The following is a 115,343-nucleotide window of genomic DNA, read 5'->3' on the forward strand; positions in this document are numbered from 1 at the left end:
TCGTTGCCCGCGGCCACGCCGTAGGTGACACCGGCGGCGATGGACTTCTTGACGGCCTCGTCCAGGGCCTCGTCGGCGCCGCCGCCGAGGCTCATGTTGGCGACGGACGGGCCCTGGTGGTTCTTGGTGACCCAGTCGATGCCCGCGACGACCTGCTCGGTGGTGCCGGAGCCCTGGTCGTCCAGGACGCGGACGGCGACGATCTTCGCCTTCTTGGCGACACCGTGCGCGTCGCCGGCGATGGTGCCCGCGACGTGGGTGCCGTGGCCGTTGCCGTCGTCGGCGTTGTCGTCGTTGTCGACGGCGTCGAAGCCGGAGACGGCGCGGCCGCCGAAGTCCTTGTGACTGACGCGGACACCGGTGTCGATGACGTACGCGGTGACGCCCTCGCCCGCGGCGTCGGGGTACGTGTACTTCTTGTCGCCGGCCGTGTCGGCCTGGTCGATGCGGTCCAGGCCCCACGACGGCGGGTTGTCCTGGGTGGCGTCGATCGAGAACTTCTTGCTCTGCACGACCTTGCCCACGGCCGGGTCGGCGGCCAGGCGCTTGGCCTCGGTCTCGGACAGGCTCTTGGCGGAGAAGCCGTTGACGGCCGAGGAGTAGTTGCGGCTCAGCTTGCCGCCGTACTCCTTGGCGAGGTCGGACTTGGTGCCCTTGTCGGCCTTCTCGTCGAGCAGCACGATGTAGCTGCCGTCGACGGCGCCCTTGGCGTCGGCGCCGTAGACCTTACCCTCGGCGGGGGTCGACGCCCCGGCGAACGAGCCGGCGAAGACGGTCACTCCCACCGCGGTGGCGGCGGTGGCTATCGCCGCGGTGAGCTTCATCGTGCGAGCGCGCTTGTGTGTAGCCATGAAGAGGGGTCTCCTCGTGGTGTGTTGTGGGGGGATGTGGGGGGTTTCAAAGCTTTTGTGCTGTGCGCAGCCATGACTGCCGCGCCCGGGGAATTCCGAAAGAACTGAAGATCTCCGGGCGTTGGGACGAAACCTTGTCTGAATGACGCGCGCAGATCAATACCTTCATACGCCTGTGACTTGTTCAACAAGGTTCTGTAATAACAAAACGGGGTTGCCGTGACAGATCGGACGTGAGGGAACGTAACCTCCGCCCGCATGCGCGCAGGTGCCAAGTCCCGTTGGGCGTCAGGGGACTTGAGTGGTGGCCCTCCGGTAAGCGAACCAGGGCAGGAAGTACTGCGTGACCGGCCCCATGGCGAGCGCGTACAGCACGGTCCCCGCCCCCACGCTCCCGCCGAGCAGCCAGCCCACGGCGAGCACGCTGACCTCGATCAGCGTGCGCACGAGCCGGATGGAGCGCCCGCTCACCGCGGCCAGGCCCGTCATCAGGCCGTCCCGGGGGCCCGGCCCGCAGCGCGCGCCGACATAGACGGCGACGGACAGGCCGTTGACGAGGATCCCGCCGGCGAGCAGGCCGATCCTGACCGGCAGGCCGAGGTCGTCGGGTACGAGCCAGAGGCCGAGGTCGGACGCGTACGCCACGACGACGACGTTGGCGCCCGTGCCGAACCGCGGCCGCTGCCGCAGCGGGATCCACAGCAGCAGGACGAAGACGCCGACCACCGCGCTGACCGTGCCGAAGCTCAGCGGGGTGTGGCGCTCGACGCCCTGGTTGAGCACGCTCCAGGGGCTGACGCCGAGGCCGGCCCGGACCATCACGGCGATGCTGAGGCCGTACAGGGCAAGGCCCAGGAAGAGTTGAGGGAGGCGTCTCAGGGGGCGCTCGCCGAGGGGGACGTACGTGAGCGGGGGCGGGCCGGGGGCGTGGTCGGTGCTGTCGTCGGCGTGCTGCCGCATGCGGGGGTGCCTCCACAGGGTGCTCGGGTGACTCAAGGCCCGGCGATCCGGGGCCGGACGGGGAGAAGGCCAGGTCCTCAAGGCCAATGCGGGCGAGTCTGTAGAGTGATTGGCCCGTAAAACATGGCCAATCCAGGGAGAATGGTATGGCGGAGGCGGAGAGGGACAGGGCGGGGTCCGGGGACCGCACCCTGGGAAGCCGTCGGCTCGCCGCCCTGCTGCCCGACCCGGCCGGGGCGCGGCCCGCGTACCGCCATCTCGCCCGGGCGATCAGCGCGCTGATCCTCGACGGGCGGATCGCGCTGCACGTCAGGCTCCCCGCCGAACGGGAGCTCGCCGCCGCGCTGAACACCAGCAGGGCCACGGTCACGGCCGTGTACGACCTGCTGCGGGAGGGCGGTTACGCGCGCAGCAGGCAGGGTGCGGGGACGTGGACGGGGCTGCCCGAAGGCCGTACGCCGGGCGCCCTCACCCGGCTCCTGCGCCCCCAGGACAGCGCGATCGACCTGGCCAGGGCGGCGCCCGCGCTGCCGGAGCGGGCACTCGCCGACGCGCTGGCCGAGGTCACGCCGCAGCTGGCCGCGCACACGCACACGCCCGGCTACCACCCCTACGGCCTGGCCGAGTTGCGAGCCGCCGTCGCCGAGCGGTTCACGCGGCGGGGCCTGGCCACGGTACCGGAGCAGATCCTGCTGACCTCCGGCGCGCAGCACGCGCTCACCCTCGTCCTGGGGCTGCTGTGCCGCCCCGGCGACCGGGTCATGGTCGAGAGCCCGTCGTACCCGAACGCCCTGGAGGCGATGCGCCGCGCCCGGCTGCGCACGGTGCCGGTCCCGGTGACCACCGGCTGGGACGTGGAGATCATGGAGTCGACGCTGCGTCAGGCGGTGCCCCGACTGGCGTATCTGATCCCGGACTTCCACAATCCGACGGGCTGCCTCATGCCCGACGGGGAGCGCGCCCGGGTGCTGCGCGCGGCGCACCGCTCCGGCACCTGGCTGGTGATCGACGAGACGCTGGCCGATCTTGCCCTAGACGGGCCCGCCCCGGCGCCGTTCGCCTCGCTCGCCGCGCCGGACGCGGGCGGCAAGGTCATCTCGGTCGGCTCGATGAGCAAGACGCACTGGGGCGGCCTGCGCATCGGCTGGCTGCGGGCGCCGTCCCGGCTCGTCACCGAGCTCGCCGGGCAGCGGGTCGCCACCGACATGGGCGGCTCCGTCCTCGACCAGCTCCTGGCCCTCGCGCTGCTCGACCGGGCCGGGGACTTGCTCGCGGACCGCCTGGACCGGCTCCGCGAGCAGCGCGCCGCGCTGGCCGCTGCGCTGGCTGAACATCTCCCCCGGTGGACCTGGCAGCCGCCGTCCGGCGGCCTGTCCTTCTGGGTCGACCTCGGCGAGCCGGTGGCCTCGGCCCTCGCGGAACGGGTACTCGACTACGGCGTACGGATCGAGGGCGGCGCCTGCTTCGCCCCCGATCCGGGCCTCTTCGAACAGCGCCTGCGCATCCCGTACACCGCTCCCCCGGACGCCCTGCGCGAAGCGGTCCACCGCATGGCCGGGGCCCTGGCCGACGGCCTGCCCCACGCTCCGGCGGGACGCAGGCCGCATTGGATCGCGTAATCGCGTGGGGCCATGCGCCCCAAAGGGGCGCGGGGAACTGCGCGACCAGCCCCCACGGCGCCGCAGATTGGCACCTCACATCCAGCGAAGCGCTTATGCGGCCGCTGCCACCTTCCGCTCCTCGAACGAGTCCAGCGTCCGGGAGAAGTCCCGGGTGGAGAGCAACAGCTTGTAGATGATGGCGAGTTCGAAGACCAGGAGCAGCGCGCCGGACACGATCGTCGCGGGGATCACCGCGTCGAAGAGCGGGCCGATGATGAAGACGCCCATCTGGAACTCGATGCCGCTCACCAGGTGCGTACGGACGCGGTGGCGCAGCAGGAAGGAGCGCGCCCGCAGGTACGCGGGGAACTTGTGGCGGAACTCCTGGTGCAGGTCGATGACCTGGGCCTTGGGCCGGGTGCCGCCGTCCACCGCGTCGGGATCGCCGGAGTCGGCGCGGGCGTCGGCGTACGAGTCGGCGCGGGCGTCGGCGTACGAGTCGGCGTGGGCGTCGGCCTCGGAGGTGCCCGCCTCCGCCTTCGCCCGCTCCAGGTCCTGCTCGACGTCCGCCTCGGGGTTGTCCCGCAACAGGTCTTCCATGAAGGCGAGTTCGGCGGTGTTCTCGGCCCGCCGCGCCGCCTTCATGCGGGCCTTGATCTGCTTGCGCATGGTGTGCCGGATCTTGAATATCTCCAGCGAGTTGATGTACCGGAGCGTGTCCAGGAAGACCACGGCGACCGCGAGCCAGATGTAGATCTCGTCGTCGGTGCGGGCGTACTGACCGCCCATCAGGGCGACCCCGCACACCATCACCCGGATCCGGTCGAAGACGAAGTCGAGCCAGGCGCCGAAGACCGAACCGGTGCCGGTCAGCCGCGCGACCTTCCCGTCCATGCAGTCCAGGACGAAGCTGAAGTGGTAGATCACGGCACCGAGCACCAGCCAGCGCCAGTCACCGAACGCGAAGCACACCGACGAGCCGAGCCCCAGCAGGAACGCGCCCCAGGTGATCTGGTTGGGCGTGATTCTCGTGTGCCGGGCCGTCAGCCGGACGAGCGGCGTGGCGACCGGGTCCACGAGCATCACGGTCCACCACGCGTCACGCTTCTTCTGGGTGATGCGGCGCACCTCGGCGAGGGACGGTACGTCTGGCCGCACGGACTGTCGTGACATGGGTCAACTTCCTGGCGTTCGAATGAAGTTCAGCTCACGCTAGGAAGCCGTTCATGCAAGGAACAAGAAGCGGCGGGGGCAACCTTTGGCCGGGGGTAAGGGTCCTCTAGACAGGACGAGTCCATGGCCCAGCCAGGACGGCACCGCGTTACCCGAGCGTTACCGAATGACCCGGCCGTTACCGAATGGCTTCGCGGAGCGTTACGTCACGCCCGGTCGGCCGCCCCCGGGCCGACGCCGAAACACCACCAACTCGCCCTGTAGTACCACCAAACGGTCATCGGCCCGCATCCCCTTCCTTCACACCGCCGCCACGCGCGGCCCGCACGATCTCCTCCTCGATCAGGTCGGCCGCCATCTTCGTGCCGCCCTCGCCCGCCATGCCGGCGCGCACCTCGGCGAGCCTGCGCGCGACCTCCGGGTCGTCGACGAGCGCGAGGACCGCCGCGCGCAGTGAGGCGGCGTCGGCCTCCTCCATCGGCAGATGCCGCGCGACACCGAGCCCCTGGAGCATGTCCGCGTTGCCGAACTGGTCGACGGCCTGCGGCACGGCGACCATCGGCGTCCCGGTCGCGAGACCCTCCTGGCTGCCGCCCGCCCCGGCGTGCGTGACGAAGGCGTCGGCCTGCTTCAGGATCGCCAACTGCGGCACCCAGCGGTGCACTTCTACGTTGGCGGGTACGTCACCGAGTTCGGCGACGTCGACGTGCCTGCCGATCTGGAGCACCACGTACCAGCCCGGCAGGTCACCGAAAGCCTTGACGCACTCGCGGTAGAAGCCCGGCTGCTTGGTGAAGGCCGAGCCGAGGGACACGAGGAGCACCTTCTCCGCGTGCGCCGGGCGCTCCCATGCGCCCTGCGCGGCGCGGTCGCCCTGACAGGCGCCGACGAAGGAGTGCACGCCCTCGTCGACCCGGTCGGCGTTGGGCTGGAGCGCCTTGGGGATCAGGACGAGCGAGCGCGGCGGCCGGCCGACGAACGGGTCCGGGTGCTGATCGATCCCGTTCTCGGCCAGCCACGCCTTGAAGCGCGCGAAGTAGGCCCGGCCGCGCTCGGTCTCGTACAGCGGCGCGTACAGCGGCTCGGCGACCTCCTCCTCGTACCCCTCCCAGGCGACCAGGTTCGGCGAGAGCGAGATCTCGGGGACGCCCCAGTTCCGGGCGAGCACCCGTGCCGGGTAGGAGGTGATGTCGTGCAGGACGAGGTCCGGCTCGTCGCCCTCGTACGCGGCGCGCAGTTGCGGCAGGGCGCTGATGGCGTCGTCCAGGAACGGCTCGATGTTGTCGATCAGGGTGTCGCCCCAGGCCTCCGGGTCGGCGTCGGGGCCCGGGAGCGTCGTGGTGTAGAGCACGGGCTCGGCACCGGTCTCGGCGATCTTCTCCTCGAACGCGTGCGGAATCGCGTACGTGACGCGGTGGCCGCGGGCAACGAGCTCCCGGATCACTTCGAGACTCGGGTTCACGTGCCCGTGGGCGGCGATGGAGAACATGGCGATGTGGGCACGCTGGCGTGTGGTCATGCCCCGACCATAAGCGAGACGATACGTCTCGTGCAACTCTTTTCCTGCCGGGCGGGCTCAGCGCTGGTAGCGCTTCAGGACCAGGTTCCCGTCGTCCACCAGGCGGTCGCGGAGCTCGTCCATGCCGATCGCGCCGCTGTAGTACTCCTGGAGCGCGGGGGTCGCGATCTTGTCCATCCACTCCGGATAGCCGCGCACCGACTGGGCGGGCGCCGGGCGCAGATGGCGTGCGAGGGCCGTGCCGGTGGCCCAGTCGTCCTTCTTCGTACGCAGCGCCGGGTCCTTGAGGGCCGCCCTGCCCGTGGGCAGCATCCAGTCGCCGCGCGCGAGCCGCACCATGTTGGCGGGCCGCAGGAAGAAGTCGATGAACTGCGCGGCCTCCTTCTTGTGCGGGCTGTCCTCGGCGACCGACAGGGTCTGCGGGCTGACGCCCTGCGCGAGCCCGTCGGCCCCGGCGGGCGCGGGCAGGACCTGCCAGTCGAAGCCCTCCGGCGCCTGCTGCGCGATCTGCTGGCGGTACGAGAACCCGAGCGGCACCATCGCGTACTTGCCGCCGAAGAAGCCGGGCAGCGTGTCCGAGCCGCCCATGCCGAGCGTGGCGCCCGACGCGCTCCTGTCGACGTTGACCTGGTCGTGCACGGTGCGCGGCAGCACCTCGTCGGCCGCCTCGAAGCGGATCTCGGCCTTGCCGTCCGCGCGCCGGTGGAACAGCTTCCCGCCGGTCGACAGCGACAGATTGAGCGTCGCCGACACGGGCTCCTTCAGCGGCCAGGCCACCCCGAACTTCCCCTTGCCCTTGGTCAGTTCCTTCGTGACCGAGCGGAACTCGGGCCAGATCCACGGCTTCTCCGGGGTCGGGATCCGTACGCCGGACTCCTTGAGCCACTTCGCGTTGGCGATCAGGACGCGCGGCTCCTGGAGGAACGGCACGCCGTACACCTTGCCACCGAAGGTGGCCGTGTCCCAACTGGCCTGTGGGATGTCGGACTTGAGCCGCCGCGGAAGGAGTTCGCCGAGGTCCGCGAGATAGCCGCCGTACGCGAAGTCCGCGAGGTCGTCGGAGGCGTCGTGGATGATGTCCGGCGCCTCACCGCCCTCGAAGGAGGTGAGGAGCTGGTCGTGGACGCTGGTCCAGCTCCCCTGGACGTACTCGACCTTGACGTCCGGGTGGGTGGCGTTCCACTCCCTCACCAGCTCCTTGTTGGCGTCGACGGACTCCTTCTGCCAGGCCAGCGACTGGAAGCGGAGGGTGATCCTGCCGTCGGAGCGGCCGTCGTCGTCGCTGCAGCCGGAGAGCAGCCCACAGGCCGTGACCAGGGCGAGCACGACGGCAACGATCCGCGGGCGAAGTGTGCGCATCAGCTCTTCACCGCCCCGGCCAGCATCCCGCCGGTGATCCGCCGCTGGATGATCGCGAAGACGACGAGCGACGGCAGCGTCGCGAGGAACGCGGCGGCGGCGAGCGGGCCGAGGTCGGCCGCGCCCTCCGCGCCGAGGAAGTGCGTGAGGACGACCGGCAACGTCTGTTTCTCCGGGGTCTTGAGCAGGACGAGCGCGAAGAAGAACTCGTTCCAGGCGGTGATGAAGGCGAACAGCGCCGTCGCCACGATGCCGGGAGCGAGGAGTGGCGCGGTCACGGAGACGAGCGTGCGCAGCTTGCTCGCGCCGTCGACCGCGGCCGCCTCCTCCAGCTCGGGCGGCACGGCACGGACGTACCCGACGAGCATCCACAGCGCGAACGGCAGCGCCCACACGACGTACACCATGATCAGTCCGGGCAGCGAGTTGATCAGGTGCAGGTTCTTCAGGACCAGGAACAGCGGGATGATCACCAGGACGAACGGGAACGCCTGGCTGACCACGACCCAGCCGGTCGCGGCCCGCGCGAGCAGGGTGCGGTGCCGCGCCATCACGTACGCCATCGGGGTCGCGATGACGACGGCGACGACCGATGCGCTCAGGGCCGCGATCAGCGAGTTGCCTGCCGCTTCGAGCAGGGGCTGTTCGTCGAAGGCCTGGCGGTAGTTGGCGAGGGTCGGGTCCTTCGGGATCCAGGTGGGGTGCAGGCTGCCCAGTTCGCGGGACGGCTTGAAGGAGGTGGAAATCAGCCACAGAAACGGGAAAGCGAGGAAGACGAGATACGCCAGCAGCGCGAGGTACTGCCCCGCGCGCGCGGGCCCGCCGGTCCGGCTCGTACGGGACGTCACCGCTGGTCGCCTCCCTTCAGGCGGCCCACGAGATACACGGCGAGCAGCACCGAGATCAGCGCGACCATCACACAGCCCATCGCCGCCGCGTAGCCGAACTGGCCGTAGCGGAAGGCCTCTTCGTACGCGAACAGCATCGGCAGCCGCGTACGCCCGCCGGGGCCGCCGTTGGTCAGCACATAGACCAGCGCGAAGGAATTGAAGTTCCAGATGAAGTTGAGCGCCGTGATGGCGAGGGCGATGGGCTTCAGGGCGGGCCAGGTGACGGTGCGGAAGCGGCGCCAGGGGCCCGCGCCGTCCATCTCGGCGGCTTCGTGCAGCTCGCGCGGCACGTTCTGCAGGCCGGCGAGCAGCGCGACCGTCGTCTGCGGCATGCCCGCCCACACGCCGACGACGATGACGGCGGGCAGCGCGGAGCCGATGCCGGTCAGCCAGTCCCGGCCCTCGCCAAGGCCCAGGTCACGGATCGTCTCGTTGAGGATGCCCGCGTCCGGGTTGTAGACGAGGCGCCACATGATGCCGACGACGACCTCCGGCATCGCCCACGGGATGATCGCGAGCGACCGGGCCAGCCAGCGGAAGCGCAGGTTCTGGTTGAGCAGCAGCGCGAGGCCGAGGGCCAGCAGGAACTGCGGCACGGTCACACCGACGGCCCACAGCAGGCCGATCCGGAACGAGTCCCAGAACAGGGTGTCGTGCAGCAGATCCTGGAAGTTGAGCAGGCCGATCCACTCGGTCGGCTCGGTGCGGCCCGACTGGGAGTCGGTGAACGCCAGCGAGATGCCGTAGAGCAGCGGGCCGACGCTCAGGACCAGGATCGGGAGCAGCGCGGGCAGCACGAGGAACCAGGCGCCGTGGTCCATCACCCCGGCGCGGGGTGCGCCCCTCGGAGAGCCTCTGCCGGACCGCTTTCTCGCGGTCGCCAATGTCACGGAATCGGCTCCTTTGGGCGGCTGATTGGTGTTTTGGCCGCCCAGGCGGCCCCCGTCATCGTGCTGATGTGATCTTGATACGTCAAGCAACTGCGCACGCCGGAAGTCCGGTCTGGCCTGTACGAATGCGAGACTTGCGCGGCGGCCGGACACCATCGGCCGCGGGGTGAGGCACAGGGTGCGGGAGGCAACGGATGGACGAGGCGAGGGCGCGGGGCGTCCTGGACGCGGCGGGTGTCGCGGCGGGCGGCGCGGGCGGCGTGGACCGTGCCGAGTTGCTCGCGCTCGGCGAGAACGCGGTGTTCGCCGTGGGCGACCTCGTCGTGAAGGTCGGCCGGGACGCGCCGGAACTGCTCGACCGGGCGCGGCGCGAACTCGCCGTCGCCGCGTGGCTGCGGGACTCCGGGGTGCCGGCCGTGCGGGCCGCCGAGCCCGGGCCCCGGCTCGTCTCCGGGCACCCGGTGACGCTCTGGCACCGGCTGCCCGCGGCCGTGCGGCCCGCGGGCGCGGGGGACCTGGCCGCGCTGCTGCGCCTGGTGCACGCGCTGCCGTCTCCTTCCTTCGAGCTGCCCCGGCGCGAACTGCTCGGCGGGGTCGAGCGGTGGCTGCGGCTCGCCGGGGACGCGATCGACGTGGAGGACGCCGACTATCTGCGGGAGCGGCGCGACGGGTTCGCCGCGGCGGCCGCCTCGCTCGTGCCGCGGCTGGCCCCGGGGCCGATCCACGGTGACGCGCTGCCGCGCAATGTCCTGGTGGGTCCCGACGGGCCCGTCCTGGTGGACCTGGAGACGTTCTCCTCCGATCTGCGGGAGCACGACCTCGTGGTCATGGCGCTCTCCCGGGACCGGTACGGGCTCGGGGCCGACGCCTACGACGAGTTCACCCGGGTGTACGGGTGGGATGTGCGGGAGTGGGAGGGGTGTGCCGTGTTGCGCGGGGCGCGGGAGACGGCGAGTTGCGCGTGGGTTGCCCAGCATGCGCCGGGCAACCCTGCGGCGTTGGCCGAGTTTCGCCGCCGCGTGGCGTCCCTTCGGGACGGGGACACCGCGGTGCGGTGGCGCCCGTTCTGACCGCCTCCCGCCACGGGGGCTCCGCCCCCGAACCCCCGCTCCTCAAACGCCGGAGGGGCTATATCCCCCACCCACCCGCCCTTTCATCGCGCTGCCGCGCTCGTCCTCAAACGCCGGACGGGCTGAAATCCCGCCGACCGACTGTTCCGGCAGGTAGTAAGGGCGGGCGGGCGGGATAAGCCCGTCCGGCGCTTGAGGACGAGCCGCGAAGCGGCGATCGCGCGCGGAGCGCGCTCATGGACGCAGCGGGGCGCACCCCGCGAGAACTACACCCCCGCCGCCACGTCGTCCTCCCGCAGGGGCCAAGTCCCGTCCACCACGGCGGACGCGTCGCCCTTCCTGCGCAGGAACTGCTGGAAGTCGGCCGCCCACTCCGCGTACCACTCCACCTGTCGGCGGTGCAGTTCGGCCGCGCCGAGGTCGGCGACCTTGGTGTGGCGGGTGGCTATCGCGCAGGCGAGGTGGGCGGCGGCCAGGGCGTCGGAGGACGCGTCGTGGGCCGACTCCAGGACCACGCCGTACTCGGTGCAGACCGCTTCGAGGTTGCGCTTGCCGCGGCGATAGCGGTCGACGGAGCGGTCGATGGTGTACGGGTCGATGACGGGGGCGGGCTCCGCGCCGCCGAGGCGCTCGCGCAGAGAGGGCAGCCCGTGCCGGCGCAGCTCGGCGGAGAGCAGGCTCAGGTCGAACGCGGCGTTGTACGCCACGACCGGGACGCCCGCCTGCCAGTAGGACACCAGGACGCCCGCCAGCGCGTCGGCGACCTCCGCGCCGGGCCTGCCCTCGGCGGCGGCCCGCTCGTTCGTGATGCCGTGCACGGCCACCGCGTCCTCGGGGATCGGGACCCCCGGGTCCGCGAGCCACTCGCGGCGGCCCAGCTCCTGCCCGGCCCTGACCTCGATCACCGCCCCGGTGACGATGCGCGCCTCACGCGGATCCGTGCCCGTCGTCTCCAGGTCGAAGCCGATCAGCAGCTCCCGGTGCCAGCCCATGGCCGCCCCCTTCGTCGTGGTGCTTTCCCCCAATGACCACCACGATCCCATGCGCCACTGACAATCAGATGGCCGGATTCCGTTTGTCGCCCCGGCCCGCTCCGGCCCGCCCCGACCCGCCCCGGCCGGCCACGTCACGACACCGGCCGCGAGTCCGCCCACGCCGTCTCGAACTCCTCCCGGTACGTCGCGAAGAGTCCGTGTTCGCCGTGGTCGCCCGATTTCACCACCCGGCCGCCGCCGCGCAGCACGAGCACCGGTGCCTCCATGCCGCGCGTCCGGCGGAGGTACGACTGGACGACCGCGATGCCGTCCGCTCCGTCCCCGTCGACCATGTAGGCCGTGAAGCGCGGCGTCTCGTCGAAGACCTGGATCTCGAAGGCCCCGGGGTCCCGCAGCCGGGCCCGCACCCGCCGCATGTGCAGAATGTTCGTCTCGACGGCGCGGCTCAGCTCGCCCCGCTTCAGGCTCAGTTCGCGTTCGCGCCGCTTGACGGCGCTGCTCGCGGGGTTCAGGAACAGCAGCCGCACCCGGCAGCCGGACTCGGCGAGGCGCACCAGGCGCCGCCCGGAGAAGTTCTGGACCAGCAGGTTCAGGCCGATGCCGATGGCGTCGACGCGCCGGGCATCGCCGAACAGGTCCTCGGCGGGGAACTGGCGGAGCAGCCGCACCCGGTCGGCGTGCACGCCCACCACGTCCGCGTACCGGTCGCCGACCAGTTCCTCGACGGCGTCGACGGGCAGCCGCCGCGCGGAGGGCGTGTCGGAGCCCGCGCCGAGGATCTCCAGGAGGCGGGCCGAGGCGCGTTCGGCCTGGGCCAGGACCGTCGGGGACAGGGCGCGGTTGCGGGAGACCACATTGCGGGTGACCTCCAGCTCGTCCAGGGCGAGTTCGACCTCGCGCCGGTCGTCCACGTAGGGCTCGAAGCACGGCCAGTGCTGGACCATCAGCTCCCGCAGCTGCGGGAGCGTGAGGAAGCTCAGGACGTTGTCGTCCGCGGGGTCCAGCAGATAGCCCTTGCGGCGGCTCACCTCGCGTACGGCGACCGCCCGCTGCACCCACTCCTGCCCGGCCGGTCCGGCCGCGGCGACCACCCAGTCGTCGGCGTGGACGGGTTCGTAGACGGGGCGCAGAACAGCGGCCACGACCGCGCGCAGCCGCTGTTCCACGAGGTTCAGCCAGATGTAGGCCCGCCCGGCCCGCTGGGCGCGCGTACGCACCTCACGCCAGGCGTCGGGCCCCCAGTCCAGCTCGGGGCCGATCTGGGATCCCGTGTCCACCGGCCGTGCCAAGGACACGGCCGTCGGCGGGACATTGGCGGAGCCCTCCTCGCGACTCTCGTCACCAGGGGGCAGTTCCCGCCCACCCGAGCTCACCCACGCACCGCCTTCCGCTCCCCCCGGACACTCCCCCGGTCAACGATCAAGGAAGGGTACTCCGGGAGCGGCGGGCGGTGCAGCCGGATGGACAGGGTCGTTTCTCAACTGCCGTTCGGCGGACGTCCGTTCTGTCCCGCCAGATCACCGGGAGTGAGCGGGCTCATAGCGGTGACGTCGCGCGGGGCCAGCGAGAAGCCCTGCCAGTGGACCGGCATGGGCTGCTGGTCCTCGTCCCGCGCGATGTGGTGGAAGCCGATGTTCACCCAGGTGATGGGGTGCTTGAGGGTCTGGCCGTTCACCCATTTGTCGACGCTGGTGGGCACGCCGTTGCCGCAGGACGGGTTGTTGCTCGCGTACTGCTCGCACTTCTTGTACTCGGTGAAGAACACGTCGCGCTTGGTGTAGGGCCGTCCGGCGTGCTTCTGGCTGGCGCCGGGGACGATCTCGTACGAACGGGGGTGGCCGTCCTTGTTCTTGCCCGCCGTGGACACCACGCGCCACCACCGCATGTCCTTGCGGTCGCCCGCGAGTTCCTTGGTGACCGGGGTGCGGGTGGTCTTCGTGGTGGGGCTGCCGCCGCCGGTGGGCGGGGTGACCTTGGAGTCGTACTGCTCGACCTTGGCCTTCGGGGAGCCGTCCAGGCCGAAGTTCATCCGCCAGAAGACGTTGTGGGAGTGGCTCTCGGCCTTGGCCTGGTCGCCCTTGCCGATGGGCCAGCCGCGGCCGTCGCCGCCGTCGAAGTCGTACGGCGAGAGGCTGCCGGTCGCGCCCACGTTGGAGCTGACGGTGCCGTCCGAGGAGAAGCGCCACTCGGTGATGTACTCGTACCAGGACGCCTTGTTGACGGTGTAGACGAGCAGGTCCCGGCCCTGGCCGGTGTAGACCTTGCCGGTGCCGCCGGTGCTCGCGTCGTTGTTGAGGCGGTACGCGTGCCCACGCGCGCGCGTGGTGACGCACAGACCGGAGACGTCGCCCCGGTCGGGCACCTTGACGGTCTTGATGGTGCCGCCCGGACACTCGCTGGTCTTCAGCTTCTGCAGGGCCATGCCGAAGTCCGTGCCCGTGACGTCGTCGAACTCGGCCTCGCCGTCGTCGTAGGGGACGTGCACCTGGGCGAGCCGGGCGCTGGTGAGGACCGGGATGGGCTTGGGCTCGCCCTTGGGCTGGTAGCTGATCTTGTCGAGGATGAGCCCGGAGTAGGTGTTGTAGTGCCAGCACATGCGCCAGGTCGTGCCGCCGTCGAGGGTCTGCTCGATCTGGTAGGCGGCGCTGCAGTCGGCCGCGGGTGCCGCCGGGGCCTTGGGAGCGGCCTTGTCGGCGGCCGACGCGGGGCCCGCCGCCGATATGGCGGCGCCCAGGAGCGCGGTCACCGCGAGGGCCGAACCGACCGCCTTGCGGGCGCGCGTGAGTCTCTTGCCGTGCGAGACGTGCATACGAAAGTGGCTCCTTCTGGAGGAGGAAGAGTGCGGGTGCCCTGCGGGGCGGTCAGCCGAGGCGGCCTACGGTGCGTGCGCTGAGGTCGACGACGAAGGCCCTGGTGTCGATCCACGGCCCGTTCTTGACCTTCGCCACGACCTGGAGGCAGCGGTGCTTGCCGCACTCGGTGAGGTCGGACGGCACGCTCTTGATCGTCTCCTTGCGGAAGACGAAGCCGCTCAGCTCCAGCTCCCCGGGCCCGGACAGGTCCTTGCCCGTGGCCTTCTTGAAGTCCTGCTTGAGGCCCTTGCCGTGCTCGTCGGCGATGAGCAGCTGCGCGGCCTCGGTGAGCTCTTCCCTGCCGGGCGGCGGCTGGACGTTCTGGGCCCGCTCCGTCGACTCGACCTTGCCGGACTCCAGGTTGACCGTCTTGGTGACGACGGTGTCCTTCTTGTAGTCGTAGTACACGACCTGGGCGCGGCGCGGCGCGTCGGCGCCGCTCTCGCCCGGCTCGCTCTCCGCCAGGTTCGTGGACAGTCGCTGGGGCCCCCGGTCCCCCTCGACGTCCCGCGCGCTGGAGCGCAGGCCGTTGCTGTTCAGGGCCGCCTTCTGGGCCCGCTCGGTCTCGGCGTCGGTCAGCGGGTCGCTGCCGATGCCCTTCTCACCCTCTTCCGGCGCCGCCTCGACGACGCCTTCCCTCCCCACGGCGTCCTGGCGGGCCGAGCCCGCCGTCGTGCTCCGGTCGCCGGAATCGTCCGCGCCTGCCTGCTCGGGCAGTGTGACGGCCAGCAGGGCCGCGGTCGCGGCCACGGCCAGGGCGCCGCCTGCCACCACCTTGCCCAGGTGACGTCTGACTAGCTTGCGCACATCCTCCCCCTAACTCCCCGTATCAGCCCTTTTTATGGGCATGTCGAGTATGTGGTCAGACCGTTAGACGGTCTCAACTCCCTTGCGGTTGCCCCACTTTCGAGCAGACTCTGGGCCAACTCCGGCCATGACCGGCGGGCGATCGTGGAAGAGTCATAGGCATGCAGGTCTGGCCTGGGCAGGCGTATCCCCTCGGCGCCGCGTACGACGGCGCCGGCACGAATTTCGCGGTCTTCTCCGAGGCCGCCGACCGAGTCGAGCTGTGTCTGCTGCACGACGACGGCTCGGAGACCGCCGTCGAGCTGCGCGAGTCCGACGCGTTCGTGCGCCACGCCTACCTGCCCGGCGTGATGCCGGGCCAGCGGTACGGCTTTCGCGCGCACGGCCCGTACAGCCCCGCGCGCGGGCTGCGGCTCAACTCGGCGAAGCTGCTCCTGGACCCGTACGCGCAGGCGGTGAGCGGCGCCGTGGACTGGGGCGAGGAGGTGTACGGCTACCACTTCGGGTCCCCGGACAAGCGCAACGACCTGGACTCGGCGCCGCACATGATGGCGTCCGTGGTGGTCAATCCGTACTTCGACTGGGGCGACGACCGCCCGCCGCGCACCCCGTACAACGAAACCGTCATCTACGAAGCGCACGTCAAGGGCCTCACGATGCTGCACCCCGAGCTGCCCGAGGAGCTGCGGGGCACCTACGCGGGGCTCGCGCACCCCGCGGTCATCGAGCATCTGACGCAGCTGGGCGTCACGGCCCTGGAGCTGATGCCGGTCCACCAGTTCGTGAACGACCACCGGCTCGTCGACATGGGCCTGAACAACTACTGGGGCTACAACACCATCGGCTTCTTCGCGCCCCACAACGCCTACGCCTCCTGGGGCGACCGGGGCGAGCAGGTCCTGGAGTTCAAGTCGGCGGTGCGGGCGCTGCACGCGGCCGGCATCGAGGTGATCCTGGACGTGGTCTACAACCACACGGCGGAGGGCAACCACCTGGGCCCGACGCTGTCCTTCAGGGGCCTGGACAACGCCTCGTACTACCGCCTCACCGACGACCCGCGCTACTACATGGACACCACGGGGACCGGCAATTCGCTTCTGATGCGCAATCCGCACGTCCTCCAGCTGATCATGGACTCGCTGCGGCACTGGGTCACCGAGATGCACGTCGACGGCTTCCGCTTCGACCTCGCCGCGACGCTCGCGCGGCAGTTCCACGAGGTGGACCGGCTCTCCTCGTTCTTCGACCTGGTGCAGCAGGACCCGGTGGTGAGCCAGGTCAAGCTGATCGCCGAGCCGTGGGACGTCGGCGAGGGCGGCTACCAGGTGGGCAACTTCCCGCCGCTGTGGACGGAGTGGAACGGCAAGTACCGCGACACGGTGCGGGACCTGTGGCGCGGCGAGCCGCGCACGCTCGCGGAGTTCGCGTCCCGGCTCACGGGCTCCTCCGACCTGTACCAGGGCGACGGGCGGCGGCCGCTCGCGTCGATCAACTTCGTCACCTGCCACGACGGCTTCACGCTGCACGACCTGGTCGCATACAACACCAAGCACAACGAGGCCAACGGCGAGGGCAACCGGGACGGCGAGAGCCACAACCGCTCCTGGAACTGCGGCGTCGAGGGCGAGAGCGACGACGCGGACGTCCTCGCGCTGCGCGCCCGGCAGATCCGCAACTTCATCGCGACGCTGATGCTGTCCCAGGGCGTGCCGATGTTCAGCCACGGCGACGAGTTCGCGCGCACGCAGGGCGGCAACAACAACGCCTACTGCCAGGACAACGAGGTCGCCTGGGTGCGCTGGCCCGACGGCGAGACCACGCTGCTCGCGTTTACGCGCGCGATGGCGTGGCTGCGCCGCGACCACCCGGTGTTCCGCAGGCGCCGGTTCTTCCACGGCCGGCCGGTCGAGGGCACGCACGACGAGCTGTCGGACATCTCCTGGTTCACGCCGGAGGGCGAGGAGATGACGCAGGACGACTGGGACGCGGCGCAGGCTCGGGCCCTGACGGTGTTCCTCAACGGCAACGCGATCTCCGAGCCCGGCGAGCGCGGCGAGCGGATCACCGACGACTCGTTCCTGCTGATGTTCAACGCCTCCGCCGAGCCCCTGGACTTCGTGGTGCCGGTCAATCAGGGGGCGCGGTGGCAGGTGGTGGTGGACACCGTGCGGGAGGACGGGGTGCCGCCCGGGACGGGTTCGAAGGTGCGGGCCGGCGAGCGGCTCACCCTCCTCGACCGGAGCCTGACGGTGTTGCAGCGCCCTGCGTGATCCGGCGGGGCGCCCGCGGCGCCCCGCCGTCGTACGTCCCCGGGCGGGCGATCACCGCCACGGCGAAGGCCACCGCTGCGGCCGCGCTGCCGAGGGCGAACGCGGCGGCCGCCCCGTGGGTCTCGGCGAGGCGTCCTGCCACGGCGAGCGTGACGGCCTGGCCGCCCACGAAGGCGCTCGCCGCGAAGGTCATGCCCTCGGCGAGCCGCGCCTGCGGAACGGCGCGCTCGGTGAGCGCGAAGCCGGTGATGAGGTTCGGGGCGTAGACGGCGCCGAAGACCGTCACGACGGCGTACAGGGCCGCCATGCTGTGCGTCCACACCAGCGGCAGGGAGAGCAGCGCGGCGGCGGCCGTGGCGGCGCGCCAGCGGGCGTTGAGCCCGAAGCGGTCCGGCAGCGCGGCCATCGCGAGGCCCGCGGCCGCGCTCATGACGCCCATCGCGGCGTAGACCAGGCCCGCCTGGCCCTCCGCCCCGAGTTCCTCGGTGAGCGCGGTGATCCCGGCCCCGCAGGCGCCGAGCAGCACACCGAGGAAGACCAGGCCCGTGCGGACGACGTACACCTCGCGCGGCAGGCGCGGACGCGCGCCCCGCGCGCGGGGGACGGCCGCCGCGGCCGGCTGTGCCGCCCGTGCGGTCGGGTGCAGCGCGAAGCCCGTGCCGCAGACCGCGACCAGGAGGGCCGCGACGGCGAACGCGTACGCCGGATGGCCCGCGAGGGCGGCGAGGCCCACGAGGGCGGGGCCGAGCACGAAGGACAGCTCGTCCATCGTGGACTCCAGGGACAGCGCGGTGCCGACGAGACGGCCGTCCGCGCCCCGGCGCCGGGCCAGGCGCACCACGCGGGCGCGGGCGAGCGGGCCGATGCCGGGCACGCTGGCGCCCGCGAGAGCGCCCAGGAGGAGCAGCGCGGGGGTGGGCAGGTCCAGGAGCGCGCCGAGTGTGTACGCGGCGACGGCGAGGGCGTTGAGCGCCGCGAACGCGAGGACCACGGGCCGCTGGCCGCGCCGGTCCGCGAGCCGGCCGACGAAGGGGCCCGCGGTCACCTGGCCGAGGGCCAGCGCGCACGCGACGGCGCCGCCGGTCGCGATCGACCCGCTGGTCCTGCTCACCAGGAGCACGCTGCCGAACTGGATCACCGCGACGGGCAGCCGCCCCAGGAACGACACCACCGGCAGGGCCGTTCCGGTGAGCGCGACCACCTGCCGGTACGCGTCCAGGGTGGCCCGCACACCGGTGTTCCGTTCCTCGTCAGCCATCGTTGGACGCTATCGGCGGGCCCGCCGCGACACGCATGCGTCGATGACACGAAAGGCGGCCGGGCGGGTACGTACTTTCGCATGACGCCCCAGCGCCCCGCCCCCGTGCGCCCCACCCCCGAACGCCCCGCCCCCGTGGTTCCGCCGCCGCCCACCGCCACCTACCGGCTCCAGCTCCAGCCGGACTTCCCCTTCGCGGCCGCCGCGCGCGCCGTGCCGTACCTCGCGTCGCTCGGCGTCTCGCATCTGCACCTGTCGCCGGTCCTGGAGGCGGTGCCCGGATCGACGCACGGGTACGACGTCGTGGACCACGCGCGCGTACGCGCGGAGCTGGGCGGCGAGGACGGGCTCAGGGCGCTCGCGGACACGGCGCACGCGGCCGGGCTCGGCCTGGTCGTGGACATCGTGCCGAACCACATGGCCGCGGCGCCGCGCCACAACCGGGCCCTGTGGGAGGTCCTGCGCGAGGGACCGCACTCCTCCTATGCGCGCTGGTTCGACATCGACTGGGAGGCGGGCGGCGGCAAGGTGCTCCTTCCGGTGCTCGGGAACCGGCTCGGCGGCGAGCTGGCGCGGCTGCGGGTCGAGGACGGGGCGCTGCGCTACCACGACCAGGTGTTCCCACTGCGCGAAGGCACCGAGGAGTTGCCGCTGCCGCGCCTGCTCGACGCCCAGTGGTACCGCCTGGCCTGGTGGCGGCTGGCCCGCACGGAGATCAACTACCGCCGTTTCTTCACCATTTCGGACCTCATCGCCGTACGCGTGGAGGATCCGGAGGTGTTCGACGCGACGCACGCCACGGTCCTGCGGCTGCTCGACGAGGGCGTGGTGGAGGGCCTGCGCGTCGACCATCCCGACGGCCTGGCCGACCCCGGGGCGTATCTCCAGCGGCTGCACGAGGCGACGGGCGGGCGCTGGACGGCCGTCGAGAAGATCCTGGCCGACGGCGAGCGGCTGCCCGCGGCCTGGCCCGTGGCGGGCACCACCGGCTACGACGCGCTCCGGCACGTCGACGGGGTGCTCACCGACGAGGCGGGCGCGGACGAGCTCCTGGCGCAGTTCCGCAGGTTCGCGGCCCCGCCCGCCGACCGCGGCGGCGACTGGGCCGCGACGCTGCGGCGCGCCGCGTACAAGGTGGTCACGCACGAGCTGGCGGCCGAGGTGGACCGGCTCACGCGCGAGGCGGACGCGCTGTGCGCGGCGGACCCGGCCCTGCGCGACCACGCGCCGTGGGCGCTGCGGACGGCGCTGCGGGAGCTGCTCGTGCGCCTGGAGGTCTACCGTCCGTACGCCACCGGGGGCGCCGCTCCCGAGACGGTCCTGACGGCCGGGGCCGCCGAGGAGGCGAAGGCGGCGTTCGCGGTCCGCGCGGAGGCCGAGGCGGTGGACACGGTGCGGGACCTGCTGCTCGGCAGGCCGCCGGGCGGCGACGGGGCGCGGGAGGGCTTCGGGGCGCCGGAGGCGGTGCGGGCGCGGGCGGCGTTCCGGGCGCGGTTCGGGCAGACGGCCGCCGCGCTGCGCGCCAAGTCGGTGGAGGACACGGCGTTCTACCGGCACGCGCCGCTCCTGTCGGCCGCGGAGGTGGGCGGTTCGCCCGGCAGGCCGGCCGTGGACGTGGCGGAGTTCCACGCGTACTGCGCGCGCGTGCAGCGCGACTGGCCGTACACGGGGACCGTCCTGACGACGCACGACACCAAGCGCAGCGCCGATGTGCGGGCGGGCATCGGCGTGCTCGCGCAGGCGCCCGCGCGGTGGACGGGGCTGCTCGCCGAGGTGACCCGGCAGACCGCGCTTGCGGGCGGGCGGCGGGCGCCCGATCCCCAACTGGAGTGGGCGGCCTGGCAGACGGCGGTGGGACTCGCGCCGGCCGCGCTGTCCGCGCGGGCCGCCGCGGAGGCCGGGCCCTACGAACAGCGCGTCCAGGGCGCGCTGTTGAAGCACGTGCGGGAGGCCGGCCTGCACACGAGCTGGACGGAGCGCGACGAGGCGTACGAGACGGCGGTGACGGCGTTCCTTCAGGCCGGGCCGTGCGGTCCGCCGCTGCACAGGGTGGTGGAGTTCGCCGCGGAGCTCGCGCCGCACGTCCGCGCGAACGTGCTGGGCGGCGCGCTGCTGCACCTGACGATGCCCGGGGTGCCCGACCTCTATCAGGGCACGGAACGCGAGTACCGCGCCCTGGTCGACCCGGACAACCGGCACCCGGTGTCCTTCGAGCCGGAGTTGCTGGAGGGTCTTGCCGGGCGCCGGGGCTCCTGGGACCTCTCCGACGAGAAGCTGGCGGTGACGGTGGCGGCGCTGGGGCTGCGGGCGCGACGGCCGGAACTATTCGGTGGCGCGGGCCAGTACGAGCCACTGGCGGCCGTGGGGCCGGGGGCCGGGCACTGTCTCGCCTACGCCCGCTCCGGGAGCGTGGTGGTGGTCGTGACACGGCTTTCGCTGCGGCTCGCGGACGCGGGCGGCTGGGCCGACACCGGGCTCGGCCTGCCCGACGGCGCCTGGACCGATCTGCTCACCCCGGGGCGGAAGTTCAGCGGGCACACGCGCGTGGCGGAGCTGTTCGCGGAGCTGCCGGTGGTGCTCCTGGAGCGGGTCTGAGACGACCGGGCTGTAGCGGGTCTGAGACGACCGGCGGGAGGGGCCGGGCCGGACCCGGCGCGGTGGACCGGTGCGTTCTTTGCGCGGGCCCTGGGGAGCTCGGGTCCGGAGTGCTTGACACCTGAACCGTCGCGTGGCGTACTGCGGATTGCGTCAGTGGGCGACCGGGCGGGGGTGAGTCAACTGGCGGAAAACCGCTATCCCTCTGTTCCCGAACTCTTTCTGACGGCTCGGGAGCTTGCGGCCCACCGTCCGGAGCTGAGCACGCTGCGGCGGGTCGGCACCTCGCGCGCGGGCCGGCCCCTCCATCTGCTGTCCGTGGGCCACTCCCCGCGCGCGGTGCTCGTGGTCGCGGGTGCCCACGCCAACGAGCCCACCGGCGGCTCCACCCTCCTCGCGCTCGCCGAGCGGTCATTGCTCGACCCGCGGCTGCGGGACGACACCTCCTGGCACTTCCTGCTGTGCGCGGACCCGGACGGCGCGAGCCTGCACCGCACCCCGGCGCCGCGCACCCTGCTCGACTACCACCGGCACTTCTTCCGCCCGGCGGGCCCCGAGCAGCCCGAGTGGTCGCCGTCGGTGCTGCCGCCGGACCGGCTGCCGCCCGAGACCCGCGCCCTGACCGGCGTCATCGACGAGCTGCGGCCCTACCTGCAGGTGTCCCTGCACTGCACCGACCTGGGCGGCAGCTGGGTGCAGCTCACCCGGGACATCCCGGGGCTCGCCGAGCCGTTCGCCAAGTCGGCGGCGCGGCACGGCATTCCGGTGGAGACGGGCGCCTCGGACGCGGCCGGGTGGCCGGTGTCCGGGCCCGGCGTGCACGTGCTGCCGGGGCCGGGGTCGGCGGCGGCGTACCCGAGCCTGCCGGAGGACGCCCGGCACACGACGTGGCACCACGCGCACCGCCACGGCGGCACGACCGCCATCGTGGAGGTGCCGATGTGGGCGAGCGACACGGTGGGCGACGTCGCCGCGCACCCCGCTCCGGGGACGGCGATGCGGTCCTTCGCGGCCCGGCTGCGGCACGACGCGCGGCTGGTCCAGGACGTGCTCGAGGACGCGCTGCCCAGGCTGCCGCGCGCCCACGGGCCGCTGCTGCGGGCGGCCGAGTGGGCGCTCGACCTGGTGCCGGGGCTCGCCGACGACTGGGAGCGGCTGCCGCCCGCGGGCACGTCGATGGCGTACATCGGGAGCGTGGACGCCTTCGGCCGCCGGCTGCCGCTGCGGGCGGCGGCGATGCTGCTGCGGGTGCTCGACGACGCGGACGACCGGGCGGCGCCGCGGCTCGACCGCCTGGTGACGCGGTGGAGCGAGGAGTTCGCCGAACGGTTCGAGGCGCGCTGGGTGCCGCTGGAGCACCAGGTGGAACACCAGGCGGGCACGGCGGTGGCGGCGGCCCGGCACGCGCGCGGGGCGCTGCGCTGAGCGGTGGCGGCTGCCTGGGCTGCGGTGCTACGACGCTTCACGGGGCCGGGCTCAAGCCGCCCACCGGCAGCGGCAGCGGCAGCGGCAGCGGCAGCGGCAGCGGCAGCGGCAGCGGCAGCGGCAGCGGTGCAACGACGCCTTACGGGGCCGGATTCACGCCGCCTGCAGGGCCCGGCTCACCGCCCGCAGGGGCCTCGCTCAAGCCGCCCGCGGAACCTCGCCCAGGCCGCCCGCAGGGCCTCGCTCAGGCCGCCGCCAGGCAGAACGCCACCTGTCCGAAGGACACCTGGTCGCCGGCCTGGACCACGGCCGCTCCGATGACTCTGCGGCCGTTCACCGACGTGCCGTTGGTCGAGCCGAGGTCGCGCAGCACCCACATGCCGCCCTGCAGGCTCAGCTCGGCGTGCACGCGCGAGACGGTGTCGTGGCTGAGCCGCAGGCCGTTGGCCGGGTCGCGGCCGATGCGCAGCGGATACGTGCCGGGCGCGGGGAGCAGCAGCTTCGGCAGCCGCTCGGACTGCCAGGCCCTGCGCAGCTTGACCGTGAACCCGGAGACCGCACCGACCGTCCCGAGCACCATCCGCGACCAGCGGCTCTCCGTGCGCAGGTCGGCGGTGAGCGCGGCCAGTTCGTCCCGCCGCCGGGCCGCGAGGGCGAGCTCCATGCGGCGTACGAACGTGTCGTGGGAGAGGCGGCCGAGTGCCGCGCCCTCTCTGAGCACCGCCAGGGCCCGCTCGCGCTCGGCGTCGGTGAGCCGTGCCGCGTTCGTGTCGAACTCGGAGGACGGCGAAGAAGGCGAGGTCACGCCCGCAATTGTCGGCCAGGTCGGGCCGGGTGTCCAGAAAACGCCGAGCTCCCCCCCCGGGCCCGCCCCGGGCTCACCCTTAGCGCGCCCCCGGGCTCACCCCGAGCGCACCCCTCGCTCACGCCGTGCTCATTCGGGGCGCAGCCACACCGTGGCCAGCGGAGGCAGCGTCAGGCGCAGGCGGTCCGGGCCGTCCTGGGCCGCGTCCGGCTCGGGCTTCAGCGGGCCGGGGTTCCGGACGTCGCCGCCGCCGTAGCGGGCCGCGTCGGTGTTGAGGATCTCCCGCCAGGCGCCGACGGCCCCCGGCACCGCGAGCTGGTAGTCGCGGCGGACCACCGGCGAGAAGTGGGACACCGCGAGCAGCGGCGTGCCGTCCTTGGCGAAGCGCAGGAACGCGAGGACGTTGTCCTGCGCGGCGTCCGCCGTGATCCAGGAGAATCCGGCCGGTGCCGTGTCCTGCTCCCAGAGGGCGGGGGCGGCCCGGTACTCGTGGTTGAGGTCCCGCACCAGCCGCCGCACACCCTCGTGGTCGCCCTTGGCGGGGTAGGAGTCGCCCAGGAGCCACCAGTCGAGGCCGTGTTCCTGCGACCACTCGGCTCCCTGCGCGAACTCCTGGCCCATGAAGAGGAGTTGCTTGCCGGGGTGGGCCCACATGAAGCCCAGGTAGGCGCGGTGGTTGGCGCGCCGCTGCCACCAGTCGCCGGGCATCTTCGAGACCAGCGCCCCCTTGCCGTGCACGACCTCGTCGTGGGAGAGCGGCAGCAGATAGTTCTCGCTGTAGGCGTAGACCATGGCGAAGGTCAGCTCGCCGTGGTGGTACTGGCGGTGCACGGGTTCGTGCCGGATGTACTCCAGGGAGTCGTGCGACCAGCCCATGTTCCACTTCAGCCCGAAGCCGAGCCCCCCGAAACCGCCGGAGCCTCCGGAGCCTCCGGAGCCGGTGAGATGGGTGGCCCGGGTGACTCCGTCCCACGCGGTCGACTCCTCGGCGATGGTGACGACTCCGGGGCAGCGCCGGTACACGGTGGCGTTCATCTCCTGGAGGAAGGAGACGGCGTCCAGGTTCTCCCGGCCGCCGTGCGCGTTGGGCGACCACTGCCCGTCCTCGCGGGAGTAGTCGAGGTAGAGCATGGAAGCGACGGCGTCCACGCGCAGCCCGTCGATGTGGAACTCCTCGCACCAGTAACTGGCGTTGGAGACAAGGAAGTTGCGTACTTCCTTCCGCCCGTAGTCGAAGGTGAGGGTTCCCCAGTCGGGGTGCTCGGCTCGCCGCGGGTCGCTCGGCTCGTAGAGGTGTTCGCCGTCGAACGCCGCCAACGCCCAGTCGTCCTTGGGGAAGTGGGCCGGGACCCAGTCGACGATCACGCCGATGCCCGCCTGGTGCAGGGCGTCGACGAGGCATTTGAAGTCGTCGGGGGTGCCGAGGCGGGCGGTGGGCGCGTAGAAGCCGGTGACCTGGTAGCCCCAGGAGCCGCCGAAGGGGTGCTCGGCGACGGGCATCAGCTCCACGTGCGTGAAGCCCAAGTCGGCTACGTACGAAGGGAGTTGCTCGGCGAGCTGCCGGTATGTGAGACCGGGCCGCCACGACGCGAGGTGCACCTCGTACACGGAGAAGGGCGCCTCGTGCACGGGTACGTCACCGCGCCGCCGCATCCACTCCTCGTCCCCCCACTCGTGGTGCGAGGCGTCGACGACGGACGCGGTGGCGGGCGGCGCCTCGGTCCGGCGGGCCATCGGGTCGGCGCGCAGGGTGTGCGTGCCGTCGGGGCGGGCGATGTCGAACTTGTAGAGGGCGCCCTCGCCGAGCCCGGGGACGAACAGCTCCCAGACCCCGGTCGACCCCAGGGACCGCATGGGGTAGGCGGCCCCGTCCCAGTGGCAGAAGTCGCCGCACACCCGGACACCCCTGGCGTTGGGCGCCCACACCGTGAAGCGTGTGCCGTCGACGCCCTGGTGGGTCATCGGGTGGGCCCCCAGCGCCGTCCACAGCTCCTCGTGCCGTCCCTCGCCGATCAGGTGCAGGTCGAGTTCGCCCAGGGCGGGCAGGAAGCGGTAGGGGTCCTGGAGTTCGGTGTCCCGGCCGTCGTAGGTCACGCGCAGTGTGTACGCGGGGACCGACGCGAGCGGCAGCACGCCCGCGAACAAGCCGTCCCCCACGTCGTCGAGGCGCACGTCCCGTCCTTCGACGACGAGCGTCACGGCCTGCGCGTACGGGCGCAGGACCAGGAACGCCACACCGCCGGGCACCGGATGCGCGCCGAGCAGGGCGTGCGGGTCGTGGTGCGTGCCCGACAGGAGGCGCCGCCGGTCCTCCGCGCCAAGAGGGGGGCTGCGGAGGGTGGCCGCGGGATCAAGAGCGGACGTATCGACGGTGACCACGAAATTCAGCTCTCCTCTGGCCGGGTGGGCCGGACGGGCCGGATGGGGGGTGAAGCGGGGAGTGGAGTCCGTCTCGGCCGCTCAGGGGCCCGCCGCGAGGCGGGCGATCGCCGCCATCGGCACGGGCAGCCAGTCGGGCCGGTGTCTGGCCTCGTACAGCGCCTCGTACACGGCGCGGTCCGTCTCGTGGGCGCGCAGGAGCGCGGCCTCCTCGCGCGGGTCCCACGCCGCCTCGGCGGCGTAGCCCGCGCAGTAGGCGTCCCGGCAGTGCAGCGCCCACTCGGGCCGCCAGGGGCGCCGGGCGTGCGCCGCGTAGTCGAAGGAGCGGAGCATGCCCGCGACATCGCGCACGGGGGCCTGGACCCGGCGCCGTTCGGCGAGCGGGCGGGCCGGTTCGCCCTCGAAGTCGATGACGAACCACTGGTCCCCGGCCCGAAGGACCTGGCCCAGGTGCAGGTCGCCGTGGATGCGCTGGGCGGGCCGGTCCAGGCCGTTCACCGCGACGGCGTCGTACGCGGCCCGCAGCCGGGACACGTACGGAACGAGCGCCGGTACCTGCCGGGCCGCGGCCTCCAGGCGGCCGGTCATCGCGGCGGCGAGCCGGCCGTCGCCGCGCCGGTCCGGCGGGCCCGGCGCGAAGACCTGGGCCAGCGCCACGTGCACTTCGGCGGTGGCGCGCCCCAGTTCGTACGACTCGTCGGTGAAGTCCTCGCCCGTGGCGAGGGATCGCAGCGCCAGGGTCCAGCCGTCCGTCGCCTCGCGCAGGAACGGCTGGAGCACGCCGAGTGTCGTCCCGTGCGGTTCGGTGGTCCAGAACCAGGCCACGGGGGCGGGGACGCGGGCGCAGCCCTCGCCGGCCAGGGCCCGCGGGACCTCCAGGTCCGGGTTGGTGCCGTACTGGATGCGGCGGAACAGCTTCAGGATGAAGGAATCCCCGTACACCAGCGAGGTGTTGGACTGCTCGCCGTCGAGGAGCCGGGGCGCGAGCCCGGCGGGCACCACGGTCCGCGCGTCGCGCGCGAAGCGCAGCGGTCCGGCCGCGCCGGGGACCCGGAGGCGTTCCAGGAGCAGCCCCGCGGAGCGGGGGTCCCGGAGGGCGTCGTACACGCTGAGTCCCGCGAGCGGGCCCCCGCTGGGCCGGCCGATCGCGGCGTGGTGGAGCCGGGCCGGGAGTTCCTCGCGCACGCCGAGGATCAGCTGGTAGCAGTGCTCGGGCGATCCTGCGTGCCCGGTGCGCAGCAGCAGGTGCAGGCATCCCGGGTGCAGCTCGGTCATCGACACCACGGACAACTCGGTGAGCGGCCAGCCCTTGCCCGCGAACCAGCGCTGCTGCGGCAGCCACTCCCGCAGCAGCCCGGACAGGGACGTCAGCAGCAGTGGAGGGCTGAGGCTGCCCTGCGGATGAGGTGCGGTCTTCAGCATGCGACACATCCCTTCATGCGACACATTCCTTCACAGGGGCGCGGGGAGGGCCGGGCGGCGCGGACGGAGGTCGTCGCGCAGCCGGAACCAGTAGAAGCCGTGGCCCGCGAGGGTCAGCAGGTAGGGCAGTTCGCCGATGGCGGGGAAGCGGACGCCGCCGATGAGTTCGACGGGGTGGCGGCCGTTGAAGGTGCGGAGGTCGAGTTCGGTGGGCTGGGCGAAGCGGGAGAAGTTGTGGACGCACAGGACCAGGTCGTCGCCGAGTTCGCGGAGGAAGGCGAGTACGGCGGGGTTGGAGGAGGGGAGTTCGGTGTAGGAGCCGAGGCCGAAGGCGGGGTTCTGCTTGCGGATCTCGATCATCCGCCGGGTCCAGTGCAGCAAGGACGACGGCGAGGACATGGAGGCCTCTACGTTGGTGACCTGGTAGCCGTAGACCGGGTCCATGATGACGGGCAGGTAGAGGCGGCCCGGGTCGCAGGAGGAGAAGCCCGCGTTGCGGTCGGGGGTCCATTGCATGGGGGTGCGTACGGCGTCGCGGTCGCCGAGCCAGATGTTGTCGCCCATGCCGATCTCGTCGCCGTAGTAGAGGATCGGCGAGCCCGGCAGGGAGAGCAGCAGGGCGGTGAAGAGTTCGATCTGCTTGCGGTCGTTGTCCAACAACGACGCCAGGCGGCGGCGGATGCCGATGTTGGCGCGCATGCGCGGGTCCTTGGCGTACTCCGCGTACATGTAGTCGCGTTCTTCGTCGGTGACCATCTCCAGGGTGAGCTCGTCGTGATTGCGCAGGAAGATGCCCCACTGGCAGCCCGACGGAATGGCCGGGGTCTTGGCGAGGACTTCCGAGACCGGGTAGCGCGACTCCCGCCTCACGGCCATGAAGATGCGAGGCATGACAGGGAAGTGGAAGGCCATGTGGCATTCATCGCCACCCTCGGCGAAGTCGCCGAAATAGTCGACGACGTCCTCGGGCCATTGATTGGCTTCCGCCAGGAGCACGGTATCGGGATAGTGCGCGTCGACCTCCGCCCGCACCCGCTTGAGAAAAGCGTGCGAGGCCGGGAGGTTCTCGCAGTTCGTGCCCTCCTCCGCGTACAGATACGGCACGGCGTCCAGGCGGTAACCGTCGACGCCCAGGTCCAGCCAGAACCGCAGAGCGGCAAGGACTTCTTCCTGGACCGCCGGGTTCTCGTAATTCAGATCCGGCTGGTGGGAGAAGAAGCGGTGCCAGTAGTACTGCTTGCGGACGGGGTCGAAGGTCCAGTTGGAGGCTTCGGTGTCGACGAAGATGATGCGGGCGTCGCTGTATTGCTTGTCGTCGTCGGCCCATACGTAGTAGTCGCCGTAGGGGCCGTGGGGGTCGGCGCGCGATGCCTGGAACCAGGGGTGCTGGTCGCTGGTGTGGTTCATGACGAAGTCGATGATCACGCGCATGCCGCGCTGGTGCGCGGAGTCGACGAACTCCACGAAGTCGGCGAGGTCGCCGAACTCGGGCAGCACGGCGGTGTAGTCGGACACGTCGTAGCCGCCGTCGCGCAGCGGGGATTTGAAGAAGGGCGGCAGCCACAGGCAGTCCACGCCGAGCCATTGCAGGTAGTCCAGTTTGGCGGTCAGGCCCTTGAGGTCGCCGATGCCGTCGCCGTTGCTGTCCTGGAAGGAACGCACCAGGACTTCGTAGAAGACGGCGCGTTTGAACCAGTCGGGGTCGCGGTCCCGGGCGGGGGTGTCCTCGAAGGTGTCCTGGACGGGCTCGTTGAAGATCATGGTGTGGGTGACCCTCCGATCAGCGGTGAGGACGGTCGCAGGACCAGCACGTGCGCGGGCGCCCGGCCCGGATCGAGGCGCACGTAGTTGGACCTGCCCCAGTGATAGGTCTCGCCGGTCAGCTCATCTCGCACCGGCACCGACTCGTGCGGGCCGAGCCCGAGCCGCTCCATGTCCAAGGTCACCGTGGCCTCTTGGACGTGGTGCGGATCGAGGTTCACGACCACCAGGACCGTGTCCCGGCCCGCGCGCTTGCTGTAGACGACGACCTCGTCGTTGTCGGCGTGGTGGAAGCGCAGGTTCCTGAGCTGCTGAAGGGCCCGGTGGCCGCGCCTGATCCCGTTGAGCTTGGTGATGAGCGGCGCGAGGGTGCGGCCCTCGCGCTCGGCAGCCGCCCAGTCGCGCGGGCGCAGTTGGTACTTCTCCGAGTCCAGGTACTCCTCGCTGCCCGCGCCGACCGGGGTGTTCTCGCACAGCTCGAACCCGGCGTACATGCCCCAGCTCGGCGCGAGGGTGGCGGCGAGCACGGCACGCACCGCGAACGCCGGTCGCCCGCCCTCCTGGAGGTATCCGGACAGGATGTCCGGCGTGTTCACGAACAGGTTGGGGCGGAGGTAGTGCGCTGTCTCGGTGGACAACTCCCGTAGATAGTCGGTGAGTTCATCCTTGGTGTTGCGCCAGGTGAAGTACGTGTACGACTGCTGGAATCCGGCTTGGGCCAGGGCTCGCATGATCGGGGGCCTGGTGAAGGCCTCGGCCAGGAAGAGTACGTTCGGGTCGGCCGCGGTGACCTCCGCGATCACCCGGTCCCAGAAGGCGACGGGTTTGGTGTGGGGGTTGTCGACGCGGAAGACGCGCACGCCGTGGCCCATCCAGAACCGCAGCAGCCGGATCGTCTCCGCCACCAGACCCGGCAGGTCCCGGTCGAAGGCCAGGGGGTAGATGTCCTGGTACTTCTTCGGCGGGTTCTCCGCGTACGCAATCGAGCCGTCCGCCCGGTGCGCGAACCAGTCCGGATGCTTGTCCACCCACGGGTGGTCCGGGGAGCACTGGAGGGCGAAGTCCAGGGCCACCTCCATGCCCAGGCGCTCCGCCTCGCGCACGAACGCGTCGAAGTCCTCCAGCGTGCCCAGGTCGGGGTGCACGGCGTCGTGGCCGCCCTCGGGCGAGCCGATCGCCCACGGCACGCCCACGTCGTGCGGCCCCGCCGACAGGGCGTTGTTGGGACCCTTGCGGAAGGTCGTGCCGATGGGATGGATCGGCGGCAGATACACGACGTCGAAGCCCATGTCCGCGATCGCAGGCAGCCGCCTGGCCGCCGTGCGGAACGTGCCGGAGACCGGCGGCGCGCCCTCGCGCACCACCGCGCCCTCCGACCGCGGAAAGAACTCGTACCAGGACCCGAACAGCGCCCGCCTGCGCTCCACGAGCAGCGGGAAGGCGTCCGAGCGCGAGACCCGCTCGCGCAGGGGGTACCGCGCGAGCACCGCGTCCACCTCGGGCGTCAGCGCGGCCGCAAGCCGGGCGGCCGGGGACCTCAGCTCGTCCTGCAGCGCCTCCGCGGCCGCCCGCAGGATCTGCCGTGCCGCTCCGTCCGGCGCAGCGGATGCCGCGCGCTCGTAGAGCAGCCCGCCCTCCTCGAGCATCAGTCCCGTGTCCAGGCCGGCCGGAATCTTGATCTCGGCGGCGCGGCGCCACTCCGTCACGGGGTCCGCCCAGGCCTCCACGGCGTACGTCCAGCGCCCCTCCGCGTCCGGCGTGACCGGGGCGCCCCACCGGTCGCTCCCCGGCGACAGCTCACGCATCGGCGTCCACGGCCCGCCCCGGCCGCCGGGGCCGAGCAGCACGACGTTGGCGCCGACCGCCCCGTGCCCCTCGCCGAAGACCGTGGCCGTGACCTGGAAGGTCTCGCCGGGAACCGCCTTCGCCGGGCGCCGGCCGCGGTCGACGACCGGGCAGACGTCCAGGACGGGGATGCCGGGTACGCCGGGCAGGCTGGGTGCGCCGGGTGTGCCGGGCAGGCCGGGTATCGGGCCAGTGTCGGAGCCCGTCTCCGTAGCTGAGGTCATCGGTCTCTCCTCCACCGCTTTCGGGTGGGCGGGACTCCGGCGGGAGTCGCGTCCCGCTCAGTGGCCCTGGGGGTCGCGGGTCGGCCGCGAAGGGCGTGGGGCGGGCCGCGGCCTGCGGGTGGTGCGCGGGCGCAGGTAGCGCTCGGCCGCGTCGGCGGCGGCCCGCGGCGTGCACTCGCCCATCAGCACGCACAGGGTGTACGCGGCGTTCTCGAAGTGCGTGCGTACGACCTGGTCGGCGGGGTCGGCGACCAACTGCCGTTCCCAGGCCCGGTATTGGTCCAGCTGCCGGGCGACCTCGGATTTTGCAGGCAACAGCACCACGCTGGTCACCTTCTCGTTCTTCCGGAAGCGCGCGGCGCACCCGGGTGGTGCGAAACCTCTGCGCGCTCGGCCGAACCGACGCCTCAAACGCTGGTCGACCTTCCCGACTCATGGTGCACGGTCGACCACGCAGCGTCCTGTTGGGCTTTCAACGACCTGGCTCCACCTGGCGCGACCAGGGCTTCGGCCTCTCGTGTTGCGCGAATGGAGTAGTGCTTTCACTCTGTTACTTACTCAGGAGCGATCAACGCTCACGCTTCGTGTTCGGGGTCCGGCCCGTGGGGCCGGGAGGAGCGGGAGCCTCGCCGAGAGGAGCCGAGAGCAATGAACCCCGCGATCCCCTGCTACTACCACCTCGACGTGGACATCACGCCGGAGAGGATCGAGCAGGTCAGGCGCATTCTGGCCGCGCATCTGCGGCACTGGGGGCTGGGGATTCTCGTCGAACACGTCTGCCACTGCACCTGCGTGCTGCTCCGCGCCATCGAGGAGCACGGCACGGACAAGAAGACCTCCGTCGAGATGTGGTGGAACGGGCAGCACCTCATCACCGCCGTGTCGGACAACGACCGCGACGTGCCCCGCCGGCACTACGAGCCGCAGGGCTGCCTGGCGCAGATCGCCGCGCTGAGCGACGGTTGGGGAAGCTGCCCGGGAACCGACGGCAAGATCATCTGGTTCTCGTGCCGTGCCCGGGCCCCCGAGTACGCGCGGCTGGCCCCCACGACGCCCGCGCCCAGCCTGCGCGAGGCGAAGCGGGTGCCGCGCGAGGAGAGCGCGGCCGTGCTGGCCGCCTCGGTCGACGCGGCCGCGTCGACCGGCGCCGCCGCCCTGGTCGCGTCGACGGACACGCGCTGACGGCGACGCGAGGTCGAGCGACACGGCCGATGGCGCCGACGTGAGAGCGCCGGGCCGTGTCGACCGTGGCCCACCAAGGCCCCCGCCCCATCCGTACGGAGGCAGTCGCGTGCGCACCTGGACCGGAAGCCCGTCCCCCCTGGGCGCCACATTCGACGGTGAGGGAACGAACTTCGCCCTGTTCAGCGAGGTCGCCGAGCGCGTCGACCTCGTCCTCATGCACGACGACGGCAGGCACCGGAGCGTCCCCCTCTCCGAGGTCGACGGCTCCGTCTGGCACTGCTACCTGCCGGGTGTCGGCCCGGGGCAGCGCTACGGCTACCGGGTGCACGGCCCCTGGGACCCCGCCGGGGGCCACCGGTGCAACCCCGCCAAGCTGCTGCTCGACCCCTACGCCAGGGCGATCGAGGGGCACCCCGACAACTGGGTCGACGACCCGTCGCTGTTCGAGCGGGCGGCGCGGGGGCCCGAACCGGCCGACAGCGCCGCGCACACCCTGCTCTCGGTGGTGACCGACCCGTCCTTCCCCTGGGAGGGCGACCTGCCGCCCCGGCGGCCGTACGCCGAGACCGTCATCTACGAGGCGCACGTGCGGGGCCTGACCCGCGGGCACCCGGAGGTCCCGCCGGAGCTGCGGGGCACATACGCGGGCCTGGCGACCGAGCCGGTCCTCGACCACCTCACCTCGCTCGGCGTGACCGCCGTCGAACTGATGCCGGTGCACCAGTTCGTACAGGACGGCTTCCTGCGCGACCGCGGCCTGTCCAACTACTGGGGCTACACCTCCATCGGCTTCTTCGCCCCGCACAACGCCTACGCGGCGCACGGCGGCCGCGGCGAGCAGGTCACCGAGTTCAAGTCGATGGTGAAGGCGCTGCACGCGGCCGGGCTCGAAGTGATCCTGGACGTGGTCTACAACCACACGGCGGAGGGCAACGAGCACGGCCCCACCCTCGCCTTCCGCGGCATCGACAACGCCTCGTACTACCGCCTGGACGAGGACGATCCCGCCCGATACTTCGACACCACGGGCACCGGCAACAGCCTGCTGATGCGCCACCCCAACGTGCTGCAACTGGTCATGGACTCGCTGCGGTACTGGGTCACCGACATGCACGTCGACGGCTTCCGCTTCGACCTGGCGGCCACGCTCGCGCGCCAGTTCCACGACGTGGACCGGCTCTCGGCGTTCTTCGACCTGGTCCAGCAGGACCCGGTGGTCGGCCGCGTCAAACTCATCGCCGAGCCGTGGGACGTCGGCGACGGGGGCTATCAGGTCGGCAACTTCCCGCCGCTGTGGTCGGAGTGGAACGGCAAGTACCGGGATTCCGTACGGGACTTCTGGCGCGGCCAGGAGCACTCGCTCGCCGAGTTCGCCTCCCGGCTCACCGGGTCGTCCGACCTCTACCAGCACGATCGCCGCCGGCCGCGCGCCAGCGTCAACTTCGTCACCGCCCACGACGGCTTCACGCTGCGCGACCTCGTGAGTTACGAGACGAAGCACAACGAGGCCAACGGCGAGGGCAACCAGGACGGCGAGAACGACAACCGCTCGTGGAACTGCGGCGTGGAGGGCCCCACCGCCGACCAGCGGGTCCTCGATCTCCGCGGGCGCCAGCAGCGCAACTTCCTCGCCACCCTCATGCTGTCGCAGGGCATCCCGATGCTCGCGCACGGCGACGAGCTGGGGCGCACGCAGCACGGCAACAACAACGCCTACTGCCAGGACAGCGAGATCTCCTGGATCGACTGGGACCTCGACGAGGAGCGGCGCGATCTCGTCGACTTCACCCGGCGCGCCATCGCGCTGCGCGCCGCGCACCCGGTGCTGCGCAGACGCCGCTTCTTCCGCGGCGAGACCCCGACGCACGAGAGCCAGCCGCTGCCCGACCTGGTGTGGCTGCGGCCCGACGCCCGCGAGATGACGGACGCGGACTGGCTGCGGCCCGACGGCCACGCCGTCGGCGTCTTCCTCAACGGCGACGCCATCGCGGAACCCGACTTCCACGGCAGGGCCGTGGTGGACGACTCCTTCCTGCTGCTGCTGAACAGCTTCCGTGAAACGGTGGTCTTCCACCTGCCCGACGGCACGTACGGGGAGCGCTGGACCACCCGGATCGACACCACGGACCCACGGGGCCTCGCGGACGAGACGGAACACAAGGCGGACAGCGACGTCCCTCTCGGACCGCACAGCCTGCTCCTGCTGTCCCGCCCCGCCCGGACGACGCCCTCGACCACGACCGCGACCACCGACATGACCGCGACCACCGAGGAGAGGAAGCCATGGCCGACCAGAAAGCCGTGATGCGCGAGCTGCTCAGGACCGCGGGGCAGACGTACGCGGCGGAGGCGGGCATCAAGTTGGCCGACACCCCCCAGCCGCTCTACCGCACGCTCGTCCTGTCGTGCCTGCTCAGCGCCCGCATCCGGGCGTCCGCGGCGGTGGCAAGCACCCGCGAGCTGTACGAGGCCGGGATGCGCGGCCCACAGGACATGGCCGACGCCACCTGGCAGCAGCGGGTCGACGCGCTGGGACGCGGCGGCTACCGGCGCTACGACGAACGGACGTCGACCCAACTCGGTGACGGCGCCCGGCTCGTGCTCGACGAATGGCGCGGCGACCTGCGCAGGCCCCGGGAGGAGGCCGACGGCGACGCGAAGGTCCTGAAACGGCTGCTGCGTCAGGTGCCGGGCCTCGGCCCCACCGGCGCGGACATCTTCCTGCGCGAAGTGCAGGACGTGTGGCCCGAATACCGCCCATACCTCGACGCCAAGGTGCTGCAGGGAGCGGAGCGCCTCGGTCTGCCGCGGGACGCGTCCGCGCTGACGCGACTCTCGGGGAACGCACGGCCCAGTGTGCTGGCCGCGGCGCTCGTCCGGGCCGCCCTCGACAAGCAGCTGGCGCAGGACTGCCTGGACCGGGCGGCGGGCTAGGGCGGGGGCTGCGGGCTAGCCCGGTGGCTGTGGGGACTTGGAGGTGTCCGGAGGCTCATGGGGCTCCGGGGGCTGCGGGATCTCACGTGGTGCCAGGGGGCGGGTGGCCGGGCCGTGCAGGACCGAGCCGTCCGTGGCGAAGCGGGAGCCGTGGCAGGGGCATTCCCAGGTCTGTTCGGCGTTGTTGAAGTGCACCAGGCAGCCGAGGTGCGTACAGCGCGCGGAGAGTGCGCTGACGTGTCCCGACTCGTCGCGGTGGACCGCGCACCGCCGGCCGTCCAGGCGGACGACGGCGCCGCTGCCGGGCGGGATGTCGGTCACCGAGTCGACGTGGCTGGTGTGCAGGCGGTCGCCGACGAAGTGCTTGGCCACAGCCGCCTGTTGGGCGGCGAGCCGGCCCGCGTCACGGGCCGGTGGCAGTCGGCGCGGGTCGTACAGCTCGGTCCAGGCGGGGCGAGGTCCGCCGGCGATGTGGGCGGTGAGCAGGCCGCCGGCCATGACGCCGTTGCTCATGCCCCAGCCGCCGAAGCCGGTGGCGACGTAGACGTGCTGGGTGCCGGGGTGGGCGTGGCCCACGTAGGGCAGCTGGTCGATCGAGTCGTTGTCCTGCGCCGCCCAGCGGTAGCCGATGTCGGCCTCGGCGAAGTGCGGCAGGTTCGCGCGCGCCCAGTCCGCGAGGCGGGCGAACCGGCCCTGTACGTCGCCCGCGCCCGGTTCGAACGATTCGCCGGTGACGACGAGCAGCCGGCGCCCTTCGTCGTAGGGGGCGCTGCGCAGTGAACGCACCCTGTCCTCCGGCGTGATGTACATGCCGGTGGGGGCCGCGTCCGACGGCACCGGGGCCGCGATCACCAGCTCCCGCCGGGGCTTGAGCAGCGTGAAGAGCAGGCTGTGGTCGAAGACGGGGTAGTGCGTGGCGATGACCGCGTCGCGTGCCTCGACGGTGGCGCCGTTCTCGGTGGTCAGACGGCAGCGGTGGCCGCCGTCGTGCAGGCCGGTGACGCGGGCGCGCTCGAAGACCCGGCCCCCGGCGCCGGTGAGGTGTTCGGCCAGGGCCAGGAGGAACTTCCGCGGGTGGAACTGGAGTTGGTCCTCGACGCGGACCGCGCCCGCGACGGCGAAGGGCAGGTCGGTGTCGGTCACGAAGGAGGCGTCGAGTCCGGCCCGGCGCGCCGCCGCCGCCTCCCGCTTCAGCTCGTCGACGCGTCCGGGGTCCCGCAGGTAGGTGAGGGCGGGGGCGCGTTCCAAGTCGGCGTCGATGTCGAGTTCGGCGCACAGGGTCGCGGTCCGCTCCACCGCTTCCGCTTGCGAGAGCGCGTACAGACCGGCGTCGTCGGCGCCCCGCTCCGCCTCCAGGCGCGCGTACCTGAGGCCGTGCGCGGCGGTCATCTTGGCCGTGGTGTATCCGCTCACGCCGGCGGCGATCCGGTCCGCCTCCAGGACGACGACGTCGAGGCCGGCGCGGACCAGGTCCCACGCGGTGCACAGGCCCGCGATGCCGCCGCCGACGACCGCGACGTCCGCGGTCAGGTCCGCGTCCGGGGCCGGATAATGGGTCGCGGGTGTGGTCGCCATCCAGTACGACTCGTCGATCGACGGGCGTGGTGCGTTCATGTCTCCCCCAAAACGGCGGCGAGCGACGAAGACATTCGGGGCTGCGTCCCTCCTTCAGCGTACGAGAAGAAGGGATCCGGCGGCTCCTGACGACTACGCACGGTGACATTCGCGCGCGTGGGCGGGGCGCCTCACACGGCGGGCAGGGCGACTCATACCGAGGACCGGCACGTCACACCGCAGGCCGGTGCCTCACGCCGCGGGCTGCGGACTCACGAAGAAGCGCGCCCCGTCGGGATCGCTCAGGACCGCCTCCTGCGTGCCGTCGCCGGCGTACCAGGCGCTGCCCCCGTGGGCCCGCGCGGCCCGGACGCAGGCCGCCACGTCGGCGACCGCGAAGTGGATCTGCCAGCGCGGCCTGATCGCGGGGTCGGGCGCCGACTCCACGGCGCCCGAATGGATGCGAGCCACGACGTCGCCCCTGCTGCGCAGCACGACCTCGTCGTTCTCGTAGTCGACTTCGCAGCACCCCGACTCCCCGGACTCCCAGCCGAGCACCTCGCCGTAGAAGATGGCGGCCTCGAAGGCGTGCCGGGTGACCAGCCGTACGAAGACGGGTGCCGCGCGGCGCCACTCCTCCCAGCCGGCCACCAGCTCGCCCTCCCAGACGCCGAAGACCGCTCCGTCGCGGTCGGCGAGGAGCGCCCCGCGCCCCGGCGGGAACGAGATCGGCCCGACGGCGGTGGTCCCGCCGCGCTCCTGGCTGCGGGACACGGTCTCGTCGGCGCTGCACACGGCGAAGAACGGCGTCCACGCGACGGCCATGTGCCCCATGGCCTCCACGGCGGCCACCCCGGCGACCGGCACTCCGTTCACACTCGCGAATCTGTACTGGTCACCCAGTTTGCCCACCCGCCACTCCCACCCGAGTACGGCGTGGTAGAAGTCCTGTGCGGCCGGCAGATCACGCGTGGACAGGCTGACCCAGCAGGGCGCGCCGAACACCGAGCGGCTCTCCACGACCCCGTTTGCGGTTGTTCCATGGCTCTTCATCGCCGTACCGTCCTGAAGTTGCCCCTCGGCTCCGTCGTCCCCGCCTCCCCCGCACCATCATCCTCCGCCCGCGCCCCGAGCGCCCCGCAGGACAGGCGGTCGAGCGATCACGGAGAGTAGCGTGGAGGCGGTCGGCGCCGAGGTGCGCGAAATCGGCTACAACGACGGACGAAGGGCTGCCGGTGAGGTTCGAAGTGTGGGCGCCGCGCGCCGAGCGGGTGGAGCTGGTCCTGGAGGAGGGGGCGGGCCGCACCACGCACGCGCTGGCGCGGGACGCGGTACGCCCCGAGTGGTGGGCGGTGGAAGCGGCGGCAGGCGACGGCACGCGCTACGGCTTCTCGGTGGACGGCGGCCCCGCGCTGCCCGACCCGCGCTCGCCGCGGCAGCCGGACGGCCCCGACGGGCTGAGCGCGGTCGTGGACCACGGGCGGTACGCGTGGCGGGTGCCGTGGGCCGGGCGCGGGCTGCGGGACGCCGTGCTCTATGAGCTGCACGTGGGCACGTACACCCCGGAAGGCACCCTGGACGCGGCCGCCGGGCACCTCGGACATCTCGCCGAACTCGGCGTCACCCACATCGAGTTGATGCCCCTGTGCCCCTTCCCCGGGCGGCACGGCTGGGGGTACGAGGGCGTGTCGCTGTGGGCCGTGCACGAGCCGTACGGCGGCCCGGAGGCGCTGAAACGGTTCGTCGACGCGGCGCACGGGCACGGTCTCGGCGTCGTCCTCGACGTGGTGCACAACCACCTCGGCCCGTCCGGCAACCATCTGCCCGCGTTCGGGCCCTACTTCACGGACACGCACCACACGCCGTGGGGCGCCGCCGTGAACCTGGACGCGCCCGGCTCGGACGAGGTGCGCGCGTATCTGGTGGGCAGCGCGCTCAGCTGGCTGCGGGACTACCGCATCGACGGGCTCCGGCTGGACGCCGTGCACGCGCTGCGGGACACGCGCGCGCGGCACTTCCTGGAGGAACTGGCCGCCGCCGTGGACGAGTTGTCGGCCGAGACCGACAGGCCGCTCGCCCTGATCGCCGAGTCCGACCTCAACGACCCGCGTCTCATCACCCCGCGCGCGGACGGCGGATTCGGCCTGCACGCGCAGTGGAACGACGACTTCCACCACGCCCTGCACACCGCGCTCACCGGCGAGTCCCAGGGCTACTACGCGGACTTCGCGGCCGCGCCCCTCGCGGCGCTCGCCAAGACCCTGACGCGCGGCTTCTTCCACGACGGTACGTTCTCGAGCTTCCGCGGCCGCGGCCACGGGCGCCCGGTCGACCGCGCCCGCACGCCCGCGTACCGCCTGCTCGGCTACGCGCAGACACACGACCAGATCGGCAACCGCGCGCAGGGCGACCGGCTCTCCGCGACCCTGTCGCCGGGGCTGCTCGCGTGCGGGGCCGCGCTCACGCTCACCGGGCCGTTCACGCCGATGCTGTTCATGGGCGAGGAGTGGGCGGCCCGCACGCCGTGGCAGTTCTTCACCGACCACACCGACCCGGAGCTCGCGGAGGCCGTACGCCGGGGCAGACGGAGGGAGTTCGCCGCGCACGGCTGGGCGGAGGAACAGATCCCTGATCCGCAGGACCCGGCGACCCGCGAGCGCTCCTGCCTCGACTGGTCGGAGCCGGAACGTGAGCCGCACGCGCGCGTGCTCGCCTGGTACCGCGACCTGATCGCGCTGCGCCACGCCCGCGCGGACCTCACCGACCCCGATCTGGCGGCGGTGCGCGTCGCGTACGACGAGGCGGCGCGCTGGCTCGCGGTGCGGCGCGGGGACCTGCGGATCGCCGTGAACCTGTCGGGCGAGGTGGCCGAGGTCCCGCTGGGCGCGGCGCACGCGCGCGTGCTCGCCGCGTGGGAGCCGGTGGAACCGCCGGGGGCGGACGGGGTGCTGCGGCTGCCGGGCGAGTCGTGCGCGGTGCTGGCCCTGGCGTAGGCCCTTGGCGTCGTCGTGCGGGCCCTTGGTCTTGTCGTGTCACGCAGACCCTTGACCTCAAGGGCACTTCAGCCTTTACCGTGCGCCGGGACACGTGAGGAGATCCCATGGAACAGCGGTACTTGGGCGGGACCGGGCTGCGGGTGAGTGAGCTGTGCTTCGGCGCCATGATGTTCGGCGGCGGCGAGGGCGGCGCGGACGAGGCGACGGCGCACCGCATGCTGGACGCCTTCGTGGCGGCGGGCGGCACGTTCGTCGACACGGCCGACGTGTACGGCGGCGGCGCGTCGGAGGAGGTGCTCGGCCGCTGGCTCAAGAGCCGCCGCCGCGACGACCTCGTGATCGCCACGAAGGTGTTCCTGCCGACGGGCGAGAGCCCCAACGCGCGCGGCCTGAGCCGCAAGCACATCCTGTCGGCGGTCGACGCGAGCCTGCGCCGCCTGGGCACGGACCACATCGACCTCTACCAGACGCACGTGTGGGACGCCCGCACGCCGCTGGAGGAGACCCTGTCCACGCTGGACGGCCTGGTGCGCGCGGGCAAGGTCCGCTACCTCGGCACCAGCAACGTCTCCCCGGCCCAGCTCCAGAAGGCCCTCGACCTGGCCCGCACCCGCGGCTGGGAGCCGTACGTCTGCCTCCAGCCCCGCTACAACCTCCTCGCGCGCGAGGCCGAGTGGGAGCTGCTGCCGCTCAGCGCCGCCGAGGGCGTCGGCGTCATTCCGTACAGCCCGCTCCAGGCGGGCTGGCTCTCGGGGAAGTTCCGGCGCGACATGGACGCGCCGCCCGCGGGGGCGCGGGGCGCCGGGGACTGGCAGGAGCGCGCCACCGAGGAGACCTGGCGGGTGGTGGACGCCGTGACCGCCGTCGCCGAGGAGACCGGCCGCACGCCCGCGCAGGTGGCGCTGCGCTGGCTGCTCCAGCGGCCGGGCGTGACCGCGCCGATCGTGGGCGCGCGCTCCGTGGAACAGCTCACCGACAACCTGGGCGCGGCGGGCTGGGAGCTGACCACGGAGCAGCAGGGCCGTCTGACGGAGGCGAGCGCGCGGCCGCTGCCGTATCCGTACGACCTGCTGGCGCACTTCACGGAGGAGCGGCCGCACGGCTGACCGGCGGCCCACCAGGGGCGGCGGCCTCAGTCGACGATCGCCAGCTCGCGCGCGGTGGTGTTGAGCCGCCGGCCGCCGTCCTCGGTGACCGTGACGATGTCCTCGATGCGTACGCCGAAGCGGCCCGGCAGATAGATGCCGGGCTCCACGGAGAAGCACATGCCCGGTACGAGCGGCTGCTGTTCGCCCTCGATCATGTAGGGCGGCTCGTGCGTGGTGACGCCGATGCCGTGGCCGGTGCGGTGGATGAAGTACTCGCCGTACCCGGCCTCGGTGATCACCGCGCGTGCCGCCCGGTCGACCTCCTGGCAGGCGATGCCGGGCCGGACCGCGCGGCAGGCGGCGTCCTGGGCCTCGCGCACCACGTCGTGGACGCGCTGCTCCTCGGCGGCGGGCTCGCCGACGTGCACGGTGCGGGAGGTGTCCGAGCCGTAGCCGTGCTTGAGGCCGCCGAAGTCGAGGACCACCATGTCGCCCCGCTCGATGACGCGGTCGCCGGCCTCGTGGTGCGGGCTGGCGCCGTTGGGTCCCGAGCCGACGACCGTGAAGTCCACCTGCTCGTGCCCGAACTGCCGCAGCAGGTCCGCGAGATCGGCGGCGACGTCGGTCTCCTTGCGGCCCGCGAAGGGCACCTTCCGGATCTCCTCGTACGTCGCGTCGGCGGCGGCACCGGCCGCGGCGAGCCGCTCCAGTTCGGCGGCGTCCTTGACGGCGCGCAGCATCGGCAGGGCGTCGGTGAGGGCGCTGTAGGAGCTGTCGGGCAACTGCCGCTGGAGGCCGAGCAGATGCAGCGCCCAGGCGTTGTCGCTCACCCCGAAGCGGCCGCGCGCGTCCAGCAGGGGCGCGGTCACGCCGTAGGGGTCCATGCCGTCCGTCCAGTCCCGCAGGGTCAGCGCGGGCGCGCCCGCCGCGCGCTCGGCGTCGGGCGCCTCCAGCTTGGGCACGACAAGGACCGGGTCCTGTCCCGGGGCGATGACGAGCAGGGTGAGCCGCTCGGTGTCGGCGGGCACGTGGTAGCCGGTGAGCCACACCAGGTCGGGCCCGGGCGCCACGAGCACGCCCGCGAGGCCCGCGTCGGCCGCGGCGCGCGCGGCACGGTCCATGCGGGCGCTGTAGTCGTCGGCGGTGAACGGGGCGGGCGTGACGGTCATCGGGCCTCCTGGGCTGGCTGTGGCATCTCCCCCAGCATCCTGCCCGGCGGACCCGGGCCCCGCGAGTGAGTATCCCGGTGGATCCGGTGGCGCGGGGCCGTGGCGCGCGTTCCACGGCGCCCGGGCGCGGATGCCACCGGTGTGCGATTGGCCGTTCCGCCACCCGTCCAACTAATGCTTGGCTTCCCCTCAGCCATTAGATCACTTCGGTGCGGAGGGGCGTACGACATGCTGGTACTGGCGCAGATCAGTGACCTTCACCTGGACGGGACGGCGCGGGCGACGGAGCGGGCCGAGCGCGTCATGGACCATCTGCGGGCGCTGCCCGGGCCGTTGGACGCGCTCCTGGTGACCGGTGACATCGCCGACCACGGCGCGGAGGCCGAGTACAAGGAGGCCACGCGCGTCCTGTTCACCGACGCGCCCTGGCCGGTCCTGACCTGCCCCGGCAACCACGACGCGCGCGGCCCCTACCGCACGGCGCTGCTCGGCGAGGACTCTCCTTCCGGCGCGCCGGTGAACCGCGGCCACCGCGTCGGCGGCACCGAGATCCTGATGCTGGACTCCAGCCTGCCGGGCAGCGACGAGGGGCTCCTCGACGAGGAGACGTACGCCTGGACGGAGAACCGGCTCGCCGCGCTCGGCGGCACGACGCCGGTGCTCCTGTCCTTCCACCACCACCCCGTCCGGATGCACCACCCGCGCCTGGACACCTGGCGGTTGCGGCAGCCCCGTCCGCTGGCCGACCTGGTCGAGCGGCACCCGGAGATCGTGGGTCTGATCATCGGGCACGCGCACACCCCGGCGGCGACCATGTTCGCCGGGCGGCCGCTGATCGTCGGGCCGGGCGTGGTGTCGACGCTGCGGCTGCCCTGGGAGGGCGAGGGCCTGGTCGACCTGGACGCGCCCGTCGGCCTCGCCTTCCATGTCCTGGACGACGAGCGGCGGTTGACGACGCACTTCAGGGTGGTGTGAGGGGTCCGGTGCGGCGCGGGCCCCGCATGGGCCGTGCGTACGGTCACGTGGCGAGGTCCGCGTACGGTCACCTGGCAAGACCCCCGCACGGTCACGTGGCGAGACCCGGCCGTGCCGACAGCACCTGCCGCGCACCACTCTCGTGACGGACCGTCAGAGTGACGTTCCTGCCCGGCCGGGCGGCCGCCACCGCCTTCGCCAGGTCGCCCGCCGAGCGCACCCGGGTGTCGCCGAACGCGACGAGCACGTCGCCGCGGACGAGTCCCGCCGCGTGGCCGGGGCCCGGCTGGTGCACCCCGACGACCAGGGCGCCGCCCCCGCGAGGGGCGTCGACGGCCTCGACGCCGAGAGCGGGACGCGGGGCGGACCGCGGCCCGACGCCCGCGAAGCCCTGGCCTGCGGACGTCTGCTGGTCCGGCTGCCCCGCGCCGGGAGCCGCGCCCGGGCCCTTGCCGGGCTCCTTCGCCGCTCCCGGCGGCGCCTGCCCGGGCGCCTGACCGCCCGGCGGGGGCGCCCCCTGCTCGCCCGCCTGCCGCTGCATCTCCGCGAGCTTGCTCATGCCGATGACGGTGGCGCCCACAGTGCCGAGGCCCACGCCCGAGAGCACCAGGACCGTCGCGCAGAGCAGGCCGAGGAGGAGGGTGATCAGCCGCCTGCCGCGGCGGTGCGCGGCGTGCGGTCGTCGGGGGTCTTTGGCGGGTGTACGGCCGGGACCCGACTCGTGTCCCGGCAGGGGCTTCGGACGCAACGCGGTCTGTTCCATGGCTCGCCTCCGGCCACAGCCCTACCCGGCGTGACCCCGCGCGACGATTCACGAACGGGTGACGTCCAGGCGTGCGGCCCACGCGGCCGCGGCACCGCGGAGCGCGCCGGCGTGCACGAGTTCGGTGCGGTGGACGACCCGGGGCTCGGTGAGCGGGACGGCGACGGTGCCGGGCGCGGCGGCGGCCGACTCCGGGAGCAGGACGAGGCCGTGGCCGGCCGCGGCGAGGGCGGTGAGGGTGCGTACGTCGGTGCCTTCGTAGCGCAGCGCGGGGCGGAAGCCGCCGGTGCCGTGGGCGGCCCGGAGCTGGTGCAGGGGCAGGCCCGCGCCGGGCGCGTCCAGCCAGCGGGCGTCGGCGAGGTCGCCCAGGCGCAGGCCGGTGCGGCGGGCGAGCGGGTGTCCGGCGGGCAGCAGGACGCGGACCGGTTCCTGGCCCGCGCCGCGGGTGGTGAGCGGTGCCACGTCGGCGAGGCGCAGCGGGTCGTTGGGCGCGGCGAGTCCGTCGACGAGTCCCAGGTGGGCGGCGCCCGTCGCGACGGCTTCGGGGACGTCCGCGCGGGGCAGCACGCGCAGGGTGACGCCGGTCGGCGGGAGCGCGCGCAGCGTACGGGGCGTCAGTGCCGTCGGCGCGGCGGCGAGCGTGAGGCCTTCGTCGGCCGCGCCCGCCAGGGCCGCGACCTCGGCGCGCGCCGCGTCGAGCCGCAGCAGCAGCGGGCCCGCGTGCTCCAGGAGCCGCTCGCCCGCGCGGGTGGGCGCGACGGGGCGGCGGCCCAGGAGCGGGGTGCCGAGGTCCTGCTCCAGGGCGGCGATGTGCTGGGACACGGCGGACTGCGTGTAGCCGAGCTCGCGCGCGGCGGCGGAGAACGAGGCGAGGCGGGCCACGGTGACGTACGTACGCAGGAGGTGCGGGTCCATGCGGAGCAGCATCACCTACGAGCATCAGCGTTGCTTATCGAGGGTGCAGATTTCATCGTTGGACGTGAACGGGGAGGCCCGCCGAGGATGGCGGTCATGAGCGAATCCCCTTCCCGAATCCAGTCCCTCATCCCGTCCCGGACCCAGGCCCGACCCCGGGCCCACGACGAACCCTCGGCCCCCGTCGCCCGCATCGCCCTGGTCGGCGACCGGTCCCCCAACGTCACCTCGCACACCCGGATCCCGCTCCTCCTGGAAGCGCTGGCCGAGCGCGACGGCCTCGTCCTGGACGCGTACTGGATACCGACGCCCGACGCCGAGGAGCCGGGCGCGGTGCGCGGCTTCGACGCGGTGTGGGTGCTGCCGGGCAGCCCGTACCGCAGCGAGGCGGGCGCGCTGGCCGCGGTCCGCACGGCCCGCGAGGAGAGCATCCCGTTCCTCGGCACGTGCGGCGGATTCCAGCACGCGCTCCTGGAGTTCGCGCGGAACGTCTGCGGGCTGACGTCGGTCGCGCACGGCGAGAACGACCCGGACGCCGACGACCTGCTCATCGAGCGGCTCGCCTGCTCGCTGGTCGGCCACGAGGGCACCGTGACGCTGACGCCGGGCTCGCTCGCCGAGTCGGTGCTCGGCGCCGACCGCACCCTGGAGCGCTACCACTGCGCGTACGCCCCGGGCGACACCGGCCATCTGGCCACCCTGCAGGCCCACGGCCTGCGCCTCACCGGCACCGACGAGCAGGGCCGGCCGCGCGTCGCCGAACTCCCCGGCCACCCCTTCTTCCTGGCCACCCTCTTCCAGCCGGAGCTGTCGGGCGACGGCTCGCGCCCGCACCCGATCGTGCGGGCGCTCGCCCGGGCGGCCGTGGCACACGCGACGGCGGGAGCACGGGCCGCCTGAGCCCGCACGCCCTGGTCGCCGCGGTCGGCCGCCCGGTCGTGCCGGTCGCCAGTTCAGTGACCGCCGTCGTGGCCGCCGTCGTGGCCTCCGTGCCCGCCGCCGTGGTCGAACTTCAGCGCCTCCTTGGGCATCACGACGAACGGCCGCATCATCCCCATGTCCTCGTGCTCCAGGAGATGGCAGTGGTACATGAAGCGGCCGTACGCCCCGTCGAACCTGCCGATGACGCGCAGCATCTGCCCGCCCGGCACCCGGAACACGTCTTTCCAGCCGCGCTCGTTGGGCGCGAGGGGAATCGGCGTGGCCGGGTCGTGGGCGATGGGCGCGCGGGTGCCGCCGACGGTCACGTCGAAGCCCGAGGCGTCGTACGTGTCACGGCCGAGGAGCTGGAAGTCGGCCAGGTGGATGTGCATCGGGTGGGTCACGTTCGGGTTCACCGCGAGGTTGAGGAAGCTCCACTGTTCGTACGCGCCCTCGCCGATGGTGAAGCCGAGGCCGTCGTTGAACGTGCGGGCGATCCTGCGGTACGTCTTCGTGGCGCCGTCCGGGCCGCGCAGTTGGATGATGCCGTCGGTGGGGACCCGGATGGAGCCCGGGTCCTTCACCTCCACCATCTCCCACATCTCCGGGTGCCCGCCGCCGCCCTTGGTGGCGGGCGGGGTGAGCACGACGAGGCGGTGGCCGTGCGGGACGCCGTGCCCGATGGGCCGGAAGGAGCCGGACAGGACCTCCGGCAGCCGGAAGGTCTCCCGGGCGCCGTCGCCCTTGCCGACGCGGAACTCCATGACGTGCGGATAGCGCACGTCGCCCGCCGGGTCGGGCACGCCGGGCGCCGCGTTCGGGCCCTTGTTGACCAGGCGGAGCCGCTTGCCCGCGAGCGTACGGAAGTCCACGAGCAGGTCGAAGCGCTCGGCGGGCGCGACGGTGAGGGTGGGCAGGGCCGCGTCGAAGTCGACGGGCACGGGCCGGGGCAGCAGGCCGCCGTCGCTGCCGATCTGGTGCAGCACACCCGGCACGGGTTCGTTGTCCTCGTCGACGAGGACGAGGTCGTACGTCCGCGCGTTGGAGGCGTTGACCAGGCGGAAGCGGTACCAGCCCGGGGCCACTTCCGCGTACGGCCAGATGCGGCCGTTGACCGTGGTGTACGGGCCGGTGAAGGGCAGCGAGACCGGCTTGCCCGTCTCCGGGTTCTTCGGGTCGACGATCGTGGTCTTGTGCAGGAGGCGGCCGGTGAGGCGGCCGTCCTCGTCGGTGTCCAGATTCCGGTCGGCGAGCAGGAGCGGGATCTCCCGCTTGCCGGAGGGGAGTTGGAGCGCGTCCTCCTCGTCGTCACGGACGAGATACGTGCCGTACAGCCCCGCGTACACGTTCCACCGGGTGATGTTCATGGCGTGGTCGTGATACCACCACTGGACCGCCTGGTGGTCGTTCGGATACTCCGAGAGCTGGGCGTCGCCGAAGCCGACCGCGTTGTCCGCCCAGCCGTCGTTGCCGCCGCCGGTCTGTGCGCCGTGCAGATGTGTCACCGTCCAGGCGGGCAGGGCCGCCACGTCCTTGTTCGGCTCGACGCCTTCGCGGCCCGGGCGGGTGCTCGGCGGCGGCGTGGAGCCCGGCGCCTCGACGGCCGTGACCGGGAACTCGCTCTCCTTGGGCACGCGGTTGGTCCACGCGATCCGCACGCGCTCGCCGCGCCGCACCTCGATGGTGGGGCCCGGCACGCACCCGTCGTACCCCCACATCAGGGTCGGCGGAAGCTGCGGGTGCAGGCGCACCCAGGCGGGCCGGACGGCGATCTCCGTCTCCTCGCGCACGTCGCCTCCGGCGGGGCGGAGGACGGGCGGGACGACTAACGGCGCGGCGAACGGGACGAGTTCGCGGGTTTCGAGGCGGTCTCCGGTGTCTTCGGTATCTTCGGTGTCTCCGATGTCTCCGGTGAGGGCTTCCGTCTCGGGCTCGGCGAGGAGTCCGGTGTCGGTGTGGATGTCGGTCAAGGTTGAACACCCCCGTGTTCCGGTCTGATTCAGCTTCATCCTTCACTTGAGAAGACCCGTGGGCTATCCCGAAAGTTCCATGAATCCCGTATTCCGGAAAAATCGCGCATACGTACCGCTGGTGCGGGTGAGAGATCCGGGTTTCCCGGTGCGGGGGCGGGCGGCGCCCCTAGGCTGCGGGTCCCGGGTCCGGGCCCGCCGCCACCCCGGGCCCGAGCCCGCGTCCGCCGCCGGAAGGAGAACCCGCCCCCATGTCCGACGCCCTGCCCGACGCCCTGCCGCTGCGCGCGGAGCTGCTGCTCGACGAGGAGGCCCCCGACGCCCTCGGGCAGGATCTGGTCGCGGCGCTCGACGGGCTCGGCGTCCGCACCGCCCGCGTGCGCCGCGCCGCCGGTCACCGCGGCGCGGCCGACCTCCCCTGGCTGGTGCTCGCCTCGCTGCCGCTCCAGGCCTTCCTCAGCGGCCTGGGCGCGGAGGCGGTGCGGGACGCGTACGTTTCGTTCAAGGGCGTGGTGCGGCGCGGGGCGAGCCGTGCCGACGCCGGCGGGACGGCGCGTCCGCTGGTGCTCCAGGACGACCGGAGCGGGCTCAGCGTGGTGCTGGAACCGGAGCTGCCCGCCGAGGCGTATGAGCAGTTGCTGGGCCTCGACCTGACGGAGTTCCGGGTGGGGCCGCTGCACTACGATCGCCGACTGGGCCGCTGGCGCTCGGAGTTGGACGAGGCGAGGGTGGCCGCCGACCGGCCCGGGGGCGCGGGCTGACGGCCCGTCGGCGGCCGCTGATCGGGGGCTTGTGAGACGTGGGGCCACGAGCGGAGTCGGCACTCGCCGACGCGGAGACGGCGTGCGCCGAGGGCGAGTCGGGCCTCGGGCGCGGGGACCGGGGCGGCGCCGAGCGGTGCTTCCGGCGCGCCCTGTCGCTCGCTCCCGCCCCGGACGTCGTGGTACGCGCCCGCGTGGGGCTCGGCCGCGTACGCCTGGCCGACGGGGATGCCGACGGCGCCCGCACGGAGTTCCGGCACGCCCGGGAGGCGGCGCCCGACGACTCCGCTCCCCTGTACTGGCTCGGCTGCGCCCTGGCCCACCAGGGCGAACTCGCCGCGGCCGAGGACCACTTCACCCGCTCCCTCGCGTGCGCGGACCCGCATCCGCGTGCTGTTGTCCAACGTGGTTACGTACGCGCCAAGTCGGGGCGGTGGGAGCAGGCCCGGGCGGACCTGCGCGCGGCGGCGCGGGGTGGGGTGCTGGACGACGAGGGGCGGTGGGTGGCGGCGGTTCTGGGGGTGGACTCGGCGGAGGGCCGCGTGGCCCCGGCGGAGGGCGCGGGCGTGGCCGCACCCGGGTGCGGTATACGTCGCGTGGGTGCCCTGCTGCGCAAGGCGGGGCTCACCGCGCTCGGTGACGGCGTCGGGGCCGACTGGGCGCGGGCCGCGCGGCTGTTGGGCGCCGCGTGGGAGCTCGAGCGGGCGCCCGGGAGCTTCCCGGCGCTGTACGGCATCGCGCTGGCCGTGGGCGGGCGGCGCGACCTCGCCGTCGACCTGCTGGACGCGGCCTCCCGGCGCGACCCCGCCGACCACCGCGTCACCCACGCACTCGCGATCACCCTCCTCACCGCACCGACGCCCCACTCCCTGGACCCCGAAGTCCCCTCGCGGCAGCCGCCCCCACCCTGCGAGCGAGCCGTCGCCGCCTGGGGTGCGCTGCTGTACGACGACCTCTTCTGGGAGCGGGTCCGGCGCGGGGCCGGGCGAAGGTACGGCGTGACGGTGGGGGCCGAGCTGGTGCCGGATCTGCGGACGGGGTTGAGGGAGGCGGTGGCGCGGCGGCTGCCCGGAGCGGGGGCGGGCGGGGAGGAGGCCGCCGGAGAGGGCAGCGGTGGCGCGGGCGACGGGGGAACGGGTGTCGGGGGCGGCAGCCGGGTCGCGCCCGAGATGCTGCTCCGGCGCGAGGCCGACGCGGCGCGGGTCCTCGCCGAGGCGGGCGGGTTTCCGGGCGAGTGGGGCGAACCGCTGCGCTGCGGGCCCCTGCGAATCGCCGCGCTCGACGAGGTCCGCGCGTTCGGCGCGTTCGCCGCCACCACCGACCCCGAGCGCCACCGACTCGTCCCCGCCTTCTCTGAACTCGGCTTCGCACAGCTGCAGTTGAGCGCGGGGCTGCCCGGCGACGCGCTCGCCGCCCTCACCGAACTGCGCTGCCGCGACTGCCGCGCGCGGGGCCGCGCGGGGAGCCGGGACGCGCCGGATCCGGCGGGAGCGGGCGCGACGGACACGGGCGCGGCGGGAGCGAGCGACGGAGCGGCGGGCACGGGCGCAGCAGGTCCGGCGGGAGCGCGCATGGCGGACGCAGGCGCGACGGGCACAGCGGGCCGGGGCGTGACGGACGAGGGCGCGACGGACGTGGCCGGAGGGAGCGCGGACCTCCCGGGCACGGCGAGCGAGGGAGCGGCGGACGCGGGCGCAGCAGGCCCGGCGGGAGCGGGCGTGGCGGACGCACGCGCGGCAGACGCGGCAGGCACGGGCGCGGGCGTCGCGGGGATGGCTGGCGAGGGCGCAGCGGACACGGCGCGAGCGGGTGTGACGCCCGCACGCGCGGTGGGCGCTGGAGGCGCGGCAGGCGCGGGCCCGGTCGTCGAGGGCCCGGTGAGCGAGGGGGCGGCAGGTGCGGTCGTAGGCGTGGCGGGTGTGGTGGGGGCGGGGCCAGTGCCCGGAGGCGTCCTGGTCCGTGAAGCCGTGTGTGAGCCGGGGTGTTCCCGTTTCGACGAGTTGAATCCCGGTTACGCGGGGCTCCCCGATCGCCGTCGGCGGCTCGTTCGGGACGCCCGCAAGCTGGCGCTGCACGCCCGTGTCACCCTCGGCAGGGACCAACTCGCCGCGGCCCGCCCCGACTTCGACGCGGCGGCCGCGTGCTGGCGTCGCGCCCTCGTACACAGCAGACGCCTGCAGCGCTACCGGCACACCCAGGCGGACATCGTCGGGCTCGCGCTCGCCGCCGCCAAGGAGGCGTACCGCGCGGGGCGCCTGAACCGGGCCGTGACCACCCTGGAGACGGCCCGCTCCGTCATCGGCGCCAACGAACGGCCCCGTCTGGACGGGCAGTTGGCCCGCGTGCTCGCCGACCGCGGCATCGGCGAGGCCAACCGCGAGGACGCCGACCTGGACGCGTCCGCGGCGGACCTGCGGCGCTCCGTGGCGCTCAGTCCGCGGCTGCGGCGCGCCCAGCTCAGCCTCGGTATCGTGCTGCGCGTCCTCGCCCTGCGGCGCTGGGGCTCGGGCAGCCTGTCCGGCGCGCGCAGCACCCTGGAGGAGGCCACCGAGCGGCTGACCGCCGCGCTCGCGCACTTTCCCGACGATCCCGAACTCATGGAGGAACTCGACCGGGCCCAGGCAGAACTCGACTTCGTACGCGGGCAGTTCGACGAGAGCGGGAGGTGAGCGGCGGCCGTGCTGCAGTACGAGGAGCTGCGCATCCGGGTGCGCCCCATCGGCGGGTCCCGCTGCCTCGTGGCGGTCAGCGGTCCCGTCTGCTCGCTCGGTGTGATCGCCGTGGACGGCGAACCCGCGGCGTTCCGCGCCCGCTGGGACCGGCTCGTCGCCGCCGACCTCGGGCACGCGCCGATGGGCGAGCGGCACACGGCCGAGCAGCTGCGGGACCTCGGGCGGGATGTGTACGGGCTGCTCTTCGGCGACGCCGGGGGCTGCCTGGCCGGCGCCCTCGACCGCGCCCAGCGGCTGCGTCCCCCGCGCGGCCTGCGGCTCCGCTTCGACCTGCCGCCGAGCCTGCGGGAGCTGCCGCTCGAAGCGCTGTGCGCGCCCGCCGGGCTGCCCCAGCAGTCGCTCGCGCTCGGCCCCGGCTACTCCCTGGCCCGCTCACTGCCCGGCGGGCCCCTCGGCCGCCGCCTGCCGGACCCGGCGGACGAGCCGAGCCTGATCCGCCTCCTCGTCGCCTGCGCCTCGCCCCCGGGGGCAGGCCGCACGCTCCGCGTGGACGCCGAACTGGCCGCCCTGCGCCAGGAGTTGCCCGAGGTGGCCGTGCGCACCACGGTCGTCGAGCGGGCCACGCGCGAACGTCTGGAGTCGGCGCTCGGCGCGCACGGCGACCTGCCGACGGTCGTGCTGCTCATCGCCCACGGGGCGTACGACGAAGACCTCGGCAAAGGAGTCGTACAGCTGGAGACGGAGGGCGGCGGCGTGGACCCGGTGCCCGCCGATCTGCTCAGCGGCATCCTCCTCAAGGCGCCGCGGCTGCGGCTCGCCGTGCTCAACCTCTGTTCCGGGGCGGACAGTTCGGGGCCGGACGGCGTGCACGCCGAGCCGTTCTCGGGGCTCGCGCAGGCGCTGATCGGCGGGGGTGTGCCCGCTGTGGTGGCGATGCGGGGGCGGGTCAGCGACGTGTCGGCGGGCCGCTTCAGCCCCGAGCTCCTGAAGGGGCTCGCGGCGAACCGCACCATCGACGAGTCCCTGGCCGCCGCGCGCCGCCGCATCTCCCATCTGCCCCGGCACACCGCCGTGGAGTGGGCGACGCCCGCGCTGTTCCTGCACGAGGGGTACCGGCACGGGTGGCTGTTCAAGGCCCGGGAGGTACGCGACGACGACGGCACGGTGGCCGACCCGCTGCGGGCGGGCGCCGACGCGCTGACCGCGTACCGCAGCCCCGTGGGTCACGTCGGCACGGCGACGCTGATCGAAGCGGCACGCTTCGAGCGGGACCGCGGGGGGTGGCCGCAGGTGCAGCAGATCCTGCGGACGTCCACGCAGTTGTACGAGGACGAGCAGCGCCAACTGCGCGAGGAGGCGGCCTTCGAACTGGCCTGGCCGAAGGTGGCTCACCTGTGCGAGGTGCTGGCCGCGAGGGCGCCGGTGAGCGACGCGGCGGTGGCCGCGGGGGCGCGGGCGCCGGGGGCGGCGGAGGCCGAAGCGGGGGTGGACGTGGGGCCGCCGGGGGCAGCGGTGCCCGACACGGCGGTGGCCGCGAGGGCGCCGGGGACGGCGGGGAGCGAATCGGGAGTGGCCGCTGCGGCTGCGCCGGGGGCGGCGGCGCCAGGGCTGGCGGCCGATACGACGATGCCAGGGCTGGCGAGCGGTACGGCGACGCCAGGGCTGGCAGCGGATACCGCGGCGCCGGGGTCGGCGGCAGCGCATGCGGCGGCGACCGACACGGCAGCGTCAGATACGGGGGCATCCCCTGCAACGGCGCCCGGTTCGGCACCAGCACGCGCAACAGCGCCTGGTTCAACGGCGGCCCCCGCAACGGCGCCAGGACCAGCGACCCACCCGGCGGCACCCGGTTCGGCGGCACCCCATACGGCAGCGACCGACACGGCAGCGTCAGATACGGGGGCAGCCCCTGCAACGCCGCCCGGTTCGGCACCAGCACGCGCAACAGCGCCTGGTTCAACGGCGGCCCCCGCAACGGCGCCAGGACCAGCGACACACCCAGCGGCACCCGGTTCGGCGGCACCCCATACGGCAGCGACCGACACGGCAGCCCATACGGCAGCGTCGGCCTCGGCCTCAGCAGCAGCCCGTTCAGCGGCGCCGGTGCCGGGGTCGGCATCAGCCCGCCCGGCGGCAGCCGACGCGGCGCCGCCGAGGGAAGCCGGTGCCGCCGTGTCGGGTACCGCAGCCGCCGATGCGGCGGCCGCGCTCGAAGCGGTCCGCGAGGCGCTGCCCGCGCACCCGCTGCCCGCCGCGCTCGTCGACCGCGTCGACCGGCTGCGGCGCGCCGCCGAGCTGGCCGAACGGGCCCATGCCGCGGAGGCCGCCGCCGACTGGCCCACCGCGGTCGCCCTGTACGAACAGCTCGTCGCCGCGACCCCCGACTCCCCCGCCGTCCACGCCCGCCTGACCGCGGCCCGCGCCGAACTCCGCCTCACCACCACCCTCGCCACGGCCACCCACGCCCACCACGAGGCCGACTGGACCACCGCGGCCGACGCCTACGCCGAGGCCGTGACCCTGCGCCCCGGGGACCCGGCGCTGACCGCACGGGCGGCGTACGTCAGGGGCCGGGTCGCGGAGAACGCCAACGACTGGCGGGGGGCGATGGCGGCGTTCGGCGAGTGCGCGGACGCGGCGACCACGCGGGCAACGTACGCGGACATCTCGGACGCGGCCCTGCGGTACGCCTACGCGCGCGGCCGGGCGGCGACGGACGAGGGCGACTGGGCCACGGCGGTCACCGCGTTCGGGGCATGCCGCGAGGCGGTGGCCGACGGCGGCACCGCCGCAAACGGGCACGGCGGTGCGGGCGGGGCGCGCGAGGCGGGCGGTGTCCCCGCAGGCACGGGCCGAGCGGGCCCGGACGTCGACGCACCGGAGCCCGGCGCGGCGGGACCGGACGGAAACACGGCACCACAGGTCGCAGCGGACCCCCGCAACGACTCACCGGGACAGACCCGGACCGGCACAGACCGGAACGCGCCAGAGCAAGACGGAGCAAGCCCCCACCACCACTCCCCGGGACAGGCCCGAACGGGACCGGACGCGAACACAACAGAACGGGGCGGTACGGGCGGGGCGCGCAGGCCGGGTGAAGCCCCTGCGGGCACAGGCCGAGCGGACCCGGGCGTCCACCCGCCGGAGCCCGGCGCGGCGGGACCGGAAGGGAACCCCGCAGAACGCGGCCAGACGGCCCCCCGTTCAGAGCAAGCCGTCGTGCCGCCCCGCACAGCCCCCGTGGCGCCCCGCGCCTCCGCCCTCGCCCCCCGCGACCCTTACGGCGACATCACCCTCCACTGGGCCTACGCGCAGGCGCGCCTGTGTCAGGAGCAGTGGGACTGGGGCGGCGCGGTGGCGCACCTCGCCGCGCTGCCCGCGAAGTTCGCGGACGTGCCCGTGCAACTCCTCTACTCGCAGGGCATGTTCGCCGACGCGCGCGGCGACTGGGAAGGCGTCATCGACGGGTTCGGGGGGCTGCCGGACGAGCACGCCGGCGGGGAGGTGAAGGTGCGGCGGCTCTACGCCCGGGCCCGCTCCGCCGCCGACGGGCGCGGGGACTGGGCCGCCGCCTCCGGGCTCCTGGCCGACCTCCCCGACTCGGCCCGCGACGGCACCGTCGCCCCGTTGCGCCGCAAGGCGGAGGGCCGCCGCGCGGAGGCCAGGGGCGACTGGGCGGCGGCCTGCGCCGTCTACGCCCGCGCGTTCACCGGCGGCACCGCCCCGCCCCCGCGCCCCGCCACCCCGACGCCCACCCCCGTCGGCACCGGCACCCCGACGCCCGTCTCCGTCGGCACCAGCACACCCCGTCTCGCCCCGACCGCCACCGAACCCCTCCACCTCCACCTCTACGCCCTCGCCCGCACCCACGAACTCGCCTCCCGGTGGGACGACGCCCTGCGCGTGTACCTCGTGCTGCCCGACGAGTGGGCCGACGTGACCCTGCGGCGGCGGTACGCGCGGGCCCGGGTCGCCGAGGCGGGCGTCGCGGGGACGGCGCGGGAGTGGCGGGACGTGGCCGAGGCGTACGACGCCCTCGCAGACAAGGGAGGGGAGGGCGACTGCGCCGTGCGCGGGCGGTACGCGCGGCTGCGGGCCGCCGAGGCCGACGGCGAGTGGGCGGCCGTCGTGGCGGCGGCCGGGGTGCTGGGGACGTACCGGGACGCGCCCGCCGTCGCGGCGTACGCCCGCGGCCGCCTGGCCGACGCGCACCAGGAGTGGCGGCGGGCGGCGGAGGCGTTCCGCGCGTGCCCGGGACACGGGGACTCCGACGCCCATCTGGCGTACGCGGAGGGCCGATTGCTGGAGGCGGAGGGCCGGTGGGCGGACGCGATCGGCGCGTACGAGCGGGCCGCCGGGCGGCTCGACCGGGCCGACGTACGGAGCCGGCGGCTGCGCCGCCTCGTCGACCTGCTCCCCTGGGCCGACGGCCCCACCCACGCCCCGCTGGCCGCCGACCCGTTCGCGCTGCGCGACGAGACGTACCCCTATCGGGCGCTGCGCGCGGCGGGTGTGCATCCGGGCGTGTCCATGGCCGCCGTCAGCGACGCCTCGTACACGCTCCTGGAACGCGGCCGCATGTCGTGGTCCGAGCGCGTCGCCTGGGACCGGCTGCGGCTGCCGGGCAGGCGGCTGCAGGTGGACGCGCTGCTGTACCGCTGGCACGACCCGGACGGGCTGCGCGCCGAGCTGGCCGGGCTCTCGCCGGACGACGAGCACGCCGGACCGGGGTTCGTGGACGTGCTGTGCGAGCGCTTCCCGGACGACGCGCCGCTGCTGCTCCTGCTCGCGCGGGGCCGGGACGCGGCCGCCGCCGAATGGGAGCGGCGCCTGGCCGCCGCGCCGGGCGACATGGCGGTCGCGCACGGCCTCGCCGTGGCCCGGCTGTGGCAGGCGCAGGAGCTGGAGCACAGCGGAGCCTGGGAACACGCCGTGCGCACCTGGGAGTCGGCGCTCGCCCACTGGGCCACGCTGCTGAGCGACGACGTGTACTGGGACGGCTGGCGCGCCGAGCGGGCCGCCTGCTACGAACGGGAGCTGACCCACGAGGACATGACCCGGCTGCGCTGGGAGCTGAGCCGTCATCTGTTCGGGCTGCTCTCGGCGTACGAACAGCGCCACACCGAGCAGGACCGCCCCCAACAGGCTGCCCATTACGAGGAGTTGGCGGAGCTTCTCGAGTCCGAGCTGGCGGGCGCGCGGGTCCTGAAGGACGTCGGCGGGCTCCCCGGCGTGCCGGGCGCCCGCACCGCCCTCGCCTGCGGGCCCCGCTACGTCCGCCTCCTCGACCTCCAACTGCCGCTCGCCGAGCTGGCCGCGGACCTGGACGCGGCGGCCAAGGACGGCAAGGACCCGGGCGAGTACGCGGTGCGCGAGCTGCGCTGGGCGTTCTCGGAGCTGGCGCGCGGGCTCGTGCTGTGCGCGGTGCACAAGTTCGAGCCCGCGCTGCGCGCCCTGCCCGCCTTCCCGACGCTGACGACGCTGCCCGAGGACTGCGCGGGCCCGGCCGCCGCCCCCGACCCGCGCCGGCATCTCGACGCCTGCGCGCACTGCCAGGACTTCCTGCGCCGCAATCCGGCGTACGTCCATCTGCCGCACCGGCACGCGCGGCTGCTCCAGGACGGGGTGGAACTCGCCGTCCGGGTGCGCCTGGAGCTGTCCCGCACGGCGCTCGCCGACGGCGCGGACGGGCTCGGCCGGGCCCTCGAACAGTGGGAACGCCTGGTGACGGTCGCGCGCCGCGCGGGGATGACGGCCCGCGCGAAGAAGGCACTCGTACGGACCGTGCTCGGCCGCGTGGAAGCCCTGCTCGACGAGGACCGGGCGCGCCGCGGCGACGTCCTGGACGAGGCGATCGCGCTCGTCGAGGCGGTGCCGCCGGTGCTGCACCCGCTGGAGCGCGAGGTGCGCGACCAGCTCGACGGACGCCTCTCGTCGCTGTATTCGATGCGCGGCGTGTGGCGCGGCTACACCCGCACGAAGCACGGCATGCGCTCGGACGTCTACGGCGCGGAGGCCGACCTGCGCCGCGCCCTCGACCTCAACCCCGCGTCCAACCACGCCCGCGACAACCTCGCCCGCGCCCTCGTCTTCACCCTCGACGCCCGCACCGACGAACTCCCGGCCCGGCTCCGCCTGTTGCACGAGGCCCTCGGCCTCCTCGACGTGGGCCTCGGCCAGGCCCTCACCCACAACTACCGCGAGACCCTCGGCGAGTGCCTGGAGGAGCTGGACCGGCTGCTCGCCACCGACCTGGGCGTCGTGGGCATGGGCGCCCTGATGCGCAGCGACGGCGCGGAGCCGCCGCCCGACGAGAACGACCTGGCGTCCTGGGCCGCCGAGCTGACCGACCGCGCGGAGGCCGAACTCGCCGGCGGCGACGTCCGCAAGGCCCTGCACCACCTGATCCGCGCCACCCGCGCCGACGTGATGGACGGCCGGGTGCGCAGCGCGCTGCTGGACGCGGTGAGCCGCTGGCTCACGGCCCTCACCACCGAAGGAGGCTCCCCTTAAGTGATCAAGGACCCCGAGAGCGCCCCGGGCCCGTACGACGCCCTCGCCGAGGCCGGCGTGACCCCGTGGACCTCGCACGCCGACATGCGGGACGTGCCGTTCGAGCTGCTCGCCCGGCGCCTGATGACCCCGGCGGCGCAGACGGCGTGGGACGAACTGCGCACGGTCCGGGGCCGGTTGCTCGTCGACCTGTTCCTGTACGACGTGGACCTCGCCGCCGAACTCCCGGGCGCCGTCGAGGAGACCGACCGTGAGCTCCGGCTCCCCGAGCCGAGTGCCGGGGAACCGCTGTCCGACGAAGCCGCCGCCCGCCTCATCGCCGACCTCGTCCGCTTCGACGTCTGACAGGGAGTGCCCATGAACCCGATGGACCCGCCGGACCCGTACGCGGCCGCCGCCCTCGCCGCGTACGAGGGCTCCAAGGCGCTTGCCGCCCGCGACGCCGCGCACCGCGCGCACACCGAGCGGCTGCTCCTGGTGTGCGCGGACACGCTGGACGCCTGCGGGCGGCTGCTGGCCGACGGTCCCGGCTCGGACCCGGCCGCGTACCACCGCAGCGTCCAACTCGTCGCGCGGCAGCTGGAGTCGGCCGTCACCGGCGAGGGCCTGGAGCTGCTCGGGCGCGTCGGGGAGCGCGCGAACCCGGCCACGCACCACGTCGTACAGGTGCGCGCCGCACCGCACGGGGCGGGCGAGGACGAGGTCCTTGAGGTGGTGCGGCGCGGGTATCGATACCGGGGACGCGTGCTGCGCGCCGCCCGGGTCGTGGTCGCCGCGGCCGGCGGCGCCGGGGAGGGGCCCTCGACGAGCCGGACGACACACACCGACGGGACGAGCCCGCGAACCCAGGAAGGGACCACGCACGGATGAAGGCCATCGGGATCGACCTCGGCACCACGAACAGCGCCGTCGCCGCCCACGATCCGCACCGCGACGACATCGCGGTCCTCACCAACAGCAAGGGCGACCGCCTGACGCCGTCCGTCGTCGGCCTGGTGCGGCGCGACGGCAAGGAGCAGACGATCGTCGGCGAGGACGCCCTCAACTGGGCGGTGCGCCAGCCCAAGGACACCATCGTGTCCGTGAAGCGCCTGATGGGCCGCGACTTCGCGGACACGTCGGTGGCCGAGGCCCGCGACCGGCTCAGCTACGAGATCGTGCCGGGCCCCGACGACGACCCGCGCGCGCACGTGACGCTCGGCGGCCGCACCCGTACGCCCGCGGAGATCTCCAGCGTCATCCTCGACAAGCTGGTGCGGGACGCGGCGCGCACCCTCGGCGAGCAGGTGACGCACGCGGTGATCACGGTGCCCGCGTACTTCCGCGACGCGCAGCGGGCGGCGACGCGGGAGGCCGCGGAGCGCGCGGGCCTGGTGGTGAAGAAGATCATCGACGAGCCGACGGCCGCCGCGGTGGCCTTCGGCCTGCACAAGCCGGACGGCGCGCGCAGCCGCGTCCTGGTCTTCGACCTGGGCGGCGGCACCTTCGACATCTCCGTCCTGAACACGGTCAAGGACCGCGAGGGGCACAGCCAGTTCCAGGTGCTTCGCTCGGCGGGCGACATCTGGCTGGGCGGGGACGACTTCGACCTGGCGATCGTGGAGCGGATCATCGCCTGGATGCGCGCGGAGCGGGGCGTCGACCCGTCCGGCGACAAGGAGTTCCTGTTCCAGGCGAAGAAGGCGGCCGAGGCGGCCAAGCGGGAGCTGAACGAGCTGCCGGAGACGTACATCGTGATCCCGGCCGCGTACCGCGGGCCCGAGGGCATCGTCGACGTCGAGATGGCGCTCACCCGCGACGAGTTCCAGCAGATGATCGCGCCGCTGGTGGCCCGCACCATGGACCTGGTCAAGGAGACCCTGTCCGGCTTCGAGCTGACGCCCGACGACATCTCCGACGTGCTGCTCGTCGGCGGCGGCACGCTGACCCGGCCGGTGTACGAGGCGGTGGAGGCGTTCTTCGGCTCCGGCAAGGTGCGCCGCAACATCAATCCGATGGAGTGCGTGGCGTATGGCGCGGGCGTGCTCGCGCAGACCCTCGACGGCGTGGAGTGCCCGGCCCCGGAGTGCTTCAAGGCCAACGAGTACACCGCCGAGACGTGCGCGGACTGCGGGCAGAGCCTGGTCAACGGGCGGCCGGTGGGGTCGACGGGACTGTTCGAGTCGACGCCCATGGCGATGGGCATCGCCGCGGTCAAGGGCGCGCAGCGCGACGTGTTCGTCGAGATCATCCCGGCGGGCTCGCCCTATCCGCTGCCCGAGCCGCGCCAGCGCACGTTCCACGCGACGGACAGCCGGCTGATCCGGGTGCCGGTGTACGAGGGCGACAGCCATGTGGCGAGCGAGAACCACGAGCAGGGCGTGGTGGAGTTCGAGCTGCCGCAGGAGATCGAGATCAACTGCCATGTGGACGTGTCGTTCAACTACTCGGCGGACCGCATCATCACCGTACGGATCAGCGTGCGCGGCACCGACATGGTCCTGGAGGACACACCGAAGCGGGAGAAGCCCCGCACTCCGCCGCCCGAGACCGAGCAGGAGGTGGACAGCGCGGTGCTGCGCGAGGAGCTGGGGCTCGCCGTGCGGGAGGCCCAGCGGTTCCTGAAGCAGTACGGCGCGTACATCGAGCAGACGCAGGAGATGAAGGTGCGCCGCGACATCGGGCAGGCGCAGCGGGCCGTGGAGATGGGCGACAGCGGCGAGTACAAGCGCCTCACCGAGCTGCTGCTCGACGACATGTACCACCAGTGCGGGCTGGCCAGCCAGTTCCGGCAGGCCGAACTGGCCTCGGACGGGGCGCCGTTGGAGACCGTCAAGGCCATCAGTGACGCCGTCGAGCAGGTCAAGGCGGCCCACCGGCAGGGCAACCGGATCCAGACCGCCGAGCAGGCCAAGAACCTGCGCAGCATGATCGCCGTCGCCTATTCGGAGCGCGCGGTGCCGACGCTGCCCAGCAAGAAGGACTACGGAGGCATCCTCCAGGTCCCCGACGACACGGCCGGCGGATGACGGCAGCCAGGGCCGCGACGGGCCGCGTCAGCCTCGGCGTGGACTTCGGCGCCACGGGGGTGCGGGCGCTGTACGCCGGGCCCGGGGAGCAGGTGCGGCGGCTCGACATGCCCACGGCCGGGTGGCCGTGGCTGGTGTGCGCGCCCGCCGGGGCGGGGGTGCTTCCGGTGGCGTTCCCGAGCCTGAAGTCCCTGCTCGCCGGGGAGCGTTCGGTGCCGTGGCGGGACGGCACGGCGGACGCGGACACGGTGGTGACGCGGATGCTGCGGGCGCTGCGGGAGCGCGTCGAGGAGCGGGCGTCGGCGTTCGTCGCGCAGACCGTCATCAGCGTGCCCGCGTCCTTCCTCTCGGCGCAGCGGCAGGCCCTGCGGGACGCCGCGCGGGAGGCCGGGCTCGCGCCCGTGCGGCTCATCAGCGACTCGATGGCCGCGGTCATGGGGCACACGACCGACCGGGACAGCGGGACGTTCCTGGTGTACGGGATGGGGTACGACGGGTTCGAACTCGGCCTGGTACGCGGCGTGCGCGGGCACTGCCGCGCCCTCGGCTACGACGGCGCGACGACCTCCGGGGGCCGCGCCTTCGACGAGGCGGTGCTCGCGTCGGCGGTGCGGCTGCTGCGGGCGCACCGCGGGCCCGCGTCCGTGACGGGCGCCCCGGCCGAGGTGTGGCTCGGGCATCGGGAGCGGGCGCAGGCGGCGCGCCAGGCGTTGAGCGGCCCGCAGGACGGCGGCGGCACCGACGGCTCCGCCGCCACGGACTTCGCGGCGCTCACCCTCGACCTCGGTGCCGGGCCCGCGCTGCGCATGGGCGTCACCCGGCCGAACATGGACGCGTTCCTGGAGCCCCACGTCCACCGCACCGTGCGGCGCGCGCACGCGCTGCTCGACGAGGCCGCGGTGGCCCGCGCGGACGTGGACACCCTGCTGTTGGTCGGCGGCGGCACGCGGATGGAGCAGGTGCGCGCGGGCGTGGCGGGGCTCGGCCGGCACACGGCGCACGGCCCGCCGGAGCTGCTTGCCCTCGGGGCCCTCAAGCACGCGGTACGTCTCGGGGGCGGCGGCGCGTCCTCGTCCGGGTCGTCCGGCGCGGCCGCCCTGGAGGAGGGCCTCCTGGAGCCGGCCGACCCGCACCGCGACACCCTCGCCGACGCGCCCGCCCTCACGGCGACCCTCTTCCCGTCCGAGGACCCGCCGGACCCACGGCGCCGCGACGTCGCCCAGGCCCGGGAGCTCGCCGGGCAGGGGCGCAGGCAGGAGGCGGTGGCGCTGCTGCGGGACATCGTGGCGGAGGCACGGGAGCTGCTGGCGGGGCTTGGGGCGGACGCGGGTGCGGGCGCTCCGGCGGACGGGGCGGTGTCGTCCGGTGCGGGGGCGGACCCGGGTACGACGTCCGACGGCACCGGAACCTCCTCGGGTGAGGGAGATGGGGTGAGCCACCATGCCTCGCGTCAACTCGCCCGTGCCCGCGTCCTGTTGGAGCGCGGCCAATACGAACACGCCGTCCAGGCCGCCCACTCGGCCTGGCAGGAAGCGACGCCGCACACGCACCGCGCCGACGTCCTCGACGCGATGATCGACGTGCACTGCGCGGCCGCGATGGCCGACATGGCGCCCGGCCACTTCGCCGACGCCGAGCGGTGGCTGCGGTGCGCGTACGGCCACGACCCGACGAACGAGCGGGTGCGGGGCCTGCTCGCGCGCCGCACCTTCCGGCACGCCGAGGAACTGCACCGGATCGGTGCGCGGGATGAGGCGATTGAGGCCCTTGGCAAGTGCCTCACATGGGACCCTGAACACCCCGGAGCCGAGGCGCTGTCGCGCCGGCTCGGCCGCGACGGCAGGAACCGGCGCGGCAGAGGGGACGTCCTCGACTGACGAGGCCCTCCTGGGCGGTCCGGCACAGGCGTGACAGACGAGACAGGGAGTACGCGTTTGACGCCCGCGGAACTACTCGACAAACAGGATCTCATCAAGCGGCTGCAGGACCTCGCGGGACGGCCCGCGCTCGCCCCGCGCGCCGCCGAACTCAACACGCTCACCGACGACTTGACGCACAGCAAGCGCCTGGACCGGTGGGCCGAACTGGACCTCGTGCACGCCTACGTACGCCCGGAGAGCGTCACCACGTCCGACACCCGGCCCTCGGCGCGCCGCGACGGCCTGCTGGAGGCGGCGCTCGGCGTCCTCGTCTTCATCCCGCTGCTCATCACCTGGTTCGGCCTGCGGGACGCCGTGCGCGCGTACGGCGAACTCGCGAAGGACGACCGCAAGGAGGCGACGCGCCCCTTCCTCCAGCTGTGGCAGTCCGGATTCGGCGGCCACCTGTCGCCGCTCGGCCGCTTCGAGAACGTGGCGCTGACCGCGGTGGTCCTCATCGCCCTCCTGGTGCTCCTCTCCGTGGTGCACGCGCGCGTGCGCTGGCGCGCCGACAAGGAGGAGGCCGACCAGGAGGCCGAGCGGGAGCGGCTGCTCGCCCAGCTCGCCTCCGTGCTCACCCGGCTGCAGATGCTCCTCGCCCCGCACCGCAACGTGTCCCCCAAGCAGTTCGCGGCCGAACTCACCAAGGCCGCCACGAAGATGAACTCCCTCGCCACCAAGGCGGACAAGAACCACACGGCTCTGAGCGACACGGCCAAGGCCGTGACGGGCGCGACGACGTCCCTGCGGGACGCCACGGCCCGGCTCACCACGGAGCTGCCGAAGCTCAGCGGGGCGGCGGACCGCATCGAGTCCGCGGTGCGCGACAGCCGGCAGGCGACGGCCCACGCGAGCACCGCGTACGCCTCCACGACCCAGGTCATCGCCGACGCGCTGCACCAACTGGTCGTCAAGTCGGAGTCGGTGGCCCGCGCCACCGAACAGGCCTCGCAGGCCCTGGTCGCCAGCACCGGCCGCACCACGGACGCGGTCGACGGCATGCGCGAGGCCACGGAACGCTGGGACGCCGCCGCGGCCCACTGGCAGGACGCGGCGGCCCGCGTGGAGTCGGGCGTACGGTCGCTGGCGGGGGCGCCCGGGCACAACGGCGCCCCGCGTCCGGCGGCGAACGGGCTCGGCGCGGGGGCGCCGGGGGCGGATCCTTACGGGGCGCGGGGCGGCTCGCAGCCCTACGGGGCGTCGGGCGGCGCGGATCCGTACGGGGCGACGGGGAGCACGGATCCGTACGGGGCGACGGAGCCCGCGTACGGCGCGTCGGCGTCCACTGCCGCGCACGGCGCCTCGACGTCGGCGTACGGCACGTCGGCCGACACTTACGGCACGCGGGTGCAGAGCTCGTCGGGGTACGGGACGCGGGCGCCGGACGCTACGGAGTACGGCACGCGGGCGCCCAGGGGCGCGGAGTACGGCACACAGGCGCCGGGCGCCGCGGAGTACGAGACGCAGGCCACGGAACCGTACGGGACCCCGCTGCCGAGCTCCGGCGGCGGCACCAACGGCGCCCCCTTACCCGGGCCCCGGGCCGAGAGCCCCGGCCGCGAGGCCGACAACGAGCCGACGGACGCCGTCCCGCAGGACCACGCCGGGCCCGGCACCGGGCCGAGCGCCGAGCGCGACGGCGGATCCGACGCCGGCCCCAACGACGGTCCCGACGCCGGGACCAACGACGGGCCGGGCGCCGGGACCAACGACGGGCCGGGCGCCGGGCAGGCCCCCGGGGCCGCCACCCCAGGGCCCAACCCAGGCTCCGACCCCGCCTCCGACGTCTCGTCGCCCCGCACGCGCGCCCTGCGCCCACCGCCCCGGCGCCCCTCCGCTCCCCCGCGGTCCGGAGGTGACGCGTGAGCCGACCGCGGCGGCGCGGCCGTGGCGGGGGCCGGGTCGCGGGCGTCGTCCTCGCGGGGTGGCTGTTCGCGGACCTGCTGCTCGTCCTCGCCCTGGTGTCGATGGCCGACCGGCCCGACCCTCTGGCGGCGCGCCCGAAGCCGTCGAAGAGCGCGGACGCCTCCTCGAAGCCGAAGCCGAAACCCAAGCCCACGGGCCCGCGTTCGGTGGAGCGCAGGCCGGAGGAGTTCAAGGTGAAGGGAACGGACAAGGGCGCCCTCGCGGACCAGATCGGCCGGTCCACCAAGAAGTGGCGCGGCCGCACGGCGGCGCTCGTGCTGACCTTCGGCGGCGGCCGGAACGGCACGGTGTACGCGCACCGCGTCAACTCACTGCTCGGCGAGGGCCGTCCGGAGATGTTCACCAAGAAGACGGCGACGGACGACTTCCACGACCTGAGCAACGCGCCGTCGACGGCGGTGGTCCGGGTGTACTTCTTCACGGAGCCGGGAGGCTGACGGGTGGCGACGACCTGGCGGCCCGGCGTGCGGGCGACGGGCAGCGGCACCCCGCCCCCGTTGCCCGTCCTGCCGCAGTTCCCCGGCATGCGGGGCTACGCCCAACTCCGTACCGCCATCCGGGACTTGGGTTTTCGGCACGCGGCCGAGCTGTTGCGCGAGCCGGGGCGGCAGCGGGCCGCGGGCGGTGTCTTCGGCACGCTGCCGAAGGCGGAGACGGACGACGGTTTCCGGGTCCTGGACGGCCTGTGGTTCCCGGGGCGCGGCGGTCTCTGGCAGCGCGTGGACGTGCCGTTCGTGCGGCGGGCGCGGGACGCCTGGCAGGCGTCGGCCGACCCGCGGGCCCTCACGGCGGCGGCCGTCACGGACACCCTGGAGACGCTGGCACGCGACGACCCGATGGGCCTGCGGCGGGTGGTCCTGTGGGAGCTGTGCTGCCTGCTCAAGGACGGCGGCACGGACGGACGCGGCACCGGGAAGGGCACGGCGACCACCGCCGACGACGTCGCCGCGCTCGGGGTGCACCGCAGCGAGGCCCGCCTCCTGGCCGCCGCCGTCGACGCCGTGTTCCCGGCCGACGGGGAGCGGCGCCGCGCGGCCGAGGAGCTCAACGACGTCTGGCCGGGCTCCCGGCTGCGCCGGGCCGAGCGCCTCGCGGACCTGCTGCCGGCCGCGCCGGACGACCACGTCCTGGCCGCCCTGCTCCGCGCGCTGCGGGCCCGCTCCGCGAAGGTGCGGTTCCTCGCGTACGCGGCCCGCCGGTCGCACGAGGGCGGCGAGCCGCGGGCCGCGGCCACCGCGTGGCTGGGCGCGCTGCGGCAGGCCACGGACGCGCCGGAACTGCGGGCGGGCCTACTGCGGGCGGCCACCTCGCTGGCCGACGAGCCGTCCGCACCCGCGGAGGCCGCCGTCACGGTGACGACGGACGACCGCCACGTCGGCCTGACCTGGCGGACGGCCCGCGTACCGCGCCCCCGTCCGGCCCCGGTGACGTACACCGTCCTGCGCTTCGACGACGAGGCCCCGGAGACCGCCACCGAGATCGCGGAGATCACCGAAGTCGACCCACAGCCACGGGAGTTGACGGTCCACGACCCGGACGCGCCGCTGGGCCGCGCCCTGCGCTACGCCGTGCTGCCGTGGCGCGGCGACCGCGTCGCCGGGGTGCCGCGCGTCACCGCGCCCGTGGTCGTCGCCCCGGACGTCACGGACCTCACGGCCGTGCCCGCGCCGGGCGGCCTCCGGCTGCGCTGGCGGCCGCACCCGGCGGCCGTCGAGGTCCAGGTGCTGCGCTACGGCAAGCCGGACGTCGGCGCGGCCCACGGGCCGATGTATGTGCTCTGTACGTCCGACGGGGCGGTGGACCCCGCGCTGGACCCGGGGTCGTACACGTACGAGGTGAGCTGCGGCTATCCGGGCCCGGGCGGCAGTGTCGCCTGGTCGCCCGGGGTCCGGGTGACCGCCCGTGCCGAGCGGTGGCCGACGCCGGTCGAGGAGCTGACCGCCGAGCGCGTGGGCGAGGCCGGGGACCGCGTGCTGCTCCGGTGGCACCCGCCGCGGCGCGGGCACAGCACGCTGCTGCCGTGGCCGGAGGGGCCGGTCGCGGCGGGCACGGACGTGTCGGAGCGCTTCGCCCGCCTCGCCGCCGGCCGCACGGCGGGCGGGGACGCGCCGGACCTGCGGGCGGAGGCGCCGCGCCTGCGGTGGCGGGAAGCACCGGCCCAGCAACTCGAAGTGCCCGTGCCGCCGTCGGGGCGGATGCGGATGACCGCGGTGAGCGTGCTCGGCGACCGCGCGGTGGCCGGGGCGAGCGTCGTCGTCGAAAGCCCGGATCGTGTACGGGACTTGACGGTACGTCGGCTGTCTGCCGAGCGCGCTCTGGTGCGGTTCACCTGGCCCGAGCCCGCCGTGCTTGTACTCGTCTCCTGGAACGACGGCACGCGCGGCGGGGACCACCGCGTGCCGCGCAGCACGCATCGCGCGGGCGGCGGCGCCGTCGAGGTGCCGGTGCGGGACACTGCGTGCGCTCTAACCGTCACCCCGCTGACCCGCCCGGACGCGCTGGCCGTCCCGGCCCCGCCCGCGCGCGCTGAACTGCCCGCCGCCCCGCCACCGGCGCCCCCGCGCGGCCCGGAGCCGTGGTGGCGCCGGTGGCGCCGGTGGCTGCAGCGCTGAGCGCTTCGCTGGCTGTGCGGTGTTGATCCTGCGGGCCGGTGGGGGCTGGTCGCGCAGTTCCCCGCGCCCCTACGGGGCGCTACTCCTTGACCTCCGCCTCCACCCCGCCCCCGAACTCCAGGAGCAGGCCGGACTGCAGGGCGATGGTGCGGCCCGGCTCGATCTCCCGTACGGAGCCGTCCTCCTTGCGCACCGTCCACACGGTCTGGGTGCGGTTGGTGAGGCCGTACCGGCCGCGCTGCTTGGGGTGTTCGGTGACCTCGCCGACGACGGCGCGGAAGTCGTGCCGGTCGGGGTCGCCGTCCAGGTGGTGGGCGTAGACGCGGGCGCTCGGGTCGAGGCGGATGCCGCGCCGGGTGCGCAGGGTGGTGCCGGTGGCGGTGACCAGTTCCAGGCGCGGCGGGAGCTGGAGGGGCGTGCCGCACTTCCAGCAGTCCGGCGGGGCGCCGTCGGGCTGCGTCAGGTTCTGCTTGCCGCACCGGCGGCACTGGGTGATGGCGTCGAGGACCTGGCTGAGCGCGTCCCGCCACTGCGTCTCGCGCACCCGCTTCGCGGGGACCTTGAGGCCGTCGGTGAACGTCTGCACGAACAGGTCCCGCAGGATCCGCGGCAGCGCCGCCCAGGTGGCGATGACGGTCGGCTGCTCGCCGGCGACGGGGCGGTTGCGGGTGTCCGCCGGGTCGTACACGAACACCGGGTCGGTGCCGTACAGCTTACGCTTGGCGGCCTCGCCCATGCAGTGGATCCGCATGGCGAGCGCCCCGTTGAACGGGTGCTCGTTCATCAGGAGCAGGAAGAGCAGCACGGCCAGCGAGTGCAGGTCGGTCTGGGTACCGGGCTGCGCGCCCTTGTCGCCGCGCACCAGCTCCGGCGCCATGAAGTCCATGGTCCCGGCGACGCCCGCGGTGCCGCCCTCCACGACCGCGTTGTCGTTGTCGCAGACGAGGACGTCGCCGGTGCGCGGGTCGAAGAAGATGTTGCCCCAGTTGATGTCGCGGTAGGCGATGCCCTTGGAGTGCAGCGCGCGGTAGGCCTCGACGGTGTGCAGGGCGACCGTCACCAGCGTGCGCATCGTCGCGTCCTTGACGGACGGATCGCGCCGGAACAGCGCGGGCAGGTCCTGGAAGCGCGCGGGGCGTACGTCCATCAGGTAGCCGAAGCCGGGCTCCTTGCCGTCGGGGTCCATGACGATGGACTCGGGCCACAGGAAGCGGTCGTCGTCCCAGCCCTTCTCGATGAGCCCTTCGAGGATGTGCCGCTGGCGGGCGTCGGCCAGCTGCGGGTAGTACCACTTCACGGCGCGGTCGCCGCGGGGCGTGGCGACGCGGTACACCTCGCCCTGGCCGCCGGACCCGAAGAGTTCGCCGACCGTGACCCGCTCCCCCGCCTCGGTCACCAGTTTCTTCCCGCTCGCGAGCATGCCGTTGCTCATGCGGTCCCCGTTCCTTCCCTCATGCCGATGTCGTTCCTTCCTGCCCGGTCGGGGGCGCCCCGTCCGGCGCCGTCGCGGGCGCGTCGTCCTGCCCTGTCGTGGGCGCGGCCGCGAAGGCCGCCACGAGTGTGGTGTCGTCCCCCGAGTACTTCGCCGCGCGCGCCAGCCAGTCGCCCAGCTGCTCCTGCACGGCGGCCACGCCCTGCCCGGCGGCGCGTTCGCGCACGCCGGTGGCGAAGTCCAGGAAGCCCTGGTGGTCGGCGAAGCTCTTCGAGAGGCCGTCGGTGGACAGCAGCACGGCCGGCGGCGGGCCGCCGGTGACGGGCTGCCAGTAGGTGCGGGTCTTGCGCCAGGGCTCCGGCTCGCACAGCGAGTCGGTCTCGTCGCCCATGTCCGGGCCGGTGGACAGCGGGGTGCGCGGGGTGCCGCCGTCGTCGATGAGGACGATGTCGCCGTCGCCCAACTGCCAGCACAGCAGCATCTGCCGGGTCAGGACGGCGCCGATCAGCGTGCTGCCGTACGCGGCGAGGTCCCAGGTGCCCCGGGCCCCCTCCTTGGCGAGGCGTGCGCGGGCCGCGGCGCGGCGGGCCGGTGAGGCGCCGTGCGCGGGCGCGTTGGCGTCGTGCAGCAGGGCACGGCGGTGCCAGCGGTGGCCGACGGCCTGCGGCAGCAGGCGGGCCTCGGCGCGCAGTCCCGGCCAGGCCGCCGCGTCCGCGCCGACCCGCACCGCCTCGTGCGCGAACACCTCCGCGCAGGCCGTGAACTCCTCGACGGCCCAGCGGGCGCCGAGGTCGCTGCGGAAGTGCGCGGCGGAGCCGTGGCCGTCGGCGACGGCGAGGACGACGGCGCGGCCGCCCGCGGTGGCCTTGGCGGCGCAGTGGTCCTGGCTGTATCTCTTGCCGACGCCCTTGACGGCGCCGCGCAGCAGTTCCCAGTCGCCCGTCGGGGTGGGCGTCTCGCGGACCGCGGTCACCAGATCTCGTCGTCTCCGTCCTTGGTCAGCGGCGGGCCCACCGGTGCGGCGGGCTTGGCGTCCTCGACCTTGGGGGTCGAGGCGTCCTTGACGACCGCCGTGGACATCCAGCGGATGGCGGCGGCGAGCTGCCGCGGGTTCTTGGCCTGCAGCGGCTCCAGTTCGGGGTTGGCGAGGAACTCCTTGAGCATGCTCTTGTCCGCGTCGTCCCCGATGGCGACGGCGACGCGCACGGCGCGCTTGCCCCATGGCGTGCTGTCGATGGCGCGCAGACCCGCGCGCCAGTCGTCGGTGGGCTGGCCGTCGGAGGCGAGCGCGAGCACCGGGGGCAGCGCGCGCTGGGGCATCGGCGGCGTCTCCAGGGCCCCGGCCACGAGCTTGAAGGCGGCGCCCATGTCCGTGCCGCCGTACGTGTGCACGTCCTCCCAGGAGAAGCTGTCGACCGGGGTCGGCTCGCCGACGTGCCAGCTCGCGCCGCTCGCGAACGAGATGGCACGCACGAGCAGCGAGGCCGCGGGGTTGGCGTCGGCGGCCTGCTGCATCTCCGGGATGGCCTCGCGGATGGCGAAGTTGAGCTGCCCGATCTTGCCGTTCACGCTCATGGAACCCGAGCAGTCGAGCATCCAGATGAAGTGCACGGGGCGGCTCGCCATGGCGCCGCCGGGAATGTTGTCGGCGGTCACGCTGGTGTCGCTGGTGCGTTTGGTTCGGCTCACGCTGGTCCTCTCCAGGTGGATCAGGTCGGTGCTGTGTGCGTGGTGTCTTCGGTACGACGTGTGGCGGGCGGCGGCCTACCCTTCGCGGAGGCTGTCGCGCCAGGCGTTCCACTCCTTGAGGCGGTCCTCGCCCTGGAGGTTGACGATGGCGGTGGCGACGTCGCTCAGCGCCCGCTCGTCGAGACCGGTCACGACGGGCCCGAGGATCTCCCGGAGCAGTTCCTCGGAGACGCGCCGCCAGTCGTGGCTGACGCCGGAGCGCGTCAGGGGCCGCCACAGGAAGTAGTACGCGCCGATCTCGTGGGGCCGGACCGGCAGTTCGCGCGCGAGCTGGTCCTGCTTGGCCTCGTCGAGCATCAACTGACGGTAGGGCACGAGCAGTTCGGGTCCGGCGGAGATGAGGTGGCCGAACACGGGCTGGCGGGCGAGCTGGTCGGCGTCGGCGTGGACGAGGGCGCGCGCGACGAGCGCGCCGACGCCGTGGCGCACGGTGTGGCCGAGGGGCGCGGCGTCGACGTGGAGGGCCTGGAGCTTGTGCGTCTCCTGGCGGACGGAGAGGCGGTGGTCGGCGAGTTCCTGGGCGAGGACGAGCAGTTGCGCGGTGGCGCGCTCGCGCCGGTTCAGGCGGTCGTGGAGCATGTCGCGGGCGAACGCGACGGTCTCCCGGTCGACCCGCTCGGGCTCCGTCACCAGGGCGCGCATGTGCCGTCCGAGGCCCGCCTCGATGAGCAGGCGCACCGTGCAGGTGCGGGCCACCCAGGGCAGTTCCGCGGGTTCGGGCGCGCTCCCGGGCCAGACGAGCCGCCACATCTGCGCCAGCGTCGCCGCGTCGGTCACCCGGCGTCCTTGCAGGACCTCGGTGAGCTTGGCGAACAGCGCGACGCCGCGCAGCCCGTTGCCGGGTCCGCCCCAGCGGGCCGTCGCCTCGGCGAGGCGCAGCGGCAGCGGGGAGTTCTCGTCGAGCTGGCCGCGCAGCCAGTCGCCCTGCGCGGAGGCGGCGAGTTCCCGCAGCAGGTTGAGCCGGCCGAGGCCGCCGTCGCCGCCGAGCAGCTTCAGGACGCGGCGGGTCAGCGAGGCGTCGCCTACTTCGTCGAGGACGCGTACGGCCCGTGCGCGGGTGACGCCGTCGGGGTCGCGCAGGGCGCGGGACAGCCGGTTCATCGCCGTGTCGAGCCCGCGCCCTTCGTCGGCGCCGACCGCGGCCGCGAGCCGCAGCGGTTCCACCCAGGCCTCCATGGGCTCCCGCAGGGCCCGGCGCAGCTCCTCGTCGACGTCGCCGCCGTACTCGGCCCGCAGCGCCCGTGCGGCGTCCACGCCGAGCGGCAACTCGGCGCACACGGCCGCCAGTTCAGCGGCCATCTCCTGCGGGTCGGCCGCACCGAGCCGGTGCCGGGCCAGAGCGAGCGCGAGGGGCGCGGCGACGGCCGGGGCGTGCGAGGCGATGTCGCGGCAGAGGGCGGTGAGTCCGGCCAGCGGGTCGCCGCCGCCCGCCGGTACCGACGCGACCGTCCAGACCGTCGCGACCAGCGCGTCCACGGCTTCCCTCGCCTGCTCGCCGGGCAGCCCGGCCACCTCGCCGCCGGAGAGGAGGCCCGCGTGCAGCAGCGCCGGTACGAGGGGGCCCGGCGCAAACGGGTCGCCCTCGGGCCCGTGTTCGCCGCCGCCCTCCGCCCCGCCGTCCCCCGCCCGGGGCACCGGCACTCCCGCGGTCCACAGCCGGGCCGTCCACGTGGCCCAGGTGTCGGCGCGGGGCGGGCTGCCGGGGCCGTCGAGGCCGTCGTGGACACGGTAGAGGTGTTCGAGCACGGTGACGTCGAACCGGTCGAAGGCCGCGTCGGGCCCGATGCCGACGATGTGCTGCGGGGCCCGGCCGGGGTCGGCGGCCCGGGTGGTGAACGTCAGCGAGGGGACGTACGCGGGCGGCAGCGAGGCGCAGGCGAGCGCGATCCAGCGCGCGACGGCGTCCGGGCTCTCCTCGGCGACGACGAGCTGCCGCCCCGCCGGGTCGTCGAAGAGGCGGCGCACGTCGGCGAGGAAGGGCGCGACGCGCGGCTCGTGCGCGCGGGCGAAGGCGACCAGCTCCTCGCGGCCGAAGGGGCCCCCGGAGCCCGGGAGTTCGGCACCCGGGCCGCCCCCGGTGTCGGCGTCACGGACCACCTCGGCCGCGAGCAGGGTGACCGGCCACTCCTCGACGAACAGGTCCGCCTCGGGCCTGGTGAGGTGGATGGCCCGGACGTGGCGGCCGGCGTCGGCGGTGCGGCACAGCAGGCTGGCGCCGTCCGGCAGCCTGCTGAAGCTGAACCGCGCCTCGCGGCCGAACCCGCCGCCGACCGGCCCGCACCCGGCCCCGACGGCCAGCTCCACCCACTCGGCGACCTCCGCCGCACGGCCGGGCTCGGCAGCCACGGGATCCGAAGGGGCGTCGGGGGCTGCGTCGGGCGAGTCGTCAGAAGGGAGCCTCGTGCGGGTGTGGACAGGAGCAGGAGCAGGGACGGGGACCAGGCGGACGGCCCCGGTGAGCGGCTCTTCGTCGAGCCGGTAGCTGAGGTGGCGGATGGCCATGCCACATTGTGACCATCCGCGGCGGCCGCCCGCAGGCAGTCACTCAACTTGCCCCGTTCACCGGGGGCTTCACCCCCCGCAGCCCGCCTACGGCGAGCCCCGCACTCTTGCGCGACCTCTTTCCCGCGGCCATCGTGACCGTCGTGACCACCTTCATCCTTCCCCATGAGCTCCTCGGCGACGGCCCTCACAAAGTGATCGCCGTGCACGGCTGGTTCGCGGACCGCTCGGCGTACGCGCCGGTGCGCGCCGACCTCGACCGGGACGCCTTCCAGTACGCCCTGGTGGACCTGCGCGGGTACGGCGAGGCCAGGGACGCCGTCGGCTCGTACACCACCGGCGAAGGCGCGGCGGACGTACTGGACCTGGCCGACCGGCTCGGCTGGGAGCGGTTCTCGCTCGTCGGGCACTCGATGGGCGGCAGCGTGGCGCAGCGCGTGGTGGCGCTCGCCCCGCGCCGGGTGCGGCGGCTGGTGGGCGTCTCGCCGGTGCCTGCGTCCGGGCTTCCGCTGCCGCCCGAGCAGTGGGAGCTGTTCGCGTCCGCCGAGCACCGGGCGGAGAACCGGCGCGCGATCATCGACCTGACGACGGGCGGGTCGCGCCCCGCCGCGTGGCTCGCCCGCATGGTCGCGCGCTCCTTCGCGTGCAGCGACGCCAAGGCGTTCCGCGCCTGGCTCGACTCCTGGGCGGGCGAGGACTTCCACAGCGGGATCGAGGGCTGCCAGGTGCCCGCGCTCGCCGTCGTCGGCGCGCTCGACCCGGCCCTGTCGGCAGACCTCATGCGGGAGACGTGGCTGACGTGGTTCACGCGCGGCGAGCTGGTGGAGCTGCCGGGCGCGGGCCACTACGCGATGGACGAGACGCCGCTGGACCTGGTGCGCGCGGTGGAGGACTTCCTGCGGGCGGACGACGGGGCGGCCGGGACGGCGGAAGCGGCGGATCCGGCGGAGACACCGCCCCCGGCCGCGGGCGCATGACCGCACCCCGACACCCCCTCCCCGACGGCCCCGGCAACCCCGGCACTCCTGACGCCCCCGGCATCCCCGACGTCTTCGACCCCCGCCTGTACGCCCACGACGTCCCGTACGACCGCTACCGCACCCTGCGCGACCACCACCCCGTGGCCCGGCAGGAGGAGCCCGCGGTGCTCGGCTGGCCCGCCGGGCCGGGGTTCTGGGCGGTCACCCGGCACGCGGACGTCACGGCCGTGCTCAAGGACCCGGGGACGTACTCCTCGTACCTCGGCGCCACCCAGATCCGCGACCCGGACCCGGCGGACCTGCCGTTCATCCGCCGCATGATGCTCAATCAGGACCCCCCTTGGCACGGCAGGCTGCGCACCCTGGTGAGCCGCGCGTTCACGCCGCGCCGCGTCGCCCGCTTCGAGGCGGTGGCGCGCGAGCGCGCCCGTGCGCTGCTGGCCGGGGCGGTCGACGAGGCGCGTGCCGGGGACGGCACCTGCGATCTCGTCGCCGCGGTCACCGACGACTACGCGCTCCTGAATCTCGCGGACCTGCTCGGCGTACCGAAGAGCGACCGCGGCCTGCTGCTGCACTGGACGCAGCGCGTGATCGGCTATCAGGACCCGGACGAGGCGGGCGAGCCGGTGCTCGGCCCCGACGGGCGGCCGGTGAACCCGCGGTCCCCGGCGATGCTCGCGGACATGTTCGCGTACGCCGCCGAACTCGCCGCGCACAAGCGGCGCCACCCCGGCGACGACATCCTCACGACCCTCGCCGGCACGCCCGAACTCACCACCGACGAGCTGGAGATGTTCTTCTTCCTGCTGACGGTCGCGGGCAACGACACGGTGCGCAGCGCGGCGCCCGGCGGCGTGCTCGCGCTGGCCGGACACCCGGGTGAGCTGCGCAGGCTGCGGGACGGGACGGCCCCGGTGGCCATGGCGGTGGAGGAGCTGTTGCGCTGGCACCCGCCGGTGCTGAGCTTCCGGCGCACGGCGGCCCGGGACACGGAGCTCGCCGGGCGGCGGATCCGGCGCGGCGACAAGGTGGTCGTGTTCCACGCGGCGGCCAACCGCGACGAGCGGGCGTTCGCCGAACCCGGCCGCCTCGACCTGACCCGCGACCCGAACCCGCACGTGTCGTTCGGCGGCGGCCCGCACGTGTGCCTCGGCGCGCACTTCGCCCGGCTCCAACTGGCGGTGCTTTACGAGGAGTTGGTGAGCGCCACGAACGCCCTCCACCTGGCCGCGCCACCGCGCCGCCTGGTCTCGCACTTCATCAACGGCTTGAAGACGCTGCCCCTGCGGGTGGTGGACTGAGCAGCCGCAGGGGCGGCTCCGGGAACCGCGTCGGATACGCGTCGGATACCGTTCGGGAAAGATCATCCCGAACACGGAAGCGAGAAGCGGGACCATGCACGCGGCAGCCGAAGACGACTACCACGACGACGTGTTCCCGGTCGTCCCGGCGCCGCAGGACGGCACCCGCTGGCAGGCGCCCGCCGACCTTGAGCAGCACCTGTACGAGCTGGTCGAGGCGGACGACGGCTACGGCTATCTGCGGGCCCTCGCCGTGGAGGGCGTCTACCGCCCCGTGCCGCTCACGGACTTCGCCGCGTCACCGGACGCCCCGCCCCTGTTCAGCATCGACGTTCCCGACGGCCGCCGGGTGGCGCAGGTGTACACGGCCGGTCTCCTGCCGCGCCCGCATCCGGACGTCGTGTACGAGTACGTGACGCTGGGCACCCTGGCGCACGCGTGGCCGGACGACATCGACGTGCTGGTGGTCAACACCCAGACGCCGTGCGAGCAGTACTACCTCACCACGGACGAGGAGCGGGAGGTCTGGGCCGACCTGCACGACGAGCACCACCGCGAAGGGCGCCTCGACGACCGCGTCGACACCCGCCGCACCGGCGCGCCGGACGGCCAGGTCCTGCGGGGCCTCGCCTGCGGCGCCCACCTCTGCTTCGCCAACGGCGCGCCCTGGAACACCCTCGACTGGCACGGCGCGGGCTACAGCAACGAGGTGGCGCGTCTGGAGGAGTGGTGGGGCGTGCGCGACCGCGAGGAGTGGCTGGGCGTGCAGGAACGCCTCCTCGACCGTGAAGTCACCCCCTGGTACTGGGACTTCGTCCTCGGTGCCCGCACCGCGGTCGCCGCCGAGCAGGGCACGCCCGTGGACCCGGAGCTGTGGCGCCGGTGCGTCGAGGTGACGCTGCGCAACCGCGTCGTGGAGACCGGCGGCCCCGGAACCCCGCACCGCCCGGGTGACGACCCGGAGCTCGACCAGTTCGTCGCCGCGCTGCGTGATCTCGTCGGCAGGGTCCTGCGGTACGAGGCGCGGTTCCGCGCCGACGGCCTGCTGCCGCCCGACGGCCACGTCCGCACCGTCGCGGCCTGGGACATCGGCCGCGCCTCGAAGATGGCCCGCTGGGGCCGCGGCGCCCGCTACGCGACACACGCCGAACTGGTCGCCGCCCTCGAACGCGCCGCGCACGAGGCGCAGTCGGCGTACGCCACCTGGGAGGAGTTCTCCGCGGGCTACGTCCTGGGCCGCTGTCTGCACTTCGACGAGGAGGAGTTCGGGACCTGGTACACGTCGGTGCTGCGGGCGCACCGGGCGTTGACGACGGATCCGGACAGTCCTTGGCTGCGGGTGGCCTTCCGCGACTGAGACGCGCGGCCGGGCCGGGGGACGTGCGGCTGCTGAGGCTGGGGGGCTTGTGACTGCTTGGGGCCTGTGGCTGCTTTCGGCCGCCTCCGCCGTGGCCCTCGCCTCATCGCGGATACCGGACGCCTGTACGGAAAGGATGGCCTGACAGGGGGACGGTTCGCGGGGAGCCGGCCCGCGGGCGGAGGGGGTGCTCGGTGCGGGGGCAGGAGCAGGGCGGCCACAACGAGCTGAGCGGGACGGTACACGGTCCGGCGGTCCAGGCCCAGACCGTGTACGGCGGCATCCACTTCCAGTCACCTTCAGCCGCCGTACCGCCGCCGCCCCACCCACCGTGGCAGCTGCCGCCCGCGGCCCGCATCACCGACCGCACGGCCGAACTCCGCCTGCTCGAACGCCAGCGGCAGCGGGGAGCCGGTCACGGGGGCCACACCCTGGTCGCGGTCAGCGGCCTCGGCGGCGTCGGCAAGACGGCGCTCACGCTGGCGTGGCTGCACGCGCTGCGCCCGCAGTTCCCCGACGGCCAGCTGTACGCGGACCTGGGCGCCCAGTCGCCGGGCGGTCCCGCCGACCCCGGCGAGGTCATCGGCCGGTTCCTGCGGGCCCTCGGCGTCCCGGCCGCGCAGGTTCCCGCGGGGCTCGCCGAACGGGCCGCGCTGTACCGCTCGTTGACGGCGGGCCTGCGTCTTGTCGTGCTGCTCGACGACGCCGCGTCCGCCGCGCAGGTCCGGCCGCTGCTGCCGGGCGGCCGCAGCGTCACCGCCGTGACCAGCCGCTGGCGGATGCCCGGCCTGACCGTCGACGGCTGCCACTCGGTGCAGTTGGAGCCGCTCGGCGTGGACGAGGCCGTGGAACTCCTTGCCGCCACGCTCTCCGACGACCGCGTGGCCGACCAGCCCGAACAGGCCCGCGCCCTGGTCGAGTTGTGCGCCGGTCTGCCGCTCGCGGTGCGGGTGGCCGGGGCCCGGCTCGCGGCCCGGCCGCGGCGCGGCATCACCACCATGGTCCGGGCCCTCACCGAGGAGCACGACCGGCTGGAGGAACTGGCGATCGACGGCGACCACAATGTGCGCGCGGCACTGGACCTGACGTACCAGGAACTCCCCCCGGACGCGGCACGCCTGTACCGCCTCCTGGGCCTGCATCCGGGCACGGAGTTCGGCGACGCGGTGGCCGTCGCGGTGCTGGCGGAACCGGGGCGTGGCGACGGTCCGGGCGCCCGTGCCGGGACCCCGGCGGCCGGCTCGCCCCACGCGCCCCGCGCGCTCGCCCTGCTCGATCTGCTCCACGACGCGAACCTGCTCACCGACGCCGATGAGGACCGGCACCGCTTCCACGATCTCGTGCGGCTGCACGCGGCGGCGAAGGCCGCGCAGGACGAGTCGCCGTGGGCGCGCGCGGCGGCGCTGCGGCGGATCGCCGACCACTATCTCGCCACGGCGACCGAGGCCGAGCGGATCGTCGACCCGCAGCACCGCACGATGGCCCGCGACCACGGCGCGGGCCCTGTGCTCACGGAGGACTTCGGCGACGGCACGGAGGCGGCCCTCGACTGGCAGGAGCGCGAACTGCCCAACCTCATGGCGGTGATCCGCCTGGCCCGCACCGCCTTCCCGACGGTGGGCTGGCAGCTCGCCGACGCGCTGTGGCCGCTGTTCCTGCGCCGCAAGTTCTACGAGGAGTGGCAAGCCGCGCACCAGGAGGGTCTTGGCGCCGCCGAGGACCTGGGCGACACGGCGGCACAGTGCCGGATGCTGACCTCCGGCGGCGTCGGCGAGCTCGGCATGGGCCGCCACGAGCGCGCCCTGGAGATGTTCGAGCGCGCGGCCCGCCAGTTCCGCGCCGACGGCAACGCGCTCGGCCACGCCCGCACGCTCAACTACCGTGGCCTCGCCCACCAGCGCCTGGGCCGCCTCGACGAGGCCGCCCAGTACTTCACGCGGGCGGCGGAGGCGCTGCCCGGCGTCGGCGACGTCCGCGCGGGCGGCCTGGCCCGCCTCAACCTCGCCGACGTGGCCCTCACCCGGGGCCGCCCCGCCGAAGCGGCCCGGCACGCGTCCGCCGCGCACACGACGCTGCGCGCGGCGGACGACACGTACAACGCGGCCCGCGCGGCCGTCCTGCTCGGCCGCGCCCACCTCGCCCGCGGCGAACCCGACCTGGCCGAGGCCGAGTTGACACCGGCGCTCGCCGCCCTGCGCGCGATGTCGGCCGCGTACGAGACGGCCCGCGCCCTGCACGCCCTGGCGGAACTCTCCGAACACCGCGGCGCCCCGGCCCGGGCCCGCGAGCAGTACCACGAGGCGCTCACGCTGTACGGCACGGCGGGCCGCACCACGTCGCCGGACGCGCGGGCGGCTCAGGGGCGGTGGGAGGCCTTGGCCGCGGACTCCTCGGACGCCGCGGACGTGTCGGACGTGTCGGACGTGTCGGACGTGTCGGATGTCTCGGACGCGCCGCCGGACGCATGAACGGTGCCCCACGCGGCGCGAGCCACGCCGCCCGGACGGCATCGCTCGGACGGCGTGGCTCGGACGGCAGAGCCGCCTACCGCCCCACCCGCAGCCCCGCGTCGGCCACCACCCCCGCCCCGGTCCTCACCCGCACGTCCGCCAGCTCCCGCGGCGGCAGCCCCGCCGCAAGGAACGTGTGCGCCAGGGACGCCCACACGGGCCACGGCACCTCCGGCCGCGTATCCCGTACGCCCAGTACGCCCCGTACGCCACGTACGCCCCCAACAGCCCGCAGGACCAGGCCCGTTCCCCGTGGACCGAGCCGGAGGCGGCACACTCCGCCGTGGTGGGCGGCCACCACCAGTGCGCCCGGGTGCCGCACGGCGAGCCGCGCCGCGTGCCACGGTGCGGCGGACTCCACGTGGAGCACGTCACCGAGCCGCGCCCAGGCACCGGCGACGGGCAGCGCCACCCGCACGTGCTCGTCCACGAAGCCCGTGTCGCCGTGGCCGCGCAGCACCACCCGCACCCGTTCCACGCCCCGCGACTCCCGCGTCGCCGTCACGATCGCCGTCGTCCCCGTCGGCCCCGTCAGCTCCGTAGCCACGACCCCCGTCACCGTCATGACACGACGCTGCCCGGCTCGTCGTACTCCAGGAGGCGCGGCAGCCGCGCCGGTTCCGTGGCCGGCGGGGCGCCAGGGGCCCGCAGCCGCAGCTTGCGGTAGAGCAGCGCCCGCATCTTCCGGGCGAACCGCCCGGGCTCGGAGGTGATGCGGGCGGCGACGCGCTCGTGCAGGTCGGCCCGGTACGTCGCGGCGGCCCGCGCGAGCTGGCGCCGCACCGGCCTCGACCCGTGCAACCGCGGTGCGAACGAGCCGAGTTCGGCCAGCGGGGACCCCGGATCCACATCGCCGTCCGGCAGACAGGCCAGCAGCACCGGCTTGCCCGTCATGGCGCCGTACAGCGAGACGGATCCGTGGTCGCCCACGACGAAGTCGGCGGCGACGAGCGCCCCGACCCAGTCGGCGCGGTGGCTGACGACGGCGAGCCCGCCGCGCCCGAGCCCCGCGAACCAGCCGCGCACCTGCCACTCGCTGTGGGTGTGCCACACGTGCGGATGCAGCAGCATGGCCACCCGGTAGTCCTCGGGCGGCAGTTCGGCCACCATCCGGTCGATCAGCTCCTGCCCGCCGCTGCCGAGCAGCGAGCCGGGCCCCCAGGTGGAGCAGACGAGGACGAGCCGCTGCCCGGCCCGGGTCCGCAGGGCCTGCCGGTACAGGGCCCGCGCGGGCCTGCTCGCGGCGACCCGGTCGAAGCAGGGGTCGCCGACGACTTCGGCGACCGGCAGCGCCTCCGGGCACTCGCGGCCGAGCCGCGCCAGCTCCTCGCGGTGCGCGAGGACGATCGCCTCGGGGACCACCGACCCGTCGCGCACGAGCCGCTGCCTGCTCAGCCCGTACACGCCCCGCGCGGCGACGGCCCCGCCCCGCCGGGCCCGCACGATCTTGTTGTGCCCGGCGCCGTGCGGCAGCACGACCACCGGGGCGTGCAGCTCGTGCAGCCCGCCGTGGCCCGCCGCGAGGGCGAGGTCGAAGACGGTCTGCACCGCCTGGCTCCAGGGCAGCACCAGGACCTTGAGCTCGTCGAGGAACTCGGCCACTCCGCCGCTGAACACGTCGGGCGCCGCGGTGAAGAACACCTGCACCCGCCAGTCGCCCTCGAGCAGTCGCACCGCGTCGAGGAGCCGCCGCCCCGACGTCACCGTGTGCACCACGGCGAGCACGCGCCTGCGCACGGGCCGGGTGGCCCAGCGCTCGACGTCCGGACGCACGGGCACCGGATGCCCGTGCGCCTCCAGCATGGTCACGCTCATCACTCTCTTCCCCCGGTTCTCTCCGTCGTATCGAGTCGCATCGACTCGTATCGAGTGGGACGCCGGCAGCGTGCCCCGGGGACCTGGATGGCCGGGTTGCAGGAATCCTGCACTCCGAGTGCCGACTGACGAGGGCATACGCCTTCGCTCCGGCTCACACCGGCGCGCGCGCCGTGGCCGCCAACTACCTTTGAGAGGGCGGTAGTTGGGCTTCCGCGAGGCCGACGGGGAAAGTCTTGGCCATGGATCCACTCCATGCGCCCGGCACGCACCCGTGCGCCCCTGTCCGCTCCCCCCGACACGCCGACAACTTGAGCAGAGTTCCGCACGGATGTGCGGGGCTGCCGACGGCGGCGGCGCGGTGCACCCGCCGGGCAGCGCACCCAGCGGGGGTGATGGTGGACTTACTGGCTTTGGGGCCTCTCGAACTCTGGGAGGACGGCCGGCGGTACGAACTCGGGTCACCGAAGGAGCGCTGCGTGCTGGCCGTCCTGGTGCACGCCCGCGGCGAGCCGGTCTCCCTGGACACCCTCATGGACCGCGTCTGGGACGACGAGCCGCCCCGCACGGCCCAGGACACCCTGCAGAGCTATCTGTCGCGGCTGCGCTCCCGGCTGAGCCGCGCGGCCGGCGAACAGGCCCGCCTGGAGCGATACGCCCCGCGCCTGTACCGCCTGCGGGTCGCCCCCGACGCCGTCGACCTGCTGCGCTACGGCAGGCTGCGCGCCGACGCCGCGGCCGCCGCCCGGCGGGGCGACCGGCAGCGGGCCGTCGAGCTGCTCCGCACCGCCGAATCGCTGTGGCGCGGCGAGCCGTTGACGGAGTTCACCGGCGCCTGGGCGCGGTCGGCCCGCGCCCGGCTCCTGGAGGAACACCGCCATGTGCGCGAGGAGCGGATCCGCCTCGAGCTGGAGCTCGGCCGGCACGCCGACCTGATCGGCGAGCTGCACGAACTGGCCGCCCAGAACCCCCTGGCCCAGCGGGTGATCGCCGCCCTGATGCTGGCCCTGTACCGCTCCGGCCGCGACGACGAGGCCCTCGGCCTCTACCGCGCCACCCGCGCCCGCCTCCACGAGGGCCAGGGCATCGAGCCCGGCACGGAGCTCCAGGAACTCCACCAGCGCATCCTCGGACAGGACCGCACGCTGATGCGGACGGCGGCGTGGGAGGGCGACGGGACGGCCGCGTCGCCGCCGGGAACCCCGCAGCCCTCGGCGGCGACGGCCGCGGGCCCACCCGACGACGTCCCCCGGGACGAGGAGCCGCTCTCCAACTTGCCCCGCGACACGGGGGACTTCACCGGTCGGGCGAGTGAACTGCGCATCCTCCTGGGCGAGTCCGGCAAGGCGGCGGCACCCCCGTCGAGCGCACTCCCCCTCACCCTCGTCCACGGCATGCCCGGTGTCGGTAAGACCGCGCTCGCCCTGCACGCCGCACACCGCCTGGGCGATGCCTGCCCGGACGGCCAGTTCTACGTCGACCTGCGCGGATACGGCCCGCTGCCCCCGTACGACCCCGCCGAGGCGCTCGCCGTGCTGCTGCACGCCGCCGGGGTGACCGGCGAGCTGCCCGGTTCGCTGGACGCACGCGTGACGCGCTGGCGCGAGTGGACGGCGCGGCGCCGCGTGCTCGTGGTCCTCGACAACGCCCGCGACGCCGAACAGGTGCGCCCGCTGCTGCCCGGCGCCGCGTCCTGCCGTGCCATCGTCACGAGCCGGAACCGGCTCACCGGGCTTTCCGGCGCGACCCCGCTGTACCTGGAGGTGCTGTCCACCACGGAGGCCGCCGCGCTGTTCACACGTGTCGCCGGGCCCGGCCGTCTGCCCGCCGACACCTCGGCGCTCACCCGTACCGTGGCCGCCTGCGGCCGCCACCCGCTCGCGCTGCAACTCCTCGCGAGCCAGTTCCGGCACCGCGACTCCTGGAGCCTGGACCACCTCACGGACCGCCTGGTCCAGGCGGCCGACCCGCTCGACGAATTCGACAGCGACGCGGTGGCCTCCGCCTTCTCCCTCTCGTACACCGAACTGCCCCCGCAGGCAGCCCAGTTGCTGCGCCGCCTGGCACTGCACCCCGGCCCGGACATCACGCTGCGCGCGGCGACGGCCCTGGCGGCGGACGCACCGGACCAGGAAGCGGCGGACGAGCCGAACCGGAAAGCGGACCACGAGGCCCACACCCGCAAGACCCTCGGCCAGCTCCTCGACCGCAACCTCGTCGAGGAGCCCGTGACCGACCGCTACCGCCTGCACGACCTCACCCGCGCCTTCGGCCTGCGCATGTGCGCCCGCGACGAGCCGCACCCGGCCCGGCGCGCGGCCCTCGCACGGCTGCTCAACTGCTATCTCACCGCGGCGTACCGCGCGGCCGTCCGCACCGACCCGCACCGCCGCATCCTGCCGCCCGGCCCCCGCCTCGCCTGCCCGTACGCCCCGGACTTCGGCGACGCGGACGAGGCGGCGGCCTGGCTGAGCGTGGAGCGCGGCAACCTCCTGGCTCTCGCGCGCACGGCCGCGGCGGAGTCACCGGAGCACGCGGTGCTGTTCCCGCACATCCTCGCCAAGTCACTGCGGCTGTGGGGCACTTGGGACCTGGCCGCGGAGCTCTTCGAGGCGGCGGTGTCCGCGGCGCGCACCCGCGACGACCGGGTGGCCCTGGCCCGCGCCCTGGTCGAGCACGCCGACGTCCTCACGCAGAAGGACCACGGCAAGGCCCTGCACCGGGCGACCGAGGCGCACTTCCTCTTTCAGGAGTTGAACGACGTACGCGGCCGGGCCGACGCCCTCCTGCAGTCCGGCCGGGCCCACTTCGCGGCGGGCCAGGGCAGCACGTGCCTGCGGGTGCTGCGGGCGGCGCACACGCTGTACCGCCGGGTCGAGGACCCCTACGGCCAGGCCGATGTGGCCAACATGATGGGGGTGGCGCTGCACGCGGCGGGCCGCCACCGGGAGGCCCTGGAGCAGTTCCGCACCATGCTGCGCATCCACGAGGGCACGGGCTACTCGTACGGCCAGTTGCGCGCCCTCAACAACGTGGGCGAAGTGCACCGCATCGACGGCCGGCCCGAGGAGGCCCGCGCCCACTTCGAGCGTTCGCTGCGCCTGGCACAGCGTGTCGGCGGCCGCCAGGAGCGCGCGAACCTGCTCGCGAACCTGGGCAACGTCTGCCAGGACACCGGCCAACTGGAGCAGGCGCTCACCTACTTCCGCCGCGCCCTCACCAGCTACCGCGCCGCGTCGGACTCACGCGGCGAGTCGGACACCCTCATCAGCCTCGGCTCGGCGTACGCCGCCAACAGCCGTCCCGGCGAGGCACTGTGGCACTTCGCGGAGGCCGAACGCATCGCCCGCAGCATCGGCAGTCCCTTCGACCTCCAGGCCGCGCTCCTCGGCACCGGCACGGCGCTGCGCCTGCTCGGCCGGTACGAGGCGGCGCTCGACACCCACCGCGAGGCGCTGCGCATCGCCCGCGAGGTGGGCAGCCCGCTCGGCGCGGCCCGGGCCCTGGACGGTCTGGCGCGCACGGCCCGGCACACACAAGACGCGTCCTCCGCGAGGGTGTTCGCGGAGGACGCGCTGGAGTTGTACGGGCGGCTCGGCTGCGCGGGGCGGGCCCGGGATCTCCGGCTGGCCCTCGCCGAGCCCGGGGTGCCTAGAGACCCCGCCACCACCACATGAAGATCCCCTCTTCGCCGGGCCGGGGAGCGGGAGCGGTGGGACCGGTCGTGCGTCGTGCCTTGTTCACGCGTCTCTCCGTCTTTCTGCTTCTTGAACGAACAGGTGCCCCCGAGGTGCGCACACATTAGCGACCTGAACACGGAAGCGGAAGACGATATTCGTCATTCACCACAGGGCGCACAGAAGCGTACGACCGGCGCTCGAACACACACCCATAACGCGCCCCCCGTCCCGCACCCATGCGCCTACCGCCCCACCGTCCCCGGCGGCACCTCCACATCCTTCGCCTTGTCCCCCGGCGCGAGCTGATCGGCGTAACCGGCCTCGGTCCACACCAGCTTCTTGAACTGCTCCGGGGTCAACAGGCCCTGCCACGGCGCCCCTTGGGGGCAGAAGACGGACTCGCACCCGGGGCAGTAGTGGGCGGGCAGCCAGAAGACGTCGGCGCGCCCCGCGCCGGCCCGCTCCGCGGCCTTCTCCCGCCCGTCGCCGCGCACCACGACGAGCGTCCCGATGAACAGGGCCACAGCAAGCACGAGCCCGCCGCCGATGTACAGCGGCTTCCCTTGGTCCACGCCCATGTAGGCCCAGGCGAGCGAGAGGCCGACGAGCACCATGCCCTCGGCGAAGTGCAGCAGGCCGTCCCCGGCCTTCTCCGGCCCCTTGGCCAGCCGTGTCGACAACTCCTTGCGGAAGGCGCCCTTACCGCTGACCGCCTCCCGCACCGCGACCACATCCGTGCCGCGGCAGCCGGGACATATCACTCCAACCGGCCCTCGGGGCCCCGCAGTCGACATGCCCTCACGCTACTCGGGGAGCAGTCAGCCCTCGTCGGCGGCCAGCCGCAGCGAGATCGAGTTGATGCAGTACCGCTGGTCCGTCGGCGTCGCGTAGCCCTCGCCCTCGAAGACGTGGCCGAGGTGCGAGCCGCAGCGGGCGCAGCGGACCTCGGTGCGGACCATGCCGTGGGAGCGGTCCTCGATCAGTTCGACGGCGTCGGAGTCCTTCGGGTCGTAGAAGCTCGGCCAGCCGCAGTGCGACTCGAACTTCTCGTTGGAGGTGAAGAGCTCCGCGCCGCAGGCGCGGCAGGAGTAGACGCCCTTGGTCGTGGTGTCGGTGTACTCACCGCGGAACGCGGGCTCCGTGCCGGCCTGGCGGAGGACCTGGTACTCGGCGGGGGTCAGCTCCGCGCGCCACTGCTCGTCGGGCTTCTCGACGTCGTACGACATGGGTCGCATCCCCTTCTTCGGGAGGTCTTCGGGAGTCCGGTCCGCCTCGGCGGTCCGGCTCACTTCGACAGCTCGGCCAGGATCGACGGGCCGAGGTCGGTGACGTCGCCCGCTCCCATGGTGAGAACGAGATCACCGGGCCGCGCCATTCCCGCGATCACCGCGGGGGCCGTGTCCTTGTCGGCGGCGCCCCGCACGTCGGCGCCCGCCGCGCGGGCGGCGTCGATGATGAGGTCGCTGGTCACGCCGGGGATCGGGTCCTCGCGGGCGGGGTAGATGCCGAGGACCACGGAGGCGTCGGCGAGCGCCAGGGCCTGGCCCATCTCCGTGCCCAGCTCCTGGGTGCGGGAGAACAGGTGGGGCTGGAAGAGCACGAGCAGCCGGGCGTCGTCGGCCGCGGCGCCGCGCATGGCCTCCAGGTCGGCGGTCATCTCCGTCGGGTGGTGCGCGTAGGAGTCGACGACCTGTACGCCGGCCGCCTCGCCCTTGAGCTGCAGGCGGCGCTTCACGCCGGTGTACGAGGCCAGCGCGGGGGCGAGCTCGGCGGCCGGGATGCCGAGGGCCACGCCCGCGGCCAGCGCGGCGACCGCGTTGTGCGCGTAGTGCCTGCCGGGCACGGAGACGGCGAAGCGCAGCTCGGTGCCGTCGAGGACGGCGGTGACGTCGCTCTTGAGGCCCTGCGGGGTCACACCGGTGATCTGTACGTCGGCGTCGGCGGACTCGCCGTACGTGACCACGCGCAGCTCGGGCCTGCGCTTCGCGATCCGCCGCGTGAGTTCGCGGGCGCCCTCGTGGTCCGCCGCGATCACCAGCGTCCCGCCGGGGACGATCTTGTCGGCGAAGGTCTCGAAGGACTCGTAGATCTCGTCCATCGACGCGTAGTTGGCGTGGTGGTCCAGCTCCACGTTGAGGACGATGGCGACCTCGGGCGCGTACTTGTGGAAGCTGCGGTCGCTTTCGTCGGCCTCCGCCACGAAGATCTCGCCGCTGCCGTGGTCGGCGTTGGAGCCCGGCACGTCCAGGTCGCCGCCGATCGCGTACGAAGGACTCAGGCCGAGCGAGGCCAGGCTGACCGCGAGCATCGACGTCGTGGTGGTCTTGCCGTGGGTGCCGGCGACGGCGATCGGGCGCAGGCCGTCCATGAGGGAGGCGAGCGCGTCCGAGCGGTGCACCACCGGGATGCCGAGCTCCGTGGCGCGGGCCAGCTCCGGGTTGTCGGCGCGGATCGCGGAGGAGACGACGACGCAGGTCGCGTCGTCGGCCAGGTGCGCGGCCGCGTGCCCGACGTGGACGCGGGCGCCGAGGGCCCGCAGGGCGTCGGCGGTGGCGGAGTCCTTGGCGTCGCTGCCCGCGACCTTCGCGCCGCGCTGGGCGAGGATCTTCGCGATGCCCGACATTCCGGCGCCGCCGATGCCGATGAAGTGCGGTCGGTCCATGGCGGTGGGCATCGAATTCTCTCCGAAGGGTGGGGCGGTAGGTACGCGGGGCCAGCCTACTGGGCCCCGCTGCCTCGGGCCGATCGGCCTGCGGCCTGGTCCTCCAGCGCCCGGACGGGCTGGAAATAGCCCGTCCGGCGCTTGAGGACGAGCGCGCAGCGCGATCGACGGGACCCAGTCTCCGGGCACGGCCCAGTGCCTACGTCACTCACTGTGGGCGAACAGCTTCAGGACCGGTACGCCCACCTTGTGCCGGGCCCGCGAGGCCCAGTCGCGGTGGAAGAACTCCTCCACCAGGTGCGGCTCGGTGAGCACGATGACCTCGTCGGCCACCATTTCGTCGACCACCTCCTGGAGCACGTCCAGCGGATGCGCCTTGACGAGGCGGCCCTCGGCCGAGCTGCCGGTGGCCCGCAGTGCCACGAGGGACACCTGAAGGGCCCGCTCGGCGGGCTCCACCGCCTCCTCGCCCTCGGGCACCTCGCCCTCGCGCACGGCCTCGTCCAGCTCACCGAGCGCGACGTCGTCGATCGCCCGCAGCAGACGGTCCGCCTGGTCGCCGCGGGGCTGCAGAAGCACATGGAAGGTGACCGGCTCGTCGCCGTGCAAGGTGGTGACGAACTCCACGTCGGCGGACGTCAGGGCCTTCTCGATCATCAATACGCTTGTGAACACGACAGGCGTCCTCTTCCTCCGTGGGCCTCCATGGGCCTCCGCGGACCGTGCGTCCGGCCCCCTGCGGAAACCATCCTGCCCCCCGCCGGAGCGGGGGTTGCGAGATTTAGTGTGCCCCGCGAAAGCGAAACGGAACGGCATATTCCGCCGATTGTCAGAAGACCGCCGATTCAGTTGTCCCGCCGGTACCGGTTCAGCTGTCCCGCCGGTACCGGGTGAACAGGAACCCGGCCTCCTCCAGCACGGACGCCAGTACGAATCGCTCGGGCACCGCGAGGCCGGGCCCGCCAGCGATGCGCTGCGCCCCGCCCGCGGTCAGCATCGGCGACACCGTCAGGCACAGCTCGTCCAGCGCGCCCGCCGCCACGAACTGGCCGAGCATCCGCGGCCCGCCCTCGGTGAGCAGCCGGGTCAGGCCGCGCCCGGCCAGCGCCCGCACCACCCGCTCGGGATCGGCGCCCGCGCCCTCGCCCGCGGTCAAGACCTCCGCGCCCGCCTCGCGCGCCGCGGCCATCCGGTCGGAGGGCGCGGCGGCGCCGGTCACCACGTACGTGGGCGTGAGCGGGGCGGCGAACAGGGGCAGCGAGAAGTCCAGGTCGAGGCTCGCGCTGACCACCACGATCGCGGGCGCCGGGGGCTGGCCCGCCGCCGCCCTGCGGGCCGCGAAGGCGTCCCGGGCGCGGGCCGGCCGGTAGCCCTCCTGGCGTACCGTTTCGGCACCGACCACGACGGCGTCCGCGAGCCCCCGCAACGTACCGAAGATCCGCATGTCGGTGGCGTTGGAGATGGGCTGGGAGCGGCCGTCGTGCTGGGCGGCGCCGTCGAGTGTCGAGACCATGTTGGCGCGCAGCCAGGCACCGGTCCCGGAGGGGTCGGGGGGCCCGGCGGGGTACGCGTACGCGTCGGCGAGCTCGTCCAGGGTCCACTCGCGGTCCCCGTCCACCTCATCCGGGGCGGTCTTCGCCGAGGTCGGCGCGGCTGTGTGGTCGGTCACAGGGAACAGGCGTCGCATGCCGCGCAGTCTTACACGGCGCCGGGACGGCTCAAGGGCGTGTCCGATGGGTCCGGTCGGCTGTGTTCCGGGTGCGTGTTTGTGGGGTCGAGCGGTGTCTGGTGCGTGTGGCTGCAAGGCGGAGGAGGGCGTCGACGCAGTGGGGCCTCCCCTGCTCGAGCGCAGTCGAGAGCTTGGGGAACGTCGGCAACCGACGACAACGCCGCAGACGCACGTGCCAGGCGCCGCGACGCCGACGGGACCCATCGGACACGCCCTAGAGTGGAGAACCGTGTCAGCCACCTCCCCCGCCGCCGGGCAGAGCCCCATATCCGAAGCGGCCCCCGTATCCCTGAGCGCCCGCGAGCCGCAGGTGCCCGCGGACCGTCTCGTCGCCGAGATGGTGCCGCCGCCGCGGTTCAGCACGGCCCGCTTCGACACGTACATCCCGGACCCGGGGCAGCCCAGCCAGAGCGAGGCCGTACGCGTCCTCAGCACCTTCGCGGCCGGGCTCGGCGGGGCGCACGCGACTGGAGCGGGCAAACGGCGGTGGTTCGCCCGCGCGAAGCAGCCCGTTCCGGCCGGGCCGCGCGGCGTCTACCTGGACGGTGGCTACGGCGTCGGCAAGACCCACCTCCTGGCCTCGCTGTGGCACGCCACCCCGGCCGAGCCCGCGCTCAAGGCCTTCGGCACGTTCGTGGAGCTGACCAACCTCGTCGGGGCGCTCGGCTTCCAGCAGACGGTGCGTACGCTCAGCGGTCACCGCCTGCTGTGCATCGACGAGTTCGAGCTGGACGACCCGGGCGACACCGTCCTGGTGTCGACGCTGCTCGGCAAGCTGGTCGACGCGGGCGTCGCGCTCGCGGCGACCTCCAACACGCTGCCGGGCAAGCTCGGCGAGGGCCGGTTCGCCGCCGCCGACTTCCTGCGCGAGATCCAGGGCCTGTCGGCCCACTTCAAGGCGTTGCGCATCGACGGCGAGGACTACCGCCACCGCGGCCTGCCCGAGGCCCCCGCGCCGTACTCCGACGAGCAGGTCACCAAGGCGGCGTACGCGACCGACGGCGCGAGCCTCGACGACTTCCCGCACCTGCTCGACCACCTCGCGCGGGTGCACCCGAGCCGGTACGGCGCCCTGACCGACGGCCTCAGGGCCGTCTGCCTCACGGACGTCATGCCCGTGCCCGACCAGTCGACGGCGCTGCGCCTGGTCGTCCTCGCCGACCGCCTCTACGACCGCGAGGTCCCCGTCCTCGCCTCCGGCGTCCCGTTCGACCAGCTCTTCAGCGAGGAGATGCTGAACGGCGGCTACCGGAAGAAGTACTTCCGGGCGATCTCGCGCCTGACGGCGCTGGCCCGGGACGCGAAGGGGCTCGTGACCGGCTGAGTCGGCCGAGCGGTCCGCCGCGGCGGCGCCCACTGATCGCGTACCCGTCCAAACTGATCGTGTACTCGTCCAACCCCTCGTGCGCACGGGGTGTGCGTGGTACACACAGGCGGGTCATGTTTCCTGTCCGCCAGCAGGAGGTTGCCCCCATGTCAGACACCGAGCTGTCCGCGACCAGACGCCAAGTACTCGCCCGCACCGGAGCATTGGGGGCGTCCATCGCCTTCACCGGTGCCCTGTCGGAGCTCTTCGCGGGCACCGCGACCGCGGCCACCCAGGGCCGCACGGGCTACGGCCCTCTCCTGCCCGACCCGGACGGCCTGCTCGACCTGCCGAAAGGATTCCGCTACCAGGTGCTCTCCCGCGAGGGCGAGGACCTGCGCTCGGGCGAGGGCAAGGTCCCGGGCAACCACGACGGGATGGCCGCGTTCCGGGGCCGGCGCGGCGGAGTTCACCTCGTCCGCAACCACGAGAACCGCGCCTCCGCGAAGCTCGGCGTGCCCACCGTCAAGGGCCTGACGTACGACCCTGCGGCGAAGGGCGGCTGTACGGCGCTCGCGCTGGACCGGCGCGGCCGGGTGGTCGACGAGCGCGTCGCGATCGCCGGCACGGCCGTCAACTGCGCGGGCGGCCCGACTCCTTGGGGCACCTGGCTGACCTGCGAGGAGGCCGAGGACAAGGCCGGCACGAACGGCTACACGAAGGACCACGGCTTCGTCTTCGAGGTCGACCCGGTGGATCCGCGGCGCTCGGGAGCCGTGCCGCTGACCGCCATGGGCCGCTTCCAGCACGAGGCGGTCGCCGTCGACCCGTGGCGCGGCGTGATCTACGAGACCGAGGACGCCTTCCAGAAACCCTTCGGCCTGTTCTACCGCTTCCTGCCGAACAAGCCGGAGGGCGGCCGGAGTTCACTGCGCGCGGGCGGCAGGCTCCAGGCGATGCGGGTGCCCGGCGTGCCGGACCTGTCCGCCATACAGGAGCCCGGCACCACCTTCGAAGGCGTCGAGTGGGCCGACGTACCCGACCCGCTCGCCGCCCAGACCCCCATCCGCCACCAGGACTTCGGCCCGAAGGGCAGCACACACGCCCAGAAGCTGGAGGGCTGCTACTGGGGCGGCCGCTGCGTGTACTTCGTCTCCAGCTACGCGCGCAGCGCGGAGGGCTCGGCCGCCGACCACTACGGCCAGGTCTGGCGCTACGACCCCGCACGCCGCCGCCTCACCCTCGTGATCGTGTTCGGCCCCGACACCGACATCCAGCTCCCCGGCGAGTCCCCGGACAACATCTGCCTCGCACCGAGCGGCGGCCTGATGGTGTGCGAGGACGGCGGCGGCACGCAGCACGTGTACGGCGTGACGCGCGGCGGCGAGGTGTACGCGATGGCGCGCAACGCCCAAAATACGGGCACCCCGACCGAGCCCGAGTGGGGCGAGTTCGCGGGCGTCACCTTCTCCCCCGACCACGACACGATGTACGTGAACTGCTACACGCCGGGGACGACGTTCGCCGTGACGGGGCCCTGGCACAGATAGCGCCGGCGCGCCGCCGCCCGCCCCGGCCCGGTGGACTCAGCCGGCCGGGGCGAGCCGCCACAGGGAGGTGAGCTCGGCGGCGCGGGCGGTGTGCAGGGGGTCGGTGGTGTCGCTCGCGCGGGGGTGGCGGGGCTTGGCGTCGAGGCGGTCGACCACGCGCAGCCCGGCCGCCTCGATGGCGGCGGCGAGTTCGTCCCGGGTCCGCAGGCCGAGGTGTTCGGCGAGGTCGGAGAGGATCAGCCAGCCCTCGCCGCCCGGTTCCAGGTGGTCGGCGAGCCCGTCGAGGAAGGCGCGCAGCATCGCGCCCCCCGGGTCGTACACGCCCTGTTCGACGGCGGAGGTGGGCCGGGCCGGGAGCCACGGCGGATTGCACACTACGAGTGCGGCCCGGCCGGGTGGGTAGAGGTCGCCGCTGTCGGTGACCTCGACCCGGTCCCCGATCCCCAGCCGCTCGACGTTGTCCCGCGCGCACGCGAGCGCGCGGGGGCTGCTGTCGGTGGCGACGATCCGGTCGAGGCCCCGGTGGGCGAGGACGGCGGCGAGGACGCCGGTGCCGGTGCCGAGGTCGAAGGCGGTGACCGGGGCGCGGTGGGCGGCGGCGGGCAGCGGGGCGGCGGCGACGAGGTCGACGTACTCGCCCCTGATCGGGGAGAACACGCCGTAGTGCGGGTGGATGCGGCCGTCGATCGCCGGGATCGGCACGCCCTTCCTGCGCCACTCGTGGGCGCCGATCACGCCGAGGAGTTCGCGCAGCGACACGACGGTACGTCGCCGGGGCGGGCCGTAGGCCTCCGTGCAGGCCGTCCGGACGTCGGGGGCGCGGCGCAGCGCGAGGCCGTGGTCGTCCTCGAGCACGACGAGCAGCATCCCGAGCACGCGGGCGCGGTGGCCGCGGGCCTGCCGGTGCCGGTGGAAGGTGTCGGCCGGGGTGGCGCCCGGCTTCGGCGCGAGCCGGTCCAGGCGACGGCCCAGGGCGCGCAGCAGCTGGCGGGCGCCCTGGTAGTCCCCGCGCCAGAGCAGCGCGGTGCCCTCGCAGACCAGGCGGTAGGCGACGTCGGCCTTCATCCGGTCGTCGGCGACGGTGACGCGGCGAGGGGCGGGGAGTCCGCTTTCGGAGTGCCAGTGGGCGGTGAAGGTGAGGGTGCTGTCGCCGCTTTCGCCGCCGTCACCGTCCGGCCCGGGCTTCGTCCGGACGGCCTCGGTCCAGGTGATGTCAGGGGTGCCGGGCTCAGGGACGTAGGGCTCGGGGGTGTCGGGCTCAGGGGTGTCGGACATCGACGGGTCGTCAACTCCTCGTGGTCGCGGGTGCGTGGGGCCCGGGGCCACGGAGCGACCGGGAATCGCCCCAGGACGATTCCACAGCCGCTGCCCCCTGGCAAACCCGGACTTCCCGCCCTTCTGGCGCGCGCACCAAGGGCGCGTATCGGGTCCCGGCCGTACGCCGCGTCAGAGCACGGCGAGCCGGTCCACCAGCAGCTCCGTCCTCCGCTCGGTGTCCTCCGGCGGGAGCCGTCCCGCTCGGGTCAGGGTGGCCAGTCCGTGCAGGGACGCCCAGAACGTCTCGGTGAACAGCTCCGGGTGCACGCCGTCCCCGGCGACCTCGCTGAGGCACTCCAGCAGCGCGGCGAAGGCGTCCTTCAACGGCTCGGGGGTGTCCTCCTGCGCGTACGCCAGGCCGCCGTCGAGCTGGAACAGGGCGTCGTAGACCGCCGGATGGCGTTCGGCGAAGGCGAGGTAGGCACGGGCGAGGGCAGCGACCCGGGCGCGGGGGCCGTCGGCGGCGGCGGTCGCGGCCCGCATCGCCACGGCCATCTCCGAAGCGCCCTGCAGGGCGACGGCGCCGATGATCTCGCGCTTGCCGCGGAAGTGGCTGTAGAGGACGGGCTGGCTGTATTCGATGCGCTCGGCGAGCCGACGGGTGGTGACCGCGTCCCAGCCCTGCTGGTCGGCGAGTTCGCGGGCCGTCGCCACGATGAGGCGCTCGCGGACCGCCCGTTCGCGCTCCTTGCGTTCCTGTACCGACATGATTCGATCCTAGCACCGCTAGACATTCGAGCGGCAGTAGCACTAGCGTTGCCTCATCTTCTAGCAGCGCTAGATCCCAGGAGGGGTCATCATGCTCAATGCTCTCGAGGTCGTCACCATCGTGGTCGTCGGCGTGATGGTGGGGGTGGAGTTCTCCGTCCCCTTCTTCAGCAACCCGATCCTCAACGCGCTCCCCGGCGACAACGGCCTGCGCGCCCGCACCCACGGGGCCCGAGTAGGCGGCGCCGTGATGCCGTTCTGGTACTTCGGCTCGCTCGCCCTTGTCGCCATCTGGGCCGTCGCCGGATGGGACCACGACGGCACCGGCCTCGTCGTCACCGCCGGCGCGCTGCTGATCCTCAGCGTGATCATGTCGCTCCTGCTGCTCGTCCCGATCAACAACCGGGTCAAGACGTGGACCGTCGACAACCGGCCGGCCGACTGGAAGGAGCAGCTGCAGCGGTGGGACCGCTGGCACTACGCCCGCGTCGCCGTCATCATCGCCGCCTTCGCCTGCCTGGCGGCCGCCCTCGCCTGAACAGGTGTCAGCCCGTCGAGGGGGTCCCCCCTGCTCCCGAGGGGGCCCCTGCCCCTTAAGAGCTTGGGGGAGATTGAGGACGAGGCCGAAGGCCGATCGGCGGGGGCTGCTGCCCCACCCGCACGGAACACGCACCCGGCAGGGTCAACCTCCGCTCCGCCTGCCCCACCGGCCCGATTTGTACGGTTATCGTCACGGAGTGATCACTCGCGCCCGCATCCGGACCGCCCTCGCCACCCTGGCCACCGCCACCCTCCCTCTCACGGCCTGCTCCGCACCCGAGACCCCCCGCCCCCCGGCGGCCCCGGCCACACCCCCGGCCAAGAAGCAGACCCCGCCCACCCTGGCCCCGGGCCCTCAGGGCCGGACCCCGGTCTTCAAGAACGCCCCCCGCACCCGAACCCACGCGGCCGCCCCCACCGTGGCCCTCACCTTCGACGCCGACATGACGGCGGACCAGGGCCCCCGCGCCGCCGCGGGCGAACGCTTCGACAACCCCGCCCTGGTCGACACCCTGCGCCGCCTCAAGGTCCCGTCGACGTTCTTCATGACGGGCCGCTGGGCGGAGGAGTACCCGGCCCAGGCCAGGGCGATCGGCGGCGACCCCCTCTTCGAGGTGGCCAACCACTCGTACAGCCACTACGCCTTCACCGGGGACTGCTACGGCCTGCCCACCGTCCCCGCGCACGCCATGCGCACGGACGTGGAACGCGCCTTCGCGGCCTTCCGCAAGGCGGGCGTCGAGCGCCCACTGCCGTACTTCCGCTTCCCGGGCGGCTGTTATGACGAGCGGGCGCTGCGCGCGCTCGCCCCGGTCGGCGTGACGGCCGTGCAGTGGGACGTGGTGGGCGGCGACGCGTTCGCGACGGACCCGGATGCGGTGGCGCGGCAGGTGCTCCACGGGGTGCGGCCTGGTTCGGTGGTCGTGCTGCACTGCACCCGCAGCGCGGCCCCGGCGACGGAGCGGGCCGTACGGACGATCGTCCCGAAGCTGCGCGAGCGCGGGTTCCGCTTCGTGCGGGTCTCGGAGCAGATCGCCGCCGCCCGCACGCCCCGGCCCGCGCGCCCGGCAGACCCCAGCGGCACCCCCGACCGGCCCTAGGGCGTGTCCGATGGGTCCTGTCGGCGTCGCGGCGCCTGGCACGCACGTCTGCCGCGTTGTCGTCGGTTGCCGACGCTCCGCGTCGACGCCCTCCTCCGCCTTGCAGCCGCACGCACCAGACACCGCTCGGCCCCACGAACAGGCACCCCGAACATGGCCGACCGGACCCATCGGACACGCCCTAGCAGCCCGCGGCCGCCCGGAACCAGGGCACTGAGCGCTCCGCTGGATGTGTCACACCATGCCGTCGCGAGCCCGCGGGTGCGTCGTGGCTGGTCGCGCCCGCGCGGCGGAGCCGCATGTGTCAGGGCCCCGCGCCCCTTCAGGGGCGCCACCGAACCGCAGCCGACTTCACCGGGACCGCTTAGGGCCTGCCCGACGCCCCGGCCAGGCGCAGCCGTCCCTCACCCGCGCCGCGAGCAGACCCCGCACGACACCGCCACCGCGAGCACCGCGGCGGCAACCGCCCCGGCCACCGCGCCCAGCGGCACCGGAACCACGCCGTCCCGCGAGCCGTCGATCAGCTCGGTCAGGGCCGCGCGGGCCGGGGAGCCGGCCGTCACCAGCGCGAGCACCGCGGCGAGCAGGAGCGCCGGTACGGCCCGTCCGGGCGAGCGCAGCAGCGGCCACGTGGTCAGGGCACCGACGGCCGTCCCGAGCAGGGTGCTGACGAGCATCGCGAGGACTCCGGCGCCCGCCGCGGGGGCCCGCGCCACGGCAGTCTGGTGATCCGTACTGGCGGCGTCGCTGATGCCCGCCACGACCGCGACGGCGGCCAGGCCGAGCAGGGTCGCGGCCAGGAAGGCCGTGAGGAGGCAGGCGAGGTGCGCCCGGCGCGGCCTCGCCGCCGCGGCGGTGCAACTGCGCGCCGCGGGCGGCTCGTTGGTGACGCAGATGCGTACCAGCCAGGCGGATACGGGCAGCAGCGCGGCGGCCGCGTACGCGAGCGAGTCGAGCACGGGCTGCCCGGACTGCACGCCGACGGCGAGGAACGCCGCGTACAGGACGGCCGGTGCGAGCCAGCGCTGGGAGCGCAGCAGCAGGGCGGACTGATAGCGCAACAGAGCGGTCACCGGCGTACGTCCTCGTTCTCGGCCTCGTTCGCGGACGCGGCCCCAGCCCGGGGCGCGGCAGGCCCCTCGTGCCTGGCGACCGGCAAGCCCCCGGGGCGCACCGCGACCACATGCCACGGCGGGCTCGCCGTGAGCAACTCGCGCAGGACCAGATCGGAATGAACCTCGGCGACGACGAGCCGGACCGTGCCGTCCAGGCCCTGCACGCCCGTCGCACCGGCCACCTCGTCCGCCCCGCCCGCACCGGGCCGGACGGTCCCTCCGGCCCGGACCACCGTCTCCGGCAGCACAGGCGGCGCGGCCCCACGCGCTCCCCGTACGTCGATGACGACGACGGGCCCACCCCCACCCACCGCGGCCGCAGAACTCCCCGCACCAGCAGCCGAGCCCTCCGAACTCCCTTCCCCCTCCACCCGGTTGACCGAGGAACCCGCGATCGCGTACGTCGCGTCGGCGTGCCCCGCGAGGCGGCGGAGGTCGTGGTCGACGAACACGACGGCCGCGCCGGCCGCCGTGCGTTCGGCGACGGCGCGGTCGAGGATGTCGCGGGCCGCCGCGTCCAGGCCGGTCCAGGCCTCGTCGAGGACGAGCAACTCGGGGTCGGCGAGGAGGGCCTGGGCGACGGCGACCTTCTGGCTGCTCCCCTTGGAGAGCTCCGGCATCGGCGTACCGGCATGGCCTTCCGCGCCGAACCGCGCGAGCCATTCCTCGGCGCGCCGGGCCGCCGCGCCGCCGGTCAGGCCGTGCACGCGGCCCATGTGCGTGAGGTAGCCGACGGCGGTGAACGGCAGGGCGGCGGGGAAGCGTTCGGGGACGTAGGCGGTGCGGGGGCGGCCGGTGACGCGGCCCTCGGAGGGGGCGTCGATGCGGGCGAGCAGCCGCAGAAGCGTCGACTTGCCGGTGCCGTTGGGGCCCACGACCCGTACCAGGGTGCCGGCCCGCACGTCGAGCCGGACCCCGCGCAGCACCCACGGCCCACGCATCCCGTACCGCCGCCCGGCCCCGTCGAGCCGCACCACGTACTCACTGTCCCCGCGCATGCGCCTCATCCTCGCGCACCGCACGCACGCGACCGGCCCGGGGTCTGGATCACCGCCCTGGCAGACTGGACGGGTGACCAGCAACGACCCCCGGCCGGAGGCCTCCGCGGACGACCGCGCGAACAGCCCCTTCCGCCCCGACCCCACCGCACGCGACGAGGCCCCGCAGTTCGTCCTCCCCCTCGTGGCCCGGATCGAGCGCGCCGCGCCCCCGGCCCGTACGGACGCGCTGGAGACGGCAGCCCGCGCGGTCCTGGCGATCCTCAGTGACGAGCGGGCGCTCGGGGACGGAGAATGGGCGCAGGCGATGCGGGACTGGCAGGACGCCCGTATCCGCAAGGTGGTGCGCAGGGCGCGCGGCGCGGAGTGGCGTCGCGCGGAGGCGCTGCCGGGCATCACGGTGACGGGCAAGGCGGCCGAGGTCCGCGTCTACCCACCCGTCCCACTGGACGGCTGGCCCAAGGACCTGGCCCGCCTCCAGGTCTCGGGCACGGACCTGGACGACCCGGAGCCCCCGCAGGACCCGGACCCGTCCGCGCCGGTCCTCTGGCTGAACCCCGGCATCACCATGTCGGCGGGCAAGGCGATGGCCCAGGCGGGCCACGGGGCCCAGCTCGCCTGGTGGGACCTGTCGGCCCCGGACCGCAAGGCCTGGCGCGACGCCGGCTTCCCCCTGTCCGTCCGTACCGCCCCCGCGTCCCGCTGGCCCGAACTGACCACCAGCGGCCTGCCGTTGGTCAGGGACGCGGGCTTCACGGAGATCGCCCCCGGTCTTACGGTCGCGGTCGAGGGCCACGGGCGCGTCGGCGCCTTGTAGGACCACGCCGTTCGGAGCCACTCGGAAGAGAGTTGGCTGCCGGGTCGCTCCAGGTCAGGAGCTGACGGGATACTCCCGGTCAGGCGTCGTCGGCCTCATGCCTGCGTACGCGCTCGGCCAGCGGCAGCGGCGTCTCGTCCAGACCGTCGACCGCCCCGCTCGCCATGCGTGCGCATGTCCCGCGGCAGGCGAGCAGTGGCCTGTCGTCGCGGTGGGAGACCACCACTGCCTCCGGGGCCGGCGCGGTCCGGAAGTCGGTGCCGCAGATGAGGCACTCCAATCCGGAGAGCATCTCGGCGGTCGGTTCGGTGCGGCCGCGGCGGCGGCCGGAGATCGAGTCCTGTGAATACATGGCCCTGCCGTTCCCCGAGGGCGGCGCCGACACGGACGACGGCATGCGAGGTGCGCTCGGTGTGCCGCAACCGTACTCCCTTCCGGACCCCTGCAGCCGACCCTTCCGGCCCCCTGTCGCCGCCCCGCGCGGATCCTGCCGCCGCCCCGCGCGGAACCTGCGTCGCTCCGTGCGGATGTCGCCCGCATCTTCCCCGAGCGGTCGGGAACGTTCTCGGCGTCCGGGACGTTGTAGAGAGTGGTTGTAGTTGAAGTTTGCGAACGTGGAAGCGCCCGTGGAGTTCTGACAGCGGGTGCTTTGCCGTTTTTCGGGGGTCTTCTTCGGCGGCTGGCGGCCGGCAGCCCGGGGCCGCGCGAGTGCGCGTTCTCCGATCTATTCGCCATCTCGAAGGAGACATCACATGACTCAAGGAACCGTGAAGTGGTTCAACCCGGAGAAGGGTTTTGGCTTCATCGCCCCTGACGGGGGCGGCGCCGACGTCTTCGTCCACCACTCGGCGATCGACGCGGGCGGCTTCCGCTCCCTGGAGGAGAACCAGCGGGTGGAATTCACCGCCAGCCAGGGCCCCAAGGGTATGCAGGCCGACCAGGTCAGCGCGCTCTGAGGACCACCGCTCCGAGGCAGGCCCGCGCCGTGGGTCTGCTTCGCGCTGCCTCCGAACGGGTCGGCGCTTCCGGCGCCCGCCCGCACGCCGGAGGCGGCGCCCGTGCACGCCGAGAGGAACACTGTGACCACTGACGTCAGCTATCGCGGCGCCGGTCCCGCGGACCACGCCGAAATGACCAAACCCCCGCCCGCCGCCCGGGGCAGCGAGTACGCCGCGCTGTCCCGTGAAGTGAGGCAGCGCGGACTGCTGAAGCGGCGGCCGGTCTACTACTCCGTCAAGGTCGGGACGAACCTGCTCCTGCTGGCCGCCGGATGGACCGCCTTCGCCCTGATCGGGCAGTCGTGGTGGAACCTGCTGACCGCCGCCTTCCTCGCGGTGATGTTCACCCAGACCGGCTTCATCGGGCACGACGCCGGACACCACCAGATCGCGGCCTCCAAGCGCGTCAACAATCTGCTCGGCCGCGTGCACGCCGACCTGCTGATCGGCCTCAGCTACGGCTGGTGGATCTCCAAGCACAACCGGCACCACTCGCACCCCAACCAAGTCGACCGCGACCCCGACATCGCCGACGGCGCGATCGCCTTCACCGAGGACCACGCCCGCGTCCGCCGCGGACCGCATGCCTGGCTGGCCCGCCACCAGGCCTGGCTGTTCTTCCCGATGCTGCTCCTGGAAGGACTCGCCCTGCACGTCGCGGGCGTACGGGCGCTGCTCGAGCGCACCGGAACCACGGCCTCGCGGGCGGCCAGGCCGGCCGAGGTGGCCCTGCTCACGGCGCATCTCGGCGGCTATCTCGCCGCCCTGTTCCTGGTCCTGACCCCCCTCCAGGCCGTGTGCTTCCTCGCTGTGCACCAGGGTCTCTTCGGGCTGTACATGGGGTGCTCGTTCGCCCCCAACCACAAGGGCATGCCCATCTTCGCCAAGGACGACAAGATCGACTTCCTGCGTCGGCAGGTCCTGACGTCGCGCAACATCCGCGGCAACCGGTTCACCGACTTCGCGCTCGGCGGGCTCAACTACCAGATCGAACACCACCTGTTCCCCTCCATGCCGCGGCCCAGCCTGCGCCATTCCCAGGAACTGGTGCGCGCGTTCTGCGCCCGGCACGGCATCGCCTACCACGAGACCGGGCTCTTCAACTCCTACGCCCAGGTCCTGCGGCACCTGCACGCCGTCGGCGGCCCGCTGCGCCTGCGCCCTGAGCTGGAGTACTAGACCGTCCCGGGCGTGGAGTTCTGACCGTCACGGGGTGCGCGCCGGGAGGCCCGGCGTCACGACCGCAGCGCCCCCTCCATCGGCCACACCCGCAACGTCGCGTCCAGCCTGTCGTACGCCTCGTCGAACCACTCGTCCGTGAGCAGGACGGTCGCCGTCACCGTCGTCAGGGACATGGTGTGGTCCGCGACCGTGACGTGGGCGTGCTCGCCGTCCGGGTCCAGCTCGACGGACAGCTCCGGGACTCGGCGGCCCTCGCGCCAGGTGGTGTCGTCACCGCCGTCCAGGGTGTCGAGGGTCTCGCGCCACTCGGTCAGGTCCTCCGGGGACACCGACGTGGCGAGGGATCCCCGGACGAAGGCGGTGTCGACGAGGATCTCGCCGACCAGTTCGTCGGCGCCGGAACGCCCCGGCGCGGGGCGCTTTCCGGTGATCCTGACGATCACGCTGTTGTCCTCGCCCTCCAGGCGGATCAGGTCGATCGGCTCCTCGGACGCCATGGCCCCTCCAATTCCCCGTGTGCACCACCCCGGTCCGGGCTCCCCCGCGCACCGTCACGCTCCTCACGCCCCCGTGCGCGCGGCCCGTCCCCGCGGTGCCGCTTGCGTTCGTGTCCTTCGGACCCTAGTAGAGACCACTGACAGTGCCGAGGCCCCGACCATCCCGACTGCCCCGGGCGCCCCGCCCGCACCCCTCCCCGCCACGTGACCCCGGTCACAGAACCTTCACGCCGCTGAACATCACCCCCACCCCTCCCGTACCTTCCCGTACCACCAAGTGGCTCGGCCCACGGCCGGGTTGCGGCTCGGGAGGCACTTTGCAGCGCATCAGGCACATGGGGCGTATCAACGGCACGGCCCTGATCATCGCGGCACTTGTCGTCACCGTCGGCGCCCTCGCCTTCCCGGTGTGGTCCTACGCCGACCGCTCCGGCACGGGCGAGGCGAACCTCAACGCCGGGAGCGTGGCCACGCGTTGGGGGCCGCTGTCCGCCACCGACCGGGACTTCCTCGTGAAGGTGCGGCTCGCCGGGCTGTGGGAGATACCCGCGGGGCAGCAGGCCGTGGAGCGCGCGCCGAGCAAGGCCATCAAGGACGCGGGCGACCATCTCATCGTCGGCCACACCGACCTCGACCAGCGGGTGCGCGGCGTCGCAGCGCAGCTCGGCGTCGAGCTGCCGAACCAGCCGAACGACCAGCAGCAGGGCTGGCTGCGGGAGTTGACGGAGGCGAGCGGCGAGACGTACCAGCGCAAGTTCGCGAATCTGCTGCGCGTCTCGCACGGCAAGGTCTTCGCCCTCATCGCCCAGGTGCGGGACACCACCCGCAACTCGCTCGTGCGGCAACTGGCGTCCGACGCCAACCAGACCGTCCTGGACCACATCACCATGCTCGAAGGCACCGGATTCGTCGACTTCGACGCCATCGCGAACGACTCCGCCGGGAACGCGACCGCCAGCCCGACCGGCCCCCCGCCGCCCGACGGCGACGCGCCCCCGCAGCCGGACCCCGCCGGACCCACGGGCGACGTCTCGGGCACCTCACGGCCCTCCCCCGGCCCGCCCGGCACCGTCAACACGGACCGTCCCGAACCTCAAATGTAGCTCTGAACCCGCTGATCAGGGGGTTCGTCCCGGCCTCGCGCGGTCATGACTCCCCGTACGTGCAACGACAGGGAGGGCCGGCGACAAGGACGTCACACACGGCCAGGACGGCACCGACGGCAAGCAGGGGGACGGGACATGACCGCACGGGGGACCACCGCACAAGGGACTACGGCACGGGAGACTGAAGCGCGTACTGAAGCGCGTACGGAGCCGCGGGGGACGGCGGCACAGCTCGGCACGGGGATCGGCTGGCGGCCGGAGATCGCGGACGCCGTGGAGCGCATGCCCGGCATCGACTGGGTCGAGGCCGTCGCGGAGAACGTCTGCCCGGGACACCTCCCTGACTCGCTGACGCGGCTGCGCGAGCGCGGCGTGACGGTGGTGCCGCACGGCGTCTCGCTGGGGCTCGGCGGCGCCGAACGCCCGGACGGGGCCCGGCTGACCGCGCTGGCCGAGCGGGCCGAGGCGCTCGGCTCGCCGCTCGTCACCGAGCACATCGCCTTCGTACGGGCGGGCGGCGCGCTCACCGCATCGCAGCTCCTTGAAGCCGGGCACCTCCTTCCGGTGCCGCGCACCCGCGACGCGCTCGCCGTGCTGTGCGAGAACATCCGCATCGCGCAGGACGCGCTGCCGGTGCCGCTGGCCGTCGAGAACATCGCCGCGCTCATCTCCTGGCCCGGCGAGGAGCTGACGGAGGGGCAGTTCCTGTACGAGCTGGTGGAGCGGACCGGCGTACGACTGCTCATCGACGTCGCCAACCTGCACACCAACCACGTCAACCGGGGCGAGGACCCGGCCCGCGCGCTGGACGAACTGCCGGTCGAGGCCATCGCGTACGTCCACGTGGCGGGCGGCTTCGAGCGGGACGGCGTCTGGCACGACAGCCACGCCCACCCCGTGCCGCGCCCCGTCCTGGACATCCTCGCCGACCTCTCCGCCCGCACCCGGCCGCCGGGCGTGCTCCTGGAGCGGGACGAGAACTTCCCCGAAGAGAGCGCGCTGGAGCGGGAGTTGGACGCGATCAGGGAGACGGTGGCGTCGGCCTCGCCCAGGGCCTCCGCACCCAGGGCCTCCGAGGCGGCCTCCGAGGCCCCCGCCACCCCCGAGGCCCGCCAGCGCGTCGCCCTCTCCCAGGCCGCCCTCCTCTCCGCCCTCGTCGCCGGGACCCCCGCGCCCGAGGGCTTCGACGGGGCGCGGCTGCGGGTGCAGAGCCGGGCGCTGGCCGCCAAGCGGGCGGACGTCGTCGCGAAGGTCGCCCCGGAGCTCCCGGAGGTCCTCGGCGACGGCTACCGCCCCGCGTTCCTCGACTACGCCCGCTCCCGCCCCATGACGGCCGGCTACCGCCGGGACGCGCTGGACTTCGTCGAGCACCTGCTGCTCGCCGGGCGGCCCGAGGACCCCGAGGCGCGCGGCGGGCTGACGGCCTGGTGGCTGGAGCGCTCGGGCCCGGCGCCGCTCGACGGCAGGCCCCTCACGCGCTGGCTGCGGGCGCGGACGGCACGCCTCGCGCTGCGCCGCGCGCGGCGGCGGACACCCGACCACGCGGGTGTGGACGCCGACCCCGCCCCGGCGACGTAAGCGGCCCCGTCGGTTCCGTACAGACGTTGACGTACTCGGCCCGGTAAGCCCGCGTCCCTGTCGTGCCGCGCACTAGCGTGCGGTGGCGCGACAGGAGGCGCGATGCGATCCCGAATCATCAGTGGCAGCGGTCTCGTCGTGACGGGGCTCCTCGCCACCCTGGCCGCGCTGATCTACCCGGTCTGGTCGTACGAGGACCGCTCCGGCACCGGCCTCGACGCGCTCACCGCGCAGAGCGTGTCGACCCGGTTCGGGCCGCTGTCCGCGCTCGACCGCGACTTCATCACCAAGGTGCGCCTCGCGGGCCTGTGGGAGCTGCCGGCGGGCCAGCAGGCCGGGGAGCGCGGCACCACGCGGGCCGTGCACACGGCGGGCAAGCACCTGGTCGAGGGGCACACCTTCCTCGACGCGCGGGTGCGCGAGGTCGCCGCCGCGCTGCGCCTGGAACTGCCCAGCCAGCCGAACGCCCAGCAGCGCCGCTGGCTGGACGAGCTGAGCGCGGCGCGCGGCACCGCGTACGACGCGAGGTTCGCGAACATCCTGCGGCGCGCCCACGGCAAGGTCTTCCCGCTCGTCGCCGAGGTCCGCGCCACCACCCGCAACTCCCTCGTCCGCGCCCTCGCCGATGACGCGAACACCACGGTCCTCGACCACATCCAGGTCCTGGAGGCCACCGGCTTGGTCGACTTCGACGGCATGGCCCGCGACGCCGCCACTCCCCCGCCCCCGGCCCGCTCCCCCGCCCCTCCCGGCCCGCAGGACTCCCCGCCGACGGCACCCCCGGTGTTCCCGGTATCTCCCACGCCCACGTTCTCCCTGCCCCCGGCCGTCTCCCGGCCCCCGTCCACATCGTGAAATCCCTGTGGCGCGGTCACACCGCCTTCACATAGAAAACCGGCATGTTCTGGGTACCGCTGCTGCTGCTCGCCTGTGCTCTCGCCGTGCTGTCCTGCGGGCGGCTGTGCCTGGCCGCGATGCACGCCGCGGCCAGTGAGGCGAGGGGACAACACCAGGCACGGCAACTCACGCTCTACGAGGCGGCGTTCCTGTCCGGCGGGCCGGGGCGGGTCGCGGACGTGGCGCTGCTGTCGATGGCGCGGGGACGGCGGCTGCTGCTCGCGCACACCGGGTGGGCGACCGTGGTGGACCCGGTGGCCGGGGACGACATGGAGCGTTCGGTGCTCGGCGCGATCGGGCCCGCGGGGCAGTCGCGGATAGCGCCGGTGCGCCGGGCCGCGGCGGCCGGGGACTGTGTGCGGGCGCTGGCGGACCGCCTGGTGGCGGCGGGGCTCGCCGTGCCGGACGGGGCGTGGTCGGGGATCGCGGGCGCGGCCCGGCAGGTGCGGGCGGCCGCGGTCGCGGTGGTGGCGCTGGGGGTGTGCGCGACGCTGCTTCCGGGGCAGGGAAGCAGGGGCGGCGAGGGGCAGTTGCCGGTCGCGGTGTGGTTCGCGCTGCCGTTCTTCCTCACGGTGAGCTGTCTGGCCATCGCCCGGTTCGAGGTGCCGACCACGCGCTGGGCCTCCCCGGCGGGCCAGCGGCTGCTCGGCGCGCTGCCCTCCCGCGACGACCTCACCTCGGTGGCCGTACGCGGACTCCGCGCCCTCGACGACCCGGCCCTGCGCGCCGCGCTCTCGCACCGGGACCCGAACCTCGACGGCTACCGCGAGTCGCACCAACGGGGTCACTGAGCCGCACCACGGCCTCCGTGAGCGCCAAGGGGGTCATTGATCCGACACCGGCGGGCCGGTCCTTTACTTTGCCGATCTTCGAACTGAGTATCCCTTTCATTGCGATTTGTGTGATTTACGCACCTCGCTGGACCCGCTTGGCCTGAGCCGTGCGCACGCGAAAGGGACCCAGAACAGCGATGAGACCCAGAGCCTCAGCAGCCGCCGCCCGGTACGGAGCCGCCGGAACCGTCGGATCCCTCGTCCTTTCCGCCCTCGCCGTCGCGCCCGCGGGCGCCGCCGCCCCCACCCCCGAAGCCCTCGGCACCGCCCTCGCCGCCCAGCGCGCCCAGACCACCGGCATCCGCTTCGCCCCCTGCCCCGAGACGGAGAGCCTGCCGCCGTCCGTGAAGTGCGGCACGGTCACCGTCCCCCTCGACTACGCCCACCCCGACGGCAAACAGATCCGGCTGACCGTCAGCCGCGTCGCGGCCACGCGCGAGGCGGGCGGCAAGAAGGTGGCGCGGCAGGGGGCGCTCGTCTTCAACCCGGGCGGGCCGGGGGCGTCCGGGATGTACTTCCCGATGGTCGGCCCGATGCCGGAGTGGCGGCGCGTCGCGGCGGCGTACGACCTCGTCGGCTACGCCCCGCGCGGTGTCGGCCGCTCCGCGCCGCTCACCTGCCAGGACCCGAAGCAGTTCACCAAGGCCCCCACGCACTCCCCGACGCTGCCCGACGCCTCGTACAAGGCGGAGCGCGTCGCGCAGGCGCAGGCGTACGCGCGCGGCTGCGCCCGGCACGCGGGTCCGGACCTGCGCCACTACACCACCCTCAACAACGCCCGCGACCTGGACGTGCTGCGCGCCGCCCTCGGCGAGCGCAAGCTGACGTTCATGGGCGCCTCGTACGGCACGTACTTCGGCGCCGTCTACGCGACGCTGTTCCCCTCGCACGTACGCCGCATGGTCTTCGACTCAGCGGTCAATCCGGCGCCGGACGGGGTCTGGTACGCCAACAACCTCGACCAGTCCTTCGCGTTCGAGCGGCGCTGGGCGGACTTCCGCGGCTGGGTCGCCAAGCACCACAAGACGTACGGCCTGGGCGCGACACCCGGGGAGGTCTCGCGTGCGTACGACAGGATCCGCGCGGAGCTCACGCACCGGCCCGCGGGCGGCAAGGTCGGCACGGCGCAGCTGCAGTCGGCGATCCTGAAGGCGACGTACTACGACGACTACTGGCCGATGCGGGCGACGGCCCTGTCGCAGTTCCTGAAGGGCAACCCGAAGCCGCTGGTGGAGCAGGCCGCGCCGCAGCCGGAGGCGGCCGCCGAGGAGGAGAACGGCAACGCCGTCTACACCGCCGTCCAGTGCAACGACGCCCCCTGGCCCACGGACTTCCGCACCTGGGACCGGGACAACTCCCGGCTCGCGCGCGTCGCGCCGTTCGAGACCTGGGACAACGCCTGGATGAACCTGCCGTGCGCGTACTGGACCGCGCCGCGGCAGCGGCCCGTCGACGTGCGCACCGCCCGGGGCGCCCTGCCGCCGACCCTGATCCTGGCCGCCGAGCGGGACGCGGCGACGCCGTACGAGGGCGCCCTGGAGCTGCACGGCAGGCTCGCCGGGTCGGTCCTGGTGACGGAGAAGGCCGCGGGCACGCACGGCATCGGCGGCGGCCCGAACGCCTGCGTCAACGGCCACCTGGACGCTTATCTCCTGGAGGGCAGGCTCCCGGTGCGCCGCGCGGAGTGCGCGCCGCACCGGGAGCCGGAACCGCTGTCGGTGCGGCGCGCGACCGCCGTGCCGCACGTGCGCTAGCGCGCTACAGCGCGCTGAGCCGCTCCAGCGGGAACGGCGGCTGCGCCAGCGGGCGCACGGCGAGCCGGGTCAACGGCAGGGCGTTGTCGTCGCCCGCGGTGCGATTGGCATGAAGGACGCCGCAGTGGGTGCAGCGGTGGACGAGGACCCACTCGCCGTCTCCGCGTACGGATATGGCGAGGGGTTCCATCCGGGCGCCGCAGTCCGCCGCCCGGTCGCCGGGGGTGTCGTCGAGGTGACGGCTCCACAGGCAGTTCGGGCAGTGGTTGCGGTGGTCGGTGCCGGGTGCGGTCATCGATACGTCGAGGCCGCACTGGAGGCAGCGGAAGGACTGAGCGCGGGCTTCAGTCCGCGCCCGCCGAGAGGTGTTGCGTGACATGGGAGAGAGAACTCCTGAGGGATGCGGAATGGGGTGAGCTCGAGAGATTCCGCAGGGCCCTGGGCATACAACACCGGCTTTCCGTCTGGGGGTTCGAACGAAGGACGCGACCTCTGACTTCAGAGGTTCGACCTCTCGATGAAACCCCCGCGGGGCGGGCGCGGCAACCGAATTACGGCTCAGGCCAGGCCGGCCACCAGGTCCGCGACGGACTTGCGGCGGCCGGTGTAGAACGGCACCTCCTCGCGGACGTGCATGCGGGCCTCGGAGGCGCGCAGGTGCCGCATCAGGTCGACGATGCGGTACAGCTCGTCCGCCTCGAAGGCGAGCAGCCATTCGTAGTCGCCGAGGGAGAACGAGGCGACCGTGTTGGCGCGCACGTCGGGGTAGCCGCGGGCCATCTTGCCGTGGTCGGCGAGCATGCGGCGGCGGTCCTCGTCGGGCAGCAGGTACCAGTCGTAGGAACGCACGAAGGGGTAGACGCTCACGTAGTTGCGGGGCGTCTCGTCGGCGAGGAACGCCGGGATGTGCGCCTTGTTGAACTCGGCGGGGCGGTGCAGCGCCATGTTCGACCAGACCGGCTCCAGGGCGCGGCCGAGCTTCGTGCGGCGGAAGAGGTTGTACGCCTCCTGCAGCTCGTCGGCGGTCTCGGCGTGCCACCAGATCATGATGTCGGCGTCGGCGCGCAGGCCGGACACGTCGTAGGTGCCGCGGACGGTGATGTCCCGGGCGGCGAGCTTGTCGAACAGCTCCTGGACCTCTTCCGCGTACCCGGTGCGGTCCTCGGGCAGGACGTCGCGCAGCTTGAAGACGGACCACAGCGTGTAGCGGATGACCTCGTTGAGGTCCTTGGCCTTCTTGCCGGCGTTCGGGATCTTGGCGGGGGCGTCGTCACTCATGTCTTCATTCTCCCGCGCCGCCGTGGAGGCTCTGCACCGGGTGGGCGGTGAGCTCGCGAACCCCGGAAAGGTCGCCGGTGAGCTGGTCGACGGCCGCGTACGCACTCGCGATGCAGGCTGGGATGCCCACTCCGTCGTACGCCGCCCCGCACACCGCGAGACCCGCCACCCGCCCCACGTGCTCGCGGACGCGGGCCACGCGCGCGTGGTGCCCGACGGGGTACTGGGGCAGGCCGCCGTCCCAGCGGGTGACGGCCGAGGCGACGGAGGCGGCGTCCAGGCCGGTGGCCGCGCGCAGGTCCCGCCGCGAGATGTCGACCAGCTCGCCGTCCGGGCGGCCCAGGTCCTTCTCGTCGCCGTACCGACCCACGGAGGTGCGCAGCACGAACAGCTCCGGGTCCTGCTCCGCGATCCACCCCCACTTCTGGCTCGCGAACGTGGACGCCTTGATGGTGCGCCCGTCCACGGGCGGCACGAGAAACCCACTGCCGTCGGGCAGCGCCCCCACGTCGGCCCGGCGATAGGCCAGAGTGATCAGCGCCATCGAGGCATACTCGACGCCCCGCAGCTCGGCCGCGGCACCAGGGGCTTCCCCTGCGAGGAGCCGGGCCGCGGGAGCGGCGGGCAGAGCGACTACGACGGCATCGGCGTCGAAGACCTGCCGGCCGGCAACAACGCGCCAACGGGAACCCCGCGCCAGCGGCGCGGCCGCTCCCGCGGCCCGTGCCGCTGCAGCCGGTGCCGCTGCGTCTCCCGCTGTGGGCAATCGTCCCGCAGGGCGGGACGGGTGGGCACAGCCCCTGTCCGACGGGACCGTGAAATCGGCGTCAGGACGGTACCGCCGCAGTTCGGTAACAGGCGTCCCCGTAAGGATGGTCCCGCCCCGGGCACGTACCGACTCGGCCACCGCCAACGGCAGTTGGCCGACCCCGCCCTCGATGCCCATGAAGACGGGCCCGGCGGCCACATTCTGCGAGGCCCGCGCCTGCAGCGCCCGCACCCCCTCCGTGAGGGAACCGTAAGACCGGGCGACCTCGAAGAGCTGCGGCACCGCGGATCGCATGGAGATCCGATAGGCGTCCCCCGCGTACACCCCGCCGAGCAACGGCTCCACCATGCGGTCGACCACCTCACGCCCGAGCCGCCGCGCGACGAACTCCCCGACCGCGACGTCCTCGCCCACCTCGGTGGGCGGCAGCTCCCGGTCCCGCTCGACGCGGCGCAGCCCCTCCTCGGAGAGGACCCCGGCGAGGGCGGAAGCGTCACCGGGCACACCCATGACGTGCCCCTTGGGCATGGGCCGCAACGCACCCCGCGTCCAGATCGCGGCACTCGCGGTGGCGGGCGGCTGCAACCGGCCGGCGAGGCCCACCTCACGGGCGAGGGCGACGGCCTCCGGCCGGCGGGCGAGCATCGACTCGGCACCGAGGTCGACGCGCAGCCCCGCGATCTCACCGGCACGCAGCTTCCCCCCGAGCCGGTCGGAGGCCTCCAGGACGGTGACGCGCGCTCCGGCGCCGAGCAGTCGGTGCGCGGCGGCGAGCCCCGCGATGCCGCCGCCGATGACGACGACGTGCCCGAGGCCCGCGCCGCCCGTGCCCGCGTCCGCGTCCGCGTCAGTGCTGGTGTCCGTACCCGTACGTGTGTCCGCTGCGCGCATATCCCCACTGTCTCAGACCCGCCCCGACGCCCCGCGCGCCCTCCGGACGAGTCCCCTCCGTGACCGTGCCGGGACCGCATCGGGACCACCGGCACCGAACATCCGGCCCGGTCCCGGCGTCGTAGGAGCACACTCACCACGACTCTCGGGGGTACGCCGATGCACGCGTCCAGCAGCACGTCAGGGCCAGGCGGTACGGGCGCACGGCACGGGCGCGCCCGGCAGCGCGCGCCGCTCACCGCGCTCGCCGCCCTGCTGCTCACCGCAGCGCTCGCGCTCGCCGGATGCGGCGCGGGCGGCGACGACGGCGACAGCGGTGCCGGTGACGGCAAGAAAGCGGCAGCCGGTCCTGAGGCCGGGAGCGACAGCGCCGAACTCGACGAGGGCGGCGGGCGGGCCGACAAGGCCGCGGGCGGCGCCCAGGCCGACAGCAGGACCCCCGAGAAGGGCAAGTCCCGCAAGCCGGGCGGGCCGGTGCGCCCCACGGACACCCACATCATCCGCACCGCGTGGCTGACGGTGCGCGTCAAGGACGTACCGAAGGCCCTGGAGCGGGCGCGCACGACGGCCGAGGGCGCGGGCGGCCTGGTCGGCGACGAGTCCACCGACCGCGACCGGCGCGGCCACGACCGCTCCCGCGTCGTGCTGCGCGTCCCGCAGGACCGCTACGGGCAGGTGCTGTCCGACCTGGCGGGCACGGGCCGGCTCATCAGCCGCACCGCCAAGGCCGAGGACGTCACCGAGCAGGTCGTGGACGTCGAGAGCCGGATCAAGACGCAGCGGGCGAGCGTGGCGCGGGTGCGGGCGCTGATGGACAGGGCCACGAAGATCGGCGACATCGTGTCCCTGGAGGGCGAGTTGAGCAGCCGTCAGGCGGACCTGGAGTCGCTGCTCGCCCAGCAGTCCTCGCTCAAGGACCGGACGACGATGGCCACCATCACGCTCACGCTCACCGAGTCGCCGCCGGCCGCGGCGGGCGAAGGCGGTGACGACGACCCGGCGTTCGCGGACGCGCTGTCCGGCGGCTGGGACGCGTTCGTGACGGCGCTGCGGTGGGTGACGGTCGCGCTCGCGGCGGTCCTGCCGTTCGCGGCGGTCGCGGCGCTGCTGGTGCTTGCGTGGCTGCGGGTGGTGCGGCCGCGGATGGCCCGGCGGGCGGTGGCGGTGCCCGCGGCCGGGGCGGCCGCCGTCACTCCGGGCGACCCGAAGGAGCCGGACGGCTCGTGAGCCGGGCGGCGGCAGGACCGGGTCCCGGTGCCGTGCCGGGGGCGGCACCGGGACCCCGAACTGCCCCCGCCCCGTAGCGTGTCCGCATGAGTGAACGACTGGTGGTCATCGGAGGGGACGCGGCCGGCATGTCGGCCGCGTCACAGGCGCGCAGGCTGAAGAAGCCCGGGGAACTGGAGATCGTCGCCTTCGAGCGCGGCCACTTCACCTCCTTCTCGGCGTGCGGCATCCCGTACTGGGTGGGCGGCGACGTCGAGGAGCGGGACGACCTGATCGCGCGGTCTCCCGAGGAGCACCGGGAACGCGCCATCGATGTGCGGATGCGTACGGAAGTCGTCGAGATCGACCCGCGCGAGCGGCGGGTGCGCTCGCGGGACCTCGCCTCGGGCACCGAGGAGTGGACCGCGTACGACAAGCTCGTGATCGCCACCGGCGCCCGGCCGCTGCGCCCGGACCTGCCGGGCATCGACGCGCCGGGCGTGCACGGCGTGCAGACCCTGGACGACGGCCAGGCGCTGCTCGACACGCTCACGCGGACGAAGGGCCGCCGCGCCGTCGTCATCGGCGCGGGCTACATCGGCGTCGAGATGGCCGAGGCACTGCTCCACCGCGGCTACGAGGTCACGGTCGTCAACCGCGGCCAGGAGCCCATGTCCACGCTCGACCCGGACATGGGCCGCCTCGTGCACGAGGCGATGACGGGCATGGGCATCGCGATGGTGAACAACGCCGAGGTCACCAAGATCCTCACCGGCGACGACGGACGGGCCCGCGCCGTGGCCACCGACGACCGCGAGTTCCCGGCCGACGTGGTGATCCTGGGGATCGGCGTACGCCCCGAGACGGGCCTCGCCCGCGCCGCGGGGCTGCCGCTCGGGAGGCACGGCGGGCTGCTCACCGACCTCGGGATGCGGGTGCGCGGGCCGGTCGCGGACGGGGCGATCTGGGCGGGCGGCGACTGCGTGGAGGTCCTCGACCTGGTCTCCGGCCGCGAGCGGCACATCGCGCTCGGCACGCACGCCAACAAGCACGGGCAGGTCATCGGCTCGAACGTGGGCGGCGGGTACGCGACGTTCCCCGGTGTCGTCGGCACCGCGGTGAGCAAGGTCTGCGACCTGGAGATCGCGCGTACGGGCCTGCGCGAGAAGGACGCGCGGGAGGCGGGCCTGCAGTACGTGACGGTGACCATCGAGTCCACGAGCCGCGCCGGGTACTACCCCGGGGCCGCCCTGATGACGGTGAAGATGCTCGCCGAGCGCCGCACGGGCCGCCTGCTCGGCACCCAGATCGTGGGCCGCGAGGGCGCGGGCAAGCGGGTCGACGTCGCGGCCGTCGCGCTCACGGCACGCATGACGGTCGAGCAGATGACGGCCCTGGACCTCGGCTACGCCCCGCCGTTCTCCCCCGTCTGGGACCCGGTCCTGGTGGCGGCCCGCAAGGCGGTGACGGCGGTGCGGGCAGGCGGGGCCTGACCCCCATCGGTCCGGTCCACCGCCGAAAGCGGAACGAGCCCGGCACCCGCACTTTTCCGCCACTTCTCACGGAATCGGCACAGCCCCCACAGCGGGGACGCACTATGTGACGCGGCAGAGCGGCACGGACACACACTGCGACAGGCGGCCGGGCCGGCGCGGCCGGACTCCCACCCGTCGGGGGGCGGGTGGGAGCGGCCGTCGCCGAACCCTCTGCCGAGGCCGCCTCAGGAAGCCGTACGCGCGTGGACGTACTCCACGAGCCGGGTCAGCGCCTCGGGGTCGGTGGTGGGCAGCACGCCGTGACCGAGGTTGAAGACATGCCCCTCAAGGCCGGCGGCCGCGGCGAGCACCTCGTCGGCCTTCGCCTCGACGGCCTCGCGCGAGGCGAAGAGAACGGCCGGGTCCAGGTTGCCCTGGAGCGCCTTGCCGGGCCCGACGCGCCGGGCGGCCTCGTCCAGCGGCACCCGCCAGTCCACGCCGACCACGTCGGCACCGGCCTCGCCGAGCAGCCCGAGCAGCTCGCCGGTGCCGACGCCGAAGTGGATGCGCGGCACGCCGTACCCGGCCACGGCCTCGAAGACCTTGGCGGACGCGGGCAGCACGGAGCGCCGGTAGTCGGCGGGGGCCAGCGCGCCCACCCAGGAGTCGAAGAGCTGCACGGCGCTCGCGCCCGCCTCGATCTGCACCTTCAGGAAGGCGCCGGTGATCTCGGCGAGCCGGTCGAGCAGGTCGGCCCACAGCTGCGGGTCGCCGTACATCATGGCCTTGGTGTGCTCGTGGTTGCGGCTCGGACCGCCCTCGACGAGGTAGCTCGCGAGGGTGAATGGCGCTCCGGCGAATCCGATGAGCGGCGTCTCGCCCAGTTCGCGGGTGAGCATCCCGATGGCCTCGGTGACGTACGAGACGTCCTCGGGCGTGAGGTCCCGCAGCCGCGCGAGGTCCGCGCGCGAGCGGATCGGCTGCTCCACGACGGGCCCGACGCCCGGCTTGATGTCGAGGTCGACGCCGATGGCCTTGAGCGGTACGACGATGTCGCTGAAGTAGATCGCGGCGTCCACGCCGTGCCGGCGCACCGGCTGCAGCGTGATCTCCGTGACCAGCTCCGGCATCATGCAGGACTCCAGCATGGCCGTGCCCTCGCGCGCCTTGCGGTACTCGGGCAGTGAGCGCCCGGCCTGCCGCATGAACCAGACCGGCGTATGCGGCACGGGCTCCCGCCGGCACGCCTTCAGAAATGCGGAGTCATACGTAGCTGCGTTCTGCCGGCCGGTGGCCTCGTCATTGACACTCACCCCCAAAGTTTCGCACGCCCGAAACGGACCGGAACGCCGGGGACGGGTTGCCGATTCGTCCCCTGCCGGGGAGGTATTGAGCCCGTCCGGCGCCAGGGATGTATCGAGCCCGTCCGGCGCCGGGGATGTATCGAGCCCGTCCGGCGCCGGGGATGTATCGAGCCCGTCCGGCGATTGAGGACGAGCGCGCAGCGCGATCACACACACGACACCCGCAGAAGACAGACCACCGGCAGACACATTCGAGCCCGTCCGGCGATTGAGGACGAGCGCGGAGCGCGATCACACGGCGCCCCCGCCCGCGGGATCAAACACCCCCGTCGCGGGGTCAAGCGGAGAGCGAACGCGCGCCCCGAGAGGGGCGCCTCCCTGCACGGAGGCGCCATTCCCCTTAATCTTCCCCGCATGGCTGCGGCTCAGGGACAACGGTCGGACGGCGCTGGCGAGATGGACGGCGCACAGGGGGTGGTGGCGGACGCCGGTCCGCCGCCGTTTCGCGCTGCGGTCGAGGCGCTGCGCGGGGCACGGCTGCGGCCGCAGATCGAGGTGGATCCGACCCCGCCGCCGAAGCGGCTCGCTCCGTACGCGTACGCACTGGAGGCGGCCGTCGTCGACGGCGACGAGGACCTGGCGGACGGCAGGCTCGTGCTGCTGCACGACCCGGCCGGGCACGAGGCCTGGAAGGGCTCCTTCCGCCTGGTGACGCTGGTGCGGGCGGAGCTGGAGCCGGAGATGGCGGCGGACCCGCTGCTGCCCGAGGTGTGCTGGTCCTGGCTGACCGGTGCGCTGCAGGCCCGCGGCCTGGCGTGCGGCGAGCCGAGCGGGACCGTGACACGGGCGGGTTCGCACTACTTCGGCGGGCTCGCGGAGCGCCCGCCCGCCTCGCAGATCGAGATCCGGGCGTCCTGGACGCCGCGCGAGTCGGTCGGCGGCGTGCCGGACGCCGGGGCGCACCTGGCGGCCTGGTGCGACCTGCTGTGCCAGGTCGCGGGGCTGCCGCCGGCCGCGGCGGCGGACGGCTCAGTGGTGTCGCTGCCGCAGCGGCGGGGGCCGCGCTCCACGTGACGGCGGTGCGCGGCGGTGACCCCCGGCGTTGACGCCGCCGGGGGCGCGGCGCGGTTCGTGGGGGCAACACACCTGGTGAGAACGGTTGATCGTCGGATGATCGATCACGCGTCCGAATCGCCCGAATTGTTACTCACCAAATCGTGATCATCCCCTAAAGGCGGGTGCTGTTGGTGCCGAAGAGGTCTGTGACCTTGAAACGCACGGTTCGTCCCGGCTTCATCCCCGAGCCGGCCCCGTCCCGCCACCCCAGGAGGCCTGGTGTCCGTTCTCCTCGAGCAGCCCGCAAGCCTGGTCGCCTACCGCCCGAACAAGCCGACCGCCATGGTCGTCGTGGCCGACCCCCGCGTCCGCTCCACCGTGACCCGCCACCTGTGGGCGCTCGGTGTACGTGACGTCATCGAGGCCTCGTCCATCGCTGAGGCTCGTCCCCGCATCGGCAACCCCCGCGACATCTGCGTCGCGGACGTCCACCTTCCCGACGGCTCCGGCCTGACCCTC

At 73.7% G+C, this 115,343-nt stretch carries 88 protein-coding genes (2 of these 88 cut by a window edge); 43 read left to right on the forward strand and 45 right to left on the reverse strand.

The window, feature by feature from the left end:
- Together AC0KTA_RS07820 and yczE are read right to left on the reverse strand one after the other, a co-directional pair.
- Positions 1–851, reverse strand: the 5' portion of a protein-coding gene (locus AC0KTA_RS07820) for a S8 family peptidase (protein ID WP_481054381.1). It extends 358 nt beyond the left edge of the window; only the first 851 of its 1,209 coding nucleotides appear in the window; the start codon lies at positions 849–851; its stop codon lies beyond the left edge, outside the window.
- A 288-nt stretch (positions 852–1,139) separates the two neighbouring features.
- Positions 1,140–1,811 (reverse strand): membrane protein YczE, encoded by a 672-nt coding sequence (gene yczE, locus AC0KTA_RS07825; RefSeq protein ID WP_481054382.1) that lies wholly within the window; start codon positions 1,809–1,811, stop codon positions 1,140–1,142.
- A 146-nt stretch (positions 1,812–1,957) separates the two neighbouring features.
- On the opposite strand from yczE, the gene yczR reads away from it, so the two are divergent.
- Entirely contained in the window at positions 1,958–3,430 is a 1,473-nt protein-coding gene (gene yczR / locus AC0KTA_RS07830) for a MocR-like transcription factor YczR (RefSeq protein ID WP_481054383.1), read from the forward strand.
- A gap of 93 nt (positions 3,431–3,523) precedes the next feature.
- Here the strand turns inward: yczR and AC0KTA_RS07835 are convergent, their stop codons facing one another.
- The 5 genes from AC0KTA_RS07835 to AC0KTA_RS07855 all read right to left on the reverse strand — a co-directional run bounded on the left by AC0KTA_RS07835 (position 3,524) and on the right by AC0KTA_RS07855 (position 9,243).
- Positions 3,524–4,585, reverse strand: a complete 1,062-nt coding sequence (locus AC0KTA_RS07835; protein ID WP_481054384.1) for a CDP-alcohol phosphatidyltransferase family protein — start codon at positions 4,583–4,585, stop codon at positions 3,524–3,526.
- 277 nt (positions 4,586–4,862) lie between these two features.
- On the reverse strand, positions 4,863–6,104 hold the full coding sequence (gene mgt / locus AC0KTA_RS07840) for a macrolide-inactivating glycosyltransferase (RefSeq protein ID WP_481054385.1): 1,242 nt from the start codon (positions 6,102–6,104) through the stop codon (positions 4,863–4,865).
- Between the two features lie 57 nt (positions 6,105–6,161).
- Positions 6,162–7,463, reverse strand: coding sequence for an ABC transporter substrate-binding protein (locus AC0KTA_RS07845; RefSeq protein WP_481054386.1), 1,302 nt, complete (start codon positions 7,461–7,463; stop codon positions 6,162–6,164).
- Complete coding sequence (locus AC0KTA_RS07850) at positions 7,463–8,311, reverse strand: carbohydrate ABC transporter permease (RefSeq protein WP_481054387.1); 849 nt, start codon at positions 8,309–8,311, stop codon at positions 7,463–7,465. Before AC0KTA_RS07850 ends, AC0KTA_RS07845 begins: the two co-directional genes overlap by 1 nt.
- Positions 8,308–9,243: a carbohydrate ABC transporter permease gene (locus AC0KTA_RS07855; RefSeq protein ID WP_481054388.1), complete on the reverse strand. Its 936-nt coding sequence runs from the start codon at positions 9,241–9,243 to the stop codon at positions 8,308–8,310. Before AC0KTA_RS07855 ends, AC0KTA_RS07850 begins: the two co-directional genes overlap by 4 nt.
- 194 nt (positions 9,244–9,437) lie before the next feature.
- Between AC0KTA_RS07855 and AC0KTA_RS07860 the strand changes: the two genes are divergently transcribed.
- Positions 9,438–10,313 (forward strand): phosphotransferase enzyme family protein, encoded by an 876-nt coding sequence (locus AC0KTA_RS07860; RefSeq protein ID WP_481054389.1) that lies wholly within the window; start codon positions 9,438–9,440, stop codon positions 10,311–10,313.
- Positions 10,314–10,579: 266 nt separating this feature from the next.
- Here the strand turns inward: AC0KTA_RS07860 and AC0KTA_RS07865 are convergent, their stop codons facing one another.
- From AC0KTA_RS07865 to AC0KTA_RS07880, 4 genes are all read right to left on the reverse strand, one after another.
- Positions 10,580–11,305 carry an exonuclease domain-containing protein gene (locus AC0KTA_RS07865; protein ID WP_481054390.1) on the reverse strand — a complete coding sequence of 242 codons (726 nt, stop codon included), beginning with the start codon at positions 11,303–11,305 and terminating at the stop codon, positions 10,580–10,582.
- 134 nt (positions 11,306–11,439) lie between these two features.
- On the reverse strand, positions 11,440–12,681 hold the full coding sequence (locus tag AC0KTA_RS07870) for an SAV2148 family HEPN domain-containing protein (protein WP_481054391.1): 1,242 nt from the start codon (positions 12,679–12,681) through the stop codon (positions 11,440–11,442).
- Positions 12,682–12,785: 104 nt separating this feature from the next.
- The gene (locus tag AC0KTA_RS07875) at positions 12,786–14,117 is read right to left on the reverse strand and encodes a copper amine oxidase (protein WP_481054392.1); all 1,332 of its coding nucleotides are present in this window, start codon (positions 14,115–14,117) and stop codon (positions 12,786–12,788) included.
- Between the two features lie 52 nt (positions 14,118–14,169).
- Positions 14,170–14,967, reverse strand: a complete 798-nt coding sequence (locus AC0KTA_RS07880) for a Tat pathway signal sequence domain protein (protein ID WP_481054393.1) — start codon at positions 14,965–14,967, stop codon at positions 14,170–14,172.
- Between the two features lie 161 nt (positions 14,968–15,128).
- Between AC0KTA_RS07880 and glgX (AC0KTA_RS07885) the strand changes: the two genes are divergently transcribed.
- The gene (glgX, locus tag AC0KTA_RS07885; RefSeq protein WP_481054394.1) at positions 15,129–17,237 is read left to right on the forward strand and encodes a glycogen debranching protein GlgX; all 2,109 of its coding nucleotides are present in this window, start codon (positions 15,129–15,131) and stop codon (positions 17,235–17,237) included.
- On the opposite strand, the gene AC0KTA_RS07890 is transcribed toward glgX (AC0KTA_RS07885), so the two are convergent.
- On the reverse strand, positions 17,191–18,495 hold the full coding sequence (locus AC0KTA_RS07890; protein WP_481054395.1) for an MFS transporter: 1,305 nt from the start codon (positions 18,493–18,495) through the stop codon (positions 17,191–17,193). The two genes, glgX (AC0KTA_RS07885) and AC0KTA_RS07890, sit on opposite strands and share 47 nt — an antisense overlap.
- 81 nt (positions 18,496–18,576) lie before the next feature.
- On the opposite strand from AC0KTA_RS07890, the gene treY reads away from it, so the two are divergent.
- The gene (treY, locus tag AC0KTA_RS07895; RefSeq protein WP_481054396.1) at positions 18,577–21,090 is read left to right on the forward strand and encodes a malto-oligosyltrehalose synthase; all 2,514 of its coding nucleotides are present in this window, start codon (positions 18,577–18,579) and stop codon (positions 21,088–21,090) included.
- Positions 21,091–21,264: 174 nt separating this feature from the next.
- Entirely contained in the window at positions 21,265–22,515 is a 1,251-nt protein-coding gene (locus AC0KTA_RS07900; RefSeq protein WP_481054397.1) for a M14 family zinc carboxypeptidase, read from the forward strand.
- 244 nt (positions 22,516–22,759) lie between these two features.
- Here the strand turns inward: AC0KTA_RS07900 and AC0KTA_RS07905 are convergent, their stop codons facing one another.
- From AC0KTA_RS07905 to AC0KTA_RS07930, 6 genes are all read right to left on the reverse strand, one after another.
- Positions 22,760–23,320: an FHA domain-containing protein gene (locus tag AC0KTA_RS07905; protein ID WP_481054398.1), complete on the reverse strand. Its 561-nt coding sequence runs from the start codon at positions 23,318–23,320 to the stop codon at positions 22,760–22,762.
- Positions 23,321–23,449: 129 nt separating this feature from the next.
- Positions 23,450–25,699, reverse strand: a complete 2,250-nt coding sequence (gene glgB / locus AC0KTA_RS07910; RefSeq protein ID WP_481054399.1) for a 1,4-alpha-glucan branching enzyme — start codon at positions 25,697–25,699, stop codon at positions 23,450–23,452.
- 81 nt (positions 25,700–25,780) lie between these two features.
- Positions 25,781–27,121 carry a maltokinase N-terminal cap-like domain-containing protein gene (locus AC0KTA_RS07915; protein WP_481054400.1) on the reverse strand — a complete coding sequence of 447 codons (1,341 nt, stop codon included), beginning with the start codon at positions 27,119–27,121 and terminating at the stop codon, positions 25,781–25,783.
- A gap of 30 nt (positions 27,122–27,151) precedes the next feature.
- Positions 27,152–28,882 carry a maltose alpha-D-glucosyltransferase gene (treS, locus tag AC0KTA_RS07920; protein WP_481054401.1) on the reverse strand — a complete coding sequence of 577 codons (1,731 nt, stop codon included), beginning with the start codon at positions 28,880–28,882 and terminating at the stop codon, positions 27,152–27,154.
- Positions 28,879–30,951 (reverse strand): maltotransferase domain-containing protein, encoded by a 2,073-nt coding sequence (locus AC0KTA_RS07925; RefSeq protein WP_481054402.1) that lies wholly within the window; start codon positions 30,949–30,951, stop codon positions 28,879–28,881. Before AC0KTA_RS07925 ends, treS begins: the two co-directional genes overlap by 4 nt.
- A 57-nt stretch (positions 30,952–31,008) precedes the next feature.
- Positions 31,009–31,272 carry a DUF5133 domain-containing protein gene (locus AC0KTA_RS07930; RefSeq protein WP_481056349.1) on the reverse strand — a complete coding sequence of 88 codons (264 nt, stop codon included), beginning with the start codon at positions 31,270–31,272 and terminating at the stop codon, positions 31,009–31,011.
- Between the two features lie 327 nt (positions 31,273–31,599).
- Here AC0KTA_RS07930 and AC0KTA_RS07935 point away from each other — a divergent pair, with 327 nt between their 5' ends.
- The 3 genes from AC0KTA_RS07935 to AC0KTA_RS07945 all read left to right on the forward strand — a co-directional run bounded on the left by AC0KTA_RS07935 (position 31,600) and on the right by AC0KTA_RS07945 (position 35,070).
- Positions 31,600–32,133, forward strand: a complete 534-nt coding sequence (locus AC0KTA_RS07935; RefSeq protein ID WP_481054403.1) for a pep a2 — start codon at positions 31,600–31,602, stop codon at positions 32,131–32,133.
- Positions 32,134–32,242: 109 nt separating this feature from the next.
- Complete coding sequence (gene glgX, locus AC0KTA_RS07940) at positions 32,243–34,441, forward strand: glycogen debranching protein GlgX (protein WP_481054404.1); 2,199 nt, start codon at positions 32,243–32,245, stop codon at positions 34,439–34,441.
- Positions 34,420–35,070 (forward strand): HhH-GDP family DNA glycosylase, encoded by a 651-nt coding sequence (locus AC0KTA_RS07945; protein ID WP_481054405.1) that lies wholly within the window; start codon positions 34,420–34,422, stop codon positions 35,068–35,070. The genes glgX (AC0KTA_RS07940) and AC0KTA_RS07945 overlap by 22 nt, the downstream gene beginning before the upstream one ends.
- A 15-nt stretch (positions 35,071–35,085) precedes the next feature.
- Here the strand turns inward: AC0KTA_RS07945 and AC0KTA_RS07950 are convergent, their stop codons facing one another.
- Together AC0KTA_RS07950 and AC0KTA_RS07955 are read right to left on the reverse strand one after the other, a co-directional pair.
- Complete coding sequence (locus AC0KTA_RS07950) at positions 35,086–36,684, reverse strand: FAD-dependent oxidoreductase (RefSeq protein ID WP_481054406.1); 1,599 nt, start codon at positions 36,682–36,684, stop codon at positions 35,086–35,088.
- 192 nt (positions 36,685–36,876) lie between these two features.
- Entirely contained in the window at positions 36,877–37,677 is an 801-nt protein-coding gene (locus AC0KTA_RS07955) for a VOC family protein (protein WP_481054407.1), read from the reverse strand.
- 182 nt (positions 37,678–37,859) lie between these two features.
- Here AC0KTA_RS07955 and treZ point away from each other — a divergent pair, with 182 nt between their 5' ends.
- Together treZ and AC0KTA_RS07965 are read left to right on the forward strand one after the other, a co-directional pair.
- Entirely contained in the window at positions 37,860–39,617 is a 1,758-nt protein-coding gene (gene treZ / locus AC0KTA_RS07960) for a malto-oligosyltrehalose trehalohydrolase (protein ID WP_481054408.1), read from the forward strand.
- Positions 39,618–39,724: 107 nt separating this feature from the next.
- Positions 39,725–40,726, forward strand: coding sequence for an aldo/keto reductase (locus AC0KTA_RS07965; RefSeq protein ID WP_481054409.1), 1,002 nt, complete (start codon positions 39,725–39,727; stop codon positions 40,724–40,726).
- A gap of 26 nt (positions 40,727–40,752) precedes the next feature.
- Here AC0KTA_RS07965 and AC0KTA_RS07970 read toward each other — a convergent pair whose 3' ends face one another.
- Positions 40,753–41,877, reverse strand: a complete 1,125-nt coding sequence (locus tag AC0KTA_RS07970) for an aminopeptidase P family protein (RefSeq protein WP_481054410.1) — start codon at positions 41,875–41,877, stop codon at positions 40,753–40,755.
- A gap of 228 nt (positions 41,878–42,105) precedes the next feature.
- On the opposite strand from AC0KTA_RS07970, the gene AC0KTA_RS07975 reads away from it, so the two are divergent.
- Positions 42,106–42,852 (forward strand): metallophosphoesterase, encoded by a 747-nt coding sequence (locus AC0KTA_RS07975; protein WP_481054411.1) that lies wholly within the window; start codon positions 42,106–42,108, stop codon positions 42,850–42,852.
- A 91-nt stretch (positions 42,853–42,943) separates the two neighbouring features.
- Here the strand turns inward: AC0KTA_RS07975 and AC0KTA_RS07980 are convergent, their stop codons facing one another.
- Positions 42,944–43,615, reverse strand: coding sequence for a PDZ domain-containing protein (locus AC0KTA_RS07980; RefSeq protein WP_481054412.1), 672 nt, complete (start codon positions 43,613–43,615; stop codon positions 42,944–42,946).
- Positions 43,616–43,663: 48 nt separating this feature from the next.
- Entirely contained in the window at positions 43,664–44,530 is an 867-nt protein-coding gene (locus AC0KTA_RS07985) for a LysR family transcriptional regulator (protein ID WP_481054413.1), read from the reverse strand.
- 87 nt (positions 44,531–44,617) lie between these two features.
- On the opposite strand from AC0KTA_RS07985, the gene AC0KTA_RS07990 reads away from it, so the two are divergent.
- Positions 44,618–45,430, forward strand: coding sequence for a CTP synthase C-terminal region-related (seleno)protein (locus AC0KTA_RS07990; RefSeq protein ID WP_481054414.1), 813 nt, complete (start codon positions 44,618–44,620; stop codon positions 45,428–45,430).
- A gap of 53 nt (positions 45,431–45,483) precedes the next feature.
- On the opposite strand, the gene phsA is transcribed toward AC0KTA_RS07990, so the two are convergent.
- A complete protein-coding gene (phsA, locus tag AC0KTA_RS07995) occupies positions 45,484–47,460 on the reverse strand; it encodes an O-aminophenol oxidase PhsA (protein WP_481054415.1) in 1,977 nt (658 codons plus the stop codon).
- A gap of 212 nt (positions 47,461–47,672) precedes the next feature.
- On the opposite strand from phsA, the gene AC0KTA_RS08000 reads away from it, so the two are divergent.
- The 10 genes from AC0KTA_RS08000 to AC0KTA_RS08045 are packed head-to-tail and all read left to right on the forward strand — an operon-like array spanning position 47,673 to position 66,832.
- Complete coding sequence (locus AC0KTA_RS08000) at positions 47,673–48,182, forward strand: hypothetical protein (protein WP_481054416.1); 510 nt, start codon at positions 47,673–47,675, stop codon at positions 48,180–48,182.
- Positions 48,183–48,220: 38 nt separating this feature from the next.
- Entirely contained in the window at positions 48,221–50,851 is a 2,631-nt protein-coding gene (locus AC0KTA_RS08005) for a tetratricopeptide repeat protein (protein WP_481054417.1), read from the forward strand.
- A gap of 9 nt (positions 50,852–50,860) precedes the next feature.
- Positions 50,861–57,367 carry a CHAT domain-containing protein gene (locus AC0KTA_RS08010; protein ID WP_481054418.1) on the forward strand — a complete coding sequence of 2,169 codons (6,507 nt, stop codon included), beginning with the start codon at positions 50,861–50,863 and terminating at the stop codon, positions 57,365–57,367.
- On the forward strand, positions 57,368–57,712 hold the full coding sequence (locus AC0KTA_RS08015; protein ID WP_481054419.1) for a hypothetical protein: 345 nt from the start codon (positions 57,368–57,370) through the stop codon (positions 57,710–57,712).
- 12 nt (positions 57,713–57,724) lie between these two features.
- Positions 57,725–58,237 (forward strand): nucleotide exchange factor GrpE, encoded by a 513-nt coding sequence (gene grpE / locus AC0KTA_RS08020; RefSeq protein WP_481054420.1) that lies wholly within the window; start codon positions 57,725–57,727, stop codon positions 58,235–58,237.
- On the forward strand, positions 58,234–60,375 hold the full coding sequence (locus AC0KTA_RS08025; RefSeq protein ID WP_481054421.1) for an Hsp70 family protein: 2,142 nt from the start codon (positions 58,234–58,236) through the stop codon (positions 60,373–60,375). Before grpE ends, AC0KTA_RS08025 begins: the two co-directional genes overlap by 4 nt.
- A complete protein-coding gene (locus tag AC0KTA_RS08030) occupies positions 60,372–62,252 on the forward strand; it encodes an Hsp70 family protein (RefSeq protein WP_481054422.1) in 1,881 nt (626 codons plus the stop codon). Before AC0KTA_RS08025 ends, AC0KTA_RS08030 begins: the two co-directional genes overlap by 4 nt.
- Before the next feature lie 57 nt (positions 62,253–62,309).
- Positions 62,310–64,160, forward strand: a complete 1,851-nt coding sequence (locus tag AC0KTA_RS08035) for a hypothetical protein (RefSeq protein ID WP_481054423.1) — start codon at positions 62,310–62,312, stop codon at positions 64,158–64,160.
- Positions 64,157–64,657 (forward strand): hypothetical protein, encoded by a 501-nt coding sequence (locus AC0KTA_RS08040; RefSeq protein WP_481054424.1) that lies wholly within the window; start codon positions 64,157–64,159, stop codon positions 64,655–64,657. Before AC0KTA_RS08035 ends, AC0KTA_RS08040 begins: the two co-directional genes overlap by 4 nt.
- Positions 64,658–64,660: 3 nt before the next feature.
- The gene (locus AC0KTA_RS08045) at positions 64,661–66,832 is read left to right on the forward strand and encodes a hypothetical protein (protein WP_481054425.1); all 2,172 of its coding nucleotides are present in this window, start codon (positions 64,661–64,663) and stop codon (positions 66,830–66,832) included.
- Between the two features lie 79 nt (positions 66,833–66,911).
- Here the strand turns inward: AC0KTA_RS08045 and AC0KTA_RS08050 are convergent, their stop codons facing one another.
- The 4 genes from AC0KTA_RS08050 to AC0KTA_RS08065 all read right to left on the reverse strand — a co-directional run bounded on the left by AC0KTA_RS08050 (position 66,912) and on the right by AC0KTA_RS08065 (position 72,515).
- Entirely contained in the window at positions 66,912–68,264 is a 1,353-nt protein-coding gene (locus AC0KTA_RS08050) for a protein kinase domain-containing protein (RefSeq protein WP_481054426.1), read from the reverse strand.
- A gap of 19 nt (positions 68,265–68,283) precedes the next feature.
- The gene (locus AC0KTA_RS08055; protein WP_481054427.1) at positions 68,284–69,237 is read right to left on the reverse strand and encodes a protein phosphatase 2C domain-containing protein; all 954 of its coding nucleotides are present in this window, start codon (positions 69,235–69,237) and stop codon (positions 68,284–68,286) included.
- Positions 69,234–69,890, reverse strand: coding sequence for a vWA domain-containing protein (locus AC0KTA_RS08060; protein ID WP_481056350.1), 657 nt, complete (start codon positions 69,888–69,890; stop codon positions 69,234–69,236). The genes AC0KTA_RS08055 and AC0KTA_RS08060 overlap by 4 nt, the downstream gene beginning before the upstream one ends.
- A gap of 138 nt (positions 69,891–70,028) precedes the next feature.
- Positions 70,029–72,515: a GTPase-associated protein 1-related protein gene (locus AC0KTA_RS08065; protein WP_481054428.1), complete on the reverse strand. Its 2,487-nt coding sequence runs from the start codon at positions 72,513–72,515 to the stop codon at positions 70,029–70,031.
- Positions 72,516–72,658: 143 nt separating this feature from the next.
- Here AC0KTA_RS08065 and AC0KTA_RS08070 point away from each other — a divergent pair, with 143 nt between their 5' ends.
- The 4 genes from AC0KTA_RS08070 (at position 72,659) to AC0KTA_RS08085 (ending at position 78,621) form a co-directional block, all read left to right on the forward strand.
- Entirely contained in the window at positions 72,659–73,492 is an 834-nt protein-coding gene (locus tag AC0KTA_RS08070) for an alpha/beta fold hydrolase (protein ID WP_481054429.1), read from the forward strand.
- Positions 73,489–74,796 carry a cytochrome P450 gene (locus AC0KTA_RS08075; protein WP_481054430.1) on the forward strand — a complete coding sequence of 436 codons (1,308 nt, stop codon included), beginning with the start codon at positions 73,489–73,491 and terminating at the stop codon, positions 74,794–74,796. Before AC0KTA_RS08070 ends, AC0KTA_RS08075 begins: the two co-directional genes overlap by 4 nt.
- A 94-nt stretch (positions 74,797–74,890) precedes the next feature.
- The gene (locus AC0KTA_RS08080) at positions 74,891–76,153 is read left to right on the forward strand and encodes a DUF1266 domain-containing protein (protein ID WP_481054431.1); all 1,263 of its coding nucleotides are present in this window, start codon (positions 74,891–74,893) and stop codon (positions 76,151–76,153) included.
- A gap of 194 nt (positions 76,154–76,347) precedes the next feature.
- Positions 76,348–78,621 (forward strand): tetratricopeptide repeat protein, encoded by a 2,274-nt coding sequence (locus AC0KTA_RS08085; RefSeq protein WP_481054432.1) that lies wholly within the window; start codon positions 76,348–76,350, stop codon positions 78,619–78,621.
- 76 nt (positions 78,622–78,697) lie between these two features.
- Here the strand turns inward: AC0KTA_RS08085 and AC0KTA_RS08090 are convergent, their stop codons facing one another.
- Both AC0KTA_RS08090 and AC0KTA_RS08095 read right to left on the reverse strand, forming a co-directional pair.
- Entirely contained in the window at positions 78,698–79,228 is a 531-nt protein-coding gene (locus AC0KTA_RS08090; RefSeq protein ID WP_481054433.1) for a hypothetical protein, read from the reverse strand.
- The gene (locus tag AC0KTA_RS08095) at positions 79,225–80,478 is read right to left on the reverse strand and encodes a hypothetical protein (RefSeq protein WP_481054434.1); all 1,254 of its coding nucleotides are present in this window, start codon (positions 80,476–80,478) and stop codon (positions 79,225–79,227) included. Before AC0KTA_RS08095 ends, AC0KTA_RS08090 begins: the two co-directional genes overlap by 4 nt.
- Before the next feature lie 395 nt (positions 80,479–80,873).
- Between AC0KTA_RS08095 and AC0KTA_RS08100 the strand changes: the two genes are divergently transcribed.
- The gene (locus tag AC0KTA_RS08100; RefSeq protein WP_481054435.1) at positions 80,874–84,155 is read left to right on the forward strand and encodes an AfsR/SARP family transcriptional regulator; all 3,282 of its coding nucleotides are present in this window, start codon (positions 80,874–80,876) and stop codon (positions 84,153–84,155) included.
- A 245-nt stretch (positions 84,156–84,400) separates the two neighbouring features.
- Here the strand turns inward: AC0KTA_RS08100 and AC0KTA_RS08105 are convergent, their stop codons facing one another.
- The 5 genes from AC0KTA_RS08105 to AC0KTA_RS08125 form a co-directional block, all read right to left on the reverse strand.
- Positions 84,401–84,952 (reverse strand): hypothetical protein, encoded by a 552-nt coding sequence (locus tag AC0KTA_RS08105; protein ID WP_481054436.1) that lies wholly within the window; start codon positions 84,950–84,952, stop codon positions 84,401–84,403.
- A 24-nt stretch (positions 84,953–84,976) separates the two neighbouring features.
- Positions 84,977–85,384, reverse strand: a complete 408-nt coding sequence (gene msrB, locus AC0KTA_RS08110; protein ID WP_481054437.1) for a peptide-methionine (R)-S-oxide reductase MsrB — start codon at positions 85,382–85,384, stop codon at positions 84,977–84,979.
- Positions 85,385–85,443: 59 nt separating this feature from the next.
- On the reverse strand, positions 85,444–86,832 hold the full coding sequence (gene murC / locus AC0KTA_RS08115; protein WP_481054438.1) for a UDP-N-acetylmuramate--L-alanine ligase: 1,389 nt from the start codon (positions 86,830–86,832) through the stop codon (positions 85,444–85,446).
- A gap of 192 nt (positions 86,833–87,024) precedes the next feature.
- Positions 87,025–87,495: an indole-3-glycerol phosphate synthase gene (locus AC0KTA_RS08120; protein WP_481054439.1), complete on the reverse strand. Its 471-nt coding sequence runs from the start codon at positions 87,493–87,495 to the stop codon at positions 87,025–87,027.
- 193 nt (positions 87,496–87,688) lie between these two features.
- Complete coding sequence (locus tag AC0KTA_RS08125; RefSeq protein WP_481054440.1) at positions 87,689–88,507, reverse strand: pyrimidine reductase family protein; 819 nt, start codon at positions 88,505–88,507, stop codon at positions 87,689–87,691.
- Between the two features lie 271 nt (positions 88,508–88,778).
- Here AC0KTA_RS08125 and zapE point away from each other — a divergent pair, with 271 nt between their 5' ends.
- Together zapE and AC0KTA_RS08135 are read left to right on the forward strand one after the other, a co-directional pair.
- Positions 88,779–89,873 (forward strand): cell division protein ZapE, encoded by a 1,095-nt coding sequence (gene zapE / locus AC0KTA_RS08130; protein ID WP_481054441.1) that lies wholly within the window; start codon positions 88,779–88,781, stop codon positions 89,871–89,873.
- Between the two features lie 149 nt (positions 89,874–90,022).
- Positions 90,023–91,405: an alkaline phosphatase PhoX gene (locus tag AC0KTA_RS08135; RefSeq protein ID WP_481054442.1), complete on the forward strand. Its 1,383-nt coding sequence runs from the start codon at positions 90,023–90,025 to the stop codon at positions 91,403–91,405.
- Between the two features lie 36 nt (positions 91,406–91,441).
- Here AC0KTA_RS08135 and AC0KTA_RS08140 read toward each other — a convergent pair whose 3' ends face one another.
- Both AC0KTA_RS08140 and AC0KTA_RS08145 read right to left on the reverse strand, forming a co-directional pair.
- On the reverse strand, positions 91,442–92,680 hold the full coding sequence (locus AC0KTA_RS08140; protein WP_481054443.1) for a methyltransferase: 1,239 nt from the start codon (positions 92,678–92,680) through the stop codon (positions 91,442–91,444).
- A 171-nt stretch (positions 92,681–92,851) separates the two neighbouring features.
- Positions 92,852–93,430 (reverse strand): TetR/AcrR family transcriptional regulator, encoded by a 579-nt coding sequence (locus tag AC0KTA_RS08145; RefSeq protein ID WP_481054444.1) that lies wholly within the window; start codon positions 93,428–93,430, stop codon positions 92,852–92,854.
- Between the two features lie 91 nt (positions 93,431–93,521).
- On the opposite strand from AC0KTA_RS08145, the gene AC0KTA_RS08150 reads away from it, so the two are divergent.
- Entirely contained in the window at positions 93,522–93,968 is a 447-nt protein-coding gene (locus AC0KTA_RS08150) for an anthrone oxygenase family protein (protein ID WP_481054445.1), read from the forward strand.
- Between the two features lie 199 nt (positions 93,969–94,167).
- Complete coding sequence (locus AC0KTA_RS08155) at positions 94,168–95,070, forward strand: polysaccharide deacetylase family protein (protein ID WP_481054446.1); 903 nt, start codon at positions 94,168–94,170, stop codon at positions 95,068–95,070.
- A 404-nt stretch (positions 95,071–95,474) separates the two neighbouring features.
- Here the strand turns inward: AC0KTA_RS08155 and AC0KTA_RS08160 are convergent, their stop codons facing one another.
- Entirely contained in the window at positions 95,475–96,143 is a 669-nt protein-coding gene (locus tag AC0KTA_RS08160; protein ID WP_481054447.1) for an ABC transporter, read from the reverse strand.
- Positions 96,140–97,183: an ATP-binding cassette domain-containing protein gene (locus AC0KTA_RS08165; protein WP_481054448.1), complete on the reverse strand. Its 1,044-nt coding sequence runs from the start codon at positions 97,181–97,183 to the stop codon at positions 96,140–96,142. The genes AC0KTA_RS08160 and AC0KTA_RS08165 overlap by 4 nt, the downstream gene beginning before the upstream one ends.
- Positions 97,184–97,256: 73 nt before the next feature.
- On the opposite strand from AC0KTA_RS08165, the gene AC0KTA_RS08170 reads away from it, so the two are divergent.
- Positions 97,257–98,000 (forward strand): peptidyl-tRNA hydrolase, encoded by a 744-nt coding sequence (locus AC0KTA_RS08170; RefSeq protein WP_481054449.1) that lies wholly within the window; start codon positions 97,257–97,259, stop codon positions 97,998–98,000.
- A gap of 79 nt (positions 98,001–98,079) precedes the next feature.
- Here AC0KTA_RS08170 and AC0KTA_RS08175 read toward each other — a convergent pair whose 3' ends face one another.
- Positions 98,080–98,352, reverse strand: a complete 273-nt coding sequence (locus tag AC0KTA_RS08175; RefSeq protein WP_481054450.1) for a hypothetical protein — start codon at positions 98,350–98,352, stop codon at positions 98,080–98,082.
- Positions 98,353–98,752: 400 nt separating this feature from the next.
- Between AC0KTA_RS08175 and AC0KTA_RS08180 the strand changes: the two genes are divergently transcribed.
- Positions 98,753–98,956, forward strand: coding sequence for a cold-shock protein (locus tag AC0KTA_RS08180; protein WP_481054451.1), 204 nt, complete (start codon positions 98,753–98,755; stop codon positions 98,954–98,956).
- Positions 98,957–99,130: 174 nt separating this feature from the next.
- A complete protein-coding gene (locus AC0KTA_RS08185) occupies positions 99,131–100,177 on the forward strand; it encodes a fatty acid desaturase family protein (RefSeq protein WP_481056351.1) in 1,047 nt (348 codons plus the stop codon).
- Between the two features lie 56 nt (positions 100,178–100,233).
- On the opposite strand, the gene AC0KTA_RS08190 is transcribed toward AC0KTA_RS08185, so the two are convergent.
- On the reverse strand, positions 100,234–100,677 hold the full coding sequence (locus AC0KTA_RS08190) for a DUF5959 family protein (RefSeq protein ID WP_481054452.1): 444 nt from the start codon (positions 100,675–100,677) through the stop codon (positions 100,234–100,236).
- A 335-nt stretch (positions 100,678–101,012) separates the two neighbouring features.
- Here AC0KTA_RS08190 and AC0KTA_RS08195 point away from each other — a divergent pair, with 335 nt between their 5' ends.
- From AC0KTA_RS08195 to AC0KTA_RS08215, 5 genes are all read left to right on the forward strand, one after another.
- Positions 101,013–101,780 carry a DUF4142 domain-containing protein gene (locus AC0KTA_RS08195; protein ID WP_481054453.1) on the forward strand — a complete coding sequence of 256 codons (768 nt, stop codon included), beginning with the start codon at positions 101,013–101,015 and terminating at the stop codon, positions 101,778–101,780.
- A 285-nt stretch (positions 101,781–102,065) separates the two neighbouring features.
- Positions 102,066–103,361, forward strand: coding sequence for an MbnB/TglH/ChrH family RiPP precursor modification enzyme (locus tag AC0KTA_RS08200; protein ID WP_481056352.1), 1,296 nt, complete (start codon positions 102,066–102,068; stop codon positions 103,359–103,361).
- 102 nt (positions 103,362–103,463) lie between these two features.
- Positions 103,464–104,216, forward strand: coding sequence for a DUF4142 domain-containing protein (locus AC0KTA_RS08205; RefSeq protein WP_481054454.1), 753 nt, complete (start codon positions 103,464–103,466; stop codon positions 104,214–104,216).
- A gap of 44 nt (positions 104,217–104,260) precedes the next feature.
- A complete protein-coding gene (locus AC0KTA_RS08210) occupies positions 104,261–105,049 on the forward strand; it encodes a TIGR04222 domain-containing membrane protein (RefSeq protein ID WP_481054455.1) in 789 nt (262 codons plus the stop codon).
- A gap of 179 nt (positions 105,050–105,228) precedes the next feature.
- Positions 105,229–106,845: an alpha/beta hydrolase gene (locus AC0KTA_RS08215; protein ID WP_481054456.1), complete on the forward strand. Its 1,617-nt coding sequence runs from the start codon at positions 105,229–105,231 to the stop codon at positions 106,843–106,845.
- Between the two features lie 4 nt (positions 106,846–106,849).
- On the opposite strand, the gene AC0KTA_RS08220 is transcribed toward AC0KTA_RS08215, so the two are convergent.
- From AC0KTA_RS08220 to hemG, 3 genes are all read right to left on the reverse strand, one after another.
- The gene (locus tag AC0KTA_RS08220; RefSeq protein WP_481054457.1) at positions 106,850–107,224 is read right to left on the reverse strand and encodes an RNHCP domain-containing protein; all 375 of its coding nucleotides are present in this window, start codon (positions 107,222–107,224) and stop codon (positions 106,850–106,852) included.
- 179 nt (positions 107,225–107,403) lie between these two features.
- Positions 107,404–108,123, reverse strand: a complete 720-nt coding sequence (hemQ, locus tag AC0KTA_RS08225; RefSeq protein ID WP_481054458.1) for a hydrogen peroxide-dependent heme synthase — start codon at positions 108,121–108,123, stop codon at positions 107,404–107,406.
- A gap of 4 nt (positions 108,124–108,127) precedes the next feature.
- Positions 108,128–109,783, reverse strand: a complete 1,656-nt coding sequence (gene hemG / locus AC0KTA_RS08230; protein WP_481054459.1) for a protoporphyrinogen oxidase — start codon at positions 109,781–109,783, stop codon at positions 108,128–108,130.
- A gap of 159 nt (positions 109,784–109,942) precedes the next feature.
- Here hemG and AC0KTA_RS08235 point away from each other — a divergent pair, with 159 nt between their 5' ends.
- Both AC0KTA_RS08235 and AC0KTA_RS08240 read left to right on the forward strand, forming a co-directional pair.
- Entirely contained in the window at positions 109,943–111,010 is a 1,068-nt protein-coding gene (locus AC0KTA_RS08235) for a DUF4349 domain-containing protein (RefSeq protein WP_481054460.1), read from the forward strand.
- Between the two features lie 86 nt (positions 111,011–111,096).
- On the forward strand, positions 111,097–112,482 hold the full coding sequence (locus tag AC0KTA_RS08240; RefSeq protein ID WP_481054461.1) for an FAD-dependent oxidoreductase: 1,386 nt from the start codon (positions 111,097–111,099) through the stop codon (positions 112,480–112,482).
- 227 nt (positions 112,483–112,709) lie between these two features.
- On the opposite strand, the gene hemE is transcribed toward AC0KTA_RS08240, so the two are convergent.
- Positions 112,710–113,777, reverse strand: a complete 1,068-nt coding sequence (hemE, locus tag AC0KTA_RS08245) for a uroporphyrinogen decarboxylase (RefSeq protein WP_481054462.1) — start codon at positions 113,775–113,777, stop codon at positions 112,710–112,712.
- 405 nt (positions 113,778–114,182) lie between these two features.
- Here hemE and AC0KTA_RS08250 point away from each other — a divergent pair, with 405 nt between their 5' ends.
- Both AC0KTA_RS08250 and AC0KTA_RS08255 read left to right on the forward strand, forming a co-directional pair.
- The gene (locus AC0KTA_RS08250; protein WP_481054463.1) at positions 114,183–114,842 is read left to right on the forward strand and encodes a DUF3000 domain-containing protein; all 660 of its coding nucleotides are present in this window, start codon (positions 114,183–114,185) and stop codon (positions 114,840–114,842) included.
- 261 nt (positions 114,843–115,103) lie between these two features.
- Positions 115,104–115,343, forward strand: partial view of a response regulator transcription factor gene (locus tag AC0KTA_RS08255; protein ID WP_016643199.1) — the 5' portion only. The gene runs 423 nt beyond the window's last position; only the first 240 of its 663 coding nucleotides appear in the window; the start codon lies at positions 115,104–115,106; the stop codon falls past the right edge of the window.

This window comes from Streptomyces sp. Y309 (genome assembly GCF_056712025.1).

Bases quoted from the DNA above. Each gene is read 5' to 3' on its own strand.
- yczE (WP_481054382.1), bottom strand. From the start codon at position 1,811: ATGCGGCAGCACGCCGACGACAGCACCGACCACGCCCCCGGCCCGCCC.
- yczR (WP_481054383.1), top strand. From the start codon at position 1,958: ATGGCGGAGGCGGAGAGGGACAGGGCGGGGTCCGGGGACCGCACCCTG.
- AC0KTA_RS07835 (WP_481054384.1), bottom strand. From the start codon at position 4,585: ATGTCACGACAGTCCGTGCGGCCAGACGTACCGTCCCTCGCCGAGGTG.
- mgt (WP_481054385.1), bottom strand. From the start codon at position 6,104: ATGACCACACGCCAGCGTGCCCACATCGCCATGTTCTCCATCGCCGCC.
- AC0KTA_RS07845 (WP_481054386.1), bottom strand. From the start codon at position 7,463: ATGCGCACACTTCGCCCGCGGATCGTTGCCGTCGTGCTCGCCCTGGTC.
- AC0KTA_RS07860 (WP_481054389.1), top strand. From the start codon at position 9,438: ATGGACGAGGCGAGGGCGCGGGGCGTCCTGGACGCGGCGGGTGTCGCG.
- AC0KTA_RS07865 (WP_481054390.1), bottom strand. From the start codon at position 11,305: ATGGGCTGGCACCGGGAGCTGCTGATCGGCTTCGACCTGGAGACGACG.
- AC0KTA_RS07875 (WP_481054392.1), bottom strand. From the start codon at position 14,117: ATGCACGTCTCGCACGGCAAGAGACTCACGCGCGCCCGCAAGGCGGTC.
- glgX (WP_481054394.1), top strand. From the start codon at position 15,129: ATGCAGGTCTGGCCTGGGCAGGCGTATCCCCTCGGCGCCGCGTACGAC.
- AC0KTA_RS07890 (WP_481054395.1), bottom strand. From the start codon at position 18,495: ATGGCTGACGAGGAACGGAACACCGGTGTGCGGGCCACCCTGGACGCG.
- treY (WP_481054396.1), top strand. From the start codon at position 18,577: ATGACGCCCCAGCGCCCCGCCCCCGTGCGCCCCACCCCCGAACGCCCC.
- AC0KTA_RS07915 (WP_481054400.1), bottom strand. From the start codon at position 27,121: ATGCTGAAGACCGCACCTCATCCGCAGGGCAGCCTCAGCCCTCCACTG.
- treS (WP_481054401.1), bottom strand. From the start codon at position 28,882: ATGATCTTCAACGAGCCCGTCCAGGACACCTTCGAGGACACCCCCGCC.
- AC0KTA_RS07925 (WP_481054402.1), bottom strand. From the start codon at position 30,951: ATGACCTCAGCTACGGAGACGGGCTCCGACACTGGCCCGATACCCGGC.
- AC0KTA_RS07935 (WP_481054403.1), top strand. From the start codon at position 31,600: ATGAACCCCGCGATCCCCTGCTACTACCACCTCGACGTGGACATCACG.
- AC0KTA_RS07945 (WP_481054405.1), top strand. From the start codon at position 34,420: ATGGCCGACCAGAAAGCCGTGATGCGCGAGCTGCTCAGGACCGCGGGG.
- AC0KTA_RS07950 (WP_481054406.1), bottom strand. From the start codon at position 36,684: ATGAACGCACCACGCCCGTCGATCGACGAGTCGTACTGGATGGCGACC.
- AC0KTA_RS07955 (WP_481054407.1), bottom strand. From the start codon at position 37,677: ATGAAGAGCCATGGAACAACCGCAAACGGGGTCGTGGAGAGCCGCTCG.
- AC0KTA_RS07965 (WP_481054409.1), top strand. From the start codon at position 39,725: ATGGAACAGCGGTACTTGGGCGGGACCGGGCTGCGGGTGAGTGAGCTG.
- AC0KTA_RS07970 (WP_481054410.1), bottom strand. From the start codon at position 41,877: ATGACCGTCACGCCCGCCCCGTTCACCGCCGACGACTACAGCGCCCGC.
- AC0KTA_RS07975 (WP_481054411.1), top strand. From the start codon at position 42,106: ATGCTGGTACTGGCGCAGATCAGTGACCTTCACCTGGACGGGACGGCG.
- AC0KTA_RS07980 (WP_481054412.1), bottom strand. From the start codon at position 43,615: ATGGAACAGACCGCGTTGCGTCCGAAGCCCCTGCCGGGACACGAGTCG.
- AC0KTA_RS07985 (WP_481054413.1), bottom strand. From the start codon at position 44,530: ATGGACCCGCACCTCCTGCGTACGTACGTCACCGTGGCCCGCCTCGCC.
- AC0KTA_RS07990 (WP_481054414.1), top strand. From the start codon at position 44,618: ATGGCGGTCATGAGCGAATCCCCTTCCCGAATCCAGTCCCTCATCCCG.
- phsA (WP_481054415.1), bottom strand. From the start codon at position 47,460: ATGAAGCTGAATCAGACCGGAACACGGGGGTGTTCAACCTTGACCGAC.
- AC0KTA_RS08000 (WP_481054416.1), top strand. From the start codon at position 47,673: ATGTCCGACGCCCTGCCCGACGCCCTGCCGCTGCGCGCGGAGCTGCTG.
- grpE (WP_481054420.1), top strand. From the start codon at position 57,725: ATGAACCCGATGGACCCGCCGGACCCGTACGCGGCCGCCGCCCTCGCC.
- AC0KTA_RS08025 (WP_481054421.1), top strand. From the start codon at position 58,234: ATGAAGGCCATCGGGATCGACCTCGGCACCACGAACAGCGCCGTCGCC.
- AC0KTA_RS08030 (WP_481054422.1), top strand. From the start codon at position 60,372: ATGACGGCAGCCAGGGCCGCGACGGGCCGCGTCAGCCTCGGCGTGGAC.
- AC0KTA_RS08050 (WP_481054426.1), bottom strand. From the start codon at position 68,264: ATGAGCAACGGCATGCTCGCGAGCGGGAAGAAACTGGTGACCGAGGCG.
- AC0KTA_RS08060 (WP_481056350.1), bottom strand. From the start codon at position 69,890: ATGGCGAGCCGCCCCGTGCACTTCATCTGGATGCTCGACTGCTCGGGT.
- AC0KTA_RS08065 (WP_481054428.1), bottom strand. From the start codon at position 72,515: ATGGCCATCCGCCACCTCAGCTACCGGCTCGACGAAGAGCCGCTCACC.
- AC0KTA_RS08075 (WP_481054430.1), top strand. From the start codon at position 73,489: ATGACCGCACCCCGACACCCCCTCCCCGACGGCCCCGGCAACCCCGGC.
- AC0KTA_RS08080 (WP_481054431.1), top strand. From the start codon at position 74,891: ATGCACGCGGCAGCCGAAGACGACTACCACGACGACGTGTTCCCGGTC.
- AC0KTA_RS08090 (WP_481054433.1), bottom strand. From the start codon at position 79,228: ATGACGGTGACGGGGGTCGTGGCTACGGAGCTGACGGGGCCGACGGGG.
- AC0KTA_RS08095 (WP_481054434.1), bottom strand. From the start codon at position 80,478: ATGAGCGTGACCATGCTGGAGGCGCACGGGCATCCGGTGCCCGTGCGT.
- AC0KTA_RS08100 (WP_481054435.1), top strand. From the start codon at position 80,874: ATGGTGGACTTACTGGCTTTGGGGCCTCTCGAACTCTGGGAGGACGGC.
- AC0KTA_RS08105 (WP_481054436.1), bottom strand. From the start codon at position 84,952: ATGTCGACTGCGGGGCCCCGAGGGCCGGTTGGAGTGATATGTCCCGGC.
- msrB (WP_481054437.1), bottom strand. From the start codon at position 85,384: ATGTCGTACGACGTCGAGAAGCCCGACGAGCAGTGGCGCGCGGAGCTG.
- murC (WP_481054438.1), bottom strand. From the start codon at position 86,832: ATGCCCACCGCCATGGACCGACCGCACTTCATCGGCATCGGCGGCGCC.
- AC0KTA_RS08125 (WP_481054440.1), bottom strand. From the start codon at position 88,507: ATGCGACGCCTGTTCCCTGTGACCGACCACACAGCCGCGCCGACCTCG.
- AC0KTA_RS08135 (WP_481054442.1), top strand. From the start codon at position 90,023: ATGTCAGACACCGAGCTGTCCGCGACCAGACGCCAAGTACTCGCCCGC.
- AC0KTA_RS08140 (WP_481054443.1), bottom strand. From the start codon at position 92,680: ATGTCCGACACCCCTGAGCCCGACACCCCCGAGCCCTACGTCCCTGAG.
- AC0KTA_RS08145 (WP_481054444.1), bottom strand. From the start codon at position 93,430: ATGTCGGTACAGGAACGCAAGGAGCGCGAACGGGCGGTCCGCGAGCGC.
- AC0KTA_RS08150 (WP_481054445.1), top strand. From the start codon at position 93,522: ATGCTCAATGCTCTCGAGGTCGTCACCATCGTGGTCGTCGGCGTGATG.
- AC0KTA_RS08165 (WP_481054448.1), bottom strand. From the start codon at position 97,183: ATGCGCGGGGACAGTGAGTACGTGGTGCGGCTCGACGGGGCCGGGCGG.
- AC0KTA_RS08175 (WP_481054450.1), bottom strand. From the start codon at position 98,352: ATGTATTCACAGGACTCGATCTCCGGCCGCCGCCGCGGCCGCACCGAA.
- AC0KTA_RS08180 (WP_481054451.1), top strand. From the start codon at position 98,753: ATGACTCAAGGAACCGTGAAGTGGTTCAACCCGGAGAAGGGTTTTGGC.
- AC0KTA_RS08185 (WP_481056351.1), top strand. From the start codon at position 99,131: ATGACCAAACCCCCGCCCGCCGCCCGGGGCAGCGAGTACGCCGCGCTG.
- AC0KTA_RS08190 (WP_481054452.1), bottom strand. From the start codon at position 100,677: ATGGCGTCCGAGGAGCCGATCGACCTGATCCGCCTGGAGGGCGAGGAC.
- AC0KTA_RS08195 (WP_481054453.1), top strand. From the start codon at position 101,013: ATGGGGCGTATCAACGGCACGGCCCTGATCATCGCGGCACTTGTCGTC.
- AC0KTA_RS08200 (WP_481056352.1), top strand. From the start codon at position 102,066: ATGCCCGGCATCGACTGGGTCGAGGCCGTCGCGGAGAACGTCTGCCCG.
- AC0KTA_RS08205 (WP_481054454.1), top strand. From the start codon at position 103,464: ATGCGATCCCGAATCATCAGTGGCAGCGGTCTCGTCGTGACGGGGCTC.
- AC0KTA_RS08210 (WP_481054455.1), top strand. From the start codon at position 104,261: ATGTTCTGGGTACCGCTGCTGCTGCTCGCCTGTGCTCTCGCCGTGCTG.
- AC0KTA_RS08215 (WP_481054456.1), top strand. From the start codon at position 105,229: ATGAGACCCAGAGCCTCAGCAGCCGCCGCCCGGTACGGAGCCGCCGGA.
- AC0KTA_RS08220 (WP_481054457.1), bottom strand. From the start codon at position 107,224: ATGTCACGCAACACCTCTCGGCGGGCGCGGACTGAAGCCCGCGCTCAG.
- hemQ (WP_481054458.1), bottom strand. From the start codon at position 108,123: ATGAGTGACGACGCCCCCGCCAAGATCCCGAACGCCGGCAAGAAGGCC.
- hemG (WP_481054459.1), bottom strand. From the start codon at position 109,783: ATGCGCGCAGCGGACACACGTACGGGTACGGACACCAGCACTGACGCG.
- AC0KTA_RS08235 (WP_481054460.1), top strand. From the start codon at position 109,943: ATGCACGCGTCCAGCAGCACGTCAGGGCCAGGCGGTACGGGCGCACGG.
- AC0KTA_RS08240 (WP_481054461.1), top strand. From the start codon at position 111,097: ATGAGTGAACGACTGGTGGTCATCGGAGGGGACGCGGCCGGCATGTCG.
- AC0KTA_RS08250 (WP_481054463.1), top strand. From the start codon at position 114,183: ATGGCTGCGGCTCAGGGACAACGGTCGGACGGCGCTGGCGAGATGGAC.